Below are 89,138 nucleotides of genomic sequence, written 5' to 3'. Positions count from 1 at the left end.
TCTGCCCGAAACCTCATCCCCGGCCAGAGCCAGGGGCGAGGCAACCGCATACTTTCTCCCACCACGGCGCGACAGCGACGCTGGACCGCTAGTCCAAGGCGTCACGCGAAAGGAGAGTCAGGCGCGGGAGATCTGGATCATCTCCTCGCGCGGCACCACCTTGATGCGTTCGCGCACCACGCCATCCGAAGCTGCGGTTTCCGACCAGGATGCGCCCAAGGCTTCCTCGTGGGCGTTCAGCTTGTTCCAGCCTTCCCACGTGGTGTATTCGATGCCGCGTTCCTCGAGGAGGTCGATGATCGCCTGCGGGTCCGGGTTCTGCGCCGGCGGCAGGGTGAGCCGGTCCTCCAGGAGGAAGCCGATGGTTTCCAGGGCGTCGCCCTTCGTGTGCCCGATCAGGCCGACCGGACCGCGCTTGATCCAGCCCGTGGTGTAGATGCCCGGGACGGGGTTCCCGTCGGCGTCGAGGACGCGGCCGCCCTCGTTGGGGATGACGCCGCGCTTGGCATCGTATTCCAGTTCGTCCAGCGCGGAGCCGTGATAGCCGATGGCGCGGTAGACGGCCTGCACCGGGTAGTCGATGAACTCTCCCGTGCCCTTGACGTTCCCGGTGCCGTCAAGCTGCATGCGCTCGAACTTGATGCCGGCAACCTTGCCGGACCCGCCGTCATCGTAGATCTCGACCGGGCTGTGCAGGAAGTGCAGGTGCAGCCGGCGGGAGGACGGCTGCTCAGACTCGGCGTGCTCCTCGACGAGCCAGTTGGTCATGGTGTTCACCATGGTTTTGGTCTGGTTGTTGCTCCGGATCGCGTCGTCGGAGGCCTCGTCGAATTCGAAGTCTTCCGGATACAGCACGATGTCGACGTCGCGGGCGTGGCTGAGCTCGCGCAGCTCCAGCGGCGTGAACTTCACCTGGGCGGGACCACGGCGTCCGAAGACGTGGACGTCGGTGACCGGCGAGTTCTTCAGGCCCTGGTACACGTTGTCCGGGATCTCGGTGACGAGAAGCTCGTCGGCATGCTTCACCAGCATCCGCGCCACGTCCAGGGCCACGTTGCCGTTGCCGATCACCGCGATCTCCTTGGCATCCAGCGGCCACTCGCGGGAAACGTCCGGGTGCCCGTCGTACCAGGACACGAAGTCCGCCGCGCCGAAGGAGCCCTCAAGGTCGATGCCGGGGATGTCCAGGCTTGCGTCCTTGATGGCACCGGTGGAGAAGATGACGGCGTCGTAGAAGGCGCGGAAGTCGTGCAGCGTGAGGTCCCGGCCGTACGTGACATTGCCCAGGAACCTGATGTCCCCGCGGTCCAGGACCTTGTGCAGGGCGTTGACGATGCCCTTGATGCGCGGGTGGTCGGGCGCCACACCGTAGCGGATCAGGCCGTAGGGTGCCGGGTAGGCCTCGAAGAGGTCGATGCTGACCTCGAAGTCGCCGTCCTTGACCTCGTTGGACTTGGTCAGGATGTCCGCGGCGTAGACGCCTGCAGGTCCTGCGCCGACGATCGCGACGCGGAGCGGGCGCTTGGCCGTGGATTCAGCTGTGTTGGACACCGTAAGCCCTTCCGGAACGGGAGACCGCGCCCCACCGGCGCGCAGTTTTCAATTCTAATTGTCCGCCCGGCCGGGTGCCCCACCCGTGACGGCGCACGGCGGGCCGTGACGGCACGCGGCGGGTACCGCATTATTACGACGGCGGGACCGGCTCGCCCGGCGCCGGCACCGGTTGCGCCGGCACGACCCGCCAGCGGCGCCGGCGCCGCCCGCGGCGGCACGGCGCTCCCGGCTGCGCAGGCGCAGCCGGCACGGCGCTCAGCCGCTTTTGCGCAGGGCCACCACGTTGCCCTCGCGGTACAGCAGCGCGCGCAGTTCCGATTCCGCAGAATCCAGCCGCTTGGGATCGATGGTCTCCCCGGCCGCGAAGTGGTCCAGCAGCCGGGGGTCCACGTAGCTCTTGCGGGCGATCGACGGCGTGTTCCCCAGCACAGCTGCCGCCTCCATCATGGCCACGCTGATGGCCCGCTTCCGCTTCACCTCGGTTTTCTGCGGCCCACTGCGGGCCAGGCTGACGGCGGCCGCTGCGGTGCCCCGCAGGGTCCGGAAGTCCTTCGCCGTGAAGTCGTCGCCCGTGCGGTCCTTCACGTAGGAGTTGATGTCGGCGCTGGTCACAGGGTGCCAGGTGCGGCCGTCCTTATAGGCCAGCAACCGGGCGTTGGGCCCGCGCCGCTTGAGGGCCTGCGCCAGCGGTGCGAGATCCGGGTCCACAATCTGGGACTCCCAGGTTTTGCCGCTTTTTGCCGGGAAGCTCAGGTACAGGGAACCCTTGCGGACGCGGACGTGGGCGCACAGCAGGGTGGCCAGCCCATGGCTGCCGTTTTCGTTCGTGTACCGTTCCGACCCCACCCGCAGCGAGCCGCTGTCCAGCATCCTAAACGCCGCGGCCAAAACGCGCTGGCGGGTGACGCCGTCGGACCTCAGGTCCATGGTGGCCAGCCGCCGGGCGGTGGGCAGCGACTCGGCGAGCTGGAGGGCGCGGTCAAATTTCAGGCGGTCTTTCCGTTCGCGCCATTCCGGATGGTAGATGTACTGCCGGCGGCCCACGGCATCCAGCCCCGTGGCCTGGATGTGCCCGTTCTCGAAGGGCGCTATCCACACGTCTGTCCACGCCGGCGGAATGCCGATGCTTTCCAGCCTGTCCCGGACCGGTCCGGGCGGCAGCGTGGAGCCGTCCAGGTCCCGGTAACTGAACCCCGTGCCGGCCCGGACCCGCCGGTATCCGCGGCCCGAAGCGTTGCTGTGGCGGAGCCTCATGGGACCTCCCGCCCGCGCTGAACCGTACTCATAATGGCAAGCCTACTGACTAATTTGCTTTTGCAGGCACCCCTCGGTCGATCGCAGGCGGAATACTGCTCCTGAGCGTGGTGTTATGGGTCTTGTGCCTAACCCCGACGGATCCGTCTCCTCTCCTGTTTCAACCGCCCGAACACCCGGCGCCGCGCCCTCCGGGATAAGCCGCCCCGGCCAGCCCGGAACGGCCGGTTCGTCCGGCGCACCCGGTTCGTCCGGGACACCCGATTCCCCGGGCGCACCGAAGGCGGTGGACAAGGAGACGACGGCGGGAATCCTGTTCGGCATTGGGGCGTACGGGCTGTGGGGGCTGCTCCCGCTGTACTTCTTCGTCCTGCAGCCGGCAGGTGCCGTGGAGATCGTGGCCAACCGGGTGGTGTGGTCCCTGATCTTCTGCGCCCTCCTGATCACGGTGACCCGGGCATGGCGCGTATTGGGCGCCGCCCTGCGGAACCGTTCCGTGCTCGGGACCCTGGCGCTCGCCGCCGGCCTCATCGCGGTGAACTGGCTGACGTATACCTACGGCGTCACCACAGGACAGGCGGTGGAGACCTCACTGGGCTACTTCATCAACCCCCTGGTCTCCGTCCTCCTCGGCGTGTTCGTGCTCAAGGAGACGCTCAGGCCGCTGCAGTGGGCCGCCGTCGGAATCGGTTTCATTGCCGTGGGGGTGCTGACCGTGTCCTACGGGAAGCTGCCCTGGATCGCCCTGACCCTGGCCGTCAGCTTCGGCCTCTACGGCTTCGTGAAAAAGCGGGTGGGGCCGCGTGCCGATGCCATCACGAGCCTCACCGTGGAGTCGATCGTCCTCACTCCCCTGGCAGCTGCCACGATGATTTTCCTCGCGGCAAGCGGGACTGCGACGCTGACCACCCACGGGCCTGTGCATTTCTGGCTGCTTCTGGCATCCGGTGTCATCACGGCGGTGCCGCTGGTGTTCTTCGGCGCCTCTGCCCGCCGGCTGCCGATGACCACCATCGGACTGCTGCAGTACTTCGCACCGGTGCTGCAGTTCATCGTGGCCCTGGTGGTGTTTGGCGAGGCCATGACGCTGGAGCGCTGGATCGGCTTCGGCGTGGTGTGGCTCGCCCTGCTGGTGCTCACCGTCGACATGCTGGCCGCCACGCGGAAGAGCGCTGCAGCCAAGCGGCTCGCCCGCCGGGAAGCGCGAGCGGACACTTAAGCCCCTTCAGGAAGCGCGAACGTACAGTTGTGGCCCCAATTCTCCGCGAATTTGGGGCCACAACTGTACGTTCGCGCTCAAGCCTGGGGAGGCTCAGGGGGCGGAGTCGGCGCGGTCGTAGTCGCGCGGCACAACCACCATGGGAACCGGCAGGGCCCGCAGCACCTTGTTGGCCGTGCTGCCCAGGAACATGCGGTTCTTCTCGGCCAGACGCGAGGAGCCCACGATGAGGATCTCCCCGTCGTCCCATTCGAGCCCGTCGATGGCTTCCTCGATGGTGCGGCCGTGGGCCACAGCCACGCCGACCTCATGCCCGGCCGGCACCTTCCCCGACGCTGCGGTCAGCACGGTGTTCGCGTGGATGTGCGCGGCGTTGATGGCCTCGCCGGCGTCACCGGCGGTGTCGAGTACCACCAGCGATACCAGCCGCAGCGGCACGCCCCGCCTCTTTGCTGCCCTGATGGCGGTTTCGATGGCAGCCTCGGCACCGGCCCTCTGCCCGACCGCCAGGGTGAGGCGGGTAACGGGTGCCGTCCGCTGGTAGCCGCGCGGCGCGAGGGCCACCGGAACCGGCGCCGCGTGCAGCAGCGCATTGGCGACGCTGCCCACCGTGTACCGCTTGAACAGCCCCTCGCTGGCGGCGCCCACAGCAATGAGCCCGGCGTCGTACTCGACCGCAGCCTCGATGAGCCCTGCCGCAAAGGAATCGGCCTCGCGCACATGGAATTTCGCCGGCAGGCCCTCCGGAACCAGGGCCAGGCCCGCCCGTTCGGCCGTCAGCACCTCCTGCTCCGCGGCGCTGACCCGGCTGCCCTCCGGGTTGAGGGCAACATACGGCGCGCCCGGCTTCACCACGTAGACCAGGTCCAGTTCGGCGCCCTGGGCCAGGGCCAGCGACGTGGCCAGCGCGACGGCGTCCGCGCCCCGTTCGGTGGGTGTGTAGCCGACAACGTATCGCATGCGAAACCCCTCTTTGGGTATGGCAGCCCGGCGCCCGGATCCCGGCGGCGCCCCGGCCTGCGGCGGAAAGTGCAGTGGTGAGGATGACTCTACCGCGGTCGACGGCGGGAACAACGACGGCGGGCCGGGCACCTTTTGGTACCCGACCCGCCGTCGTCAATCCCGTGCGTTCAGTGCGAACGTACAGTTGTGGCCCTTGTTTTGCACCCGATTGGGGCCACAAGTGTACGTTCGCGCCTGGTAAGCGCTGGAGCTATGCGTTGGCCTTGATGGCCGCGGCGAGCACCTGCAGTCCGTCCAGCAGCAGCTCGTCGCTGATCACCAGCGGCGGCAGCAGGCGGATGACGTTGCCGTAGGTTCCGCAGGTCAGGATGATGACGCCTTCCTTGAGGCAGGCGGCGGCAACGGCTTTGGTCAGCTCCGGGTTCGGCTCCTTCGTACCGGCCTGGACCAGCTCGATGGCGAGCATGGCGCCGCGGCCGCGGATGTCGCCAATGACAGAAACTTCACCGGCGAGCTCGCGCAGCTTGCCGAAGGAGAGCTCCTCGATGTGCTTGGCGCGGGCGTTGAGGTCGTACTCCTGCATGGAACCGATGGAGGCCAATGCCGCGGCGCATGCCACCGGGTTGCCGCCGTACGTGCCGCCGAGGCCGCCCGGGTGGACGGCGTCGAGCAGGTCCGCACGGCCGGTGATCGCGGACAGCGGCATGCCGCCGGCGATGCCCTTGGCCATGGTGATGATGTCCGGCACGATGCCCTCGTGGTCCACGGCGAACCATTCACCGGTGCGGCAGAAGCCGGACTGGACCTCGTCGGCGATGAACACGATGCCCTTTTCCTTGGCCCACGCGGACAGCGCCGGCAGGAAGCCCTCGGCCGGGACGATGAAGCCGCCCTCACCCTGGATCGGCTCGATGATGATGGCAGCCACCTGGTCGCCGCCGATCTGCTTCTCGATCGCGGTGATGGCACGCTTGGCGGCCTCGGCACCGGTGATCTCCGGGTTTTCCTCGCGGAACGGGTAGCTCATCGGCATGCGGTAGACCTCGGGCGCGAACGGGCCGAAGTTGGTCTTGTACGGCATGGCCTTTGCGGTCAGCGCCATGGTCAGGTTGGTGCGGCCGTGGTAGGCGTGGTCAAAGGCGACGACGGCGTCCCGGCCGGTGGCCAGGCGGGCCACCTTGATGGCATTTTCCACGGCTTCGGCGCCGGAGTTGAAGAGGACGGTGCGCTTCTCGTGGGTACCGGGGGTGAGCCTGTTCAGCTGCTCGGCGACGGCGACGTAGCCCTCGTAGGGGGTGACCATGAAGCAGGTGTGGGTGAAGTGCTCCACGGCCTCCTTCACGGCACCGACGACGGCGGGGTCGGACGCGCCCACGCTGGTCACCGCGATGCCCGAGCCGAGGTCGATGAAGGAGTTGCCGTCGACATCATGGATGATGCCGCCGTCGGCGTCTGCGACGTAGACCGGAACGCTGGAGGCGACGCCGGCGGCGACCACTGCCTTGCGGCGTTCGGTCAGGGCGACGGACTTGGGGCCCGGGAAGTCGGCCTGGACGCGGCGCTTCTGCTCGAGGCGGTAGGTGATTTCGTTGGCAGTGGTGGTCATGGGGTTTCTTTCTTTACTGAATGGGGCGCCGGTGGCTGGGCCCACGCCGGCAGGGTTCCCTGGCCGAGCGGAGCGAGGTCAGGGTGCCGGTGGGGATGGTCAGGCATCGAGTGCGGACATCACGTGCTTGATGCGCGTGTAGTCCTCGACGCCGTACATGGACAGGTCCTTGCCGTAGCCGGACTGCTTGAAGCCGCCGTGCGGCATTTCGGCGGTGAGGAGGATGTGCGTGTTGATCCAGACCGCGCCGAAGTCGAGATCGCGGCTGAGGCGCATGGCCGTGCCGTGGTCGCTGGTCCAGACGCTGGACGCCAGGGCGTAGTCGACGTCGTTGGCCAGGTCGACTGCTTCCTGTTCCGTGCTGAACTTCTGCACGGTGATGACCGGACCGAAGGTTTCCTTCTGCACGATGTCGTCGGTCTGCTTGGCGCCGGTGATGATCGTGGGCTCGAAGAAGTACCCCTTCTCCCCTGCGCGGTGGCCGCCCGTTTCGATCCGGCAGTGCGCCGGCAGTGAGTCGACAACGGCGCTGACAGCCTTGAAGTGGTTGGCGTTGTTCAGCGGGCCGAAGTAGTTGTCCTCGTCGTTCTGCGAACCGGTGTGCAGGGTCTTGGTGTGTTCCACCATGGCTGCCACTAGGTCGTCATGCACCGAGTCCTCGGCCAGGACGCGGGTGATGGCCGTGCAGTCCTGGCCGGCGTTGAAGAAGGCGAACTCGGCGATGGCCGCGGCGCTCTTCTTGATGTCGGCGTCCTTGAAGACGATGGCCGGGGCCTTGCCGCCCAGTTCCAGGTGCGCCCGCTTGAGGCCCTTCGCGGCGCCCGAGGCGACCGCGATGCCGGCGCGGACGGACCCGGTGATGGAGACGAGGCCCGGGACCTTGTGCTCCACCATCAGCGCGCCGGTTTCGCCGGTGCCGAGGATGACGTTCAGGACGCCGGCCGGCAGGATGTCCGCGGCCAGGCGCGCCAGGACCAAGGTGGATTCCGGTGTGGTGTCGGACGGCTTCAGGACCACGGTGTTGCCGGCGGCGAGCGCGGGGCCGATCTTCCAGATGGCCATCAGGAACGGGTAGTTCCACGGCGCCACCTGCGCCACAACGCCGATCGGCTCGCGGCGGACGAAGGACGTGTGGCCCTCGAAGTACTCGCCGGCGGACTTGCCTTCGAGGATGCGTGCGGCTCCGGCGAAGAAACGCAGTTGGTCGGCACCGGCGGCGACTTCCTCGGACGCGATCAGGGAACGGACCTGTCCGGTGTTCCGGTGCTGGGCATCGACGAGTTCGTCGCTGTTGGCCTCGATGGCATCCGCGAGCTTGAGCAGCATGAGCTGCCGCTGCCCGGGGGTCACGTGCTTCCAGGACTTGAAGGCGTCCTTGGCAGCGGCCATGGCGGCGTCCACGTCGGACTGCACTGATACCGGGGACTTGGCCACGACGTCCCCGGTCACGGGGTTCACGATGTCGATCAGGGCCGCGCCCGCAGGCGTGACGAACTCTCCGTTGATGAAGTTCTGCAAGGTTTGAACCACGGTGTACAACCTCTTTCGTCCTGGATGGTGTGATGCGGCTGACTCGAGCCTATTCCAGGCCAACACCCCGGGGAATAGCCACCTGCACACCCTTGAACGTCTGCTTTAGTGCGATCGGCTAGCCTCCGGCTACCCTTGATCCATGGCAATTTCCCTCGCGGCGCTGCTGGCCGTGCAGTCTCTGGGACTCAAGAAATCCAGCCTCGCGGAGACCACCTCGCACCAGGACATCCGCTGGGTTGCGGTGACCGAACTGGAGGACCCGCAGCGCTTCCTCAACGGCGGCGAACTGGTGCTGACCACCGGGCTGCGCATGAAGAGTGCGCCCGAACAGCGCCGCTTTGTCCGCCAGGTCCAACGCGCCGGCGCCGTGGGGATCGGCTTCGGCGTGGGCCTCTCGCATGACGCCGTCCCGCCGGCATTGATCGCCGAGGCGAACCGCTGGGGACTGCCCGTGGTCGAAGTGCCCTACGGCACGCCGTTCATCGCCATCAGCAAGCTCGTGGCAGATGCCCAGTCCGCAGACCACTACTCGAAGCTGGAGCGGCTGATTGCCGGGCACCAGATCCTGGCCCGCGCGCTGCTTACCGGCGGTGGCCTCGCCGAGCTCCTCCGCCACCTGGGCGGCATGCTTCGCACCGATATCGCCCTCACCCAGTTCACCGCGCAGCTGTACAACAGCAGCAATGAGCCGCCGTCCGCTGATTCCTGGACCACCTACCCGATCCCCACCGGCCGCCGCGATGCCTGCACGCTGTGGGTGAAGCAGCCGTTCGAGGACTCCGGCATCATCGGCTACGCGCAGAACCTCATCAGCGTGGAGCTCAACAACATGGTCAAGCAGCGCCAGGCGGAGCGGGCGCTCTCCGGCCAGGTGCTTGAGGACGTCATCCACGGGACCCTGGACCCCAGCGAGGCCCACCGCCGCCTTGCCGGGACGGGCATCAACAGCACCCGCAAGAACGTGGTGATCCTGGCCGGATCCGAGGCGCACCACAAGCAGCTGGTCAGCTCCTCGCTGCCGCAGGCGCTTGAGAACGCGGTGAGTGCCGTCGTCGGAAAGGACCTGGTGACCGTGGTGGCCGACGACGGACGCGGCGCCACGGTGCTGGCCAAGAGCCTCAGCGACCACCTCGCCGAGGCCGGCATCCACGCGACCATCGGCATCGGGGGTGCCTACACCAAGCCGAACGGCCTGCGCTGGAGCTACTTCGAGGCACGCGATGCGGCCAGCCATGGGCTGCCGGTGAACGAGCCGGAGCGGCTCAGCCTGACGTCCCTGCTCCTGGCCAGCGAGGACGTGCCGCTGGCGGACATGGCCAATGAATCGCTGGACCCGCTGCGCAGCTTCGATGCCGCCCACGGCGCCGAGCTGATGGCCACTCTGGAGAGCTACCTGAACAACAACGGCTCCGTTGCCGCCGTCGCCGAAGCCCTCACCCTACACAGGAACACGGTCCGCTACCGGCTGGCGCAGATCACCGAACTCACCGGGTACGATCCCTCGGTCACCGCGGACCGCGTGCAGCTGTGGCTGGCCCTGGCCGTCGCCCGGCTCGGCGCACGTCACGCCGGCTGAGGCCGCGCGCTGAGTCCTCCGTGCGCTGAGGCCGCGCGCAACGGTTACAGGCGTCCGCGGGCGAAGCCGTCCAGCCGGAGTGCGAGTTCAACCGGATTGCTCAGGGCAACCAGGTGTCCGCCCGGCATTTCGTCTATCGTCAGGCAAGCCGGACCTGGGCTACGCGCCGTTGAAAGTCCACCGGGAAAAAGCGGTCATCGCGGCCGATGAGGACCTTAGTGGGCACGTCCGGCCAGCGGCCGATCTCGCAGGGCTGGCCGAAGGGGGTGTCAGATGGAGCGCGCTGCTCGCTGGCGCCCGCGGCGGCTACTTCCGGGGGAACGTCGTGCAGGAAGTGCACCTGCTCATCGAATTCGCCAGTGCGTCCGTTGAGCCGGTCGTTGAGCTCCCGTGCCTCGGGCTGGCCGGTGGCCTCCCACCACTGGCCCGGCGTCTCACCCGGTAGCGGGATCATCGGGTTGAGCAGGACGATAAGCTCCACCGGCACCCGTCCCGCGACGACCGGCACCGTAAACGCGCCCAGGGATTGGCCCACGAGGATCACGTCGCGGTGGGCACCGATAGCCGCTACGACGGCATCGGCGTAGTCCGGCAGTCCCAGCCGGGGGTCGTCCTCGCGGATATCGACCGGAAGGGCCTGGTGTCCCAACCGCTCCAGTTCCGGAACCAGCCGGTGCCAGTACCAGCCGGCTCCCCCGGCGCCCGGGACAAGAACGAAAGTGCTCACGCGTCCTCCATGCCTGGTGCCGCTGCGTCCGGCCGGACCGCGGCGCCTACTCAAACCGCACGACGTCCCAGTCGAGGATGCGCGGCTCTGCGAGCCCTTCGGTGGCGAAGGGGTCACCGGCGATGAAGCGTTCGGCCTCCTCGCGGGACGTGAAGATCCCCATGGATGCGCCGGCAGGATCCGGAGTTTGGAAGGGGCCGAGAGCAACAAGCCCGCCGCCGGCGGCACGGAACTCCTCGTAGTAGGCCTTGTGGCGGGGGAACGTTTCCAGCACGCGGGAGCGGTCAACGCCCTCACGAAGGCTGTAGATCACCACGGATTCCATGGACGCGATCCTACCGGCCGCTCCCGGCGTCGCGGGAGGGATTTGATGGGGTCAGGATTCCACGATCACCGTCCCCGCGGCTCCGTCTACAGTGACGGTGTCCCCGGTACTGATCCGCAGGGTTGCGTCGGGAACACCGACGACGGCGGGAATCCCGTATTCGCGGGCCACTACGGCACCGTGGGAGATAGGTCCGCCCATTTCCATGACCAGCGCTCCAGCGGTCATGAACAGCGGCGTCCATCCCGGGTCCGTGGACGGCGCCACGAGGATTTCACCCGGCTCCAGGTGCGCGCCGGCCGGGTCCAGGATGACTCTGGCTTTGCCTGTCACGGTACCGGCCGAGGCCGGTGCCCCGGCCAGGGCTCCCGTCTGACCCGACGACGGCGCCCGGGCCTGCCCGGCCATGGCCGCCTCGACGTCGGTACCGTCGGAAAGCAGCAGGCGGGGAATGTGCCGGCGCCGCATCTCGCGTTGGTAGTTCCGGCGGCGCTCTTCGACGAGGCCGTGCAGGTCGCCGCCACGGAGGCCGGCGCGCGCTTCGGCGAGGTCCAGGAAGAAGACGTCGTCCGGCACCGGGATACGGCCCGCGGCTGCGAGGTCCTCGCCCACCTTTTGGAGCTGGTGGCGGAGGACGGCGAAGGCCATGATCAGGCGGAACTTGGGGTGCTCGCGCATTCCGGCGGTTTCTCGTGCACGCCGCAGGCTGTGGGCAACGGCTCTGCCGAAAAGCCTGCCCCTGGCGCGGGCAGCGCGTGCTGCCAGTTCGGCGGCCTTGGCTTCGGCCTTTTCCGCAGCCAACCGGAAGACCCGGTCCGGGGCGAGGTCCGGGTCCGCGAGCTTCAGGTAATTGGCCAGGACGTTGATGATGTGGGCGGGATCCTCGCCCCAACGGGGAACGCCGAGGTCAATTTCGGCCACCGAACGGTGCCCGTACTTGTCGAGGAAACCGTGCAGTGCGCCCTGGCAGACGGCCGGCAGCGTCCCGTCGAAGTAGCGGCCCGCGAGCACCTGCGGGTCCTCCCCAGTCAGTGCGCGCACGGACTCCGGGTCCTCCCGGACAGCGGTGGTTACACGCCAGAGCTCCAGGTCCATTTCCGTGGTCACGTTGTGCGGCAGGCCGCGCAGCACGGCCTGCAGGTCGCCAGCCTTGGCAAGCCTTCCCAGCAGCAGCCGGGCCAGGCCCAGCCAGATGTACCCGGCGGCGGCCGGCGGCAGTACCCGCATCACGCCGGGGATGATGTCTTTGGTGAGGCCCCGTTCCACGAAGTCCAGCCTCATGGCGCCTGAGGCCGGCTCCGGCAGGACCAGCGTCCGGTCCATGTCACGGTCCGATGCTTGGACCCGCTCCAGTGCGGCATCGGGCTTGGCCATCGCGCGCAGGATCTGACCGATCAGGCCCAGGCGGTGCGGGGCCCGGAATTCCGCTTTCAGCGACGTCAGGCTGGATGCCCTGCTGACGGCGAAGCGTGGGTCTGCGGCCAGGTAGGCCAGCACGTCAACGGATCTGGCATCGGCTACTTTCATGGCTCTCAGCAGGCCGCGCCTTCCGCCCTTGCTGCGCAGCAGGGGGGTGACATCAACGTACATGCGCATCCCGATCTGGGCGGACCGGTAGGGGGACGTTCCCCTGCCTGCTGACCGGCTGCTGTCGCTCATCAGGCTGAAGGATGCCTGCCCCATCGGTGTCAGCGGCCGGGTCAGCCCCTGCAGCAGGCTCGCGCACAGGTAAGCCCGGACCCCGCCGTCATCGTTGGAAAGCTCCGGGAGGGGAAACAGCGTCGTGATCGGACGGGACTGCACCACCCGGATCCCGCCGTCCGGCGCGATCGCCCACTCCAGGTCCTGGGGCTGGCCGTACAGCTCCTCGGCCCGGGTTCCCAGCCTGGCCAGCGCGCGCACCTGCCCGTCCGTCAGACACGCCTGCCGCCCCCCGTCGTACGGCTGCGACAGATCCCGCCGGGGCACCAGCCGCGTCCCGCCGCCCGGGGCGGGCCGGCTTTCGACGAGTCTGTCGCCCAGGCTCCGCCGGAGGATCCGCCCGGTGGCGGTGTCGACCGTGAACTGATCCGGGTTCACGGCCCCGCTGACCAGCGCTTCACCGAGTCCGGGCGCTGCGTCGATCACGGTTTCCTTGCGCCGGCCGGTCAGCGGGTTGGCCGTGAAGAGCACGCCGGCGACGTCGGCATCCACCATTTCCTGAACGACGACGGCGATGCCCACCTCGCGCTGATCCATCCCGTGATCGGCGCGATAGGCCACCGCCCGGTCCGTCCACAGGGAGGCCCAGCAGCGGCGGACCGCATCCAGCAGGGCATCCGGCCCGACGACGTTGAGGCAGGTGTCCAGCTGGCCGGCAAAACTGGCTTCCGCGAGGTCCTCTGCGGTGGCGGACGACCGCACGGCCACCGGGGTGTCCTCGCCCAGACCGGAGTAGGCGGCAAGGATGGCTTCGGTGGTGTCCTCGGGTATGGACGCCGACGCCAGCCTGCTGCGTGCCAGCTCCGCCGGCCCGAACGGATCTACCCCCGCCGCGTCCGCCACCTGCCGGTACACCCCGGTGGTGACGCAAAACCCCTGCGGGACCGGCAAGCCGGCGGCCAGGAGCACGCCGAGGTTGGCAGCCTTGCCACCCACTTCAGGCAGCATGGCGGTATCCACGTGGGCCAGGCTGATCACAGGGCCCGCCGGCCTGGGTTCATGCCGGTCCGCGGGCTTGTCCATCGGCCGTTCCCCTATGCAAGCCCGCGCCGGATCAGCTTCCGCGACTTGCGGTGCGCCTTGCGGTACTTGGCTTCGGCTTTGGCCGCGCTCTTCTCCTCCCGCTTCAGCAGCGAACCGTAGGCTGCGGCCACCGGTTCCGGCAGGTCGGGGCCGCCGGCGAGCTTTCCCAGGAAGATCCGCGCCACCACGCCGTCGTGGTGGTCGCCAAGGATCTTCTGCTGTTTGTGCGCCGCCTTGGCCAGCCTGGCGGCGCGCCGGCCAAAGACCGGGTCCATCGTCTCGGCCGCATGCCGCAGCCGCTTGGCGTCCTTCCGCACCTGATGCAGGGCGGTTTCGTGCGCCGTGGCGTCCCTGTGCCCGATGTCCGGCCTTTCACCGGGGCTGTTCTTGACCCGCAGGGCCGATTTATGGGCGCGGCGCAGCCGTTTGGCCGACTTGCCCACCAGCTTCCGGGCGGCCTTGCGCGCGGGCGCCGCCGACGGCCGGACAGGCGGATGGTCGCGGAAATCCTCGAGGTCGTCGAGGAGGCGGAAGTAGCGGTCGGTCAGCAGCACCTCCAGCGTCCTGCGGTAGCCCGCGTCCAGCCTGGTCCCCAGTTCGCGCTCGATCCGCTGTTTCACCTCGTCGGCCCCCTCCCCCGGCGGAAGTTTGCCGAGGCTGGTCCGCAGCCGGTCCTGCATGACTTCGGCGTCGCGGGGCGTACCGAGGATCCGGCCCAGCCACTTGAGCTCGTCACGGAGCCTGCCCACCGCGCCCCCGCCATAGAGCTTCCGGTAGACCCCGAGGGCCGACCGCATGCGGCGAGCGGCCGACCGCATCGCATGGACCGCATCCGGCTCCTCCAGCCGGACCCGGGCGTCGTTCGCCAGCATTTCGTCGATCTGCCCGTCCAGGTATTCGCTGACGACGGCGGACGCGGGCCTCTTCTTGTCCGGTTTTCCGCCGCCGGGCTGCTTTGCTCCGGCGTCCGACGCACGGGTTTCCGGCAGGCTTTCACCGAGCGCACGGCGCAGCTTTGACTCATGTGCTGACGGCCGCGCACCGGCCGCGGCCAGGACCTCGGCAGCGGCTGTGAACAGCTCCGGCTTGCCGTGAACCAGCTCGAGTTCCCATTCGCGCCACTGCAGCTTCTGGTCTGCCTGCTGCGGGCCCGCCCGCCGGAGAAGCTCTGCCTCCACAGTGTCGTCCAAAAGGTCGGCAAGGTGCACGCCGTCGTCCCCGTACAGCGCATGCGTGATGCGCCGCGTGTTCAGCCGTGCCACGGGCACGGGGTCCGATCCGCGGAGGTAGGCGTGCAGGTGGGCCAGCAGTTTGGCGGGAACGACGTCGGCCTGGCCCAGGGGGGCGTGGATCTCCTGGCGGGGACCGGGCCCTTCAGCCGTTGCGGGTCCCGGCGGCAGCTTCACGTGCCAGCCGGCGTCGGTCCCGCCGGCGCGGCGCCGCAGGGTGATGCGGCGGGCCGCGAGAACCTGGTCCTCCGTGTCGAAGTAGACAGCTTCAAGCTGGGCTTCGCGCGGCTCGCCTGCCCGGCCCACGCCTGGAATGGCGGCAAGGTCGGGCACCGTCGTGCCCGCGTCGACGTCGTACTTCTTCTCGGTTTCCAGGCCTTCGGCTGTCATGGCTGGGCGGCGTCCTTTCCCCTTGCCGGGTTGCTGCGCGCGATGCTCCTGCTGGCCCGAGTCTATGCCCCGGCCGAATCGGGCCGCGAGAGTTTCCCCACAAAGTTCTAGACATCAAACGTCTTACGTCTAACGTTAAGGGATGGCGACCACCTCTTCAGCACCCCCGGCCCTGGCAACCCCTTCGGCAAAGCCCCGGGCCGCCGTCGTCGCGGGCGTCATTGCCCTGGTGCTCATCGGACTGAACCTGCGGGCCGGGATCACGGGCGCTTCCGCCCTGCTGCACGACCTGCAGCAGGTCCTGGGCTACGGGCCGCTGGTCGCCTCACTCATCCCCTCGATTCCCACGCTGTGCTTCGCCGTGGCCGGGGCCGCGACGTCGTGGCTGACCGGGAAGGTCGGCGTCGAAAAGGCCATCCTGCTCGCCCTTGCCATGCTGGCAGGCGGGCTCCTGGTCCGGGGCATTCCCACCACCGGCATGCTGGTGGCCGGCACGGTGATTGGGATGTCCGGACTGGCTGTTTGCAACGTGTCCATGCCGTCCTTCATCCGGGAGCATTTCGCCGCCCGCACTTCGCTCATGACCGCCGTCTACACGGTGACCATGACCAGCGGCGCCACCGTCATGGCCGTGGTGGTAGTTCCCCTGTCGCAACTGCTCGGGTCGCCGTCGGCCGGGCTGGGCGCCATCGGGATCCTCGCCCTCTCCGCCTTTCTGGGCTTCCTGCCCGTGACGCTGCACGCCCACCGCAACACTGTCCGGAAATCCGCCGGGCACGTTTCCCCGTGGCCGCTGCTGCGCACCAAGACCGGCCTGCTGCTTACCGCCATCTTCACGCTGCAGGCGTTGCTGGCTTATGCCTTGCTCAGCTGGTTCCCCTACATGCTCACCACCATGGGCCTCAGCGCGGCGGACAGCGCCCTCATGTTCGGCGTCATGCAGCTGGTCTCGGTTCCGGCCGGCATGCTGCTGATCGCCATCGGTTCCCGGCCCCGGATGCTGCGTCCCGCCGTCTACCTGGCCACCCTCACCATGACGGCCGGCATTGCCGCGCTCCTGTTCCTTCCCGTCTCGCTGGCCGTCATCCCGGCGGTGCTGCTCGGCTTCGGCCTGGGCATCTTCCCCCTGGTCATGGTGATCATCAGCCGCAGTGGCCGGAACACCGCCGAGACAACGGCACTTTCCACGCTGGCGCAGTCCACCGGCTACCTCCTGGCCACCGTCGGCCCGTTCGGCATGGGCCTGCTGCACAGCGCCACGGGCAGCTGGATGCTGCCGCTGGCACTGCTCCTGGTCGTCGCCGTGGTGCAGATCGTGGTGGCACACCTGCTGAGCAGCGGCCGCACTGCCGGAGTGAGCGCCTCCGGACCCCGGGGTGCATCCGCGGGTGCATCCGCCGGTGCAGCCTCCCGTGGGGCCTCCGGGGCGAACGCCGGCGGAATGAAAGAATAGGACACCATGACCCTGAGCACGTCGCACCGCCCGCCGCTGGCGGACGAAGTCACTGCCAAACTCCGCGAAATGATCCAGACGGGCGAATGGCCGCTGCAGCAGCGCATCCCGTCCGAAACGGAGCTCATGTCCGGACTCGGAGTGTCCCGCGGGACGCTCCGTGAAGCCGTCAAGGCGCTGGCCCACAGCGGCATGCTCGAGGTCCGCCGCGGAGACGGAACCTATGTCCGCGCCACCAGTGAAATCTCCGGGGCTGCCCGCCGGCTCTACCAGGAACACACCAACGAACACGTCCTCGAGGTCCGCGTGGGGCTGGACACCCAGGCCGCGCGCCTCGCCGCCCGGAATGCCACACCCGACGACATCGCCGCCATGCGCGCGCTGCTCGCAGAGCGTGATAAGGCCTGGCACGCCGAGGATTACGCGGGCTGGGCGCGCGCCGACTGGGGCTTCCACGAGCGGCTGGCACAGGCCTCCGGCAATCCCCTGCTGCACGAGCTGTACGTCAGCTTTAGCGACGTCTTCCACGCCGACCTGCTGAAGCAGCACCTGCGCCCGGGCTTCAACGGCCTGCCGGACGCGGGCCACGGGGAACTAGTGGACGCCATCGAAGCGCATGACGGCAACGCGGCCGTGGCCAGCGTGCACCGGAACCTTAACTCCTGCTCGGAGTGGCTGCAGGAGTAACAGGCTTTCTCCTCAACAGGGAACATCAGTAGGCTTATCAATTAAGCCAGTCGTCTGATTGACCTGATGAGTAGGAGTTCCGATGGCCCGAACAGCCCGACCGTCCGAGCAGGATCGGCCCCAAGAGGTCATGCCCGGTCCTCTCACGCCCAGCACGGCGCCGCCGAAGAAAGAGCATAAACCGCCCCGGGAGCTGTGGTCCGACGCCCTCGGGAGGGTGGGAATCCGGTGCGCCCAGGTGCTCCTGATACTCGCCGTCGCCGCCGTGTCCGTGTACGGCCTTCTGCAGGTCCGGCTGCTGGTCATTCCGGTGCTGATCGCGCTGATCCTGGCCGCCGCGATCGGCCCGTTCGTCAATCTGCTGCGGCGCCGGGGAATGCGGGGCGGGGCCGCCACGGCCGTGGCATTCGTGGCCCTGCTGATCCTGCTGGCCGGCATCGGCACCGTGATCTACTTCTCCGTCCGCAGCCAGTGGACCGAGCTGGTCCAGCAGGCCTCCAACGGGCTCGACCAACTTGAGGACTTCCTCCTCTCGGGCCCCCTCGCCCTGGAGCGCGAGCAGCTGGACCAGGCCCGGGAAGGCGCCGTCCAGTTCGCCACCAGCAGCCAGGTCCGCTCCGGTGCCATCACCGGCCTGTCCATGGTCACGGAGTTCCTGGCCGGCGCGACCCTCATGGTGGTGATCCTGTTCTTCTTCCTCAAGGACGGCGCGAAGATCTGGAACTTCCTGCTGCGGCCGTTCTCCGGCGAACGGGAAGCCCGGCTGCGGCGCGTTGGCAAGCGGACGCTCGAGGTCCTGGGCGGCTACGTCCGCGGCACGGCCATCGTGGCACTGGTGGATACCGTGGCTATCGGCGCCGCGCTGCTGATCCTGCAGGTGCCGCTGGCCGTTCCGCTGGCCATCATCGTGTTCATCGGCGCCTTCGTTCCCCTTGTCGGGGCAACGGTGGCCGGGATCCTCGCCGCGCTGGTGGCTCTTGTCGCCAACGGACCGGTAGTGGCGCTGATCGTGGTGGCGGTGGTCATTGCGGTGAACCAGCTCGAAGGTGACCTGCTGCAGCCGATCGTCATGGGCAAGTCACTGCAGCTCCACGCCCTCGTCATCCTCATGGCCCTGACGGCCGGGACCATCCTGGCGGGGATCATCGGAGCCGTCCTGTCCGTGCCGCTGGCCGCCGTGGCATGGGCGATCATCCAGGTCTGGACCGCCGAGGACCCCCACCTCCAGGACATGAACCCCGACCTGCCGCCGGCAGACACCCAGCCGACGTAGCCACACCTGAGTCACCCAGCAGACGGAGGGTGGTACGCGCACGACGGCGGCCGGGCACCCAAGTGCCCGGCCGCCGTCGTGCGTTTATCCCCTAAGCGAAATGCCTCAACGCAGACCCTTGAACACATTCTTGGGCCGCTGCATCTCGCCGTGCTTGGCGCCGAGGACGATGACAGAGGCCGCGAAGGCCGGGATGGCCCACTGCAGCGCCTTCAGCTGCTTCTGCGCCGACTGCAGCTTGGCCGACGCGCCGGCACGGGGCTCGGTGGCGCCTTCGGCACCCTCGTCGGCCAGCTTGTCCACCTTCTTCCCCAGCATCCCTGCGTACAGGGTGACCGCAGCTCCCGCCACCGTGACGGCCGTCTTGAGCACGGTGTCCCGGGCGACGCCCTCCTGGCTTGCGATCCTGTCCTTGTTTTCCAGCGCAATGAACAGGTCCGCCAGCAGGTGGGTTCCGAAGGCAGCCGCCTGGACGGGAGCCCATCTCATCCAGCCCCGGCTCGAGAGACGCGTGCGCTCGGCCGGGTCCTTCGCCTCCGCGGCGGCCCCATTGAGGCCGACCGCACCCATCAGGGAGCCGCCAAACCAGGCCGCTGCCGTGAGGTCGTGTACTGACCGCGCAAAAAGATTTCCAGCCATGATGTCCTTCCTAATCACGAGAGATTCAATCCGGAGCAGTGGCTTCCGCGGACCCCGTATCCGGGTGCCCGCCAGCCCTACCAAAGACGTGGTCCCCACATGGTAAGCACACTTACTAACGTTACGGTAGCCCGTAATATCAACGGTTCTGTGCGTAAAATCAACGCCATGGGATCAACAGGAACACTCTTCGGCTGGGCATTCGGCGACTCCGAACGCGAGGACGACCAGGCGTACGTGGACGGGCTGAAGCGTGAGGCCCTGGCAAACGCCACGCAGACCGCCCAGAGCAAGGGCTTCGGCGTCGAGCCCGGTTCGGAGGCGTTCACCGTGCTCAGCGCGGGCGACGCCCTCGTGGACATCGAAACGGCACCGGACGACCTCGTGGTGCGCTGCACGGTGAGGCTCGTGGGCGAGGGCTCGGAGCGGATGCATGCGGAAGGGCCGATGAACGGCTAAGACGGCATAAAGGCCCGGGACCGGGCGCTGCGTAAACGGATAAGCGGAGGGCATGACAGACAGGGACTCGACGATCAGCGAGGCGGCCGACGCCGCGGAGGCTGCATCGAACACCAAGGCGCTCGACGTCGTCGCGCGCTCCGGTTTCGCTGTCATGGCCCTGCTGCACATCATTGTCGGCGCCATCGCGATTGCCCTGGCCTTCGGTCATCCCGGGGAGGCCGACCCCACCGGCGCCATCGAACAGCTGGCCGCGAACCCCTGGGGGCCGGCACTCATGTGGGCATGCATGGTGGGATGCGCCGGGCTTTCCCTCTGGCAGCTGAGCGAGGCCACTCTCCGGGCCCGCCACCTGCCCCGCAAGGAACGGATCGGGAAGCTGATTTCGTCCGGCTTCCTCGCGATCGCGTACGGCAGCGTCGGGCTGAGTTTCGCCGGCTTTGCAGTGGGGCTTCGCGGTGATTCCGGCGAGTCCACGCGGGACGTGAGCGCAGCGCTGCTCAGCAATCCGTTCGGCGGAGTGATCCTCAGTGCACTGGGTCTGACAGTGATCGGTGTGGGCATCTACTTCGTGGTGAAGGGCGTCCGGCGCCGGTTCAAGGAGGAGCTCCACTTTGACGGCAGCCGCCGGGGCAAACTCATCGACTCCCTTGGTGTAACCGGACACGTGGCCAAAGGCATCGCGTTGTTCCTCACCGGGCTCCTTTTCGCCATCGCGGCCGCCAAGCGCAGCCCCGAGGAATCCACCGGCCTCGACGGCAGCCTGAAGGCGCTGCGCGACCACGAATACGGCCCATACCTGCTGTTCGCGATCGGGGCCGGCTTTATTTGCTACGGAATGTTCGCCCTGGTCCGGTCAAAGTTCGGCAGGATGTAACTACGGGAAAGCTCTGGCTTTGGGAGGACGACGCATGAGTAGACGGTTCAGCGGTGACCCGGGCGGCGCGCCCAACCGCACATCCAACCGGGCGGCAGACCTCGCCGGCCGCGGCCTTGCCGCCGTTTTCCGGAGCCTCAAAGCAGTGCGCCCCGGACGGCCGATCCATCCGCGGGGCATCAGCCTGGTTGGGGAGCTGACGCTCACCGGCGCCGCGGGCCGCGCTGCCGCGGGGCTCCCGGCAGCCAGCGGGATCTCATGGCTCGACGACGCCGCAACGTACCGGGTGCGCGGACGGTTCTCTCGCTCTGTAGGCCTTCCGGAATCGCTGCCGGACATTCTGGGCCTGGCGCTGCGGACTTCGGGTGCTTCCGGTACTTCCGGCGCTTCCGGCGCCGGTGACCTTGATGCCTTTGGCGACAGTGCCGACGTCGGCGACGTCCTGTTCGCCTCGACCGGCTGGGGTGTGCCGGCCCGGTTCATGCTGGTGCCCAAGCTGGATGTCGGCACCGCCAGGTTCACCACGCTGATGCCGTACCGGGGGGCCAAGGGCCCCGTCCTTCTGGGGCTGCGCACGCTGTCCCTGCCCCCGCGCGCGACCGGGAGGGCAGACACCGGCGGTAACTTCAGGGAATCGCTGGCCACCGGAGACTGGACCCTGGCGCTGTCATACGCCACGCCGGCAGGCCGGTGGGTGCAGGCCGGCGTACTGCACCTGAGGGCCGCTGTTCCTGAAAGCGCAGCCGCGGCCTCCGGCGGCACGGCCAGGGCGGACACGCCCATCCGCTTCGATCCACTGAAGCACCCCCTGCCCGGGGCTGGAACGTATGCCTGGACGCGCCGGCTCCGGGAGCGCTCCTACCGTGCCGCCCGGCGCCCCGCTGCCCGCATGGTTGGTGCACCGGAACCTGCCGGCTCCACAGACCTGAACTCCGCCGTCCGGCGCCGGGGTTCGGCCGACGAAAGGAACAGCATGTCAACCGTCACGCAGGTCTTCAATTCACCGGCATCGGCAGTCTGGCGGGTGATAGCGGACGGCTGGCTCTATTCGGGCTGGGTGGTCGGTGCCTCACGAATCCGCGACGTGGATGCGCACTGGCCGCAGGTCGATACCCGGCTCCACCACTCGGTGGGCGCCTGGCCTCTGCTCATCGACGATTCGACGAAGGTGACGGCAGTGGAACCTGAGCGGCGGCTGGAGCTGATCGCACGGGGCTGGCCCCTCGGGGAGGCCAAGGTGGTCATCACCCTAGAAGACCTCGGCGAGCAGTGCCGGGTGACCATGGCCGAGGACGCGGTCCGCGGCCCCGGCTTGGCTGTTCCCAAGGCACTGCGGGATCCGCTCATCACGGTGCGCAACAAGGAAACCCTGCAGCGCCTGGAGCTCATGGCCGCCGGCGGCGCGGGGACTTAAGGCAATGTGGGCCCGCATCCAAGGATGCGGGCCCACATTCGTGGTAGTTAGGTGCTAGACGCTGGCGGCGATTCCGTCGCGGGAGATGGCGACCATGTCCTCGCGCGGCACCACCTTGATGCGCTCACGCACAACCTCAACCCCATGCGAGCCGCCGGCAGCGGTGGCCTCGGCGCCGAGGGCAAGTTCGTGGGCGTCCAGTGCCAGCCAGCCTTCCCAGGTGGTGTATTCCACGCCGCGGCTTTCGAGCAGTTCGACGACGGCGTCAGCAGCAGGTGCCTCGGCAACCGGCAGGTTCTCGCGGTCTTCCAGCAGGAACGTCACGGTCTCGAGGGCGTCACCCTTGGTGTGGCCGATGAGGCCGACCGGGCCGCGCTTGATCCAGCCGGTGGCGTAGACGCCGGGGACGTGCTCGCCGGAGGCGTCCAGGACGCGGCCGCCGGCGTTGGGAATGACGCCCTTCTTGTGGTCGAACTCGATTTCCGGCAGGGCGGAACCGAAGTAGCCGATGGCGCGGTAGACGGCCTGGACCGGGTAGTCAACGTACTCGCCGGTGCCGCGGGCGTTGCCCGTGCCGTCCAGCTCGGTGCGTTCAAACTTCATGCCGCTGACGCGCCCGGGGTTCTCGGCGTCGTCGTAAATTTCCACCGGGCTGTGCAGGAAGTGCAGGTGCAGGCGGCGGGAGGCCTTGAGCTCGGAGACGTCCTCGGGCTGCTCGGCGATCCAGTTGGTGAGCGTGCCGACCATGGTCTTGGTCTGGTTGTTGCTCTGGATCTGGCGGTCGGATTCCTCGTCGAACTCGAAGTCCTCGGGGTACAGGATGATGTCCACGTCCTTGGAGTGGGACAGTTCGCGCAGCTCCAGCGGGGTGAACTTGACCTGGGCGGGGCCGCGGCGGCCGAAGACATGGACGTCGGTGACGGGCGAGGCCTTCAGGCCGGCGTAGACGTTGTCCGGGATCTCGGAGACCAGCAGGTCGTCAGCGTGCTTGGACAGGACGCGGGCCACGTCGAGGGCCACGTTGCCGTTGCCGATCACGGCGATTTCCTTGGCGTCCAGCGGCCATTCGCGGGAAACGTCCGGGTGTCCGTCGTACCAGGACACGAAGTCGGCGCCGCCGAAGGAGCCCTCGAGTTCGATGCCCGGGATGTTCAGGTCGGCGTCCTTGATGGCGCCGGTGGCGAAGATGATGGCGTCGTAGTGTGCGCGCAGGTCCTCGATGGAGAGGTCTGTGCCGTAGTCCACGTTGCCAAAGAAGCGGATATCGCCGCGGTCCAGGACCTTGTGCAGGGCGTTGACGATGCCCTTGATGCGCGGGTGGTCCGGGGCCACACCGTAGCGGATCAGTCCGTAGGGCGCCGGGTAGCGGTCAAAGAGGTCGATGCTCACGGTCAGCTCGCCGCTCTTGACGGCCTCGCTCTTGGTGAGGATGTCCGCTGCGTAGACGCCGGCCGGGCCGGATCCGATGACGGCCACGCGCAACGGGCGGGCGGCGGTTCCTACGGTGGTGCTGGTTGACACGGCTGTGTTCCTTTTCTTCTGCATCGGTTGCTCCGTAGACGCCCTTTTGAACCTTCATAAGGGCAGTTATGGAGCAATCGATGGGTTTCAGGGGGTGAGAACGCGGGTGGTGCTTGTGCGGGGCTTGTTGGGGCTGGTGGTGCTGTAGTCAGCGGTTTTGAAGTGCGACGGCGCGAAAGGGCTGACGCGGACAACGTCACCGATGACGATCACTGCAGGATTGGCGACGCCGGCGGCCTCGGCCTGGTCGGCAATGGTGCCGAGGGTGCCGATCGTGACGCGCTGGTCCGGCAGGTAGCCGTTCTCCACGATACCAACTGGCGTGTCAGCGGGCAGACCGGCTTTGCCGAGGGCGGACGCGGACTCGCGCAGCTGGCCGACGCCCATGAGCAGGACGACGGTGTGGTCGGGGCGGGCCGGCACCTCGGACAGTTCCTCGTGCCCGGTGACCACGCTGAAGCCCTTGGCCAGGCCGCGGTGCGTGACCGGGATGCCTGCGGCGGCGGGGACGGAGATCGCCGACGTCACGCCGGAAACAACTTCAACCTCGACGCCGTGCTGGCGGCAGTATTCCGCTTCCTCGCCGCCGCGGCCTAGGACGTAGGGGTCGCCGCCCTTGAGCCGGACAACTCGGTGGCCCTGCAGCGCCTCTTCGACGAGGATCCGGTTGATCTCCGCCTGCGGGACGGGGTGGTGGCCGGGGGTCTTGCCGACCTCGATGACGCGAACGTCAGGGGCAAGCTCATTGAGCAGTTCCCGCGGGCCGAGGCGGTCGGCAACCACGACTTCGGCCTGGCCGAGCAGCCGGCGGCCGCGGACGGTGATGAGGCCGGTATCGCCGGGGCCGCCGCCCACGAGGGCAACTGATCCGCGGTGGGCACGGCGGCGGCGGAGCGGCAGGTCGCCGGATTCCAGGGCGGTGGCGACGGCGTCGCGCAGGGCCATCGCACGGCGCGGGTCTCCCCCGGCGTTGACGGCGATCTTGACGTCGTCCACTTCAGCGACGGCCGGCGTCCAGGCGGCGGACGACTCGTGGTCGGAAGCATTGACGCACCAAACGCGCTGCGCTTCGGCGTCGGCGGCTACACGGGTGTCGACGGCGGGATCGCCGGTGGCGGTCTGGACGAACCAGACGCCGTCGACATCCTCCGAGCGGTAGGTGCGGGGCTCCCAAGTGAGCAGGCCGGCGTCGGCAAGTTCGCGGAGCGGTGCGGTGGCCTCGGGGGCGACCACGGTGACGCGGGCACCGGCGTCGAGCAGGCCCTTCGCGCGGCGCGCAGCAACGCGTCCGCCGCCCACCACCAGCACGGGGCGGCCGAGGAGGCGCAGCGCCGTGGGGTAAATGTCCTGAATTGCCATAAATCAACGGTAGGGCCGTGTTACGGACCCGGCCAACGGCGCGGAAACACCAGTTCACGCGAGGTAACGCTGCGTCACATTGGGATGAATTGTTGGCGTCCAGGGGGCCCAAAGCTAAGTGCTCCAGCTTCGCCCGGCAGCCGGGCAGCAAAAAGCCCGACGGCGGGACTCGCCGTCGGGCTTTCTGCTTCAGTGCGGAGTGTCAGCGGGTGCTGCCTGCCAGGAGGCCGCGGCGCTGGAGAAGGCGCTTCTCGATCGGGGCGAACACCAGCAGCTCGATGAGGATGCCCACGGCCAGGATCAGGAGGATCGCGGACATCACGATGGTCATGTCGGCGAGGTCGCGGCCCTGGTTCAGCATGGAGCCGAGGCCGAAGCCGATGGTGCCGCCCACCGCGATGATTTCCGCGGCCATGAGCGAACGCCAGGAGAACGCCCAGCCCTGCTTGAGGCCGCTGAGGTACCCGGGCAGCGCCGCGGGCAGGATGATCTGCACGGCCATCTGCAGCCGTGAAGCGCCAAGGACGGTGCCCACGCTGCGGTACTGCGGCGGGATCTGGTCCACGCCGGAGATCAGGCCGTTAATGATGGAAGGGATGGCGCCCATGAACACCACGAAGTACACCGTGGCGTCGGTGAGGCCGAACCAGATGATGGCCGCGGGGACCCAGGCGACCGAGGGCAGGACCTGCAGCCCCGAAATCAGCGGGCCGAACGCCCTGCGCAGCGGCGCCACCTGGGCCAGGAGCAGACCGATCGGCGTGGCGATCGCGACGCTGATCAGGAATCCCAGTAGCCCCCGCTGCAACGAGGTCCAGACAGCTTCCTGCAGTGATCCCTCAGCCCACAGCGTGCCGAACTGCTCAAGCACATCCATGGGGCCGGGCACCTGGTCGCGGCGCTTGAGGCCGAGCGACACATAGAACTGCCAGATGATGATGAGCACCACCACGGCGGCAACCGGCAGCAGGATCCGGCTCCAGTCCGCGCGTGCCTTGCGCACAGCGTCGGACTGCAGGGAATCAAGCCCGGATTCCAGCTCACGCAGGTCGGCCGAGCCCGTGGAGGACCGGGTCAGCGCAGCATGCACCTTTTCACCCGTAGACGAAGACGCAGCGCCGGATGCCTCGACAGGCTCGGCCACCGGTGTCTCGACGGGTTCAGCCACGGGAGATGAATTACTTGGCATGGCGGCGGATCTCCTCTCGCAGCCGGGCGGTGATGACCCCGGTCAGCTGTCCGGCAAGACCGGCGTCGGTACGGTGTTCTTCGGTGACTTCCCATTCCTGCACCACGCGGCCGGGCCGGGATGACAGCAGCAGGACGCGCTGGCCGAGCCGGACCGCCTCGCGGACGTTGTGGGTCACAAAGACGATGGTGCGTCCGGTTTCCTTCCAGATGCGCTCAAGTTCGTCGTGCAGCAGGTCGCGGGTGATGGCGTCGAGGGCGGCAAACGGCTCATCCATGAGGAGCAGCTGGCGGTCCTGCGCGAGCGAGCGGGCCAGAGCCACGCGCTGGCGCATGCCGCCGGACAGCTCGTGCGGGCGGCGGTCCGCGGCCTCGCCCAGGTGGACCAGGTCCAGCAGTTCGGCGGCCTTCACTCGCCGCTCGGCCTTGCCCACGCCGCGCAGCTTCAGCGCCAGCTCGACGTTCTCGCGCGCGGTGAGCCACGGGAAGAGGGCGGAGTCCTGGAACATGAAGGCGGCGCCGTCGCTGGGCACCTCAAGGGCGCCCGACGTCGGGAGCTCCAGTCCCGCCATGATGTTCAGCAGGGTGGACTTGCCACAGCCGGACGCACCGAGGAGAGCGACGAACTCGCCCTTGCCGATGGTGGCGTTGACGTCGTCCAGCACCGGGGCGCCTTCGCCGAAGCGCTTGCCCAGGTTCTCCAGTACGACTGGCATGGTCCCGTCCTTTGTTCGTGTGCGTTACGTGCGGCGGTTGCAGTGCGTCCGGGCTAGTCCCGGCCCAGCCCTGCAGCCGAGGCTTTTTCCATGGACACTGCGTTCAGCGCCCGGAGGTTGAAGAGGCCGTTGAGGTCGGCCTGCTTGGTGGTGCCGGCATCGACGCCGTCCTGCAGCAGCTTCTGGTACGTTCCGGCCAGCGGGTCCACCGTGAACACGATGTTCTTCAGCGAGCGGTCGATGACGTTCTGCGCCAGTGCCTTGCCGGCATCCTGTTTGAGGGCGGCATTGACGACGGCGGCCTTCTCTGCGGAGGGGGTGTCGTTGAGCCACTTCACCGCGTCCACGTGGCCCTTGAGGAGGGCTTCCACGGTCTGCGGGTGCTCGGCGGCGAACTTCCTGTTCACGATCAGGATCGTGGTGGGGAACTCACCTGGCTTGCCGGTCAGCGACCCGTCCCACAGGTCCTTCTCGTCCACCAGGACCTTCGCCCCGGCCTGGAGCACCAGGCGGGAGGCCCACGGCTCGGGCACCCACGCGCCGTCGAGCTTGCCGTCCTGGAACAGCTTCAGCGTCTGCGCGTTTTCGGTGGGGTTGATCGCAACGTCCCCGCCGCCGTCGGGAGTGGTTTCATAGCCCTGCTCGCCCAGCCAGGCGCGCAGCGCCACGTCCTGGGTGCCGCCCAGCTGCGGGGAAGCCAGGGTCTTGCCCTTCAAGTCAGCCGCGCTCTTGATCTCCGGCTTAACCACCAGCTGCGCCCCGCCCGACGCTGCGCCGGCGATGATGCTGACGGATTCGCCCTTGCTCTTGACGAAGGAGTTGATGGCCGGGTTAGGGCCAATGTACGTGGCGTCGATCGCGCCGGCGTTCAGGGCCTCGATCGCGGCCGGGCCGGCGTTGAACACCTGCGTGCTCAGCCTGGTCTCGCCCAGGCTCTTCGCAATGAGACCCTGTTTGACGCCGACCAGCGCCGGGGCGTGCGTGATGTTCCCGAAGTAGCCCAGCTTCAGCTCGTCCGCCGGGGCGGCCGCGGCGTTCGGGGCGGCCAGGGCGTTGGAATCCCGGGCCACAGCTGACGCAACAACGGCTCCCACGCTGATCAGCAGGACGAGGCCGACGGCCAGCGCGACTTCCAGGGCACGGCGGCGCTTGGGCGTCTGGCTTTCGCCGGCCACAATGCGGGTCATGCCCGGCCTGGGAGTACTCATGGATTCACCATAGGGACTCGCCTAAACGGGGTTCAATGAAGCGGAAACCCGGGGTCACGCAGGTTCATGCAACGTCACATTCGGCCACAAAAAACAGCGTGCTGGTGCCCCCACTACGTCTCGCGGGCTAATCCCCCTTGACATTGACGAGCTGACGCAACCGGTGCCGCACCTTCACCAGGTCTGCGGCGTCGTGCATCACCTGGTCGATGGGCTTGTAGGCTGCCGGGATCTCGTCGATGAACGCTTCCGTGGCCCGGAACTCGATGCCGTGCATGGCTTCCTTCAGCTGGGCCAGTGAGAAGGCCTTGCGTGCGGCGTTGCGCGAATACTCCCGGCCGGCACCGTGCGGCGAGGAGTTCAGTGAGGCGGTGTTGCCAAGCCCTTCCACCACATAGGACGCCGTCCCCATGGACCCCGGAATCAGGCCGGGATCACCCGCCTCCGCCTTGATGGCGCCCTTGCGCGACACCCAGACCGACTTTCCGTAATGCGTTTCCTGCTGGGTGAAGTTGTGGTGGCAGTTGATCCGCTCCTTCTCCTTGACCGTTCCGCCGACCCAGTCACTGAACTGGCGGATGACGCGGTCCATCATCTCCTCACGGTTCAGGAGGGCGAAGTGCTGGGCCCACCGGAGCTCCTTGATGTAACGCGTGAACTCCGGCGTGCCCTCCTCCAGGTAGGCGAGGTCCGGGTCTTCCAGCGTGATCCGTTTGTCGCGGGCCACGCCCTGCGCCACCCGGATGTGGTGCTGCGCGATCTTGTTGCCGACGCCTCTGGAGCCGGAATGCAGGAACAGCCAGACGGCGTCGGTCTCGTCCTTGCAGACCTCGATGAAGTGGTTTCCGGAGCCAAGCGAACCAAGCTGCAGCTCCCACTTCGCCACGTACTGCGCAGGGTTGAATCCGGCCTTTTCGGCGCGCCGGTGCAGTTCGGCGATGCGTGGCTCCGCAGTGGACGTCACCTTCCGGTTGTTGTGGCCGGCGGAGAGCGGGACGGCTCGCTCGATCGCCTCACGCAGCGGCTTCCGGTCCCGCGGGAGGTCCTTGAGGGTGTACTGGGTCCGCACGGCGATCATGCCGCACCCGATGTCCACCCCGACGGCGGCCGGAATGATCGCGCCCAGCGTCGGGATGACGGATCCCACCGTTGCACCCTTGCCCAGGTGCGCATCCGGCATTAGCGCCAGATGGGGGTAGATGAAGGGCAGGCGGGACGTGGTCAGGGCCTGTTCGCGGGTCTTGTCATCCAGGATTGACGCCCAGTTGATGAGCCGGCCGGTGATGGTTTCCATGCTGCGCCTCCTACTGGATGAACGGGGACTAACGTAGGTTCAAGGCTAAACCCCGGGCCTCGCACAAGGACCAGTCCCCACGAAGGAGATGCAAGCATGGTGAACGTCGAAACCGAGATCCTCATCCGGCGGCCGCGGGAAGAGGTGGCGGAGTACGCCGCGAACCCCGACAACGCCCCGGAATGGTACGACAACATCCACTCTGCCCAGCGCCTGTCGGCCGGACCGATCGACGTCGGATCCAAGGTGGCCTTCACCGCCAAGTTCATGGGCCGGGACCTGAACTACACCTACGAACTCGTCGAGTACGTCCCGGGCGAGAAGCTCGTGATGCGCACCGCCCAGGGGCCCTTTCCGATGCAGACAACCTATACCTGGGCGGAAATCGCTGGCGGAACCCGGATGACGCTGGGCAACAGCGGCCAGCCGTCCGGTTTCTCGAAGCTCGCAGGTTTGCTTATGCCGCCGATGATCCGCAGGGCGACCCGCAAGGACCTGCAAAAGCTCAAGTCGATCCTGGAAGGCGACGCGGCGCTTTAACCGCCGCCCCTTAACCGCCGAAGCCGCCGGAATGCAGCGAGGCCGCCGTACAGATACGGCGGCCTCGTGGCATTCCGGCGGGTTCGCGGAATCAGATGCTGTAGCGCTCGTCCTCGTGGTCGCCCGGGTGGTCCTTGACCAGGCCGGCGGCGAGGGTGTTGCCGTCGATCGGGTCGATCACCAGGAACGCGCCCGTGCGGCGGTGGTGCAGGTAGTTCTCGAGCGGCAGCGGGGCGGCGAGCCGGAGCTGCGCGTGCCCGATGTCGTTGAGCTCCAGGCTGGAGGCACCCTCGAGGTTGAACGTGGCCAGGTCCAGCTTGCCGCTGACGCTGCGGACCAGGGCCTGAACGGTGCGGGTACCGTGCTTGACCAGGACCTTGGCGCCCTCGCGGAGCGGCTTCGGGGACAGCCAGCACAGCTGCGCGTACAGGTCGGCCGAGGATTCGCGGACGGTGCCGGCGGCGGCGATGGTGTCACCGCGGGCGACGTCGAACTCGTCGGCCAGACGGATCGCCACGGACTGCGGGGCTGAGGCTTCCTCCAGCGAGGCGCCGGCGAAGTCGATGCCCGTGACCGTGGTGGTGCGGGGGTCCTGTCCGGGGGTCAGCACGCTGACCTGGTCCCCCACCTTCACGGAGCCTTCGGTGATCTGACCGGCGTAGGCGCGGTAGTCGCGGTACGCCTCGACGTCGAGCCCGGCGGCAACGGCATCCGGCGCCAGCGCGCCCTGCGGCCGGATGACCAGCTGCACGGGGAAGCGGAAGCTCTCCAGGTGGCTTTCCAGTTCGTCGGCGGCGGGCAGCGTCTCGAGCACCTCGAGCAGCGCCGGCCCGGTGTACCAGGGGGTGCGCTCCGAACGCTCCACCACGTTGTCGCCGTCGAGCGCGGAAACCGGAACCACCAGCAGGTCGGAAATGCCATCGGAGCCGAGGCCCAGCTCGCGGCCCACCTGCTGCACGTCGGCCTCGATCTCGCGGAAGACGGACTCGCTGAAGTCCACGAGGTCGATCTTGTTCACGGCCACGATCACGTGGGCCACGCGCAGCAGCTGCAGCACGGAGAGGTGCCGGCGGGTCTGCTCCAGGACGCCCTTGCGGGCGTCAATGAGTACGACGACGGCATCCGCGGTGGACGCGCCGGTCACCGTGTTCTTGGTGTACTGCACGTGCCCGGGGCAGTCCGCGAGGATGAAGCTGCGGCGGTCCGTGGCGAAGTAGCGGTAGGCCACGTCGATGGTGATGCCCTGCTCGCGCTCGGCACGCAGGCCGTCGGTCAGCAGTGCCAGGTCGATGCCGCCCTTGTCGCCGCCGAAGCCGCGGTCCGAGGAGGTGCGGGCAACGGCCTCAAGCTGGTCGGCGAGGATGGCCTTGGAGTCGTGCAGGAGGCGGCCCACCAGAGTGGACTTCCCGTCGTCGACCGATCCTGCGGTGGCAAAGCGGAACAGCGAAGCGGAAGCGAGCGGAGCCTCGTCCAGGAGCGCCGCGGCGCGGGCGGTGTCAATGTCGGTAGTCATTAGAAGTAGCCGTCCTTCTTGCGGTCTTCCATGGCGGCCTCGGAGATGCGGTCATCCGCACGGGTGGCGCCACGTTCAGTGATGGTGGAGGCGGCAACTTCGATCACGACGTCGCGCACGGTGGCGGCAGCCGACTCAACGGCGCCGGTGCAGGACATGTCACCGACGGTCCGGTAGCGGACGGTCTTGGTGACGACGTCCTCATGCGGCAGCGGCTGGGAAACCTCGCCCACCGCACGCCACATGCCGTCGCGGGCGAAAACCTCGCGGTCGTGGGCGTAGTACAGACCCGGAAGTTCGATGTTTTCGCGCTCGATGTAGCGCCACACGTCCAGCTCGGTCCAGTTGCTGATGGGGAACGCGCGCACGTGCTGGCCCACGGTGTGGCGGCCGTTGTACAGGTTCCACAGTTCGGGGCGCTGGTTGCGCGGGTCCCACTGGCCGAACTCGTCGCGCAGGCTCAGGATGCGCTCCTTGGCGCGGGCCTTGTCCTCGTCCCGGCGGCCGCCGCCGAAGACGGCGTCGAACTTGTGGGACTGGATGGCGTCCAGCAGCGGGACGGTCTGCAGCGGGTTGCGGGTGCCGTCCGCACGCTCTGCCAGCTCGCCGCGGTCGATGAACTCCTGGACGGAGCCGACCACGAGCTTCAGCCCCAGCCGCTCCACCGTCCGGTCGCGGAAATCGATGACCTCGGGGAAGTTGTGGCCGGTGTCCACGTGCAGCACGGGGAAGGGCACCTTGCCAGGCCAGAACGCCTTGGTGGCCAGGTGCAGCATGACCACAGAGTCCTTGCCGCCGGAGAACAGCAGCGCCGGCTTCTCGAACTCGGCGACAACCTCGCGGATGATATGGATCGCTTCAGATTCGAGGGTGTCCAGGCTGGAGAGGCGCGTGGATTCAGCGGCGTCGGTCACCAGGGTGGACTCCTCAGTCAGGAAAGTGCTCATACGTGTAGTCCGCATTCTGTCTTGTTGGTTCCTGCCCAGCGGCCGGCGCGGGGGTCCTCGCCGGGAGCCACCTTGCGGGTGCAGGGCTGGCAACCGATGGACGGGTAGCCCTGGGACAGGAGCGGGTTGACGGGCAGGAGGTTGTCGTCGGAGTACTGGACCAGCTGGTCGAACGTCCACGCGGCCATCGGGTTGACCTTGACCAGGCCGTTCTTTTCGTCCCAGGACACCAGCGGGGTGTTGGTGCGCGTAGGGGCCTCGTCGCGGCGGACGCCGGTGAACCAGAGTTCGTACCCGGCCAGGGTGCGCTGCAGCGGGGCCACCTTGCGGAGGGCGCAGCACTGGGCGGCGTCGCGGGCGAAGAGGTCCTTGCCCAGCAGGCGGTCCTGCTGCTCCACGGTGTTCTCGGGAAGCACGTCCACCACGTTGACGCGGAGGTTCGCGGCCACCTCGTCGCGCGTGGCGTACGTCTCCGGGAAGTGGTAGCCGGTCTCCAGGAACAGGACGTCGACGCCGGGAAGCTGGTCCGCGACCAGCGCCGGCAGGACGGCGTCGGCCATGGAGCAGGCAACGGCGACGGCGGGCATGTCGAAGTTGCGCTCGACCCAGGCGATGACGTCGCGGGCCGGGGCGTCCCAGCCGAGCTCGGCGGCGCCGGCCTCGGCGAGGGCCTTCAGCTCCTCATTGGAGCGCTTGACCTGGACGTTCGTCACTGCAGTGCCTCCTCGTCTGCTGCATGCGCCCATTCGGCGAAGGTCTGGCCTTCGGCGCGGTCGGCCACGAACCGGCGGACAACACGTTCGACGTAGTCGGGCAGGTCGGCGACGTAGACCTTCAGGCCGCGGACTGTGCGTCCCAGGCCGGCCTCGTCACGTTCGGTGGAAGCCAGCCCGCCGCCCAGGTGGACCTGGAAACCGGGGCTGGGGTCGCCGTCGGGCGTGGGAAGCATCATGCCCTTGAGCCCGATGTCCGCGGTCTGGATGCGGGCGCAGGAGTTGGGGCAGCCGTTGATGTGCAGCGACAGGGCCTGCGGGAGCTGGCCGCTGTCCGCCAGGTCAGCGAGGCGGCGCTCCAGCTCGGCAACGGCAGTGGCCGCGGTGACCTTCGTTTCCACGATGGCCAGCTTGCAGAACTCGATGCCTGTGCAGGCAATGGTGCCGCGGCGGAACACGGACGGGCGGGCGGACAGGCCCAGGGCGTCCAGCCCGGCCACGAGCGGTTCCACCTCGTCCTTGGGGACGTCCAGCACCACGAGCTTCTGGTGCGGGGTGGTGCGCAGGCGGCGGGAACCGCTGGCCTCGATGGTGTCCGCGAGCTTCACCAACTGCGAGCCGGACAGGCGGCCGGCAATGGGGGTGGCGCCGATGAAGAACTTACCGTCCTTCTGCTCGTGCACGCCCACGTGGTCACCCGGGGTGGACGGCTTGGGTGCGGCGGGGCCGTCAGCCAGCTTGTAGCCAAGGTATTCGTCCTCGAGAATCTGGCGGAACTTCTCCGGTCCCCAGTCGGCCAGCAGGAACTTCAGGCGGGCCTTGGTGCGCATGCGGCGGTAACCGTAGTCGCGGAAGATGCTGGTGACACCCAGCCACACATCCGCGGCCTGCTCGGGCGTGACGAAGGCGCCAAGGCGCTTGCCCAGCATCGGGTTGGTGGAGAGGGCACCGCCTACCCACAGGTCGTAGCCCACGCCGAGTTCGGGGTGGCGGACGCCGACCAGGGCGCAGTCGTTGATCTCGTGCACCACGTCCTGGCTGGGGTGGCCGGTGATGGCGGTCTTGTACTTGCGCGGCAGGTTGGACAGCAGCGGGTTGCCGATGAACCGCTCCCCCAGCTCTGCGATGAGCGGGGTGGGGTCGATGATCTCGTCCTTGGCGATGCCTGCCACGGGCGAACCGAGGATGACACGCGGAACGTCGCCGCATGCCTCGGTGGTGGACAGGCCGTTGCTCTCCAGGCGGCGCCAGATCTCGGGGATGTCCTCCACGCGGATCCAGTGCAGCTGGATGTTCTGGCGGTCGGTCAGGTCGGCCGAGTCCCGGGCGAAGTCCACGGAGATCTGGCCGATGACGCGCAGCTGCTCGGTGGTCAGCGCACCGCCGTCGATCCGGACGCGGAGCATGAAGTACTTGTCCTCGAGCTCGTGCGGCTCAAGCGTTGCGGTCTTGCCGCCGTCGATCCCCTGCTTGCGCTGGGTGTACAGGCCCCACCAGCGGAAGCGGCCGTGCAGGTCCTGGCCGGGGATGGCGTCGAAGCCTTCCTTGGCGTAGATGGACTCGATACGCTCGCGGACGTTGAGGCCGTCGTCTTCCTGCTTCCAGGTTTCGTTGGCGTTAAGCGGGGTGGGTCCGTCCACCTTCCACTGGCCGTGAGGCTTGGCGGCGGGGCGGGAGGCACGGGCGGGGCGCGCGGGCTTGTCCGTGGACGCTCCGGCTAGAGCTGTATCAGTCATGCATCGACTGTAGAGCCGCGCCGAAACACGTCACAAAGGCCCGGAAATGCTAAGTCACCTAAAGAAACATTTCGTCATGACTCGCCGGGAGGCCTTGAACGGCGGGGCCTCGCTGTGCTTCGGGCGGCGTCCGTTTCAGGGCCGCTCTAAGAGGTGACGGCGTAGGCCGCCAGGGCGGCGTCGTACCGCTCCAGCGCGATCTCGGCGAGCACGGGCGAAGGCAGCAGCGGCTCGGTCACCAGGTCCGCCCCGGCCTTGGCGAGCTGGTCGTGGAAGAAGCCCGGCGCCAGGAGGTACGAGGCAACCACCACGCGGCCGCCAACGCTCGCGCCCCCTGCCGACTCCCCTGCCCCGGCGCCGCCCGCGGCCTCCTCGCGGAGCATGGCCACGGCTTCGGGGACGGACGGCTTGGCCGAGGCACCGTACGCCGGGACGATCCGGTTGGAGCGCAGCGCCTGCAGCTGTCCGGCCAGCTCCTCGACGCTGAGCGCTGCGTTCGGATTGGACGAACCAGCGGCGGCGAGCACGATCGCGTCATTGTCCGTAACCCCGGCCTCCCGCAGCCGCTGGTCCAGCAGGGCGGCGAGGCGCGGGTCCGGCCCCAGCGGCGCCGCGGCCACCGTGCCCGGCCGGCTCTTCACGGCCTTGGCGATGTCCACCTTCACGTGGTAGCCCACGCTGAGCAGCAGAGGAACGACGACGGCGGAGGCGCCGGCGGAGGCGCCGGCGGCGCCCTGCCCGCCGGCGGTTTGGGGTGCTGCGGCCTGGAGTGCGGCACCAGAGGTGGCGGCAGCACCGCCGTCGGACGCTGCCGTGTCCGCGGGAAGCCCGGCGACCACGTCCACCAGATCGGGCTGCTGGACGTCCACATACGCCTCGCGGACGTCGAGCCCCGGGCGCAGCGCGGCAATGGCGTCGCGGAGCGCATTGACCTCGGCGGCTCCCTGCGCATTGGAGGTCCCATGGGCACAGGCGATCATGATCGGGCTATTCATAGGGGCTAGCGTAACGTTGGAGCTGCACTGTCCGCCCCCTGAAGTTTGCCGGGACGCTCCATGACATTCTCTTTTGACATCGCCCTGGCATGGCTGGACCTGGCGGGCATCTTCTTTTTCGCGGTGTCCGGATCGCTGCTCGCTGCGCGGAAGCAATTCGACCTCCTCGGATCCCTGCTGCTCGCCTCCCTGGTCTCGCTGGGCGGCGGTGTGATCCGCGACATCATCCTCAGCGCCGGCCCGCCCGCGGTGTTCAGCAACCCGGCGTATCTGGTGCCGCCGCTGCTGGCCACCGGGCTGGTCTACTTCCTGTTCTCCAGCGTGCAGCGCTACACCTCGCTCCTCACGCTGTTCGACGCCGCCGGGCTGGCCCTGTTCTGCATCACCGGGACACTGAAGGCGCTGTCATTTGGAATGAACCCCATCTCCGCGGTACTGCTCGGGGTAACGACGGCGGTGGGCGGCGGCCTGCTGCGGGACATTACAGCCAACGAGGTGCCCCGGCTCTTCGATGCCCGGGACCTCTACGCACTGCCGGCCTTCCTGGGTGCCGCCCTCACTGCGATCTTGTGGGAGCTGGACGCGTTCAATCCGATCACGGCATGCGTTGTGGCGGCCTTGGCCTTCACTTTCCGGGTGGTGGCGTGGCGCCTTTCCTGGCGCATTCCGCTGGCGGTCCGCGGGTGGTACCGGCTTGGCCTGGAACCCGGAAATTCACGGCCCCGGGATTAGCTAGGATAAATGCCATGACTGACATGTTCCTCGAGAAGTTCCGCGCGCTGGTCCCGAAGTATCTCGAAGACGAATGGCAGGAAGAGGACGGGCTGACCGCCGAGGAACTGGACGCGGAGCTCGCCGACCACCAATTCACCATCCCCCTGGTGTTGCGCGAGTTCTACCTCGCGATCGGCGGCTGTGAGGACCTCATGGAGGCCTACCACTACTTCTGGGATCCCGAGGAACTCGAAGTGGATGACGAAGGCTTCCTTATGTTCCTCGAGGACGAGGAAGAGAACTTCACCTGGGGCTTCCGCGTGGGCGATCTCAGCATCCCGGACCCCATCGTGTACCGCCGGAACAACATCCGCGGGCAGTGGAAGAGCGAGGAAGGCACCTTCTCGGAGTTCGTCTTCGACATGTTCGACTGGGCCTTCAACGACGAGGACTAGGTTTTTCGGTTTCTTCCTCCGTCCCGACCCTGTTTGACCTCCTGGCGGCCGTGACACGCCGCAAACGTCCGCGTGTTTCGGCCCTGCGCCCGGCAAAGAGGGTCACGACGGCGGAGTCCTGCCCTACCAGTGGTTGGGCGCAAACCTGCCCGTTGCCCACAGGTGCAGCACGGCGCGGATCTCATCCACCATCGCCTTTGGCTGGTGGACCACATCGTCATAGAAGTAGTGCAAAGTAAGGTGGCCCCCGAGCATGCCCGCTTTGTTTCTTCTGTGATCCTTCTTGATCTGCTTGGGTTCGAAGTGGCTCGATCCATCCAACTCGACCGCCAGGCATTCCTCCACGAGGCAGTCCACCTCCCCCACGCCCGGGAGGTCCACGTGCATTCTCACCTTGAGGCCCGCACGAACGAAATGGGTATGCGCCAGCACCTCCAGGAGGGAATCTGCCCGGGGAATCAGGAGGTCCAGCACCGCGCGGGCACGGCCGTTCCTGTTCCCGATGAGTTTCTTCCTCAGGAAACTGACCGAGATCTGTCCTGTGCCGGTGGCGGACTGCACCATGACCAGGGCTTCGAGCTCCGGCAGGCATCTCAGTGCGTGCAGGAGTACGTCCGCCAACGCAGCCACGGGGTACGCCAGCGTGGCTTCGTGAACGCACGCCCCGTGGTCAATCACTCCCTGCTTCGGCACACCGTTACCGCAGCTTAGGTGCAGGGCCTGGGGCGGATGAAGGACCCACAGACCATAGAAGCGTCCGGCCGAGACGCACGTCAGCTGCCCGTTGGCCCTGAAAGCGGCAAGAAGGTCGCGGTCCGCCTTAAACACTGCGTACACACCCCGCTGCGGACGGTACAGGCGGCCGGCAGCCACCGAAGCATCCAAACTGGATCCGCTGGAAGCCCGCCCGCAGGATGTCGCTTCTCCTGGCCACACCGCCGCGGCGGGCAAGGAAGAGTTCAAGGTCCATGACTTAAAGGTGGCCGTGCACCGGAGTCGCGGGCAGCCTTGGGCTTCGCCATGTAGACAATTATTGGCCGGGCCGCCGTCCCGACCCGTTTTGAGGCGTGAAACCTGCCAGAAGCCCCATATCGCGGCGTGTCTTCCACCCTCCTGAGCCAAAGAAGGTCACGACGGCGGGCACCGGGTCACAAAAGTGTGTGACACGCCGATTAACAAAGGACTTTGCAGATATGACAAACCTGTCATAGAGTGTTTCTGGGTCCACTGAATGCCTCCGGTGGATTTGATGCGAACGGAGAGACGGCCCCGGTTCCGCGCAGCGTATGACTCGTGACGCTGCGCAGAACCGGGGCCGTTCCGCATCTGCAGGCCCGGCTTCTGCAGACCGGGTTAAACAAGGAAGGCCCGGCACCTTGGGGGCGGGCCTTCCTTGGCGGGTCTGAAGCCGCAATACGCTAGCTGGCGCGGTCCACCACGGCGCGCGCGAAGCTGGACAGCGAGGCCTTCACCACGCCCTCCGGAAGCGGGGCCAGTGCGGCGATGGCGTCATCCGCCCAGGCGCGGGCCACCACCCAGGACTCCGCCGTGACCGGGTGCTCACGCAGCCCTGCGACGGCTTCGGCGAGGGCCTCGTCGGAGGAGAGGTCGCCGTCGATGAGCTTGAGAAGCTCGACGGCGGACTGGTCGCCGCCCGCTGCGGCGTTGCGGAGCAGCAGCACGGGCAGGGTGGGAACGCCTTCGCGCAGGTCCGTGCCCGGGGACTTGCCGGACTTGACCTTGACGCCCGTCACGTCGATGACGTCGTCCGCGAGCTGGAACGCCACGCCCACCTTCTCGCCGTACTCCACCAGGACCTGTTCGTAAGCCTCGTCGGCGCCGGAGAAGATGGCACCGAACTGCCCGGAGGCCGCCACGAGGGAGCCGGTCTTGTCCGCGATCACGGAGAGGTAGTGCTTCACCGGGTCCTCATCCGGGCGGGGCCCGACGGTTTCGTGCAGCTGGCCCAGGCACAGCCGCTCGAAGGTCCTGGCCTGGATGCCGAGCGCGCGCGAGCCCAGCTCGGACACCAGGATGGAGGCGCGGGCGAAGATGAGGTCGCCGGTGAGGACAGCCACGGAGTTGCCCCAGACCTCGTGGGCCGTGGGGGCGCCGCGGCGGAAGGGCGCCGAGTCCATGACGTCGTCGTGGTACAGGGTGGCAAGGTGCGTCAGTTCAACCACGACGGCGGCCTGCACCACGGCGGGCAGGGATGCGTCGCCCAGGTGGGCGCAGAGCAGGGTCAGCAGGGGGCGGATGCGCTTGCCGCCGGCTTCCACGAGGTGACGCGACGTTGCGTCAGCCAGGGGGTCGGAGTTGGCGATTGCTTCGCGGAGCTTCTTCTCCACCCGGGCAAGGTTGGTGGTGATGGCAGGACCCAGGTCGGGGTCTTCCGCGATGGCCGCAAAGCCTGCCGGCAGCTGCAGCCCGGTGGCGATGGCGGTGGTGTTGAGGCTGGGTTCGGAGTCCGGCAGGCCGTGCCCGGCGTGCGTCCAGCTGTGGTTCGCGGAGTTGGTCACGGGTTAACCCTAACTTTTTGTTGCGGAAACCGCTGATTTGGGGCCGGCGGGGGCAAGGGCAGAGGTGTTGGACGTGGCGGGAACCAGCAGTTCGAGCACGCGGATCACGCGGTCCTCGAAGCCCTTGGCCGACGGGTCGGTCAGGTTGGCCAGCAGACGGACCACGAAGCGCATGAGCACGGGGATGGGCATCCCTGTCCGCAGCGCGAGCTTCATGACGGCGGGCTTGCCGATCAGCGTTGCGAAGGCTCGGCCCAGCGTGAAGTGGGATCCCCACTGTTCACGCACATAGTCCTCGTACCCCGCGAGGCGGGTATCGGCGTCGGACGCGTTCCAGCCACCGGAAGCGACCCGCCCAGCGGCATCGATGATGAATTCGGCCGCGAAGCGGGCGGACTCCATGGCGTAGGAGATGCCCTCGCCGTTGAACGGGGACACCATGCCGCCGGCGTCGCCGAGGAGCAGCAGGCCAGGCGAGTAGTGCGGTGTGCGGTTGAAGCCCATGGGGAGGGCGGCGCCGCGGATCTCCCCCACCTGGTTTTCGGGCGTGAAGCCCCACTCGGAAGGCATGCCGGCGGTCCACTCGCGGAGCACCTGCTTGTAGTCCAGCTTGCCGAACTCCTTGGAGGAGTTGAGGATGCCCAGGCCCACGTTGGAGGTGCCGTCGCCGACGCCGAACACCCAGCCGTACCCGGGCAGGAGCTTGCCGTCGCGGCCTGGAAGTTCCAGCCAGCCTTCCATCCAGTCGTCGTCGTGCCGCGGACTCTGGAAATAGGTGCGCACCGCAACGCCCAGCGGCCGGTCGTCGCGCTTCTGGATGCCGAGCGAGACGGCGGTGCGCGTGGAGTTGCCGTCAGCGGCAAGCACGACGTCGGCACTGAAGTCGAGCGTCTCCCCCGTCTTCCGTCCGGACTCGTCAAGGACCGCAGCGCGCACCCCGGTCACGCGGCCGTCACCGTTGCGCAGCGCCTCGATGACGCTGTGGCGTTCCAGTACGGTGGCGCCGGCGGCCTGGGCGTGGCGGGCCAGTTCCTCGTCGAAGCCGAGCCGGGTGCGGATCAGGCCGTACTGCGGGAAGTCGGAGACCTCGGGCCACGGCAGTTCCAGGGTGCGGCCGCCGGCCAGCAGGCGCAGCCCCTTGTTCCGGCGCCAGCCGTCCTGCTCAGGGTGCGGCAAGCCGAGCTTCTGGATTTCACGGACAGCCCGTGGGGTGAGACCGTCGCCGCACACTTTTTCGCGCGGGAAGCTGGTCTTTTCCAGGACCGTGACGTCGATGCCGGCTTTGGCAAGGTAATACGCGGCGGTGGACCCGGCGGGACCCGCGCCAACAATCAGTACTTTCACAGCGTCAGCGCGCGGTCCGCGGAAGGTTGCGGCGCAGCTTGGCCACCGGACCGGTGTGGGCGGCGATGGCTTCCGCCGAGCCGTTGCCGCTGACCGGCTTGTGGGCCCGGTGTACGGCCACGATCCCGCCGCTCAGGTTGCGGTAGGTGACGTCCTGCCAGCCGGATTCCTGCAGCCAGGCGGCGAGGTGGTCCTGGTCCGGCCAGGCGCGGATCGATTCCGCCAGGTACACGTAGGCGTCCGGGTTGGACGAGACCTTGGTGGCAATGGCCGGCAGGGCGCGCATGAGGTACTCGGTATACATGGTGCGCCACAGCGGAACGACGGGCTGGGAGAACTCGGCGATGACCAGCTTGCCGCCCGGCTTGGTGACCCGGAGCATCTCGGCCAGGGCCTTCTTGGGCTCGTTGACGTTGCGCAGGCCGAAGGAGATGGTGCTGGCGTCGAAGGTGTTGTCAGCGAAGGGCAGGTTGGTGGCGTCCCCGGCGATGAAGTCGATATCGGGGCGGCGGCGCTTGCCCACCTTGAGCATGCCGAGGGAGAAATCGCAGGCAACCACATTTATGCCGGCATCGGCATAAGGCTCGCTGGAGGTTCCCGTTCCGGCGGCCAGGTCCAGCACCCGCTGGCCGGCCCGGACATCCATGGCTTCGACCACGACCTTGCGCCACCGGCGCGTCTGCCCCATCGAGAGGACATCGTTGACGACGTCGTATTTGGGTGCGACGTCGTCAAACATCGTGGCTACTTCGTCCGGACGCTTATCCAAGGATGCTCGGTTCACCATGTCATTGTCTCAAAAGATCAGCAGGCTCCGTGCCACGGGCGCGGCCGGGCGTGGTGGCCGTGGCAAACCGCCCGGAAACGCCCCCGGCTTGCTGCGCGGAGTAGTGTTGACCCATCATGACCAGCACCCTCCGCACCCTGACAGTCCCTTTGGATGGAGATTCGGCCCCCGAGGGACTGCCGCCGTATCTGGTCCGCGATGACGTTCTGTGCTGGACCCGCCGCGAGGCCGGCCTGGTGGGCTTCGGCGAAGTGGCGCGCTTCACTGCCACGGGCCCTGAGCGGTTCCTGGAGGCGGACATCTGGTGGCGCCACCTGGTCATCGAGGCAGACATCACGGACCAGGTGGAGTGCCCCGGCACCGGCCCGGTGGCGTTCGGATCCTTCGCTTTTTCCAAGGCTTCCGACCACGAGTCCCGCCTCATCGTGCCGGAGATCGTGGTGGGCGTCCGGGACGGCCGCGCCTGGCTCACCCAGATAACGGCCGACGACGGCGAACTCACCGAAGAGGGCGCCGTCGCCACCCTGAAGGGGTGGCTGGAGTCGGACCCGCCGCCCGCCGTCGTTCATTCCGACCCCGCGGCCCTGCAGGATCCCGCAACGCTGACGACCGGGTCCCTCAGCGAAGAGGACTGGATGGCCGCCGTCACCGCCGGCGTCACTGAGATCCGCACGGGGAAACTCGAGAAGCTCGTCCTGGCGCGGGACATCGTGGCCACCGTTCCCCACGGCGTCCATGCCGCCGAGGTGCTGCGGCAGCTGGCCAGCCGGTACCGGGAATGCTGGACCTACGGAGTGGACGGCCTGGTGGGGGCGACTCCCGAGATGCTCATCCAGGTGGAGGGACGAACCGCCCAGGCCAGGGTGCTCGCCGGGACGCTGGACCGCCGCGATGCCGTGGGCGAGGCCGGACTGCCGCTCGATTACGCCGAGCGGGTCCTGGCGGGGTCGGAGAAGCAGCGGCACGAGCACGAGATTGCCATCCAGTCGCTGACCACCCAGCTCGCACCCTTCTCCGAGGCCATGAACGCGCACGACGAGCCGTTCATCCTGGAGCTGCCGAACGTGTGGCACCTCGCCTCCGACGTCAAAGCTGAGCTCACCGAAGTGGAAGGCCACGTCCCCACGTGCCTGGCCCTGATCAACGCCCTGCATCCCACCGCCGCCGTCTGCGGCACCCCCACGCAGGTGGCGGGGGCACTGATCCGGAAACTCGAACACCTGGACCGAGGACCATACGCGGGCCCGGTGGGCTGGCTGGATGCCGCGGGCAACGGCGAGTGGGGCATCGCGCTCCGCGGGGCCGTCATCGAATCCCCCACTACCGTGCGGTTATATGCCGGCTGCGGAATCGTGGAGGGTTCGCAGCCCGAGGCGGAACTGGCGGAGACGTGGGCGAAGTTCCGGCCGATGCTGGAGTCGCTGGGAATCAGCAGCTGAGAGTGGCCAGCCTCTGACGACCGATCAGGCCATCCGGCTGGAAGCGTCCGGGATTCGGGACATCCCCCCGATTAAAACCCTTGAAAAGTGCTGTGGTTTAGTTATCAAATAGTGAAACTTAGTTTTCTGTGACGTACATCTCCTCAACGGCGATACACTATGAACCGATTTAGTTCCGCATACCCCTGCAACAAAAGGTAAAGAAATGCAGCTCAAGTCCCTTGCCACGGCCAAACTCAGCGCCAAGGCAGCCGCAATCCTCGCCGTCGGGGCCCTTACCCTCACCGCCTGCGGCGGCGGCAGCTCCACCCCCGCTGCCACCAGCACCAGCGGCGTCCAGCTGATCAACGCCGGAAAGCTCACCATCTGCTCCGACGTCCCCTACGAGCCGTTCGAATTCCAGAAGGACGGCAAGATCGTCGGCTTCGACATGGACATCGCAGCCGAACTGGCCAAGGACATGAACGCGGAAGTCAACGTGGTGGACAGCTCCTTCGAGGCCATCGAGACCGGCACCGCGCTGACGGGGTGCGACGTCTCCATCTCGTCCGTCTCCATCACGGACACCCGCAAGTCCGTCATGGACTTCTCCGACCCGTACCTGAACGACGACCTGACGCTGGTCGCCTCCGATGCCTCCGGCATCACCAACCTCGACAGTGCCAAGGGCAAGAAGGTGGGCGTCCAGCAGGCCACCACGGGTGCCAAGTACGCCAAGGACAAGGGCCTCGACGCGCAGCAGTTTGAGGACACCGGCCTCCTGGTCCAGGCGCTCAAGGCCGGCACCATCGACGCCGCCCTGGGCAACCAGTCGGTCCTCGGCTACGCCATCAAGGATGACGCCAAGTACAAGCGCGTCGAGAACTACGCCACGGGTGAGAAGCTCGGCATCGCCGTCAAGAAGGGCAACACCGCCATGCTTGAACAGGTCAACAAGACGCTCAAGCGCCTCACCGACGACGGAAGCCTCAAGAAGTTCGAGACCAACTGGTTCGGCGAAGCCGCCAAGTAGCCGGCGCGCCTGACGCCTACGCATCAGGGGCCCCGTCCGGGATCTGTTCACAGTCCGTACGGGGCCTCACCTGCGCAAAATGAATGTGAGACAACGATGGCAATGACCGCAATGACCGCACGACAGCGGGCAAGGGTGAGCCTGTACGTTCAGGCATCAATCTTTGTCGTGGCTGTGGCCGCGCTGATCCTGGCCACCGACTGGAAGACCATCGCTAACAGCGTATTCAACTTCGGCAAGCTCGCGCCGATCTTCCCGGATATCTTCGTCGTTGGCCTGACGAACACCCTGCTCTACACGGCCCTCGGCTTCATCCTCGGCCTCTCCGGCGGCTTGCTGCTGGCCCTGATGAAGCTCTCCAGCTTTCCCTTGTACCGGTGGATTGCCACCGGCTACATCGAGTTCTTCCGAGGTATCCCGGCGCTGCTGGTGTTCATCGCCTTTGGCTACGGCGTTCCGCTCGCCTTCGGCGTCCAGTGGAATGTCACCGTCATCGCGATGGTTTCCCTCGGCATGGTGGCTGCCGCCTACATCGCGGAAACGCTCCGTGCCGGCCTGCAGGCTGTTCCCAAGGGCCAGATGGAAGCCGCCCGTTCCTTGGGCATGCCGCAGTGGCGGGCGATGGTCACCATCGTCATCCCGCAGGCCTTTAAGATCGTGCTGCCGCCGCTTACCAACGAGATCATCCTCCTGACCAAAGACTCCTCATTGATCTACGTGCTTGGCCTGACGGCGTCCCAATATGACCTCACCAAGTTCGGCCGCGACGGCATCTCAAGCCTGGGCGCGGGCCTCACCCCGCTCCTGGTGGCCGGTGCTTTCTACCTGGTGATCACCATCCCGCTGAGCCTCCTGGCCCGGAAGTTCGAAAGCCGCTCCGCGCGGACCAAGCGATAGGCAGAGAAGTCAATGAACGACGTCGTAATTCACTCCCCCAGTCACAAGGGTGCCGTCCATGCCGCCGGCGTGGCCATCAAGGACCTGCGCAAGTCGTACGGCTCCAACGAGGTCCTCAAGGGCATCAGCCTGGACGTCGCACCCGGCGAAGTGGTGTGCCTGATCGGCCCGTCCGGCTCCGGCAAGTCCACCCTGCTGCGCTGCGTCAACCTGCTCGAGCAGCCCAACCAGGGCAGCATCCATGTGGGCGGCTTCGACGCGACCGACCCGGATGTGGACATCGACCGGATGCGCCGCAAGGTGGGCATGGTGTTCCAGCAGTTCAACCTGTTCCCGCACCTGAGCGCGCTGCGGAACTGCACAATTGCGCAGACCAAGGTGCTCAAGCGTTCGCAGGCGGAAGCCGACAGCATCGCCCGCGCCAACCTTGAGCGTGTGGGGCTGGGGCACCTTGCCGACCGGTTCCCGGACCAGCTCTCCGGCGGCCAGCAGCAGCGTGTGGCGATCGCCCGCGCGCTGAGCATGGACCCCGAACTGATGCTCTTCGACGAGCCCACGTCGGCGCTCGACCCTGAAACGGTCGGTGACGTCCTCTCGGTCATGCGGAACCTGGCCAAGGAAGGCATGACCATGCTGGTGGTCACGCACGAGATGGGCTTCGCCCGCGAGGTCGCCGACCGCGTGGTGTTCATGGACGGCGGCGTGGTGGTCGAGGAGGGCGCGGCCGAGCAGGTCATCGGCTCCCCCACCCAGGGCCGCACCAAGGAGTTCCTCCGCCGCGTGCTGGACCCCACCCACATCGAGATCGCCGAGTAGGCCCGCGCGCCCGCGGGACCGCACGACGCGCATTCCGTCCCCCGATGCGCAAATGCCCTGGCGCTGCTGGAATTCCAGTAGCGCCAAGGCATTTCTGCATCACGGGCGAATTTGCGCGTCGCCGGAAGCGTCGGCATCACTGTGCGGACCGAGCACGACGCCGGGGCACTCCTGCCGCTGCCAGCTTCCGTTCCAGCCGTCCCGGCGTCATCAGGTCGGCCCACACCCAACGGACCACGGTGCAGCCGGTAGCCCGGATCCGGTCCTCCCTGCATTTCTCGTCCACCACCACCTGAGACGGAGTCCGTCCCTTCAGGTATTCCGGCTTCATGTACTTTTCCACGCCGTCGAACTCTCCGGCGATACGGGCGCCGTCCCAGTAATAATCCGAGTAGCCAACCAAACCTGCCCCGTCCCGGATCTCGTGCTGCAGATCAGGTGCCTCGAAGCCTGCCACATGCATGAGTGCCCGGCTGTAGGACTCCCCCGGTGAGGCGGACCGCGCATCTGCGAACTCGACGGCCAGGGTGATCCGCCGCACTGCTGCGGTGGTGTAGTTTCCCTCGATTTCGGCGAGGAGCTGTTCCTTCCACAGTGCCGGCAGCTTCCTGGCCCTGTCGGATCTGAGCACGTGGTCCAGGGGAACGATGGCTTCTGCGAAGGATGTGAATGCAGCAAGGTCCAGGACAGTACGCACGCGGCCGGTCACCAAAAGGTCGTCGTGACGGAACACTTTCACGCCGGCCGGATCCGCGTAGTGCCGTCGGACGCCAGCCCGGGACCTGCCGCCGCCGTTCTGAAACGTCAGTGCATGCACCGGATGTTGATGGCCGACAGTCGGAACGCCCCAAACACTGGCCGCCGAATGCCAGGTGAACACCGTCGGCGAAGTAAAGGTTTCGGCCGCTGCTTGCACCTTCAGCCGGTACTGGTCCCATGGCTGGAGGGAGCCCCAGGTTTCCCCGTCCACATAGACTCCCTGCCGCAGCCGGACGAGCGCACCGGAACTACACCGGCGGGCAAGCATATTTGGCGTCAGTCCCTGCTGTATGTACTCGCGAGCGAGGATAAGTCTTGGTAGCTCTGCCATGGCTCGCAGTCTCGCAGGACAGGGTGCCGGTCCGACAGAAGTGCGTGCCGCCATGTGGATATCCCGGCGTTGACCACCGACAGCCAGAGGACACGGAAGTTACCCTGCGACGCGCAGATTACTCGGCGCGCACGGAATTTGCGCCGCGGCAGGTAATTGGCGCGTCGCCGGACAGGCAGCGCGTCGCCGGACAGGCACCGCGTCGCCGTGGCCTAGCCAGCGAGCACGCCAGCCACTGCCGAGCCCACCGCCGCCTTGATTCTGCCGTGCAGGGCCCGGAGTTCGTGCCGGTCGGTGCGCACCTCAATAATGGTGCGTCCGGCGAACGGCGCGGCAAGCGCCTCGGCGAGTCCCGCCGTCGTACCTACAAAACAGTGCCCGACGCCGTACGCTGCGGCGAGTGCCGCAATGTCCACTGAGTGCGGGGTACCAAAGAGGCGTTCGACGGCGTCCCCATAGCCGCCTGCCTCGGCGACAGCGCCGTGTTCGAGGAGGCTGAAGATCGCACCGCCGGCGTCGTTGAGCACGACGATGCGCAGCTGCGGCTGTTCCTCGCCCGCGCCGAGGAAGAGCCCGCCGGCGTCGTGCAGGAAGGTGACGTCGCCGAGCAGCAGGGTGGTTTCCTGGTGGCCGCCGAGTGCGATGCCGGTGGCGGTGGAGATGGTGCCGTCGATGCCGGCGAGGCCGCGGCTGGCAAAGACCGTGGCGGACGGTTCGGGTGCGGGCTGCCCGGCGAGGTCGACGTCCCGGATGCCGTTGGACGATCCCAGGACCAGTTGTCCGTGGCTGTGCTGCCACACGAGGGCGCCGACGGCGGGACCCGTTGCTGTCTCCTCCGTGGCGAGTATGCCGTCGACGGCATGCTGGGCCGCGGCACCGGCCAGCAGCCATGCATCCAGCCACGAGGATGACCCCCGCCCGGCAAACTCTGCGAGTTCATCCAGGCTGGCGATAGGCGTTTCCCGGCGCCGGCCGGCCTCGTACCAGGCCACCGGCACGGGCTGGTAGAGCGCCGCCGGGATGTCCGCACTGGCAAGCAGGGCCGACACCGGCCGGGACAGCGTTGGGCGTCCAAACACCACGGCACGCTCGATCGGCAGGGCGGAGTCCGGACCGAAGTGCTCCAGCAGCAGCCGGTACGGGCCCACAGCGTTGGGGCCGAAGCGGGAGTTGGATGATGGCTCGGCCAGCAGCGGCAGTCCGTGGGCGCGGGCAAACGCCTCGGCGACCGGACCGGCGTCGTGCCCGGCGAGGACAACAGTGCGCCGTTCGGGAAGGTGGGCCGGGGCGGGATCGAGGGTCATGGTGAGCGGGTCAGTGCCGATCCGGAACGTCCCGTGGCCGCGCTGTTCGGGCAGCCGCTCCCCCGCTTCGGGAACCAGGGGGTCGCGGAAAGCCAGGTTGAGCTGAACGGGTCCCGGCGGTGTGTCCTCGAAGGCACCGGTGGCAGCGGCCAGCGCCGTTTCCACCGCGCGCTGCGGGCTCGACCCGGCGGGGATGTCGACGGCGAAGCGCACGTGCTCACCGAAGAGGTCCAGCTGGATGGTGGTCTGGTTCGCGCCTGTTCCACGCAGTTCTTCCGACCGGTCAGCTGACAGCACCATCAGCGGGACGGCGGCGTGGTTGGCCTCCATCACTGCCGGCAGGAGATTCCCGACGGCGGTCCCCGACGTCGTCAGCACGGCTACCGGTGCGCCCGTGGCCAGGGACAGGCCGAGTGCGGTGAACCCGGCCGAGCGCTCGTCGATCCTGACCAGCAGCTCGACTTTCCCCGCCGCCGATGCCTCCGCCAGCGCGTAGGCCATGGGGGCGGACCGCGAGCCGGGAGCCACAACGACGTACCGGACTCCGCCGTCGAGCAGCGCGGCGACGGCGATCCGTGCGGAAGCGAGCGACGTCAGCGTGGGATTGTCACCGGCGTCGGCGTCGCTCGGCGAGTCAGAAGGGGTGCCGCCCGGCACGTCGGCAGGTTCCATGCGCGCGTCGGAAGTGGGGGCGGAAGGTCCGTCGGAGATGGATGCGGAAGGTGCGTCGGAAGTGGAGGCTGAAGGCTCGTCGGGCTCGGAAGTCACCGAACCAGTCTGCCACCAACCAGCCCTCTCTCACCTCCCGCCGCCCAACCCCAAACGCTCTCTCACCTCCCGCCGCTTAATCGGCAACGCTCTCTCACTTTCCCAAGGAAAGTGAGAGAGCGTTGCCCGGGAACCGGCAGGAGCTGATGGCGCGTCGGGAGAATCCCTGCAGGATCTGATGGCGCGTCGGGAAAAACCCTAGGCGTCGGTGCGGAACACCTGGATTACGGACGGGCGGGGAGCCCGGACCTGGCCAGGCCGGGCAGTTGCTCCGGCGGCAACGTAGTCCGGGAAGTAGGAGTTCGGGGCTTCGAATGTGCCCTCCTCCCCCGGGTGCTGCACCGAGACGAACACGGTGCGCTCGTCGTCGTGGATGATGGGGCCGCAGGTTTCGGCATCGCGGGGCACGGCGAGGAACTGCTCCACACGGCCGCGCTCGGCCCCCTCCAGGGTGACCTTGAACAGGCCGTCCGCCTTTCCGATGCCGGACGGTGCGCCGTCGGTGGAGATCCAGAGGTTGCCCACGGAATCGAAGGCAAGGTTGTCCGGGCAGGAGATCGGCGAGACCTTGTCGGCCGGGAAACCGGAGAAGTACGTGACGTCACCGGAAGAGGGATCGCCGCAGACCATGAGGAGGTTCCACGTGAACTTGGTGGACGTCTGGTCCCCGGTTTCCGTGATTTCCACGATGTGGCCGTCACGGTTGGCATTGCGGGGGTTGACCTCGGTGGCGCCCTCCTTGCCGATCTTGCCGCGGTCCGAGTTGTTGGTGCATGCCACGTAGACCTTGCCGGTGTGCAGGCTGGGTTCCACATCCTCGCAGCGGTCCATCTTGGTGGGGCCCACCTTGTCGGCGGCGATGCGGGTGTACACGAGCACTTCCTCGACGGACATGCCATCCACCTTGGACTTGCCGCCGACCACCAGGGGCAGCCATTCACCGGTGCCGTCGAAGGAACCGTCGGAGGGGACCTTGCCGGTGCCGTCGATTTCGGCAGCCGGGGAGTCGCCGTTGAACTTGGCAACGTAGAGGTCGCCCTCGGAGAGGAGCGTCATGTTGTGCTTGCGGTCGCCCTCGCGGTACTTGGCCTTCGAGACAAACTTGTACAGGTAGTCGAAGCGCTCGTCGTCGCCGGAGTAGGCCACCACGTGACCGGACCCGGCCACGATGACGTTGGCGCCTTCGTGCTTGAAGCGGCCCAGGGAAGAGTGCTTCTTGGGCGTGGAGGTGGGGTCGAACGGGTCAACCTCCACGATCCAGCCGAAGCGGTTGGCCTCATTTTCGTGGCCGGGGTTGTTGGTGTTGAAGCGCGGATCGTCCAGCTCCCACTGGCGGGCCGTGGGCTTGTTGGTGAGGCCGTAGCGCTTGTCGTAGGCGGACGTGCCGGGGGCAACGAAGTAGCCGTTGAAGTTCTCCTCGCCGGAGAGGATGGTGCCCCACGGGGTGGTGCCGCCGGCGCAGTTGCCCAGCGTGCCGTTGATCCAGCGGCCCTCTGGGTCGGCAACGGTCTTGACCAGCGCGGAGCCCGCAGCGGGCCCGGTGAGCTCGTAGCGCGTGCTGTTCAGGTACCGCCGGTTCAGGGGTGCACCCTGCACGTAGCTCCACGGCTTGTTCTTGTTCTTGCGCTCCAGCTCCACAACGGAGAGGCCATGAGCGGCCTGGCTGACCGCGCGCACCTCGCCGGCCGGCATGGACGGGGGGAACATGATGGCGTCGTTCGTGTACTCATGGTTGGCGAACAGCACTGCACGGCGGCCCTTGCTGCCGGGGATTTCGAGGATGTCCGTGTAGTCGTTGTTGTAGCCGAACTGGCGCTCCTGGGCGGAAGCGGTCTGCTTGTTCAGGTCGAAGGCGGGGGCACCCTTGAAGATCGGGTCGCCCCAGCGGATGACCGGCTGCCAGGTAAAGCCGGCCGGCACTGTCACGGCGTCGACGTCGGCAGCAATGGAAGGGATGGCAGTGAACTGCAGCTTGGACGCACCCCGGCCAAAGCCGTTCTTCGCAGCAGCCGACAGTCCCGTTCCGCCGTCGGCGACGGCCTTCTCGCTGCCGCTTACGGCACCGCCAAGCACGACGGCGAGGGCACCGGCGGCGCCAAAGCCCAGGGCGGCGCGGCGGGACAGCGTGGTGGAGGCAATGTCGCGGAAGTAGCTGTTCGAGCTCGTGTTGCAGACGTCGCCCGCGCAGGCGTTGTCGCACTTGAGCGCGCAGGTGATCGGGCTGCGCTTGCCTTTGGTGTGGCCGAGCATGGGCAGCAGAGCGAACTTGCGTCCGGAGATTTCAGACATGGGAGAGAGACCTTCCAAGGGTTTAGATGCGGCACCGCCACCCTTCCAGTGAAAGCCAACCGGAAGTCGACACTCGGATGAAGATCTGGTGAACTCGGCTTCCCCAGGTGAGCAAGGGTCCGTCGCAACCCGACAGGGAGTGAGAGAGCGTCGGCCGCAACCCGACAGGAAGTGGGAGAGCGTCGTGGGAAAACCCGCAGGAAGTGAGAGAGGATCGGCGGGGAGGGGCGGGCTATGCCGGGGCGGGGAGCAGGGCGTAGGCGCGGCGGAGGCGGGCGAGCCACCATTCCCGGCGCTCAGCCGGGGCGGCGTATTCCTCAAGCAGCCCCTCGTCGGCGACAACATCGCGCAAGGCGATGGCGCCGTCGTCGGCCACCAAAGGCTCGGCGACGACGTCCGCCGCCAGCAGCGAGACTGTTCCCAGCCCGCACGCGTACGGGAGTTCAGGCAGCGTGGCCGCGAGCGCCAGCCCGGCCCGGATCCCGACGGAGGTATCGAGAGCGGAACTCACGACGGCGGGCATCCCCGCCTGCGCCACCAGCTCCAGCGCGCGCCGGACTCCCCCGAGCGGCGCAACCTTCACCACCAGGAGATCGGCAGCGCCGGCCCGGGCCACCTTGAGGGGATCCTCCTCTTTACGGACGCTTTCGTCCGCGGCAATCAGGACGGGCACCCCCGCAGCGCGGAGCCGCCGGCGCACCTCGGCCAGGCCGTCGATCTCCGCCACCGGCTGCTCGGCGTACTCCAGGCCGGCGTCGGCGAGCCGGGTGAGCGCCGCCACCGCCGCCGGAATGTCCCAACCGCCGTTGGCGTCCACCCGGATTGCGGCCTCCGGGAGCGCGGCGCGGACAGCGGCCACCCGTGAGGTGTCGTCGTCGAGCGTCCGGCCCCGCTCGGCCACTTTGACCTTGACGGCGTCCACACGGCCGAATCTGGCTAGTATTTCAGGCACCCGCTCTGCAGCGACGGCGGGCACGGTGGCGTTGACGGGGATGCTGGTCCGCACGGGTGCCGGGAAACCGTGCCAGCCAGCCTCGATGGCCGAAGCCAGCCAGCGGGAGGCCTCGGCGTCGCCGTATTCGGGGAAGGCACCGAACTCGCCCCATCCCAGCGGGCCGTGAAGGAGCAACGTCTCCCGTTCCAGGATCCCGCGGAACTTGACGCGCATGGGAAGCGCAACGACGCGGGCGCTGGAGAGCAGTTCCTCAAGGGACGGGTGCTGGAGGGGCATGGATTCACTGTACCGGCGCCGAACTGCAAGAGGGTTTGGGGAAAAGCGGCAGGAACTGCAAGAGGGTTTGGGGAAAAGCGGCAGAAACTGCGAGAGGGTTTGGGGAAAAGCGGCAGAAACTGCGAGAGGGTTTGGGAAAAGCGGCAGAAACTGCGAGAGGGTTGGGACGGAACTGCGCCGGCCCCCACTTCATTGGAGGGGCCGGCGGTCTGTGGGTGCAGTGCGCGCCGGGAGCTACGCCGTGGGCACCGGCTCCGACTCGTGGCCGAAGGAGGCCGGAACGTCGGCACCCCCGCCACCGAAGCGCGCGATCACCGTGGTTCCCCGGCCGGGCGCGGACATCACCTGGAGCGTTCCGCCGGCCTCACCGATGGTGTCCTTCATGATGCGCAGGCCGAAATGTCCTTCCGGCGATCCCTCGCTCTGGTCGAAGCCGCAGCCGTCGTCCTGAATGCGGATCTCCGAGCGGCCGCCGTCCTGGTGGAGGTGGAGTTCTGCCTTGGACGCCCGGGAATGCTTTGCGGTGTTGGCCAGGGCTTCACGCGCCACCCGGTAGAAGAGCGCCGCGCGGTCCCGGTCCAGCTCGCACTTCTCCGGCAGGTCGAGTTCCAGGCTGATCCCGCGTTCCTCAAGCGGATCACCAAGCCGTGCCAGCGCCCCGGAAAGGCCAAGGCGGTTCAGGTCCGGCGGGTACAGCTCGCTGGTCATGGCCCGCAGGCTGCGGACATTGTCCTGCAGGATCCGCCGTGCGTCGGAAAACAGCGCCCGCTGGCCCACCGGGCTGTGCAGTTCCTCGGACTCCATCACGTAGGACAGGCCCGAGAGTTCCTGGATCACCTCGTCGTGCAGGTCCCGGGCGATGCGCTGCCGCTCAAGCTCGGAGGCTTCGATGGCCCGGCGGAGCAGGCGGCTCCGGCCAGCTTCATAGGCCTGGATCCTGCGTGCCAGCTGGACTGCCGGGAACAGCTGCGCCAGCTGCAGGACGGCGAGCGACAGGAGGAACGGCGGAGCCATGCCGAACAGAACGGCGGCCTGCTCCTGGCGGACCCCGTCGTCGTCGTAATAGCTCTCAAAGACCAGTTTCTGCCCGTCCGGGGATGTGACGGGCACGTAGACCTCCACGAGCTCGCCGTTTTCGACGCCGGGTGTGTTGACCTCGTCCTTCTGCATCTCCAGGTTGGCGGGCACGTCCCCGCCGGCCAGGACGTCCTGCGCCTCGTGCGGCAGGCCGAAGGTCTGGCCGACGAGCTTGGGGTCGTCCGCGTAGACGATCCGCCCGTCCTTGTCCCAAAGCCTGATCTCGAACACCGAGGACGACTCGACCCAGGGGCGGAGGCGCTCCTCGAGCCGTTCAGTCCCCGTGGGCTGGCCGGACAGGACTTCCTCATCCAGGAGCGGCCCCACCACGTTGTTGGCCAGGTGGTGGGTGGCGTCCTTGGAGTTCTGCAGTGCGTGGCGTTCAGCCTCGGACCAGATCCAGAAGGCCACCGGGGTGGTGACCACCACCAGGGCAACCAGCCCCATGAGCAGGAACCGCCGGACTGCCTTGAAAACCTCGGAATTGTGGTAGGCCGGCGATTCGAACGGGCGGAAAAGGGCAGGTTTACCGAGCGATGGCCTAGCCATTTGTCGGCTGCTCGAGCATGCCGCGCCGTGACGCTTCCATGACCGATTCGAGCTGCGAGTGCGTTCCCAGCTTGGCGAAGATCGCCTTCACGTAGCCGCGGCAGGTGTTGAGGGAGATGTCCAGCTTGCTGGCCACTTCCTTCGACCCGTGGCCACCGGCCATCAGCCGCAGCACATCCAGTTCCCGGGGGGTCAGGACGGGTCCGCCCGGCTCCACTTCGCGGGCCGCGGGGGCCGGAGCGGGAGTGGCCATGCCCAGCTGGGCCACCAGCGAGGGGTGGACCACCATGTTGCCGGCCCGTGCGTAGCGGAGGGTGTCCAGCAGCGTGGACAGCGATCCGCCCTTCGGCAGGAAGGCGCAGATGCCCATGGAGGCGGCGGTCCGCAGCGCTTCCGGCGTCGGGTCGCCGGTGAGCATGACGATCCGGGTGTTCGGTGCGTCAGCCAGGATGCGGGCAGCGGCGGTGAGGCCGTCGCCGTCGGGCAGGTGGAAGTCCATGATCACGACGTCGGGCTTGAGGGCAATGCTCTGCTCCACGCCGCTCTTGGCCGTGGTGGCCGAAGCGACGCTCCGCAGGTCCGGCTCGCGGTCGAGTGCGGCCGTGAGCAGTTCGGTGAACGTGCTGTGGTCGTCGATGGTCAGGATGCTGATTTCCCGGGTGTTCTGGGAAGTTGCCTGGAGCGGAGCATCCGCATCTGAGAGATCCATGTCGTCCTCGCTGGCGGCCGTTGCCTGCAGCAGCCGGGCGTGTGCTTCCCGCAGCGGACGTCCGGGGAGGCAGCCGATCTCCTGGTCCATGACCCGGCGGCAGCGCCCGTAGGCCCGCAGTGCTTCCATGTACTGCCCGGATTCCTCGAGGCCCAGGACCAGGGCGGTCCAGGCGCGCTCATTGATGGGATCGTCCACCAGCAGTTCGCTGGCAAGGGCCACCGCGCGTTCCGGATGTCCGACGGCGACGGCGGCTTCCGCTGCCCGTGCCTTGATGCTGGCGACGCGTGCGGAGTGGAGAGCACGTTCCTCTTCAGCCCAGCCGGCCAGCAGCTCATCCCCGAGCAGCGGCACCGAGGCGATGTCGAGGGCCTTCTCGAGCAGCCGGAAGGATTCCTCGGGAGAGGCATGCCCGGCCTGCTTGAGGAGGTCATCAAAGCGGTCCAGGTCCAGATCAACCATGCTGCGGTCGATCATGTAGCCGCCGGTGACCGTGCGGAGAGCGCCGCCCTTGCCGCTTCCCGGCTGAAGGTGCCGGCGCAGGACGCTGACGTAGCTCTCGAGCGTGGACAGCGCCTCAGCCGGCGGCTGGCCGTTCCACAGCACGTCGATCAGGTGGTTCTTGGAGACCGGGGTCCCCAGCTTGAGCAACAGGATTTCAAGGACCTGGCGCGGCTTGGGACCGCCCAGCTCGTGGGATCCGATCACGACTCCGCCGCGGCGGACCCGGAGCGGACCCAGGATGTTGATGGACAACTTCGTCGTTGTGCCGCCAGCATCTTCCAGTGAGTTTGGAAGGTACTCGTCGTCATTGACTCTCCGGGCCCAACGAGTATCTTCTGCAACGGTCTGAACCATTTTCTGCACCTACTATCCCCATGAACTGCATTCCCCATGAATGGCTTGGATTCATACTTGTCACTCATGCAAGTAGGGGCACGAGTAGCGAGTACTCGAATTTCGGGGCACCCACTACTTGGTTGCTTTTGCATAGACCGGGCACCACGCGGTCGGGGTGGCCCGCGGCTCCCCTCGAACCGGCGCGAACAACGGCGGTGGGGTCCAACAGCACCAAGTTTTTCCCAAGAACCCGGGGCTACAGTCGTATTACTGCAGTTAGAGCGGTACTACTGCGATCCTCGTCCCCGGAGGACCGCCGAGCCAGCATGAAATGGGTGATCCAATGACGCGTCCTATGGCCGGGCCGGGTACAACCAAGTACTCCGAGTACTCGGCGATGTGCGTCTTTGCCGGCCGCCCCGGATTTCAAAAAATTTCTGCCGGGCTGGCCCTGGCGTGTGTTGTGTTACGCGCGTCACATACCAGAAGAGGCCGGGTAGACCCATGAATCCGGCCGGCGCACTGCGCACGGAAATCCATTCCGTCCGCTTCCGGCTGCTGGCCACGCTGCTCGTCTTCATGGCCGTAGGCCTCTTTGTGGCCGGCGCCGCCACCCATGCCGCCCAGCTGAAGAGCCTCAACGACCGGGTGAACTCTGAACTGCTGCTGCCCCGGGACAACCTGGACGTGCTGGCACGGCTGGGCTCGCCGAACAACTTTGGCGCGGGCTACTCCTCCCTGCACGAGCTCTTTGCGACCTACCTGCGCAATGGGGCTCCGGGCGGTTACGAGTCCGTGATGACCATAGTCCGCGGCGGCATCGTCATCCTTCCCAAAGCCAAACAGCCCACTAACCTCAACACCCCGGCCGTCACCGACCATGTCTGGGACTGGAGCGTTCCCGGCGAGACCGTGATGCGGGACATTGACCTGGACGGCCGGCAGGTCCGGCTGGCCATTACTGCCGTTTCCCTGGCCGGCGGCCGCCAGGACCAGGGCCTGCTGATTGCCTCGAGCGAGATCGGCGCCCAGCGCGCCGAGGTTTTCGCCTCAATGTGGACGTTCGCCCTGGCCTCGGTGGGGACGCTCGCGCTGACCGGTCTGGTCGGTTACCTGGTCACCGGCCGTTTGATGCGTCCCGTCCGGCGGCTCCGCGAAGCCACTGAGGCCACGACTTATGAGGACCTGACCAAACGGGTTGAGGTGCCCGACAGCACTGATGACGTCGCCCAGCTCGCCATGAACTTCAACCGCATGCTTGAGCGGCTTGAGTCCGGCTTCGACAACCAGAGCCGTTTCGTCCACGATGCCAGCCATGAGTTGCGTACTCCCATGACGATCATCCGCGGCTACCTGGAACTGCTCCGCGCAGGGGATCCCGACGACGTCGACCAGACCCGCATGCTGCTCCTGGACGAGCTGGACCGGATGCAGGTACTCGTGGATGACCTCCTGATCCTTGCCCGCAGCGGCCGGCCGGACTTCGTGACGCCTGACTGGGTGGAGGCGGACGACCTTCTGGAGGACGTCCTGAACCGGGTCCGTGTCCTCGGCGAGCGCCAGTGGCACCTGGACGCCAGCCCCGGGGGCCTGATCCGCGCCGATCGCCGCAGGCTTACCCAGGCACTGGAGCAGCTCGCCGCTAACGCCGTTAAGCACACGTCCGAGTCGGACCGCATTTCCGTTGGCGGGGCGTGGGTGGAGGACGACGGCGGCGCCTCCCAGGGCGGTCGGGCGGTAGTTGTGCGGGAGCTGGGAAACCCGGTATCCAGGGTGCTGGAGATCTGGGTGTCGGACACCGGCACCGGGATCCCCGCCGGCGACCATGAGCGCATCTTCGAACGCTTTGGCAAGGGCAGCAACGCGGAGACCTCGGAGGGCTCCGGACTGGGGCTGTCGATCGTGAAGGCCATCGCCGAGGCGCATGGCGGCACGGTGCTGCTGGAATCGGAGGTGGGCAAGGGCAGCCGCTTCGTGCTCCGGATCCCGTCCGGCGGACGGCAGGAGGACGGCGAAGCGGATGATTCAGCCGCCGCAGACAGCGCCGGCCGGAGCGGCAGCAGTGCGGACCTCCGTGCCGCTAAGGGCCATGCCGTTAAGGGACCGCGGCATAAGGGAGCGGGCACGGGAGGCGGCAAACCAAAGCCGGCGGGACCGGCGTCGGGCATTGAACTGGCCACCCGGGCGGGAGGTACCTCTTGACCCGGATCCTGATCGCCGACGACGAGCCCCGCATTGCGGCTTTCCTCACCAAAGGCCTCACGGCGGCCGGCTATACCACCACCCAGGTCTCGGACGGGGTGAAGGCACTGGACTACGCCACATCCGGGGAGTTCGACCTCCTCATCCTGGACATCGGCATGCCGAGGATGGACGGCCTCACCGTGCTCAAGAACCTCCGCGACATGCGCTCCACGATTCCGGTGATCATCCTCACGGCAGCGGACAGCCTCGAAAGCACGGTGGCAGCGCTCGAGGGCGGCGCGGACGACTACATGACCAAGCCGTTCCGGTTCGAGGAACTCCTCTCCCGCATCAAGCTGCGGCTCCGGGGCGCGCAGGCGGTGGCTTCCGCCCCGACGCTCGTCTGCGGCGACCTGTCGCTCGACGTCAACCTGCGCACCGCCGAGATCGGCGGCCATGTGATCGACCTGTCCGCGCGGGAATTCGTCATGGCCCGGACGTTCATGGAGAACGCCGGCAAGGTGCTCAGCCGCGAGCAGCTCCTGAGCAGGGTGTGGGGCTACCACTTCGAAGGCTCCTCCAATGTGGTGGACGTGTACGTCAGGTACCTGCGGCACAAGCTCGGCCAGGAGCGCATCCAGACGGTCCGCGGCGTGGGTTACCGCCTCGTGTGTTTGCCCGGCCCCTCCACGACGGCCCCGGATGATCCATCCGGCACCGCGGATGTTGCCGAGGACCATTCAATATAGGTCCGCCGGCTCATAGGCTCACTGGCTGCAACCAGCCCGACGGTGCATGAGAAGACTCTCATCCACGTCTCATCCGTGCCTCACCTTCACCCTCCAAAGTTGAAGCACGAAGGAGGTGTGGCAGGCCGATGAAGAGGTGGTTGTTGCTGAGCGTTCCGCTGGTGGGACTCGCCAGCATCACCGTCTGGGCGCAGGCCGTCATCGGGGCTCCGACAGATCAGGAAGCCGGCGTAATTGTTCGTGAACCGGACCCCCGCGATCCGGTCTTCAACATCGAGGGCTTCACTGAGGACCCGCGACTGTCGAGGCTTACCGATCCCACGGCGACGCCCAGGACCACATCACCGGCGCGGAAATGGGCGCCGCTGGACCCTGCCACCTCCTCGCCCCGCTCCACCAAGCCAACCGACCCGGCGGAGACCGGGTTGGCTCCCGACGACCCGGATGCTGACGTGGATTCCAGCGAGGTCACCGGCGTCGAGCTTGTGGAACCGGGCCAGGTCACTTCGCCGGCAGTGGAACCCACTGACGATTCAACGTCCTCGGGCCCAACGTCCCCGGACCGGCTCGACGGCACCAGCGACCCCTCCGGCACCAGCGGCAGGAGTGGCAGCAGCAATGAATAAACGCACGCGGCGGCAACCCGAAGAAGCAGTTTCCCACCGCAATAAGGAGTCAGTGATGCACACCGAATTCCGCGATCTGTACGAGCCCATTCCGCCGGACCGGTGGGGCTCCACGGTCGACTCACCCTACGGCCAGCCGACTACCGTGATGGTGGACGACTCGGAACTGCATCAACAGGTCCTGGACATCATCCACAACGTGCTCTCCACCGCCGATCCGCGCTCCGAGGTGCGGCGCCGGCTCCTGCGCCACTTGGCGGAGAACCCCGGGCATCCCGAACAGGCGCTGCTGGACCACCTGCGCGACAGGAACCGGCGCGGCGGGCGTCCCCCGCGCGGCGAGCGGGCTGCAGCAGCCGAGCCGCACGCCTAACGGACGAACAGCTGAGAGACAAATGCGGCAGCTCCGACTGCCCCACAGACCGGGTACCCGCCGCGGCACGGGTACCCGATGCATGTCCGGCGGTTTACAAAAAAGGCAGGAGCCTCAGAGCAGCACCACAAATCCCCCGATGAAGCTCAGGACGCCCACGCCTGTGAGGATCCAGCCGAGGATCAGGATGAGGTTGTCGTGCTTGGGCGGCTTCAGGCCCCACCGTGAAGGGTGGCAGAGGTCGTAATGGAGCTCCACCTGGGTTCCGGCCACTAGCCCCCGTGCCACGTCGGAATCGACGAGGGTCTGGCGCGGCACGTTTTCCTGGTCGGTCCAGCGGAAACCGGTAAAGCCGCCGGCGGTGTAAACCTCACCCGTGGTCTTGGTCCAGGCGCAGCGGCGCCGTTCGATAATCAGCCCCCACACGAGCAACGGCACGCCGGGGAGGAAGCCCACCCACGTCATTAGTTCCAGGATGGGGCCAAGTGCATCCACGAGACCGCCCATGCACCAACTTTAGCCTCCGGCCGGCCCTGTTCTTAGCCACCGCTGTTCATAGCACCGGCGGGGTCGTTAGCGCCGGCGGGTCGTCAGCTCCCGGTTTCCTCGGGATGCTCCCGGGCGCGCTCCGCTTCAGGAGTTTCGCCCTGCTGCGGGATGAAATCCGGGTCCAGCTTGGTGCTCAGGTCGGATTCTTCGCGGGCCGGCTCATCGCGGTCTGCGCGGGGCTTGTCTGGGTTTTCGCTCATGGCCCCAACGTAATCGTGCGGCATAGCCGTGTCGAGGGGCCCGCCGTCGAGTGTGCGAGAGTGTCGAGGGCCGCGCCGCCTTGACGAGGGTGCCTGGAAACGGGCGGCACCCACCGGCCGGTCAGGCGCCTCCCAGCAAACTGTGACACGCTTGTAACGATGACTTTCCAGCTCAGGGACCCCCGCCGTAAGAAGCAAGGCCGCCAGCAGCAGGGCCGTCAGAAGCCGGGCCGCCAGCCGTCAGCCGGCCGGATGCGCCTCGCAGCGGGCACCGGCTTCCTGTTTGCTGTGGCCACCCTGGCCTGCGCCACGGGCCTCGCGGCCACCTACTACTACTTCGTCCGCACCACGACGGGCCAGTTCATCGACGAGTCGGCCCTGGTCGAGGCGGTGGAAATCCACGGGCCGGCGGGCAAGGTGACCACCCGCTTCCTGGACTGGCTGCCCACCATCTCCCTGGTGATGGCCGCCGTCGTCGTCCTTTTGGTGACGGTGATCCACCGCCGCTGGCGGGACGCGGGGATAGCACTCACGGCGTGCGTCGCGGCGAACATCGCCACGCAGGTGCTCAAGGCCTTGCTGCCGGTGCGGCCGGACCGGGGCGTGGAGACCCTGGAGCTGAATTCGCTGCCGTCCGGCCACACCACCCTGGCCGCGTCCGCGGCGGCGGCCGTGTTCCTGATGGCGTCCCCGCGGTGGCGCCCGCTGGCCGGCTTTGTGGGCGGCACGTTCGCCATCGCCTCGGGGATGTCCACGCTCGTGAACCAGTGGCACCGGCCGGCGGATGTGGTGGCGGCGTTCCTCGTGGTGGGCTGCTTCACGATTCCCGCAGGCTGGCTGATCCTCCGCAACGACGGCCGCGAGTGGAACGTCTGGGACGGCTTCGACGGCCACTGGGGATCGGCGCGGCTGTGGATCGGGCTGCCCGCGGCGCTGGGGCTGGCCTCGGCTGCGGTGTCCGTGTATTCGCTGGTCATGATCGCCCCGGGCATCGGCCAGGAAGCCAGCACCACCAACTACTTCTGGGCGGGCATCTCGCTGATCGTGATCGCAGGGTACCTGGCCACCGTGGCCACGACGTCCCTGTTCGCATATGCCGTCCGACGGCGGGACTGACGGAAGGCGCCGGCCTCCCCTCCCTGCGTCCCCCACCCAACTGGCTCGCATTTGTTGTCGTTTTCAGGCGTCAAAACGACAACTACTGCGAGTCAGTTGGGCCCCGCGGTTGCACCGACGACCTTTACAAGCCCAGCCGTGAAGCCCACAATAAGTCGCACCACAGCCTCCACTGCCACGGCCTCACTGGGCCAGCCTCCACTGACCCGGCAGTGCGCTGCAACTGAGCCTGCGAAAGCAGAGGTGCGCGGACATGAACGACCAGGACGGGGCGGACAAAGCCCTGAAGGAAAAACACCGGGCCATGTGGGCGCAGGGCGACTATCCTGCCCTCGCCAGCGAGCTCATCGCGGATCTGGGCGCCATCCTGGTGGAGGCCTGCAACATCAAGCCGCGCCAGCGCGTCCTGGACGTGGGCGCAGGTGCCGGCAACGCCGCCGTCCCCGCGGCCATGATGGGTGCCCGGGTCGTCGCCAGCGATCTCACCCCGGAGATGTTCGACGCCGGCCGGCGGCAGGCTGCCGACCGCGGCGTTGAGCTCGAATGGGTGGAGGCCGACGTCGAGAACCTCCCCTTCGCGGACGGCGAGTTCGACGTCGTCATGTCCTGCCTCGGCGCCATGTTCGCCCCGCACCACCAGGCGAGCGCCGACGAAATGGTGCGCGTCTGCAGGCCGGGCGGGACCGTGGGGCTGCTGCACTGGACACCGGAGGGTTTCATCGGGCAGATGTTCGCCACCATGAAGCCCTTCGCTCCGCCGCCACCGCCCGGCGCGCAGCCCGCACCGCTGTGGGGCAGCGAGGACCATGTCCGCAAGCTGTTCGGCGACCGCCTGGACGACATCCGGGTGCAGAAGCGGACCGTGGCCATTACGAGTTTCCGCCACCCTGAAGACTTCGTGCGCTATTTCAAGTCGCACTACGGCCCCACCATCTCCCTGTACAAGTCGCTGTCCGGTGACGACGAGAAGACCAAGGCCCTGGACGAGGCCCTCACGGAGCTCGCCGGCACGTACATCGAAGCCCACGGTGATACGCCGGCGCAGATGGAGTGGGAGTACCTGCTGCTCACGGCGAAGACCAATGCCAAGCCCCAGGAAACCGGGCTGTGACGGACTCCCCCGCCGCCGCCGGCTCACCCGCATCGCGCCGCGCCCTTGAGGTGGCCTCGATTCCGTCCTCGCGGCGGTTCGCGGAATACATGAGCCGGTCCACGTACTCCCGCCGCAAGCACCTTCCCGGCGTCTGCGACTTCACCTTTGGCAACCCGCACCAGATGCCGCAGGAGTCCTATGTTGGTGCCCTCCGGGACGCGCTCCACCCGCACGATGACCAGTGGTTCGCGTACAAGACCAACGAGGTGGACGCCAGGGAGGCGGCGGCAGATTCCCTGAGCCGGTTGTTGGAGGTCCCGTTCGAAGCCGAGGACCTGTACCTCACCACCGGAGGCTTCACCGCCATCGCCCTGGCACTGAAATCAGTCGCCGACCCGGGCGACGAGGTCATCTACAGCCTGCCGCCGTGGTTCCTCAACGAGCCGCTTGCCGTCGAGGCCGGGCTGGTCCCGGTCAAGGTCCGGATCGACCTCGAAACCTTCGACCTCGACCTGGCGGCCATTGAAGCTGCCATCACCGAGCGGACCCGCGTGGTGATCATCAATTCGCCACACAACCCCACCGGCCGAATTTACCCTCCGGAGCTCCTCCGCCAGCTGGCCACGATCCTCGACGAGGCGTCGGCGCGGATAGGCCGGCGGATCTACCTGGTGTCCGACGAGGCGTACAACAGGATCGTCTTCGACGGCGCCCGCTTCCACAGCCCCACCGAGTACTATCCCTACACGCTGCTGGCCTACTCCTACGGCAAGACCCTGCTGGCCCCTGGCCAGCGGATCGGGTATCTGGCCCTGCCACCCAGCATGCCGGACCGCAAGGAACTCGGCACCGCCATCGAGTCCATGCAGGTTGCAATGGGCTGGATCTACCCCAACGCGGTGCTGCAGCATGCGCTGCCGCGACTGGAGACGGCCACCATTGACGTCGGCCAGCTGCAGCAAAAGCGGGACCGGCTGGTCCAGGAGCTGGGCGGCATGGGATACCGGCTCCGGCCAGCCGAAGGCACCTTTTACTTATTCGTCCAATCCCCCATCGACGATGACGAGGCGTTCGCAGAAGCCCTCAGCCAGGAGGACGTCTTTGTGCTCCCGGGTGTCCTGTTCGAAACACCGGGTTTCTTCCGGATATCCCTCACGGCCAGCGAGGACATGGTGGAGCGGAGCCTGCCCCACTTCCGGGCGGCCATCGAACGTGCGGGACAGGACCGGCCCGAGGATGCCGAGATCAAGCTGCCGACCGGCCTGATCCCCATCGTTCCCGCCAGCCCGAGAAAGCTGCCCTGACTGTTCCACCCTTCATGTCGGTGGCCTGGTAATTAACCGGGTGTTCCAAGGGCCTGGGGGTTGCCGGCCCGGCATGTCAGGGGGGTGCGATGCCGGGCCGGCGAACTGGCTGAACCGCCACTCGCGGCTGTGGCGGCGGACCAGATAGAAAGATCGTGCCAACCGTTCCTCGGAAAATCCCGTTAGACCTTGGAGAACCCGGACCCCCAGCTTCCGGTGTCCACCCCGGAGCCGCGCACTGCGGCCGCACCCGGCAGCGGGGGGATCCTCAGTCCAAGGTTCACCGGCAATCCACCATGGCGCCGACGAACAATACCGTCAGACGGCACATCCTCCTGCCAACGGGGATTGCCGGCAACGCCGCCGGTCTCAGCGCAGCCGGAAGGGCCCGCGGGGCGGCGAAGGTGGAAGGTAAATAAAATGAGCCCGGACCCGTATTCACCCGGCGGCAGCCACTGGCAGCCACCCACGCCGGAGCGGCGGCCCGCCAGCCATCCGGCCGGCCGATCCGCTGCACTCCCCGCCGCCCCCGCTGCCGGGCACACCCCACAGCGCGGACCCCAACACGCGCCACAGGGCGGAATACTGCACCGCCAACTGATGCGGCTCATCGGTGAAATCCTCGGCGACGACGACCTGAATCCCGAGATCCGGCTGTCGCTGCTCAGGCACATCTCCGAGCACCCCGGCCACCCGGAACAGGCCCTGCTGGCGCATTTGCATGAGATCCAGGACGGCACGTGACTGCCGCCCCGGCCCGGGCCCTGCACCCGATCATTTCCGACACCCCCTGGAGTGGACCATGAAAACCCGAGCAGCCCTCGCGCTGGCCGTGGCAGGCGTCTTCGTGACCGGTTCCGCTGCCCTCGCCGTCAACACGCAGGTGCTGAACACCACGCCGGCAGGCACCGGCAACGCGAACAGCATTCTCCTGCCGGACAGCTCGGGCAGGACCCCGACCCCGGCCGTCGCCGCCAGCGCGAAGGCGACGCGGGATGCGGCGTCCTCCGGCGGCGGCACGGCTCCCGCCATGGGGAAGACGGCTGTGCCGCCGGAAACCTGGGACCGCAATGACGACGATAACGGCGGCAGGCAAAAGGCACCGTTGCCCGTGCCCGGTGACGGTAAAGGCGGCACTGTTGGGGAAAAGAACGACGCCGGTCCCGCCGGCTCCCAGCCGACCGGCACCGCCGGTTCCCGGCCCGCCGCCGGTGGTTCCGCCGTCGTTGTCCAGCCGGAGGACGACAAAGGTGGCCTGCGCACAGGCCCGGAACCGGGCGATGACAAGGGCGGACAGCGCAAGGCAGCTGAACCGGACGACGACAGCGGCGGCCACGGTTCCGACGACTGAAACGAAAATTACCTCGGAGCATAAACGCTCTGCGGCAGCGCCCTCTGCAGTTATCTGCGGCCCTAATCGCATTGTGCGTATTACCTGAACGTAGGGTTAAATTTCCAGCCGACGCGCCGAAGAATGGGAAATTTTCTTTGCTTAATTCGGAAATCAACCTGTATCGTATTCATTTAGGTATACCGAAACTCGCCTGCGCCGCAGCGCGTCAGCCACTCCCGGCACCCTTAAATCCCCAAATCGAGCCCAGCAATTCCCTGCTGTCCGGAACGTCCCGGCCAGCCCGCTCCCGGCACCATTCTCAGGGGAGCACAACAGTGATGAAAGGCCGGCATTTATGATCGCCGACACCCGCACCACCTTGACCCGCCCTGAAACCTCAACCGCAACCACCCCCGTGCCCCAGCCTGGCTCCAGGCGCCCTTCCGGCCCATTCCGGCGCAGGCGGGACAACCGCATCCGTACCTTCACCCTCAAGCAGACCATCCGGCTGTTCCTGCTGGGCATTCTCTGCACCGCCGGCTGGGTTGCCTCCCTGCTGGTGGGGCACTTCGTGGACTGCGGCCCGGAGCTGCACCGTATCGGGCTCGCCGTCCACATTCTCGCCCTGGTGCTGTCCTTCGGCACCATCCTCGTTGTCGACTGGCTCGGCCTGCTGTGGCTCATGGGCAAGGTGCAGATGCACGAATCGCCCAAGCTTGAAGCCGCGGCGAAGCCGCTGATCTGGGGCGGCCTGGCACTGCTGCTGGTCTCCGGAGCCCTCATCAAGCCCGACCTCACCAACCCGGTGACCGTCATCAAGCTCGTCTGCGTGCTTGTCCTGATGCTGAACGGGCTGTGCATCGCCCCGGCCATGCACAGGATGTTCGCTCTCCCGCCGGAAACGCGCTTCACTGAACTGGCGCGCCGGCTGCGAAACCGGCTGCTGATCGCGCTCAGCATCTCACAGGCGTGCTGGTGGACAGCCGTGCTGATCGGCCTCGTCAACAGCACCCTGCGCCGCTGGTACGGCTACTGACAGGACGCTCGCCCTTGCCCAACTGACTCGCAGTTGTTGTCGTTTTCAGCCCTCAAAACGGCAACAACTGCGAGTCAGTTGGGCCGGGCCCGCGCCTCGGGAGCTGTAGCCTCGGGAGCTGCGGCCGCCGAACCGTGGGTAGTGCCGCGGTGCAGTCCCTGCAGCAGGCGCGGCAGCGTGAGCGCGGCCAGCACCGCGAGCCCGATCATCGGCAGCCAGGGTGTACCCGGCCACCAGTGATAACGCCCGGTCAGATCCAGCAGCCACCCCAGCACCGCATTTCCCGCCAGCACGGCCACGCCGCCGCACGTTGCGGACAGTCCGTAGTAGGCGCCACGGCCCGACGCCGACCCCTTTGCCGGGATGAACCGCGGGATCAGCGACAGGATGGTGGGCGTGAGGAGCATGTGGCCCAGGATCAGCGCGCCGACGATGCCCGCCATCAGTGCCACGGAAACGGCCGGGGAGGAAACGCCCGGCGCAGAACCGGAAGCTTCCGCCGGGACGGATCCGGCATCCACGGACGTCACGGCGGCCGCCGCCAGGGCAGCCCCCACGAGCAGGAAGCCGGCCGACATGGTCCGCCCCGGCCCCAGCCGCTGGCCGGCCGCGGCCACCGGCAGCTGCAGGAGCAACGTCAGCACGGAGGCGAGCAGGAAGAGCATGGCCAGCCACGAGGCGTCCAGGCCCCGCCGCTCCAGCTCAAGCGGGAACGCGAAATACATCTGGTTGTAGGCCACCATGTTGGTGCTGGCCAGGAGGCAGAACGCCACGAAGCGCCGGTTCTTCAGGCATCCGAGCGCGCCGCGGGACTGGGCCGGTGCGGCTTCCTGTTTCCCTGCACCCGATGTCTTCGGCGCGCCCGCCGAAACAGCTGCCGGAGCCACGGGGAGCCGGAACCACAGCAGCACGGTCACCGCAACGAAGACTGCGATTCCCGCCGCCAGCGCCGCGTCAAACCCCCATCCGAGCAGGGCAGCCCCCAGCAGCGGTCCGGCAAGGGCGCCCATCTCCCCCGTGATCGCCAGCCAGACGAACACCGAGCGCCGGCCCTTGCCCGGACCCCGTTCGTCGGTGTGTTCAGCACGGTCGGCATGGGACAGCCGGGACTCCAGCGCCGGAGAGAACAGCGCACCTCCCGCGCCGGTCAGCACGGCGCCGAGGAGGAACAGCGTGAAATCCGAAGCTGCCGCCAGGGTAGCGTACCCGGCGATGCGGACCAGGCAGCCGGTCAGGATCGCCCGCCGGGCGCCCCACCGGTCGGCCAGCAGGCCGCCGAACAGGAACATGCCCTGCTGGCTGAAGGTGCGGGCACCCAGGACAAGTCCGACGGCGGCGGCGTCCAGCCCGAAATCCCCGCCCATGGCGCCGGCCAGGAAGGGAATGACCGCGTAGAAGCCCACGTTGAACACCAGCTGGGTGCCAAGCAGGATGCGTGTTTCGGGCAGGTACGGCATGGGTCAGGTGGATCCTTATTCGTCCGGAGTGCCGATGAGTTCCAGGGTGCGGACGGGCACATCCGCCGCACCGGTGACGGGGGCGCGCAGGGCAATGACTGCCGACCGGTGAACACAGGCCGCCAGGTCGCCGCAGGCCACCGGAGCCGTGCAGGCCGCCGGCTGGACGAGGGCGGCAGCCACCAGCTCCTTGCTGTGTGCGTGCCGGGGGCTGGCGAAGAAGTCGGCGGTGGGCGCCAGTTCCACCAGGGCTCCCCGGTACAGCACGGCCACCCGGTGGCTCATGTACCGGATGACATTCATGTCGTGGGAGATCATGATCAGCGACAGCCGGCGCTCCCGGTGCAGGCGCAGCAGCAGGTCGAGGACCTTGCGCTGCGTCACGGCGTCCAGCGCCGACGTCGCCTCGTCGCAGATCAGCACGTCCGGGTCCAGCAGCAGCGCGCGGGCAATGGTGAGCCGCTGCAGCTGCCCTCCCGAACACTGGCTCGGGTACCGCTCCAGCAGTCCGGGTTCTAGCTCCACGTCCTGGACGGCCTGGTGGATGAGCTCCCGGCGCTCGTCCGGGTTGAGGGTCCGCTGCCGCAGCAGCGGGGCCTCCAGGCTGGCGAACAGTTTCATCCGCGGATCGAAGGCGTCGTGCGGTTCCTGGAAGACGAGCTGCACCTCGGTGCGGCGGGCGCCGGACCCGGCGGCACCGCCGTCGTGCTTTCCGTCCCCCGAGGGCAGCGTCCGGCTAATGGTGCCGCGGTCCGGGGCCTCGACCTCCACCAGGAGTCGGGCCAGGGTGCTCTTCCCCGAGCCCGACTGGCCCAGGACGCCGAGGATCTCGCCTTCCCGGAGGCCAAGGGAGACGTCCGCCAGGGCGGGCCGGGCGCCACGCCCGTTACCGCCGAACCGCTTGGTGACGCTGTCCAGCGCCAGGACGTCGCGGGCAGGTGCGGCACCACGAGCCTCCCCGGCCGCCTCAATGCGGCGGCGGGTAAGGGCGCACGCTTCGAGCAGCTCCCGGGCGCACGCGGTCCGGGGCGCGCCGAGGACGGTCCGGGCCGGCCCCCCTTCCTGGACCCGGCCGGCGTCCATCACCACCACCCGGTCAGCGAACGCTGAAACGGTGGCGAGGTCGTGGGTGATGTAGAGAACCCCGAGCCCGTGCCGGCGCCGCTGGGTGTCGATCAGTTCCAGGATCTGCCGCTCCAGCACCTTGTCCAGCGCGGATGTCGGCTCGTCGGCGAGCAGCAGCTCCGGCTGCCCGGCCATCGCCACAGCCAGCATGGCCCGCTGCGCCATGCCGCCCGAGAGCTGGTGCGGGTACGACCTGGCAACGCGTGCCGGATCGTCGAATCCGACGCCGCCGAGCAGCTCCAGGGCCTGCGCCCTGGCCTGGCGTCCGCGCAGCTGGCGGTGCAGCTTCAGCGGTTCGGCCAGGTGGCTGCCAATGGTCATGCGCGGGTTGAACATCCGTTTGGGCTGCTGGTACAGCATCCCAATCCGGCCGCCGCGCAGCCGGTTGAGCTCGCTGCCGCTCACCCCGAGCAGGTCAGTCCCGCCCAGGCTGACGGCCCCGGACTCCACGTGGATCTGCGGCGGCAGCAGTCCCAGGACGGACAGCGCGGTCATGGTCTTGCCGCTTCCGGAAGCCCCCACCAGGGCAACAAACTCGCCGGGTGCCACGGAGAGGCCGACGCCGGAAAGCACCGGCCGTGCCGACGGCGCCGAGGGCGTCCGGACACTGAGGTGCAGGTCCTCGATGAGCAGGCCGTCAGGCATGGGTGACCTCCGGTGCGGGGGCGGACGCGAGCAGCAGCCGGCTGCTGGACATGCGTGCCAGGTGCTGGCCGATGAGCGTGACGCACAGTGCGACGGTGAAGATCACCAGGCCGGGCGCCAGGATGGTCATCGGTGAGCGCACGGCGTACGGCTGGGCGGCGGCGAGCATGGAGCCCCAGTCCGACTGCGGAGGCTGCACCCCCAGGCCCAGGTAGGACAGGGCGCCGACGCTAATCAGGAACTGGCCGAACCGGAGCGTGGCCTGGCCCATGAGCGGACCGGCGAGGTGCGGCAGGATGTGGCGGCGCACCGTGAACCAGGGCGTGCAGCCCAGCACGCGGGCCGCCTCGATGAAGCCGCGGGCGGAGACGTCGTATGCCAGCGCCCGGGCGAGCCGTGCGAAGGGCGTCCAGCCGGTCACCGTCAGGGCCAGCAGCAGCGAGGGGTAGCCTGCGCCGAGCGCGGCGACCAGGAACAGCGCCACCACCATCTCCGGCATGGCCAGCAGGATGTCGTTGGTGCGGGTGAAGAACTCATCCAGCCAGCCCCGCCGCCGGGCGCTGAGCACGCCGATGGCCGTGCCGATGACGGCGGTGAGCACGGTGGCGAGGGCGGCGATGGTCAGCGAGAACCGTCCGCCGTCGAGGAGCCGGCTCAGGGTGTCGCGGCCCAGGTGGTCGGTGCCCAGCCAGTGGGTTCCGCTGGGGGCGGCCAGCCGGGAGGCAAGGTCCTGCCCGGCGGGCGGATAGGGTGCGATCCAGTCGGCCAGGGCCACGGACAGCACGACGACGGCCAGGATGATGACGGCGATCCGGATATGCAGGGGAAGGTTACGCATGCCGCATCCTGACCTGGGGGTTGAGGAGGCCGTGGACCAGGTCCGCGGCCGTGGTGAGCAGGACGGCCAGTCCGACGACCACCACCACGCCTCCCTGGGCGAGCGGAATGTCGTTGTTCAGGACGCCGTCGAACAGGAGCCGTCCCATCCCGGGGATGGCGAAAATAACCTCGATAATGACCGAGCCGCCCAGCAGGCCGGCGAACCACACGGCGGCCAGGGTGGTGAGCGGCAGCAGCCCGTTCGGGATCACGTGCTTCCGGAGGGTCTGCACGTGGCTCAGGCCCCTCCCCCGCGCGGCGGTAACGTGGTCCGCGCCCAGGGCGTCGAGCATGCCGTCGCGGACGGCGGTGATGAAATGGCTCGCCGGACGCAAGGCGAGGACCGCCACGGGTAGAACTGCCGACGTCGGGCCTTCCCAACCGGCGGAAGGAAGCACGGACAGCTTCAGCGCGAAGACCAGCACCAGCATCGGCGCGAGCCAGTACTCTGGCATCGCGATGAATGCCTGGGAAACCGCGGTGATGGCCTTGTCCGCTGCGCGCCCCTCGTTCAGGGCGGCGGTGACGCCGAGGACGGCAGCAATAAGGGCGGCCGCGGCCAGTGCCATGACCACCAGGCTGAGCGTGACCCACAGCGCGGGCAGCACCTGCTCCGCAACGGGTGTCCGGCTGGTGTAGGACAGGCCCATGTCGCCGCTGAGGAACCGGCCCAGCCAGCGCAGGTACTGCGTCCACAGCGGATCCTGCAGTCCCAGCTGGAGAGCTACCGACTCGACGGCGGAGTCATCGATGGCGTCGCCGGCCACCCGGGAACGGATGATCTTGCGCACCGGGTCGCCCGGGGTGACGTACGGGATGAGGAACACCACGAAAGACGCCAGAAGAACGGCGGCCACCAGGGCCGCCGCTCTTCTGGCGAGGAACAGCATCATGCCGGACCCTGTTCTCGGGGTCCGTGGTACGGGAACGTCACGGTTAGGGCTTGGCCGACTCGGCCCGGAGCACGTACCTGGCCAGCGGGTCCTGGACGTGGCCCTGCAGGTCGGTGCGGACGGCGTCGATGGCCTGCTCGTTGACGAGCCACACGTTCACGGCCTGGTCCTGGAGGATCTGCCCGGCCTCGGCGTACAGCCGGTAACGCTCCTGGCTGTCGGCGGTTGTGGCGGCCTGCGTGATCTTCTTGTCGTACTCGGCATTGCAGAAGTGGCTGAGGTTGTAGGTGCCGTCGCAGGTGTAGTCCGCGGTGAGGAAGCCGATGGGATCGGCGATGTCGATCAGGCGGTTGCGCTGGCTCAGCACCATGTCGTAGTTGCCGGACAGCAGGTCCGGTTCCACCGCGGCGTACTCCTTGGTGGTGATCTTGACCGGAACGCCCACGGCCTTCAGGTTCTCCTGGATGACCGTGGCCACGTCCGCGAACTCGGCGCGCTCCACGATGGCGACAATCTCCAGCGGCCGGCCGGCAGTGTAGCCGGCGGAGGCGAGCAGCTTCTTGGCGGCCTCCACGTCCTGCTTCGGCGCCTTCGCATCCTTGATGGCCCACGGCTCCGAGGGGGCGAAAGGACCGGTGGACGGGATGGCCGCGCCCTCGTAGACGCTGGCCGCCAGGGCGTCCAGGTCCAGTGCCGAGCGGACCGCCTTGCGGAAGTCAACGTCGTCGAACGGGGCCCGTCCGTTGTTCATGTACAGCGTCGCGGTCCGCGGCGAATCCGCCTTGAGCAGCTTCACGTTGGAATCCGACTCCAGCGCAGCCAGGCCCGACACCGGGATGGACAGGGACACGTCCGCTTCGCCGGTCTGCACCTGTGCGGTGCGGGTGGCGCCGTCGGTGATGAAGCGGACCTCGGCGCCGGCAAGCTGCACGTCGCCGCCCCAGTAGTCCTCGTTGCGGTCCAGGGTCAGCGACTGCTTCGGCTTCTCCGACACGGGCTTGAAGGGGCCGGTGCAGTGGCCGAAAGGATCCACGTTCGCACCCTTGAAGGCGGCCGGCGACAGCACGCCGGTGTTTACGCTCGCCAGCCGGTAGGGAACCAGCGGGCTCTCGGTAGGCGTGGTCACGCGGACGGTGTTCTCGTCGATGGCCTTGACGGCCTTGACCACCTTGGGGCTGAACGCGCGGGCCGGTACATCGGCGTCGAGCACGTTCTGCAGGGAGGTCACCACGGCCTTGGCGTCGAGTGCGGCGCCGTCCTGGAACTTGACGCCTTCGCGGAGGGTGAAGTCCCACTCGAGGTCGGAGACCTGCTTCCATTCGGTGGCAAGCGAGGGCACGATCTTGCCCTGCGTCTCGTCGTATCGCGTCAGGGTTTCAAGGCAGCCGGACAGGGACAGGATGTAGGCGGCGTCGCTCTCCAGCGCCCAGTCCGCCACGGGGGCGCGGAAGTTGTCCACGACAATGCGCTGGTTCGGGTCGGCCGCTTCGCCGGTTTTGCTGGCTTCGCCACTGAAGCCACAAGCAGACAGGGAAAGAAGCGCCGCGAGTCCCAAGGACACGGACAGCGGGAAGGAAGAGCGCAACGGGTACCACCTAGATTGATTTGCCTGCGCAGCGCGGCAGGCGCAAGAGCGGACGGCCGAAAGGGCCACGCTGAGTTTAGGCTAACCTAACTCCCGCTCCCAAAACCGGCCGCTCCGCCGTCGTAATGTATCAGCGCTCTTGGCCCAACTGACTCGCAGTTGTTGTCGCTTTGAGGGGTGAAAACGACAACAACTGCGAGTCAGTTGGGTGTGCGGGGCGGCCGTCAGTTGGGTGTGCGGGGCGGGGTTGGGGGCGGCGCGGGGATCAGTAGTTGCGCCGGTGCCGGAGCCTGGGAAGTACGACGGCGAACACACCTGCCGCTGCGAACCCCAGTACTCCTGTGGCCGTCACCCCGGCGCCGAGGGAGGCCGCGGCCGTCACCGCGGAGAGGAGGACGGGGCCGCCGGTGGAGCCGGCGTCGGCCATGAAGCGCCAGAGGCCCAGGAACTGCCCGCGGCCGCGGCTGGGCGAGAAGTCCGCGCCGAGGGTCATCACCAGGCCGGAGCTGATTCCGTTGCCGAAGCCGATCAGCAGGGCCACGAGCAGCAGGCCGGTGAACCCGGCCGTGAGCGGGATCAGCACGAGCGCCAAGCCCATGATCAGCGTCGAGGGGATGGCCACCCACTGCCGGCCGCGCCGGTCCATCACTTTGCCCGCCGGGTAGAAGACCAGCATGTCGATCGCCCCGGAGAGCCCGTACACCAGCGCAGCGTGCGTGGGGTCCAGGCCCAGGTGGTCGGCCCACAGCGGGATCACCACCTGGCGGGAGGCACGCAGGGCACTGAGCAGCAGGATGCCCACTCCGGCAGTCAGGAAGACGCCGGCATGCGAGACGGCCACGCCGCGCAGGGTAGGCTCCGGACCGGCTTGCGTGGAGGGGCCGTCCACCGCCACGAGGTCACGGACGTTCACGGCCAGCAGCGCGGCGGCGGCCATGCCGGCCACGCCCACCCAGTACGCGCCGCTGATGCCAACCAGGGCCATGGCCGCGGCGCCAATGAACGGCCCGATGAACGTGCCGATCCGGCTCACCCCGCCCAGCGTGGACAATGCCCGGGCACGGAACTCCACCGGCACGGCTTCGGTGAGGTACTTCTGCCGGGCCAGGCTGAAGACCGCGGCGGACATCCCGACGACGGCCATCGCCACCGCGAGCAGCCAGAGTCCGTTGCCCATCACCAGGGACAGTCCGGCCGCCAGCAGGGCAAGGGCACCGGCGGCGGCCGCGCCCACGATGGACCAGCGTTCACCGAACTTCAGGGTGATCATGGACGCCGGCAGGTTGAAAAACCACGAGCCCAGCCCCATCAGGGTGACGATCAGGGCGGCCACGGCAACGGACGCGCCCAGTTCGCGGGCGGACAGCGCCACCACCGGCAGGATCGCGCCCTGGCCCACGCTGAACAGGAGGGCGGGGCCGAAGGCCGGAACAGCGATGCCGCGGAGGCTGAAGGGCGGCGGGCTGTCTGGCGGCGGAGTCATCCCCTTCATCCTAGGTGCGGGCGCGGCGCGCGCAGCTGTGACGCGGGCTCCGGGAATCTCGAAACACAAACAATTTGATAAACATGGCCTCCTGCTGCCCAACGGGCCTTGGCCAAATTAATAAGTGTGCTTAGCCTTGTAAGTCAGGGCGAGGCGCGCGGACCCCATCGGACATCGACTATGGTTCGGAATAACTGAACAGCCGCAGGAGTGATCATGGAAGTCTGGCCGGGCAGCGCTTATCCACTGGGTGCGACCTTTGACGGGATGGGGACAAACTTCGCGCTCTTCAGCGAGGCGGCCACCGCCGTCGAGCTGTGTTTGATAGCCGGGGACGGCACCGAAACGCGCGTGGAACTCCTCGAGGCGGACGGGTATGTGTGGCACTGCTACCTGCCCCAGATCCAGCCAGGGCAGAAGTACGGCTACCGCGTCCACGGGCCCTACGATCCCGCCCGGGGCCAGCGCTGCAACCCCAACAAGCTCCTTCTGGACCCGTACGCCAAGGCCGTCGCCGGGCAGGTGCACTGGCACCAGGCGATGTTCTCCTACAACTTCGGCGACCCCTCGTCCCGCAACAACCAGGACTCCGCCCCGCACACCATGCTCGGCGTGGTGATCAACCCGTTCTTCGACTGGGCAGGTGACCGGCCGCCCAAGATTCCCTACCACCGCTCCGTCATCTATGAAGCGCACGTCAAGGGGCTCACCGAACTGCACCCCGAGGTGCCCAAAGAGCAGCGCGGCACCTTTGCCGGCGTCGCCCATCCTGCCGTCATTGCGCACCTGCAGCGGCTGGGGGTCACGGCGATCGAACTGATGCCGGTGCACCAGTTCGTCAACGACGGGACCCTGCAGGAGAAGGGGCTGAGCAACTACTGGGGCTACAACACCATCGGGTTTTTCGCGCCGCAGAACACGTACAGCTCGATCGGCCAGATGGGCCAGCAGGTGCAGGACTTCAAGGCCATGGTCCGCACCCTGCACCGCGCGGGGATCGAGGTGATTCTCGACGTCGTCTACAACCACACGGCGGAAGGGAACCACCTGGGTCCCACCATGAGCTTCAGGGGCATCGACAACGCCGCGTACTACCGGCTGCTCGAGGACGACAAGCAGTACTACATGGACTACACGGGCACCGGCAATACCCTGAACGTGCGGCACCCGCACTCCCTGCAGCTGCTGATGGATTCGCTCCGGTACTGGGTGACCGAGATGCATGTAGACGGGTTCCGCTTCGACCTGGCCGCCGCTTTGGCCCGGGAGTTTTACGACGTCGACCGGCTGTCCACGTTCTTTGAACTGGTGCAGCAGGACCCGATCGTGTCGCAGGTGAAACTGATCGCAGAGCCGTGGGACGTCGGGCCCGGCGGGTACCAGGTGGGCAACTTCCCGCCGCAGTGGACGGAATGGAACGGCAAGTACCGGGACACCGTGCGCGACTTCTGGCGCGGCGAGCCTGCCACGCTCGGCGAGTTCGCGTCGCGGCTGACCGGTTCCGCGGACCTGTATGAGCGGTCGGGGCGCCGTCCCGTCGCCTCCATCAACTTCGTCACGGCGCATGACGGCTTCACGCTGCGCGACCTGGTTTCGTACAACGAGAAGCACAACGAGGCCAACGGCGAAGGCAACCGCGACGGCGAATCGCACAACCGCTCGTGGAACTGCGGCGTGGAGGGCGCGACGTTGGATCCGAAGATCCTGGCGCTCCGGGCCCGGCAGCAGCGGAACTTCATCGCCACCATGCTGCTCTCGCAGGGCGTGCCGATGATCACGCACGGCGACGAACTGGGCCGCACGCAGCACGGCAACAACAATGTCTACTGCCAGGATTCGAAGCTCAGCTGGATCAACTGGGACACCGTGGACATGCCGCTCATGGACTTCACGGCAGCGGTGAACCGGCTGCGCGCCCAGCACCCCACGTTCCGGCGCAGCACCTTCTTCGACGGCAGGCCGGTGCGCCGCGGCAAGGGCGAGAAGCTGCCGGACATCGTGTGGCTCAACGAAGCGGGCATCGAAATGCTGCCCGAGGACTGGGGCCGCGGCTTCGGCCGGACCATCGGCGTGTTCCTCAACGGCGACGGCATCCAGGGCCGCGACGACCGCGGCCGCCGCATCACGGACGTGAACTTCCTGCTGTATTTCAACGCGCACGACGACGACATCAAGTTCACGCTCCCGGCCGGCGAGTTCGCCGAGGCCTGGGACATGGTGGTCAACACCGCCGGAACAGGAGTGGACCGCGGACCCATCGACGCCGGTTCGGTGCTGAAGGTGGCCGCGAAATCCATGGCCGTCCTGCGAGCCCGCGACCTGACCCAGCCAGAGCCCAACCTGTCCGTTGCGCCCGGCCTGCAGGCCGCTTGGTTGGAGTAGCCCTCTGCCCGGCCTGAACCAACGCGCCCTCACCTCCCGCCGCCTCCCACCAAACCCTCCCTCACCTCCTGCCGCCTCCCACCAAACCCTTCGTGACGTTTGCCACAACGGGCATCGATAGGTATTTTTAGCTCCACAGCGATCTTTCGGGCGGCGTTCAGGGTAAACCTGAGGTCTCGCCGTCTTACTCCGGAGATCAGCAGTACGAGCGTCCCTGCCTGGTCCACCCGGAAATGTTTCGGAGCAAACCGCCAAGAGCCGCTCTACCGCGCGCTGAAACCGCCGGGGACGGCCCCGGCGGCCGCTTCGTGTTTGAGGGGACACAAACTATGACCGCTGTATCCAAATGGGTCGCCGCTGGCTCGTCAGCAGCTGTTTTCGCCGGCGGGCTCTTCATCGGGGCTCCGACAGCCATCGCAGCGCCCGGTGACGCCGCCTGCCAGCAGGCTTCCGTCCAGTTCGAGGCCGCGCTCGCAGCCGCCGGTATCACCGAGGAAAGCATTGCTCGCCTCGACGCCCTCGCGGAGGTCACTGCCTCCGCCGAGGCGGCATACGTGGCGGCGCAGCAGGCTATCGAGGACGGGCCCGGCGCTGCTCTGACGGCCGCCGAGGCCCAGCTCGCCGACGACGAGGCCGCCAAGGACGCCGCCGAAGATGCGCTCGTAGAGGCCCAGACGTCCGGCGATCCAGATGCCATCGCAGCGGCGCAGGCTGCCTACGACGCAGCAGATGATGCACGCGGCGAATCCCGGGACGCTTTGGAGCTCCGCCAGGCGGAGTATGACGCCGCCTGGACTTCGCAGGAGTTCCTTGACGTCAAGGACGCCTTCGACACCGCCGTCGCCGCCTTCGAACAGGAACTCGCCGCCGTCTCGCTGGACGAAGGCTCCGCAGCCAGCCTTGCGGGGCTCTTTGAAGCGTTCCTCGCAGCATGCAATCCGGACTCTGTCGGCGTGGACCCGGTTGTCACGCCGCCCGTGACGGTGCCGGACAGCACGACGCCGGGAGGCACGACGCCGGCAGTCACCAACCCTGTCACCGGCGCTCCCACAGGGGTCGGCACCACCCCCGGAGCAGGGGTCGGCACCGCCACGGTGGCGACCAACAAGGGCCTGAATGTGCAGACCGCGGCCGAGACCGAGCCAAGCGGCCACCCCGGCTTGGCGCTGCTCGCCGCCCTGCTCGCGGCCGGCATCTCCGTGCCTGCCGCCATCGCCCTGCGGATGCGCCGCCTGGAACGCGGCCGCAACTAGGCACCAGCACTAAGGCATCAGTTGTTGGAGTCGCAAACCACGGCCAGCCGGCGCCGGCCCAGCCGGCGCTGGCTTGCCGTGCCTGCCGTAGCCACGGCGGGTCTGGCAGCGGCTCTCTTCCTGGCGCCGTCGAACGCTGTCCCCCCAAACGACGGCGGCAGCACCGCCGTCGTGCCCTCAGCCACCGCCTCGGCGGTGGCAACCCGGAGCACCGGCGCGGTCCGCAAACCTGTGCGTCCGGCAGCCGTAGCTGCGCCCACCGCGGTGGCGATCATGGCGGCAGGGCTGGACGTCCGGGTTCTGCCGCTGACTCCCAGCGCGGAGGAGATGTCGTCCGGATCGCTCGTTCCCCCGCTCACGGTTGAGGCATACTGGCTGACCAATTACGGCATGCCCGGAGCGGGCTCAACGAACACGACGTACATCGTGGGTCACAGCTGGGACGGCCGGGATGCGCCCTTCAACCGGCTCAGCGACGAGTCGCTCGCGGGCAAGGAAGTCACCGTGACGACGGCAAAGGGGACGCTGAAGTACACCATCGACTCCGTCACGACGCACGACAAGAACACGCTTAAGGACAGCGATATCTGGAACGTCGTGCCCAACCGGCTGGTCCTGATCAGCTGCTACACCGAGGACCCCTGGGGCAAGAACGTGGTGGTCACGGCCTCCCCGGCGCGCTCATCCTGACTGGACCCTTCCTCACCTCTCGCCGCCTTCTTCGGGACCCTTCCTCACCCCTCGCCGCCTTCTTCCGGACCCTCCCCACCTTTCGAAGGAAGCAGGCTACTCCCCGCGCCCGCTCAGAAATGTATCCAGCGCGGGAAGGTCGTCAGTGTTGATGTGGTCGACGCCGGCATTGAGCAGCTCGGCCCACAGCGCGTCGCGGGCCGGGCCTGCCTGGTCCGGCGTCGCCCAGAACCGCACCCGGTACCCCTTGGCGTGGGCCGTTTCCACGTAAGCGCGTAGCTTGGCCCGCTCGGCCTCAGGCATCGGCCCGACACCCTGCCACGTGAACAGCTTGGTCCAGTTGTCACTGACCAGCGGCATCAGCGCGGCAGGTTTCCCCGAAGCCAGATCAGCCGACCGGCCGTCGTAGAAACCGAACCTCTTGTCCGCAGCCTGCATCGTGGCGAGCGGCCGGTTGCCGCTGATGACGGCGGTCACCGGGCCGGCCGACACCTTGCCGTTGGCATAACGCGTCATGAGCTCCGGGTGCTCGGCGAGTTCCTTCTCGATGGCCGCATAGGTCGTTTCGCCGTCGCTCTTGATGTCGATAAGCAACTGCAGGCTGCCGTCCCAGCCCGGGTAAACGCTGTGGCCCTGCTGCCGCACGAGCTGGTCCAGCGGGTCGAGGTAAAGGCTTTCGAGGGTGACACCGGCGCGAGCATCCTCGAGGTCGTGAGCCACGCGCAGCTCGCCGTCGACCAGCCAGACGTCCGCTTCCACGCTGGTGAACCCGTGTTCCAGCGCATCCAGCAGCGGGCGGTCGTGTTCGTAGTCGTTGTGCGCATGCGCTGCAGGATGCGGCTCCCCCAGTGTGACGGCGGCATCCGGCGCCGCGGCGGACGGGGCGGCGATTCCGGCGAGCGCCGTTAGGGCGACGAGGGCAGTGACGGTGCTTTTGAGCAGCACAGGGTTCTCCTTCAGTGCGGTTGGGATGCACCCGCGCTTCCCGGTTGGGAATGTCCGACGGCGTGCCCCACCACCCTGCCCGCCGGCAACTAACGCTTGCCCACCAGCTGCTGACGCTCTGGTGAACAGGACATGTCTTGAGCCGCCACCCCAACGCTCCCTCAGATCCTGTCGCCTAATCCCCAACGCGCCCTCAGATCCCGTCGCCTAAATCCAAATGCTCTGTCAGATCCTGTCGCCTCATTCCAAACGCTCTCTCACCCGCGTTTTGGAGGTGAGAGAGGGTTCAGTAAAACCCGACGAAAAGTGAGAGAGCGTTACCGCCCTGAATATCGGCAGGCCCGGCCAGCGGAAGGACTCGAGCAGCGCCAACGAGAAGCCGGGCTAGCCGACGTGGATGCCAGGGCGCCGGGCGGGGTCGGGCTCGTTTTCGCGGATGATCTCCCGGACCACGGGGGCGGTGTCGCCGCGGCCCAGGAGCAGGTAGCGCATCAGGTGGGCCAGCGGGTTGCCCTCGGCCCACTCGAAGTACGCGTGCGGGCGGACTCCGGTGGCGTCGTGCAGTGCCAGCAGGATCGCGGCGATGGCGTTGGGCGCGGCCGGGCTGTTCGCGCGGAGGACCCGGTGCCCGGCCACCTCCACGCCGCGCACGGTAAGCACATCGCTGAAGCCCGACGGGTCCGTGATGTCGATCTCCAGGAACATCACGTCAGCCGTGCCGGGGACGGGGTTGTTTTCCCGTTGCGCGGCCTCCTTCTGCGCGTACTCCTTCGCGTCCCTGGCCTGCGGGCGGTTGGCGATGATGTTGATGCGCCCGTCGTAGTCGATCGTGTCCGTGATGAACCGACGCGCGGTCTCATCGAACTCGATCCGGTCCACCCGCAGCTCAGTGGTGCGCGAGACCCGGGACACCAGCGACACCACCACGATGCCCAGGATGAAGAATCCGGAGATCGCCAGGCCGTCGGGTTTCTCGATCACGTTCTCCATCAGCGCGTAGAGCATCACGAGCGTCAGGACGGTGAACCCGACGGCGGCCCTGCGCTTCTTCTGGCGGGCGGCGGAAATGCTCACAGCCACAGCGCCGGAGACCATCATGGCCAGGATCCCGGTGGCGTACGCGCCGGCCTGGGCGTTGACGTCCGCCTTGAAGCCGATGGTGATGAGGATGCTGATGGCCGTGTACACCAGGACCACGGGGCGCACGGCCCGGGACCAGTCGGGGGCCATGCCGTAGGAGGGCAGGTACCGGGGCACGATATTGATGAGCCCGGCCATTGCGGACGCGCCGGCGAACCACAGGATCAGGATGCTGCTGATGTCGTACAGGGAGCCGAAGCCGTTGCCGAGCCGCTCGTGCGCCAGGTATGCGAGCGCGCGGCCGTTCGCTTCACCGCCCTCCTGGAAGGCCTCAGCCGGGATCAGCACGGTGGTGACGAAGCTGCTGCCGACCAGGTAGACGCTCATCACCACGGCCGCGGCCGTCAGGAGCTTGCGCGTATTGCGGATCCGGTTGCGGAGCGTCTCCTCAGGCGTGGATCCAGAGGCGGCCACCAGTGGCATCATGCTCACGCCGGTTTCGAAGCCGGAAAGGCCCAGCACCAGCAGCGGGAACGCGAGGATGGCAGGCCCGGCAATGTTGCCCAAGCCGCCGCCAAATGAACCGAGTGCAGCGATCCAGGCAGCCACGGCACCCGGCTGAGTGACGGCGTCGTAAATTCCGGTGCCGATGATGACGGCGTTCAGCAGCAGAAAGACGCCCACCAGCGGAATGGCGACGGCCACGGCCTCGGAGAAGCCCAGCAGGAACACCCCGCCCAGGATCAGCAGCATCACCACGGTGATGGGGACGGCCTGGCCTTCCAGGAACGGCGGCAGGTACGGGTTCTCCAGCAGGTGCACGGTGGCGTCGGCGGCGGAGAGGGTGATGGTGATGATCCACGACGTCGCCACGAACCCGAGCAGCACCAGCACGAACACCTTGCCCCGCCAGAACGGCAGCAGGTTCTCGAGCATGGCCACGGAGCCCTGCCCGTGCGGGCTCTCATGCGCCACGCGGCGGTACATCGGCAGCATGCCCAGCAGGGTCAGGGCCACGATCAGCAGCGTGGCCAGCGGCGACAGCGCACCGGCGGCGAGCGCGGCGATGCCGGGCAGGTAGGACAGCGTGGAGAAGTAGTCCACGCCGGTCAGGCACATGACCTTCCACCAGCTCTGCTGGTGCCCGGTGCCTTCCGCCGATTCCGGCCCCACCGGCTGGTGCACCTTGTGCTCCAGCAGCCACCGGGTGAACGCGCCGCCGGGGCCGCTTTCCCGCTCGGGGTTGGGCACGCTGGCCGGCACGGAATATTGGGCTGGTGCGGTCATGAAATGTCTTTCTGGATTTCGGGGATCGGGCGCCGGCGAGTGAGGAGCACCAGGCGGCGAAAGGTGAGGAAGGGTCGGGCCCCCAGGCGGCGAAACGTGAGGAAGGGTCGGGGACAAGGCGGCAGGACGTGAGGAAGGGTCGGGGACCCGCCGTCGGACCATGGGAGGGCGTCCGACGGTGGGGGCTACTTGGTTGCTCTGATGAGCCGGTAGATCATGTAGCCGGTTGCGCCGATCCCAAGGATCAGCCACAGCAGCGGGGCGTTTTGGGTCAGCATGGCGGGACACGGCCTTGCGTGCTTGAGGTGGCCACGGGGTCCTTCGATTCACATGGGCAGTTTGCTGATGACCACGGGAGCGTAGCACCGGCCGGAATCCGAAAATCGCGAAAACCGGGGATCTTAACGCTTTCTTAACGCCTCGTACTTCACACCGGCCGCAGGGAATTTCGCGGTGGTAGCGTGACGCCTATGCGCGACATTCATGCCCAGAAGGCCCGGCCTACCGGCACGGTCTTCCCGCGCATCCTCAACGTCTTTGCACCCCAGCATCCGGCGCAGGTGATCGTGCTCGGCTTCGCCGCCGCCATCGCCGTCGGAACGGGCCTGCTCATGCTGCCCATCGCGCGGAACGGGCCGGAGGGTGCGCCCTTCCTCGACGCCCTGTTCACCTCCACATCCTCGGTGTGCGTCACGGGACTGGTCACGGTCGACACCCCCGTGTACTGGAGCGGCTTCGGCAAGGTGGTGATCATGGCCCTGATCCAGATCGGCGGGTTCGGGGTCATGTCCTTCGGCACCCTGCTCGGTGTGCTCCTGGCCCGCCGGCTGGGCCTGCGGTCACGGCTCTCAACGGCCGCGGAGATCAAGAGCACAGGCTTCGGAGACGTGCGCCGCGTCCTGCTCGGCGTGCTGACCATCAGCCTCACCGTGGAGATTGTGCTCGCCGGGATCCTGGCCGCCAGGCTCGTCGCGGGGTACGGCTACGAGCCCGGGCGGGCGCTGTGGCACGGCGTCTTCCATTCCGTGTCCTCGTTCAACAACGCCGGGTTCGCGCTGCACACGGACAACCTCATCGGTTTCGCCGGCGACCCCTGGATCTGCCTGCCCATCGCGGCCGCGGTGATCATCGGCGGCCTGGGTTTTCCGGTGCTGTTCGAGCTGCGGCGGCAGTACCAGCGGCCCATCCACTGGAGCATGAACACCAAGCTGGTCCTGGTGGGCACCGCCGTCCTTCTCACCGCCGGCACCGTCTTCCTTACCGCCGTCGAATGGTCCAATCCCGCCACGCTCGGCGCGCTCAAGCCCGGCGAACGCATCCTGGCAGGCTTCTTCCAGTCCGTCATCACGCGCACGGCCGGGTTCAACAGCATCGACATCGGGCAGATGCACGAGGTGTCCTGGCTGGGCATGGACATCCTGATGTTCATCGGCGGCGGCCCCGCCGGCACTGCCGGCGGCCTGAAGATCACCACCTTCGGCGTGCTGTTCTTCATCCTGCTGACCGAACTGCAGGGCGGCACCGCGGTGAACATCTTCGGCAAGCGCCTCTCCCGTGCCGTGCACCGGCAGGCCATCACCGTGGTGCTGCTCGCGATCGCGCTGGTGGTCGGCTCCACGATGTTCCTCATGCTCATCACCGACTTCGGGCAGCAGCGGATCCTGTTCGAGGTCATCTCCGCGTTCGCCACCGTGGGGCTGTCCACCGGCATCACCGCCTCCATGCCGCCGGCCGGCCAGGTGGTGCTGATCCTGCTGATGTTCGTCGGCCGCCTCGGCCCGGTGACGCTCGGCGCCGCACTGGCCCTGCGCGAACGCCCGCTTCTCTACGAATACCCGAAGGAAAGGCCCCTCATTGGCTAAGAACCTCTTTTCCCGTTCACCCGAAGCCGCGGGTCAGGCGGACACGGTGGTGGTCATCGGACTGGGCCGTTTCGGCGGCGCCCTGGCGCTGGAGCTCGAGGCGCAGGGCACCGAGGTGCTCGGCATCGACGCCAACGAGGACACCGTCCAGTCCTACAACGGCCGCCTCACCCACGTGGTCCGCGCCGATTCCACCAAGGAGGAGGTGCTGCGCCAGCTCTCCGTCCACGAGTTCGACCGCGCTGTGGTGGGCATCGGCACGGACATCGAGGCAAGCATCCTGACGACGTCGCGCCTGCTCACCTTCAAGAAGCCGCAGATCTGGGCCAAGGCCATCAGCGAGCCGCACGCCGAGATCCTCAACCAGCTCGGGGTGGACCACGTGATCCGCCCCGAGCACGACATGGGCAAGCGCGTGGCCCACCTGGTCCGCGGCTCGCTGCTGGACTACGTCGAGTTCGAGGACGACTTCGTCATGATCCGCACCAGCCCGCCCGCGGAAGCCTGCGACCGGCCGCTCGGCGTGCTGGGCCTGCGCGACAAGTACGGCATCACCATCGTGGCGGTCAAGCGCCCCGGCGGAATCTGGGGCCACACCACGGCGCAGACCGTCCTGTACGAGGAGGACCAGATCATTGTGCAGGGCAGCAAAACGCAGGCGGAGCGCTTCAGCAATATGCAGTGACCGCTGCCCCGCCTTTACCGGGTGGCCGGTGCCTCGATAAAGACCAACTGGGCCAGGCTGGTGGCCGGCTTCCTGCGCCGCCGGGCAGGCTTGCCGACGGCGTAAGCCGGGTTCCCGGCGTCGGACTTCAGTTTCCCTGCACCTGTGGAACGCGCCCCTGTGGAATGCCCGACGGCGCCCGCCGCCTTCGCGGCCGGCACCCGCCGCACGCTGAGCTGCTCAAGGTCCAGCAGCCGCCGCGCGCCGGTCCGGGAGTCGATGATCCAGAAGAGGTCGATGTCCCGGAAGGTGCTGCTCACAGTCCCGCTGTGCGCCAGCCGTCCGCGGTGCCACGCCTCCACCACGTCCCCTACCGCCAGCTCGGCGCTGGACCGCACTTCAAGGCCCATATCTTCGTTCACGTCCGATCCCCCTCCATTGGAATGTTGATGGCACCAGCCTGCCCCACGATGTTTTCTAAAACGTTTCGGGTTGGGTCCTGCCATGTGTCTGCGCTGTTACCGGTTGCGCCCGTGAGCGCACTTCGGGACGCGATCCGGGAAATACGGAAAAGGGGCACCAGGAATCGGGCAGAATGGGAACCGAAATACGTCATAAACGCCCGGCCGTGTGATCCGCGTCATATCATTACCGGAAGTGGATTCCACTGTTGTGCCAACGTCGTCGCCAGGAGAAAGGACAGCCCGTGAAGCCGCATGCTTCGTTCCGCCTGTTCCGCTCCGGGCTGATCGGATCCATCATCCTGGGCCTGGCCGCCGGAGGGCACCTGGCCGGCGGAGGCCAACTGCCCACGCCCGCAATCCTCGCGGCCCTGTGCGCCGTGACCATGGTTCCGGTCGCGGCCCTGACACGCTTCAAGCTGTCGCTGCCGGTTCTGATCGGGCTGATAGGCGGCGGACAGGTCTGGCTTCACTGGGCGTTTGACGCCATGTCGGCAGGAGCTCCTCCAGCCGCTTCCCCGGCGCTGCTCTCCGAACACGCCGGACACGCCTCGGCCGCGCTGAATCCCGAAGCGCTGATGCTGGCCGCCCCGGCCCACGGGTCTGTGCCCGACGGGCTCATGTTCGCCGCCCACGCCGTCGCCACCCTGGTCACGGCGCTGCTCCTCGCCCGCGGCGAGCGGGCCCTCGGTGCACTGGCCGACTGGCTGGGCCCGCTGTTTTGGAACCCCGAGCCGGCCGTCATCGCTCCGGTCTGCGTTCCGCGCCCCCATTTCGCGGCCGTGCTGCTTCCGCCCCGGCACCATTCGGTACGCCTGCCGTCCCGCCGCGGCCCGCCGCTGCCCGCAGCCGCCGCCTAGAGACAGTTCCTTTCACCTTTCACGCAAGGGCCCTTTCACCAGGGCACCTTTTGCACAGGCCCCTGTTCACGCAGGGCAGGAACTTCCGACGGCGGTTCTTCCGCTTCCCGGACAGGCCCACCGGCCTGCCATTCCTGACCCCTCATACCCGTGAAAGGCACACCTGCCATGAATACCTCCCTTCGCCGTACCCTCAAGACCGCCGCTGCCGCCACGCTGACGGCCGGATTCCTGGCCGCCGGCGCGGCCGCCGCCTCCGCCCACGTCACTGTCGACCCCTCCGCCACCGCTGAGGGCGGTTTCACCAAGCTGACGTTCAGCGTTCCCAACGAGTCCGAGACCGCCAAGACCAACCGCCTCGAAGTGAAACTGCCCACCGACACCCCGCTGACGTCGGTTTCGGTCAAGCCCATGGACGGCTGGAAGGCCCAGATCATTACCGGCACCCTGCCCAAGCCGGTCGAGGTGAACGGGGCCACCGTGACCAAGGCACCCACCAGCGTGGTCTGGACTGCCGACGCTGCGCACCAGATCGGGCAGAACGAGTTCCAGACCTTCACCCTGTCGGTCGGCCGCCTCCCCGCTGCCGGGACCACGGTGACCCTGCCGGCGGCCCAGGGCTACACGGACGGGACCACAGTTAACTGGGCCGATGCGGCTGCCGACCACGGCCACGCGTCGGCAACGTCCTCCGCGGGCGCCTCGGAAACGCCTGCCGCAGAGGCGAAGGAGTCCCGCCCGGCACCGACGTTCGTCACCACGGCAGCTGAAGGCGACGGCCACGGCAGTGCCGCCCCCGCCGCCACGCAGGCTTCCGCAGTGGCGCCGGCGTCGTCGGATTCCTCCTCCGGCGGCGACACCGCCGGATGGGTCGGACTCGCCGCCGGACTCATCGGCCTTGCAGCGGGCGTGACGGCGCTGGCCCGGACCCGCGCCAGCCGCGGCAACAGCTAGCAGCGACGCGGCGCCTGGGCTGGCAACCGGCCCGGGCGCCGCGTACTTCTTTTACGCACTGAGCCCCTCACCCGGCTGACCGGGCTGGAGGTTCCTGTGCGCTACCCACAAACGCTTCGCGCTGCCCAAATGCGCTGTGCCCAATTCCGGGCTGCCCCCTTCGGGACCCCACGCCGTCGGTACGCAAAAGCCGGTTCCGTGCGCCGTGCTGCCCTCAACCCGGCCGTTTAAGCCGGTCCCTTAGTGGTCCCCACGCGCACGTCCGCAGCGCCACCAGTCCTCGAAAGACAAGACCATGACCCTATTAGCCAACCCCCAAAAGTCCAGGCAACCATCACCGCCGGAGGCTGCCCCCGCCGGCAACGGACCGGACGGCCGCGGATGGTTCCGCGCCTTCCTGCTCCGGCTGCACTTCTACGCTGGCATTCTCGCCGGTCCCTTCCTTTTCATCGCCGCGGTCAGCGGCGGCCTCTACGCCATCACCCCGGCACTGGAACAGGCCGTCCACGCCAAGGAGCTGCGCGTTCCGGCGGTCGCCCACCCTCTGCCGCTCTCCGCACAGGTGAAGGCGGCGATGGATTCCGCCGGCGGCGCCACGCCCATTGCCGTCCGCCCGGCGCCCGGCTCCGAGGACACCACCCGCGTGCTCTTCGCCGACCCTACGCTGGGTGAATCCGAATACAGGACCGTCTTTGTGCATCCCGGCACGGGCGAAATCCGCGGAGACCTCACCACCTATGGCAGCAGCGGGTCGCTCCCGATGCGCACCTGGATCTCCAACCTCCACCGCTCCCTGAACCTCGGTGAGCCCGGCCGGATCTACAGTGAACTGGCTGCGTCCTGGCTCTGGGTTGTCGCGCTCGGCGGGCTGGGTCTGTGGATCGGCAGGATCCGCCGACGCCGAACATCATCTCCGAAGGCCCGCCCCGCTTCCGGCCGGGCCAGGATGGTGTGGCTCCACGGCACCACGGGCACCGTCCTGCTCGCCGCCTTCCTGTTCCTGTCCGCCTCCGGCCTCACCTGGTCCGCCAGCGCGGGCGAGAACATCACCAAGGTCCGCACCAGCCTCGGCTGGCTCACCCCCACTGTCTCCACGTCACTGAATGGGGAGGCGTCCGCACCGGCCGGTGACCACGCCGGGCACGGTTCAGGGTCGGCACCGACCGGCGCGGCAGCGGATCCGGCAGCCTACGACACCGTCGAGCGGATCGCCCGGGCGGACATCATCACGGCCCCCATGGTGGACATCAAGCCGCCCGCAAAGGCCGGCACGGCCTGGACCGTGACCGAAGCAGGCCGGGAATGGCCGGCCACCGCCAGCGCAGTTGCCATCGACCCGGATTCCGAGAAGGTCACCAGCCGCGCCGACTTCAAGGATTTCGGACTGGCGGCGAAGCTGACCCGCTGGGCCATCGCGGCGCACATGGGCCTGCTCTTCGGCCTGCCCAACCAGCTCGTGCTGCTCGCCGTGGCCGCAGGACTGGCCGCCATGGTGGTGTGGGGCTACGTGATGTGGTGGAAGCGCCGCCCCACCCGCGGCAGCGACTGGGCCGTGGGCCGGCCGGCGCCGCGGGGAGCCTTCGTCCGCGGACACTGGGCAGGCGTCCTGGCCGCGATCACGGCGATGGTCCTCGTGGGCATGTTCCTGCCGCTCCTTGGCTGGAGCCTCCTCGCCTTCCTCCTCCTGGACGCGGTGATAGGTGAAGCCAGGCGCCGTCGTCGTTATTCTCCGGAACCAAAAGCGGACGTGGCCGAAGCTCACAAGTAAGCGCCCACCCTGTAATGCCGCGGACCGGAAGGAGAGCATGGCTGCCCGGGCCCGCCGTCGATAGACTGAAAGTGGCCGCCGCGGCATCAGGCCGCCCCGGCCTTCCCGAACAGGAGGTCACGATGGGTTTGGGTGACAAGATCCACAACGCCGCCGAAAAACTCCACGGCAGAAGCAAGGAAGCAGCCGGCCGCGCGACCGGAGATGAGCGGCTCCGGTCCGAAGGCAGGGCCCGCCACATCAGGGCCGACCTCAAGCAGGCCGGCGAAAAGATCAAGGACGCCTTCAGGAGGCACTAAGGTCCAGCTTTAGAGCTCGGGGCCCTGTCCGGTAAGAGCGGACAGGGCCCCGCCGCGTGTTCTGCCCTCTGCGCGCCAGACGAGGGCAGGCGTAAAGAAAACGTTAAAATTTCTGCGCCACGGGTGGAAACTCTTTTGTGGCGAAGACCGGGACAGTACCTTTGAATTCATGCCGTCCTGCGATGGCCCCCAACACCGCAGGGCGGCTTTTTCATGCCCTCAGGCCGCGGTCCGTGTAACGCCGCCCTTGCCGAGCCTCCGTCGTTGGTGGATTACCAAAAATGGCCGCTCGCTCTCCACCAATTACCAAAAGTGGCCGCCCAAAATGCTTCCAGGCGGCCCTTTTTGGCAATGCGGCGCGGGGCAAGCATCCGCGCCCGGCACCAGGGAACCACCAAGCGCGAACGGACACTTGTGGCCCTCGTGTAAAGGGCCACAAGTGTCCGGTCGCGCGCACCGTCGCCCCCGGCCCGGCCGGGCAAGCGGAGCGCGGGGACCCGCACCAGCCCCCGCGTGTTGCGGGCTCCGAAA

General features: G+C 67.7%; 76 protein-coding genes. 34 read left to right on the top strand and 42 right to left on the bottom strand.

Annotated elements, in window-relative coordinates; genetic code table 11:
- Window positions 1–117: 117 nt before the first annotated feature.
- Window positions 118–1,551 carry an FAD-dependent oxidoreductase gene (locus ACFTR6_RS17960; RefSeq protein ID WP_076801042.1) on the bottom strand — a complete coding sequence of 478 codons (1,434 nt, stop codon included), beginning with the start codon at window positions 1,549–1,551 and terminating at the stop codon, window positions 118–120.
- A gap of 258 nt (window positions 1,552–1,809) precedes the next feature.
- Window positions 1,810–2,808 carry a DNA topoisomerase IB gene (locus ACFTR6_RS17955; RefSeq protein WP_377958862.1) on the bottom strand — a complete coding sequence of 333 codons (999 nt, stop codon included), beginning with the start codon at window positions 2,806–2,808 and terminating at the stop codon, window positions 1,810–1,812.
- A 115-nt stretch (window positions 2,809–2,923) separates the two neighbouring features.
- On the opposite strand from ACFTR6_RS17955, the gene rarD reads away from it, so the two are divergent.
- Window positions 2,924–4,027: an EamA family transporter RarD gene (gene rarD, locus ACFTR6_RS17950; protein ID WP_377958861.1), complete on the top strand. Its 1,104-nt coding sequence runs from the start codon at window positions 2,924–2,926 to the stop codon at window positions 4,025–4,027.
- A gap of 93 nt (window positions 4,028–4,120) precedes the next feature.
- Here the strand turns inward: rarD and ACFTR6_RS17945 are convergent, their stop codons facing one another.
- The 3 genes from ACFTR6_RS17945 to ACFTR6_RS17935 form a co-directional block, all read right to left on the bottom strand.
- Window positions 4,121–4,987 carry a universal stress protein gene (locus tag ACFTR6_RS17945; protein ID WP_377958859.1) on the bottom strand — a complete coding sequence of 289 codons (867 nt, stop codon included), beginning with the start codon at window positions 4,985–4,987 and terminating at the stop codon, window positions 4,121–4,123.
- A gap of 253 nt (window positions 4,988–5,240) precedes the next feature.
- Window positions 5,241–6,596 (bottom strand): 4-aminobutyrate--2-oxoglutarate transaminase, encoded by a 1,356-nt coding sequence (gene gabT, locus ACFTR6_RS17940; RefSeq protein ID WP_377958858.1) that lies wholly within the window; start codon window positions 6,594–6,596, stop codon window positions 5,241–5,243.
- A gap of 99 nt (window positions 6,597–6,695) precedes the next feature.
- Window positions 6,696–8,126, bottom strand: a complete 1,431-nt coding sequence (locus tag ACFTR6_RS17935) for an aminobutyraldehyde dehydrogenase (protein WP_377958857.1) — start codon at window positions 8,124–8,126, stop codon at window positions 6,696–6,698.
- Window positions 8,127–8,268: 142 nt separating this feature from the next.
- Here ACFTR6_RS17935 and ACFTR6_RS17930 point away from each other — a divergent pair, with 142 nt between their 5' ends.
- A complete protein-coding gene (locus tag ACFTR6_RS17930; protein ID WP_076801032.1) occupies window positions 8,269–9,705 on the top strand; it encodes a PucR family transcriptional regulator in 1,437 nt (478 codons plus the stop codon).
- Between the two features lie 139 nt (window positions 9,706–9,844).
- Here the strand turns inward: ACFTR6_RS17930 and ACFTR6_RS17925 are convergent, their stop codons facing one another.
- The 4 genes from ACFTR6_RS17925 to ACFTR6_RS17910 are packed head-to-tail and all read right to left on the bottom strand — an operon-like array spanning window position 9,845 to window position 15,100.
- Window positions 9,845–10,432, bottom strand: coding sequence for an alpha/beta fold hydrolase (locus ACFTR6_RS17925; protein WP_377958856.1), 588 nt, complete (start codon window positions 10,430–10,432; stop codon window positions 9,845–9,847).
- Window positions 10,433–10,478: 46 nt separating this feature from the next.
- On the bottom strand, window positions 10,479–10,757 hold the full coding sequence (locus tag ACFTR6_RS17920; protein WP_076801028.1) for a YciI family protein: 279 nt from the start codon (window positions 10,755–10,757) through the stop codon (window positions 10,479–10,481).
- Window positions 10,758–10,808: 51 nt separating this feature from the next.
- Entirely contained in the window at window positions 10,809–13,481 is a 2,673-nt protein-coding gene (locus tag ACFTR6_RS17915) for a PEP/pyruvate-binding domain-containing protein (protein WP_377958855.1), read from the bottom strand.
- Between the two features lie 11 nt (window positions 13,482–13,492).
- A complete protein-coding gene (locus ACFTR6_RS17910; protein WP_377958854.1) occupies window positions 13,493–15,100 on the bottom strand; it encodes a CHAD domain-containing protein in 1,608 nt (535 codons plus the stop codon).
- 142 nt (window positions 15,101–15,242) lie between these two features.
- On the opposite strand from ACFTR6_RS17910, the gene ACFTR6_RS17905 reads away from it, so the two are divergent.
- The 3 genes from ACFTR6_RS17905 to ACFTR6_RS17895 all read left to right on the top strand — a co-directional run bounded on the left by ACFTR6_RS17905 (window position 15,243) and on the right by ACFTR6_RS17895 (window position 18,513).
- Window positions 15,243–16,553: a CynX/NimT family MFS transporter gene (locus ACFTR6_RS17905; protein ID WP_377958852.1), complete on the top strand. Its 1,311-nt coding sequence runs from the start codon at window positions 15,243–15,245 to the stop codon at window positions 16,551–16,553.
- A 6-nt stretch (window positions 16,554–16,559) separates the two neighbouring features.
- A complete protein-coding gene (locus ACFTR6_RS17900; RefSeq protein WP_377958851.1) occupies window positions 16,560–17,240 on the top strand; it encodes a FadR/GntR family transcriptional regulator in 681 nt (226 codons plus the stop codon).
- 130 nt (window positions 17,241–17,370) lie between these two features.
- Window positions 17,371–18,513 carry an AI-2E family transporter gene (locus ACFTR6_RS17895; RefSeq protein WP_377958850.1) on the top strand — a complete coding sequence of 381 codons (1,143 nt, stop codon included), beginning with the start codon at window positions 17,371–17,373 and terminating at the stop codon, window positions 18,511–18,513.
- A gap of 105 nt (window positions 18,514–18,618) precedes the next feature.
- Here ACFTR6_RS17895 and ACFTR6_RS17890 read toward each other — a convergent pair whose 3' ends face one another.
- Entirely contained in the window at window positions 18,619–19,152 is a 534-nt protein-coding gene (locus ACFTR6_RS17890; protein ID WP_076803769.1) for a hypothetical protein, read from the bottom strand.
- Between the two features lie 168 nt (window positions 19,153–19,320).
- On the opposite strand from ACFTR6_RS17890, the gene ACFTR6_RS17885 reads away from it, so the two are divergent.
- From ACFTR6_RS17885 to ACFTR6_RS17875, 3 genes are read left to right on the top strand one after another with little or no spacing between them, the layout of a single operon-like run.
- A complete protein-coding gene (locus tag ACFTR6_RS17885; protein WP_076801016.1) occupies window positions 19,321–19,611 on the top strand; it encodes a hypothetical protein in 291 nt (96 codons plus the stop codon).
- Window positions 19,612–19,663: 52 nt separating this feature from the next.
- A complete protein-coding gene (locus tag ACFTR6_RS17880; RefSeq protein WP_377958849.1) occupies window positions 19,664–20,488 on the top strand; it encodes a DUF1206 domain-containing protein in 825 nt (274 codons plus the stop codon).
- 34 nt (window positions 20,489–20,522) lie between these two features.
- Window positions 20,523–21,902: an SRPBCC family protein gene (locus ACFTR6_RS17875; protein WP_236782979.1), complete on the top strand. Its 1,380-nt coding sequence runs from the start codon at window positions 20,523–20,525 to the stop codon at window positions 21,900–21,902.
- 54 nt (window positions 21,903–21,956) lie between these two features.
- Here the strand turns inward: ACFTR6_RS17875 and ACFTR6_RS17870 are convergent, their stop codons facing one another.
- From ACFTR6_RS17870 to ACFTR6_RS17845, 6 genes are all read right to left on the bottom strand, one after another.
- On the bottom strand, window positions 21,957–23,423 hold the full coding sequence (locus ACFTR6_RS17870) for an FAD-dependent oxidoreductase (RefSeq protein WP_377958848.1): 1,467 nt from the start codon (window positions 23,421–23,423) through the stop codon (window positions 21,957–21,959).
- 87 nt (window positions 23,424–23,510) lie between these two features.
- Window positions 23,511–24,782, bottom strand: coding sequence for a uroporphyrinogen-III C-methyltransferase (gene cobA / locus ACFTR6_RS17865; RefSeq protein WP_377958847.1), 1,272 nt, complete (start codon window positions 24,780–24,782; stop codon window positions 23,511–23,513).
- Window positions 24,783–24,984: 202 nt separating this feature from the next.
- Window positions 24,985–25,971, bottom strand: a complete 987-nt coding sequence (locus ACFTR6_RS17860; protein WP_377958846.1) for an ABC transporter permease — start codon at window positions 25,969–25,971, stop codon at window positions 24,985–24,987.
- On the bottom strand, window positions 25,961–26,686 hold the full coding sequence (locus tag ACFTR6_RS17855; RefSeq protein ID WP_076801011.1) for an ABC transporter ATP-binding protein: 726 nt from the start codon (window positions 26,684–26,686) through the stop codon (window positions 25,961–25,963). The genes ACFTR6_RS17860 and ACFTR6_RS17855 overlap by 11 nt, the downstream gene beginning before the upstream one ends.
- 53 nt (window positions 26,687–26,739) lie before the next feature.
- Window positions 26,740–27,894, bottom strand: a complete 1,155-nt coding sequence (locus tag ACFTR6_RS17850) for an ABC transporter substrate-binding protein (protein ID WP_377958845.1) — start codon at window positions 27,892–27,894, stop codon at window positions 26,740–26,742.
- A gap of 127 nt (window positions 27,895–28,021) precedes the next feature.
- Window positions 28,022–29,188 carry an RtcB family protein gene (locus ACFTR6_RS17845; RefSeq protein ID WP_377958844.1) on the bottom strand — a complete coding sequence of 389 codons (1,167 nt, stop codon included), beginning with the start codon at window positions 29,186–29,188 and terminating at the stop codon, window positions 28,022–28,024.
- Window positions 29,189–29,284: 96 nt separating this feature from the next.
- Here ACFTR6_RS17845 and ACFTR6_RS17840 point away from each other — a divergent pair, with 96 nt between their 5' ends.
- Complete coding sequence (locus ACFTR6_RS17840; protein WP_377958843.1) at window positions 29,285–29,728, top strand: SRPBCC family protein; 444 nt, start codon at window positions 29,285–29,287, stop codon at window positions 29,726–29,728.
- A 91-nt stretch (window positions 29,729–29,819) separates the two neighbouring features.
- Here ACFTR6_RS17840 and ACFTR6_RS17835 read toward each other — a convergent pair whose 3' ends face one another.
- The 5 genes from ACFTR6_RS17835 to ACFTR6_RS17815 form a co-directional block, all read right to left on the bottom strand.
- Window positions 29,820–31,241 carry a sulfate adenylyltransferase subunit 1 gene (locus ACFTR6_RS17835; protein ID WP_377958842.1) on the bottom strand — a complete coding sequence of 474 codons (1,422 nt, stop codon included), beginning with the start codon at window positions 31,239–31,241 and terminating at the stop codon, window positions 29,820–29,822.
- Window positions 31,241–32,188: a sulfate adenylyltransferase subunit CysD gene (gene cysD / locus ACFTR6_RS17830; RefSeq protein ID WP_377958841.1), complete on the bottom strand. Its 948-nt coding sequence runs from the start codon at window positions 32,186–32,188 to the stop codon at window positions 31,241–31,243. The genes ACFTR6_RS17835 and cysD overlap by 1 nt, the downstream gene beginning before the upstream one ends.
- Window positions 32,185–32,934 carry a phosphoadenylyl-sulfate reductase gene (locus ACFTR6_RS17825; protein WP_377958840.1) on the bottom strand — a complete coding sequence of 250 codons (750 nt, stop codon included), beginning with the start codon at window positions 32,932–32,934 and terminating at the stop codon, window positions 32,185–32,187. Before ACFTR6_RS17825 ends, cysD begins: the two co-directional genes overlap by 4 nt.
- Window positions 32,898–34,637 carry a nitrite/sulfite reductase gene (locus ACFTR6_RS17820; protein WP_377958839.1) on the bottom strand — a complete coding sequence of 580 codons (1,740 nt, stop codon included), beginning with the start codon at window positions 34,635–34,637 and terminating at the stop codon, window positions 32,898–32,900. The genes ACFTR6_RS17825 and ACFTR6_RS17820 overlap by 37 nt, the downstream gene beginning before the upstream one ends.
- 146 nt (window positions 34,638–34,783) lie before the next feature.
- Entirely contained in the window at window positions 34,784–35,632 is an 849-nt protein-coding gene (locus ACFTR6_RS17815; RefSeq protein ID WP_377958838.1) for a sirohydrochlorin chelatase, read from the bottom strand.
- A gap of 60 nt (window positions 35,633–35,692) precedes the next feature.
- Between ACFTR6_RS17815 and ACFTR6_RS17810 the strand changes: the two genes are divergently transcribed.
- Both ACFTR6_RS17810 and ACFTR6_RS17805 read left to right on the top strand, forming a co-directional pair.
- Window positions 35,693–36,364, top strand: coding sequence for a trimeric intracellular cation channel family protein (locus ACFTR6_RS17810; protein WP_076800993.1), 672 nt, complete (start codon window positions 35,693–35,695; stop codon window positions 36,362–36,364).
- 14 nt (window positions 36,365–36,378) lie between these two features.
- Window positions 36,379–36,801 (top strand): hypothetical protein, encoded by a 423-nt coding sequence (locus ACFTR6_RS17805; protein WP_377958837.1) that lies wholly within the window; start codon window positions 36,379–36,381, stop codon window positions 36,799–36,801.
- A 123-nt stretch (window positions 36,802–36,924) separates the two neighbouring features.
- Here ACFTR6_RS17805 and ACFTR6_RS17800 read toward each other — a convergent pair whose 3' ends face one another.
- The 4 genes from ACFTR6_RS17800 to ACFTR6_RS17785 form a co-directional block, all read right to left on the bottom strand.
- Window positions 36,925–37,674, bottom strand: a complete 750-nt coding sequence (locus ACFTR6_RS17800) for an endonuclease domain-containing protein (RefSeq protein ID WP_377958836.1) — start codon at window positions 37,672–37,674, stop codon at window positions 36,925–36,927.
- A 545-nt stretch (window positions 37,675–38,219) separates the two neighbouring features.
- The gene (locus ACFTR6_RS17795) at window positions 38,220–39,320 is read right to left on the bottom strand and encodes a polyprenyl synthetase family protein (RefSeq protein ID WP_076800986.1); all 1,101 of its coding nucleotides are present in this window, start codon (window positions 39,318–39,320) and stop codon (window positions 38,220–38,222) included.
- Between the two features lie 9 nt (window positions 39,321–39,329).
- Complete coding sequence (locus tag ACFTR6_RS17790; RefSeq protein ID WP_377958835.1) at window positions 39,330–40,664, bottom strand: geranylgeranyl reductase family protein; 1,335 nt, start codon at window positions 40,662–40,664, stop codon at window positions 39,330–39,332.
- Window positions 40,665–40,668: 4 nt separating this feature from the next.
- Window positions 40,669–41,448 carry a demethylmenaquinone methyltransferase gene (locus ACFTR6_RS17785; RefSeq protein ID WP_253250264.1) on the bottom strand — a complete coding sequence of 260 codons (780 nt, stop codon included), beginning with the start codon at window positions 41,446–41,448 and terminating at the stop codon, window positions 40,669–40,671.
- Between the two features lie 119 nt (window positions 41,449–41,567).
- Here ACFTR6_RS17785 and ACFTR6_RS17780 point away from each other — a divergent pair, with 119 nt between their 5' ends.
- The 4 genes from ACFTR6_RS17780 to ACFTR6_RS17765 all read left to right on the top strand — a co-directional run bounded on the left by ACFTR6_RS17780 (window position 41,568) and on the right by ACFTR6_RS17765 (window position 45,615).
- Complete coding sequence (locus tag ACFTR6_RS17780; RefSeq protein WP_377958834.1) at window positions 41,568–42,890, top strand: isochorismate synthase MenF; 1,323 nt, start codon at window positions 41,568–41,570, stop codon at window positions 42,888–42,890.
- Window positions 42,891–43,095: 205 nt separating this feature from the next.
- Window positions 43,096–43,902 (top strand): ABC transporter substrate-binding protein, encoded by an 807-nt coding sequence (locus ACFTR6_RS17775; RefSeq protein ID WP_377958833.1) that lies wholly within the window; start codon window positions 43,096–43,098, stop codon window positions 43,900–43,902.
- A gap of 102 nt (window positions 43,903–44,004) precedes the next feature.
- On the top strand, window positions 44,005–44,799 hold the full coding sequence (locus ACFTR6_RS17770) for an amino acid ABC transporter permease (protein WP_076803765.1): 795 nt from the start codon (window positions 44,005–44,007) through the stop codon (window positions 44,797–44,799).
- A gap of 12 nt (window positions 44,800–44,811) precedes the next feature.
- A complete protein-coding gene (locus ACFTR6_RS17765) occupies window positions 44,812–45,615 on the top strand; it encodes an amino acid ABC transporter ATP-binding protein (RefSeq protein WP_377958832.1) in 804 nt (267 codons plus the stop codon).
- A 136-nt stretch (window positions 45,616–45,751) separates the two neighbouring features.
- Here ACFTR6_RS17765 and ACFTR6_RS17760 read toward each other — a convergent pair whose 3' ends face one another.
- The 6 genes from ACFTR6_RS17760 to ACFTR6_RS17735 all read right to left on the bottom strand — a co-directional run bounded on the left by ACFTR6_RS17760 (window position 45,752) and on the right by ACFTR6_RS17735 (window position 55,490).
- Window positions 45,752–46,585, bottom strand: a complete 834-nt coding sequence (locus ACFTR6_RS17760; RefSeq protein WP_377958831.1) for a hypothetical protein — start codon at window positions 46,583–46,585, stop codon at window positions 45,752–45,754.
- Window positions 46,586–46,917: 332 nt separating this feature from the next.
- Complete coding sequence (gene menD / locus ACFTR6_RS17755; RefSeq protein ID WP_377958863.1) at window positions 46,918–48,681, bottom strand: 2-succinyl-5-enolpyruvyl-6-hydroxy-3-cyclohexene-1-carboxylic-acid synthase; 1,764 nt, start codon at window positions 48,679–48,681, stop codon at window positions 46,918–46,920.
- Window positions 48,682–48,975: 294 nt separating this feature from the next.
- Entirely contained in the window at window positions 48,976–51,066 is a 2,091-nt protein-coding gene (locus tag ACFTR6_RS17750; RefSeq protein WP_377958830.1) for a PhoX family protein, read from the bottom strand.
- A 232-nt stretch (window positions 51,067–51,298) separates the two neighbouring features.
- Window positions 51,299–52,297: an o-succinylbenzoate synthase gene (locus ACFTR6_RS17745; protein ID WP_377958829.1), complete on the bottom strand. Its 999-nt coding sequence runs from the start codon at window positions 52,295–52,297 to the stop codon at window positions 51,299–51,301.
- Between the two features lie 234 nt (window positions 52,298–52,531).
- Window positions 52,532–53,923: a sensor histidine kinase gene (locus ACFTR6_RS17740; protein WP_377958828.1), complete on the bottom strand. Its 1,392-nt coding sequence runs from the start codon at window positions 53,921–53,923 to the stop codon at window positions 52,532–52,534.
- Window positions 53,916–55,490 carry a BTAD domain-containing putative transcriptional regulator gene (locus ACFTR6_RS17735; RefSeq protein WP_087872022.1) on the bottom strand — a complete coding sequence of 525 codons (1,575 nt, stop codon included), beginning with the start codon at window positions 55,488–55,490 and terminating at the stop codon, window positions 53,916–53,918. The genes ACFTR6_RS17740 and ACFTR6_RS17735 overlap by 8 nt, the downstream gene beginning before the upstream one ends.
- 486 nt (window positions 55,491–55,976) lie before the next feature.
- On the opposite strand from ACFTR6_RS17735, the gene ACFTR6_RS17730 reads away from it, so the two are divergent.
- The 4 genes from ACFTR6_RS17730 to ACFTR6_RS17715 all read left to right on the top strand — a co-directional run bounded on the left by ACFTR6_RS17730 (window position 55,977) and on the right by ACFTR6_RS17715 (window position 59,404).
- Window positions 55,977–57,674 (top strand): sensor histidine kinase, encoded by a 1,698-nt coding sequence (locus ACFTR6_RS17730; protein ID WP_377958827.1) that lies wholly within the window; start codon window positions 55,977–55,979, stop codon window positions 57,672–57,674.
- Window positions 57,671–58,405, top strand: a complete 735-nt coding sequence (locus ACFTR6_RS17725) for a response regulator transcription factor (protein WP_076800963.1) — start codon at window positions 57,671–57,673, stop codon at window positions 58,403–58,405. The genes ACFTR6_RS17730 and ACFTR6_RS17725 overlap by 4 nt, the downstream gene beginning before the upstream one ends.
- Before the next feature lie 128 nt (window positions 58,406–58,533).
- Window positions 58,534–59,031: a hypothetical protein gene (locus ACFTR6_RS17720; RefSeq protein WP_377958826.1), complete on the top strand. Its 498-nt coding sequence runs from the start codon at window positions 58,534–58,536 to the stop codon at window positions 59,029–59,031.
- Between the two features lie 55 nt (window positions 59,032–59,086).
- Window positions 59,087–59,404: a hypothetical protein gene (locus tag ACFTR6_RS17715; RefSeq protein WP_076800960.1), complete on the top strand. Its 318-nt coding sequence runs from the start codon at window positions 59,087–59,089 to the stop codon at window positions 59,402–59,404.
- Between the two features lie 114 nt (window positions 59,405–59,518).
- Here the strand turns inward: ACFTR6_RS17715 and ACFTR6_RS17710 are convergent, their stop codons facing one another.
- Together ACFTR6_RS17710 and ACFTR6_RS17705 are read right to left on the bottom strand one after the other, a co-directional pair.
- On the bottom strand, window positions 59,519–59,911 hold the full coding sequence (locus ACFTR6_RS17710) for a hypothetical protein (protein ID WP_076800958.1): 393 nt from the start codon (window positions 59,909–59,911) through the stop codon (window positions 59,519–59,521).
- An 83-nt stretch (window positions 59,912–59,994) separates the two neighbouring features.
- On the bottom strand, window positions 59,995–60,153 hold the full coding sequence (locus ACFTR6_RS17705) for a hypothetical protein (RefSeq protein ID WP_377958825.1): 159 nt from the start codon (window positions 60,151–60,153) through the stop codon (window positions 59,995–59,997).
- A 159-nt stretch (window positions 60,154–60,312) separates the two neighbouring features.
- Here ACFTR6_RS17705 and ACFTR6_RS17700 point away from each other — a divergent pair, with 159 nt between their 5' ends.
- The 6 genes from ACFTR6_RS17700 to ACFTR6_RS17675 all read left to right on the top strand — a co-directional run bounded on the left by ACFTR6_RS17700 (window position 60,313) and on the right by ACFTR6_RS17675 (window position 66,035).
- The gene (locus ACFTR6_RS17700) at window positions 60,313–61,269 is read left to right on the top strand and encodes a phosphatase PAP2 family protein (RefSeq protein WP_377958824.1); all 957 of its coding nucleotides are present in this window, start codon (window positions 60,313–60,315) and stop codon (window positions 61,267–61,269) included.
- 253 nt (window positions 61,270–61,522) lie between these two features.
- Window positions 61,523–62,380: a class I SAM-dependent methyltransferase gene (locus ACFTR6_RS17695; RefSeq protein WP_377958823.1), complete on the top strand. Its 858-nt coding sequence runs from the start codon at window positions 61,523–61,525 to the stop codon at window positions 62,378–62,380.
- Window positions 62,377–63,666, top strand: coding sequence for an aminotransferase class I/II-fold pyridoxal phosphate-dependent enzyme (locus ACFTR6_RS17690; RefSeq protein ID WP_377958822.1), 1,290 nt, complete (start codon window positions 62,377–62,379; stop codon window positions 63,664–63,666). Before ACFTR6_RS17695 ends, ACFTR6_RS17690 begins: the two co-directional genes overlap by 4 nt.
- 420 nt (window positions 63,667–64,086) lie before the next feature.
- A complete protein-coding gene (locus tag ACFTR6_RS17685; protein ID WP_140416343.1) occupies window positions 64,087–64,410 on the top strand; it encodes a hypothetical protein in 324 nt (107 codons plus the stop codon).
- 58 nt (window positions 64,411–64,468) lie between these two features.
- Window positions 64,469–65,017, top strand: coding sequence for a hypothetical protein (locus ACFTR6_RS17680; protein WP_377958821.1), 549 nt, complete (start codon window positions 64,469–64,471; stop codon window positions 65,015–65,017).
- Window positions 65,018–65,354: 337 nt separating this feature from the next.
- Complete coding sequence (locus tag ACFTR6_RS17675) at window positions 65,355–66,035, top strand: hypothetical protein (protein ID WP_377958820.1); 681 nt, start codon at window positions 65,355–65,357, stop codon at window positions 66,033–66,035.
- Between the two features lie 74 nt (window positions 66,036–66,109).
- Here the strand turns inward: ACFTR6_RS17675 and ACFTR6_RS17670 are convergent, their stop codons facing one another.
- From ACFTR6_RS17670 to ACFTR6_RS17645, 6 genes are all read right to left on the bottom strand, one after another.
- Window positions 66,110–67,492 (bottom strand): MFS transporter, encoded by a 1,383-nt coding sequence (locus tag ACFTR6_RS17670; RefSeq protein ID WP_377958819.1) that lies wholly within the window; start codon window positions 67,490–67,492, stop codon window positions 66,110–66,112.
- Between the two features lie 15 nt (window positions 67,493–67,507).
- On the bottom strand, window positions 67,508–69,262 hold the full coding sequence (locus ACFTR6_RS17665; protein WP_377958818.1) for an ATP-binding cassette domain-containing protein: 1,755 nt from the start codon (window positions 69,260–69,262) through the stop codon (window positions 67,508–67,510).
- Complete coding sequence (locus ACFTR6_RS17660) at window positions 69,255–70,100, bottom strand: ABC transporter permease (protein WP_377958817.1); 846 nt, start codon at window positions 70,098–70,100, stop codon at window positions 69,255–69,257. The genes ACFTR6_RS17665 and ACFTR6_RS17660 overlap by 8 nt, the downstream gene beginning before the upstream one ends.
- Window positions 70,093–71,034, bottom strand: a complete 942-nt coding sequence (locus ACFTR6_RS17655; RefSeq protein WP_076800948.1) for an ABC transporter permease — start codon at window positions 71,032–71,034, stop codon at window positions 70,093–70,095. Before ACFTR6_RS17655 ends, ACFTR6_RS17660 begins: the two co-directional genes overlap by 8 nt.
- A 43-nt stretch (window positions 71,035–71,077) precedes the next feature.
- Window positions 71,078–72,619: an ABC transporter substrate-binding protein gene (locus tag ACFTR6_RS17650; protein WP_377958816.1), complete on the bottom strand. Its 1,542-nt coding sequence runs from the start codon at window positions 72,617–72,619 to the stop codon at window positions 71,078–71,080.
- A gap of 265 nt (window positions 72,620–72,884) precedes the next feature.
- Window positions 72,885–74,102, bottom strand: a complete 1,218-nt coding sequence (locus ACFTR6_RS17645) for an MFS transporter (RefSeq protein ID WP_377958815.1) — start codon at window positions 74,100–74,102, stop codon at window positions 72,885–72,887.
- 216 nt (window positions 74,103–74,318) lie between these two features.
- On the opposite strand from ACFTR6_RS17645, the gene glgX reads away from it, so the two are divergent.
- The 3 genes from glgX (at window position 74,319) to ACFTR6_RS17630 (ending at window position 78,427) form a co-directional block, all read left to right on the top strand.
- Window positions 74,319–76,484, top strand: coding sequence for a glycogen debranching protein GlgX (gene glgX / locus ACFTR6_RS17640; RefSeq protein WP_377958814.1), 2,166 nt, complete (start codon window positions 74,319–74,321; stop codon window positions 76,482–76,484).
- A 329-nt stretch (window positions 76,485–76,813) separates the two neighbouring features.
- A complete protein-coding gene (locus ACFTR6_RS17635; protein ID WP_377958813.1) occupies window positions 76,814–77,737 on the top strand; it encodes a hypothetical protein in 924 nt (307 codons plus the stop codon).
- A gap of 24 nt (window positions 77,738–77,761) precedes the next feature.
- Window positions 77,762–78,427 carry a class F sortase gene (locus tag ACFTR6_RS17630; RefSeq protein ID WP_377958812.1) on the top strand — a complete coding sequence of 222 codons (666 nt, stop codon included), beginning with the start codon at window positions 77,762–77,764 and terminating at the stop codon, window positions 78,425–78,427.
- A gap of 96 nt (window positions 78,428–78,523) precedes the next feature.
- Here the strand turns inward: ACFTR6_RS17630 and ACFTR6_RS17625 are convergent, their stop codons facing one another.
- Entirely contained in the window at window positions 78,524–79,372 is an 849-nt protein-coding gene (locus tag ACFTR6_RS17625) for a phosphatidylinositol-specific phospholipase C/glycerophosphodiester phosphodiesterase family protein (protein ID WP_377958811.1), read from the bottom strand.
- Between the two features lie 384 nt (window positions 79,373–79,756).
- Complete coding sequence (locus ACFTR6_RS17620) at window positions 79,757–81,739, bottom strand: amino acid transporter (protein ID WP_377958810.1); 1,983 nt, start codon at window positions 81,737–81,739, stop codon at window positions 79,757–79,759.
- A 470-nt stretch (window positions 81,740–82,209) separates the two neighbouring features.
- Here ACFTR6_RS17620 and ACFTR6_RS17615 point away from each other — a divergent pair, with 470 nt between their 5' ends.
- On the top strand, window positions 82,210–83,601 hold the full coding sequence (locus tag ACFTR6_RS17615; RefSeq protein ID WP_377958809.1) for a TrkH family potassium uptake protein: 1,392 nt from the start codon (window positions 82,210–82,212) through the stop codon (window positions 83,599–83,601).
- Window positions 83,594–84,286: a TrkA family potassium uptake protein gene (locus ACFTR6_RS17610; protein WP_076800936.1), complete on the top strand. Its 693-nt coding sequence runs from the start codon at window positions 83,594–83,596 to the stop codon at window positions 84,284–84,286. Before ACFTR6_RS17615 ends, ACFTR6_RS17610 begins: the two co-directional genes overlap by 8 nt.
- Before the next feature lie 14 nt (window positions 84,287–84,300).
- On the opposite strand, the gene ACFTR6_RS17605 is transcribed toward ACFTR6_RS17610, so the two are convergent.
- Window positions 84,301–84,687 (bottom strand): hypothetical protein, encoded by a 387-nt coding sequence (locus ACFTR6_RS17605; RefSeq protein ID WP_377958808.1) that lies wholly within the window; start codon window positions 84,685–84,687, stop codon window positions 84,301–84,303.
- Between the two features lie 284 nt (window positions 84,688–84,971).
- On the opposite strand from ACFTR6_RS17605, the gene ACFTR6_RS17600 reads away from it, so the two are divergent.
- From ACFTR6_RS17600 to ACFTR6_RS17585, 4 genes are all read left to right on the top strand, one after another.
- Entirely contained in the window at window positions 84,972–85,586 is a 615-nt protein-coding gene (locus ACFTR6_RS17600; protein ID WP_377958807.1) for a hypothetical protein, read from the top strand.
- A gap of 168 nt (window positions 85,587–85,754) precedes the next feature.
- The gene (locus ACFTR6_RS17595) at window positions 85,755–86,540 is read left to right on the top strand and encodes a YcnI family protein (RefSeq protein WP_377958806.1); all 786 of its coding nucleotides are present in this window, start codon (window positions 85,755–85,757) and stop codon (window positions 86,538–86,540) included.
- A gap of 295 nt (window positions 86,541–86,835) precedes the next feature.
- Entirely contained in the window at window positions 86,836–88,308 is a 1,473-nt protein-coding gene (locus tag ACFTR6_RS17590) for a PepSY-associated TM helix domain-containing protein (RefSeq protein WP_377958805.1), read from the top strand.
- Window positions 88,309–88,430: 122 nt separating this feature from the next.
- Window positions 88,431–88,607 carry a CsbD family protein gene (locus ACFTR6_RS17585; protein WP_003804064.1) on the top strand — a complete coding sequence of 59 codons (177 nt, stop codon included), beginning with the start codon at window positions 88,431–88,433 and terminating at the stop codon, window positions 88,605–88,607.
- Window positions 88,608–89,138 lie beyond the last annotated feature (531 nt).

The sequence above is a fragment of the Arthrobacter sp. NPDC057009 genome (assembly GCF_042673905.1).
Lineage (GTDB): Bacteria > Actinomycetota > Actinomycetes > Actinomycetales > Micrococcaceae > Arthrobacter.
This window is presented reverse-complemented; position numbering and strand designations above follow the sequence as displayed.

Bases quoted from the DNA above. Each gene is read 5' to 3' on its own strand.
- ACFTR6_RS17820 (WP_377958839.1), bottom strand. From the start codon at position 34,637: ATGACTGATACAGCTCTAGCCGGAGCGTCCACGGACAAGCCCGCGCGC.
- ACFTR6_RS17955 (WP_377958862.1), bottom strand. From the start codon at position 2,808: ATGAGGCTCCGCCACAGCAACGCTTCGGGCCGCGGATACCGGCGGGTC.
- ACFTR6_RS17825 (WP_377958840.1), bottom strand. From the start codon at position 32,934: ATGGGCGCATGCAGCAGACGAGGAGGCACTGCAGTGACGAACGTCCAG.
- ACFTR6_RS17885 (WP_076801016.1), top strand. From the start codon at position 19,321: ATGGGATCAACAGGAACACTCTTCGGCTGGGCATTCGGCGACTCCGAA.
- ACFTR6_RS17645 (WP_377958815.1), bottom strand. From the start codon at position 74,102: ATGACTCCGCCGCCAGACAGCCCGCCGCCCTTCAGCCTCCGCGGCATC.
- ACFTR6_RS17765 (WP_377958832.1), top strand. From the start codon at position 44,812: ATGAACGACGTCGTAATTCACTCCCCCAGTCACAAGGGTGCCGTCCAT.
- ACFTR6_RS17680 (WP_377958821.1), top strand. From the start codon at position 64,469: ATGAAAACCCGAGCAGCCCTCGCGCTGGCCGTGGCAGGCGTCTTCGTG.
- ACFTR6_RS17775 (WP_377958833.1), top strand. From the start codon at position 43,096: ATGCAGCTCAAGTCCCTTGCCACGGCCAAACTCAGCGCCAAGGCAGCC.
- ACFTR6_RS17875 (WP_236782979.1), top strand. From the start codon at position 20,523: ATGAGTAGACGGTTCAGCGGTGACCCGGGCGGCGCGCCCAACCGCACA.
- ACFTR6_RS17945 (WP_377958859.1), bottom strand. From the start codon at position 4,987: ATGCGATACGTTGTCGGCTACACACCCACCGAACGGGGCGCGGACGCC.
- ACFTR6_RS17860 (WP_377958846.1), bottom strand. From the start codon at position 25,971: ATGCCAAGTAATTCATCTCCCGTGGCTGAACCCGTCGAGACACCGGTG.
- ACFTR6_RS17810 (WP_076800993.1), top strand. From the start codon at position 35,693: ATGACATTCTCTTTTGACATCGCCCTGGCATGGCTGGACCTGGCGGGC.
- menD (WP_377958863.1), bottom strand. From the start codon at position 48,681: ATGGAACCTGCCGACGTGCCGGGCGGCACCCCTTCTGACTCGCCGAGC.
- ACFTR6_RS17720 (WP_377958826.1), top strand. From the start codon at position 58,534: ATGAAGAGGTGGTTGTTGCTGAGCGTTCCGCTGGTGGGACTCGCCAGC.
- ACFTR6_RS17770 (WP_076803765.1), top strand. From the start codon at position 44,005: ATGACCGCAATGACCGCACGACAGCGGGCAAGGGTGAGCCTGTACGTT.
- ACFTR6_RS17930 (WP_076801032.1), top strand. From the start codon at position 8,269: ATGGCAATTTCCCTCGCGGCGCTGCTGGCCGTGCAGTCTCTGGGACTC.
- ACFTR6_RS17615 (WP_377958809.1), top strand. From the start codon at position 82,210: ATGCGCGACATTCATGCCCAGAAGGCCCGGCCTACCGGCACGGTCTTC.
- ACFTR6_RS17660 (WP_377958817.1), bottom strand. From the start codon at position 70,100: ATGCGTAACCTTCCCCTGCATATCCGGATCGCCGTCATCATCCTGGCC.
- ACFTR6_RS17910 (WP_377958854.1), bottom strand. From the start codon at position 15,100: ATGACAGCCGAAGGCCTGGAAACCGAGAAGAAGTACGACGTCGACGCG.
- ACFTR6_RS17685 (WP_140416343.1), top strand. From the start codon at position 64,087: ATGAGCCCGGACCCGTATTCACCCGGCGGCAGCCACTGGCAGCCACCC.
- ACFTR6_RS17855 (WP_076801011.1), bottom strand. From the start codon at position 26,686: ATGCCAGTCGTACTGGAGAACCTGGGCAAGCGCTTCGGCGAAGGCGCC.
- ACFTR6_RS17835 (WP_377958842.1), bottom strand. From the start codon at position 31,241: ATGACTACCGACATTGACACCGCCCGCGCCGCGGCGCTCCTGGACGAG.
- gabT (WP_377958858.1), bottom strand. From the start codon at position 6,596: ATGACCACCACTGCCAACGAAATCACCTACCGCCTCGAGCAGAAGCGC.
- cysD (WP_377958841.1), bottom strand. From the start codon at position 32,188: ATGAGCACTTTCCTGACTGAGGAGTCCACCCTGGTGACCGACGCCGCT.
- ACFTR6_RS17710 (WP_076800958.1), bottom strand. From the start codon at position 59,911: ATGGGCGGTCTCGTGGATGCACTTGGCCCCATCCTGGAACTAATGACG.
- rarD (WP_377958861.1), top strand. From the start codon at position 2,924: ATGGGTCTTGTGCCTAACCCCGACGGATCCGTCTCCTCTCCTGTTTCA.
- cobA (WP_377958847.1), bottom strand. From the start codon at position 24,782: ATGGCAATTCAGGACATTTACCCCACGGCGCTGCGCCTCCTCGGCCGC.
- ACFTR6_RS17850 (WP_377958845.1), bottom strand. From the start codon at position 27,894: ATGAGTACTCCCAGGCCGGGCATGACCCGCATTGTGGCCGGCGAAAGC.
- ACFTR6_RS17675 (WP_377958820.1), top strand. From the start codon at position 65,355: ATGATCGCCGACACCCGCACCACCTTGACCCGCCCTGAAACCTCAACC.
- ACFTR6_RS17635 (WP_377958813.1), top strand. From the start codon at position 76,814: ATGACCGCTGTATCCAAATGGGTCGCCGCTGGCTCGTCAGCAGCTGTT.
- ACFTR6_RS17670 (WP_377958819.1), bottom strand. From the start codon at position 67,492: ATGCCGTACCTGCCCGAAACACGCATCCTGCTTGGCACCCAGCTGGTG.
- ACFTR6_RS17595 (WP_377958806.1), top strand. From the start codon at position 85,755: ATGAATACCTCCCTTCGCCGTACCCTCAAGACCGCCGCTGCCGCCACG.
- ACFTR6_RS17655 (WP_076800948.1), bottom strand. From the start codon at position 71,034: ATGATGCTGTTCCTCGCCAGAAGAGCGGCGGCCCTGGTGGCCGCCGTT.
- ACFTR6_RS17730 (WP_377958827.1), top strand. From the start codon at position 55,977: ATGAATCCGGCCGGCGCACTGCGCACGGAAATCCATTCCGTCCGCTTC.
- ACFTR6_RS17840 (WP_377958843.1), top strand. From the start codon at position 29,285: ATGGTGAACGTCGAAACCGAGATCCTCATCCGGCGGCCGCGGGAAGAG.
- ACFTR6_RS17845 (WP_377958844.1), bottom strand. From the start codon at position 29,188: ATGGAAACCATCACCGGCCGGCTCATCAACTGGGCGTCAATCCTGGAT.
- ACFTR6_RS17695 (WP_377958823.1), top strand. From the start codon at position 61,523: ATGAACGACCAGGACGGGGCGGACAAAGCCCTGAAGGAAAAACACCGG.
- ACFTR6_RS17750 (WP_377958830.1), bottom strand. From the start codon at position 51,066: ATGTCTGAAATCTCCGGACGCAAGTTCGCTCTGCTGCCCATGCTCGGC.
- ACFTR6_RS17745 (WP_377958829.1), bottom strand. From the start codon at position 52,297: ATGCCCCTCCAGCACCCGTCCCTTGAGGAACTGCTCTCCAGCGCCCGC.
- ACFTR6_RS17735 (WP_087872022.1), bottom strand. From the start codon at position 55,490: ATGGTTCAGACCGTTGCAGAAGATACTCGTTGGGCCCGGAGAGTCAAT.
- ACFTR6_RS17890 (WP_076803769.1), bottom strand. From the start codon at position 19,152: ATGGCTGGAAATCTTTTTGCGCGGTCAGTACACGACCTCACGGCAGCG.
- ACFTR6_RS17895 (WP_377958850.1), top strand. From the start codon at position 17,371: ATGCCCGGTCCTCTCACGCCCAGCACGGCGCCGCCGAAGAAAGAGCAT.
- ACFTR6_RS17905 (WP_377958852.1), top strand. From the start codon at position 15,243: ATGGCGACCACCTCTTCAGCACCCCCGGCCCTGGCAACCCCTTCGGCA.
- ACFTR6_RS17705 (WP_377958825.1), bottom strand. From the start codon at position 60,153: ATGAGCGAAAACCCAGACAAGCCCCGCGCAGACCGCGATGAGCCGGCC.
- ACFTR6_RS17665 (WP_377958818.1), bottom strand. From the start codon at position 69,262: ATGCCTGACGGCCTGCTCATCGAGGACCTGCACCTCAGTGTCCGGACG.
- ACFTR6_RS17900 (WP_377958851.1), top strand. From the start codon at position 16,560: ATGACCCTGAGCACGTCGCACCGCCCGCCGCTGGCGGACGAAGTCACT.
- ACFTR6_RS17590 (WP_377958805.1), top strand. From the start codon at position 86,836: ATGACCCTATTAGCCAACCCCCAAAAGTCCAGGCAACCATCACCGCCG.
- ACFTR6_RS17805 (WP_377958837.1), top strand. From the start codon at position 36,379: ATGACTGACATGTTCCTCGAGAAGTTCCGCGCGCTGGTCCCGAAGTAT.
- ACFTR6_RS17780 (WP_377958834.1), top strand. From the start codon at position 41,568: ATGACCAGCACCCTCCGCACCCTGACAGTCCCTTTGGATGGAGATTCG.
- ACFTR6_RS17920 (WP_076801028.1), bottom strand. From the start codon at position 10,757: ATGGAATCCGTGGTGATCTACAGCCTTCGTGAGGGCGTTGACCGCTCC.
- ACFTR6_RS17700 (WP_377958824.1), top strand. From the start codon at position 60,313: ATGACTTTCCAGCTCAGGGACCCCCGCCGTAAGAAGCAAGGCCGCCAG.
- ACFTR6_RS17740 (WP_377958828.1), bottom strand. From the start codon at position 53,923: ATGGCTAGGCCATCGCTCGGTAAACCTGCCCTTTTCCGCCCGTTCGAA.
- ACFTR6_RS17715 (WP_076800960.1), top strand. From the start codon at position 59,087: ATGCACACCGAATTCCGCGATCTGTACGAGCCCATTCCGCCGGACCGG.
- ACFTR6_RS17815 (WP_377958838.1), bottom strand. From the start codon at position 35,632: ATGAATAGCCCGATCATGATCGCCTGTGCCCATGGGACCTCCAATGCG.
- ACFTR6_RS17880 (WP_377958849.1), top strand. From the start codon at position 19,664: ATGACAGACAGGGACTCGACGATCAGCGAGGCGGCCGACGCCGCGGAG.
- ACFTR6_RS17585 (WP_003804064.1), top strand. From the start codon at position 88,431: ATGGGTTTGGGTGACAAGATCCACAACGCCGCCGAAAAACTCCACGGC.
- glgX (WP_377958814.1), top strand. From the start codon at position 74,319: ATGGAAGTCTGGCCGGGCAGCGCTTATCCACTGGGTGCGACCTTTGAC.
- ACFTR6_RS17915 (WP_377958855.1), bottom strand. From the start codon at position 13,481: ATGGACAAGCCCGCGGACCGGCATGAACCCAGGCCGGCGGGCCCTGTG.
- ACFTR6_RS17620 (WP_377958810.1), bottom strand. From the start codon at position 81,739: ATGACCGCACCAGCCCAATATTCCGTGCCGGCCAGCGTGCCCAACCCC.